We start from the raw sequence: 115,343 nt of genomic DNA on the forward strand, positions 1-115,343 counted from the left end.
ACCTTTTGAATCCACAAGAACGACGAGTTGCTTTGAAACTTTTGGGTTACGAAGCCGATTCGATTGCGCGTTTGATGACGCCATATTACGTTCAGATTCGAAAAGAATGGACTGTGAAAAGATGTTTCCAACAAATCAAAAAAGTAGGAAAAAAAGTGGAAACGCTCAACTTTCTTTATGTTGTTGATGAAAGAAATCGTTTGATTGATGACATCACCATTGGTTCTCTCCTATTGGCAGACGAAGATCAATTGATTTCTGAATTGACGGATGATCATTTTGTAGCAATTACCACAACGACTTCCAAAGAAGACGCAGTTCCTTACTTTGAAAAATATGACCGAAGTGCTTTGCCGATCATCACAGAAAATGGTGTTTTGGTAGGAATCGTAACGATTGATGATATCTTAGATCAAATTGAATCTCAAAATACAGAAGACATCCAAAAGTTTGGAGGTTTGGACGCGTTGGATATGCCTTACACGCAGACTTCGATTTTTGAAATGGTGAAAAAACGTGGGTTTTGGTTGATCGTCCTTTTCTTTTCGGAGATGTTGACAGCTTCTGCAATGGGACATTTCGAAGATGAAATTCAGAAAGCTGTTGTATTAGCCTTATTTGTTCCATTAATTATCTCAAGTGGTGGAAATACAGGTTCGCAAGCGGCGACTTTGATCATCCGTGCGATGGCGCTTCAGGAAATTGGTTTGAAAGATTGGTGGTACGTAATGAAAAAGGAAATCATCACCGGTGTTCTATTGGGTAGTGTTCTCGGAATGATCGGGTTTATGCGAATCGCTTTTTGGCAACAAATCGGATTTTTCAATTATGGTGAACATTGGATGTTTATCGGACTGAGTATTGGCGTTTCTCTAATGCTGATCGTACTTTGGGGAACTATTTCTGGCTCGATGGTTCCATTTATGTTGAAAAAAATGAAGTTGGATCCTGCCACTTCTTCTGCTCCTTTTGTGGCGACTTTGGTTGATGTGACTGGATTGATTATTTATTTTTCTATTGCCGGAATGTTTTTGACTGGCAAACTTCTCTAAAAAAAATTTAACGCAAAGTCCGCAAAATTTTCTTGAATTTATTGAAAATATTTTGAGTTAGCAAAGGCGCTTTGCTCAGCTAAGATTTTGAATTTCTCGCAGATGAGGCAAATTTAACAGATTTTAATTGATTTAATATTCTCGAATTGATTGACATATTGTCGATGATGGCGAAGCGCGCCCCGACTTGAGTGGAGCTCTTTTTTGTGATTGCGATTTTGGGAAGATTTCAACTGATTAACAAATGTTCGTCGCAATCACAAAAAAAGCGGGAACGGAAGGCGGAAATAGGCGCCCAAATCATCAAAAATATCAAACAAAAATGCCACCTTAGAAAAGATGGCATTTGATATGTTTTGAAATTTTTTTTATTTCAGTTTGTCAACAAAATTGTCTGTGTAATCTTTTTGCGATGCTACGATTACTTTTTTCGCCTGGTCTGCGCCGTAGATCAAATCGATTTTTACTTTTGCAGGCTCTGTTGGCAAGTTTTTGTAGCTCAAGAAATAGTGCAAAAGACGGTTAACTTCCGCTGATGGCAACTCAGAAATGTCTCTGATGTGGCCATAAACCTGATCTTCTACCAAAACAGCAATAATTTTATCGTCTGCCTCACCTTTGTCGATCATTTGGAAACCACCGATTGGAATCGCCTCCAAAAGAATGTTACCAGATGTGATGTTGTGCGAGCTTAGAACGCAGATATCCAAAGGATCGTGATCGCCTTCTGTAACGTCTGTTGCGCCAGTTGCAACGGCAAGATTTTTCACTTCTTCCTCACAGTAAGTTCTTGGAACGAAGCCGTACATTGCTGGAATAATGTTGGAAAATTTCTGCGGACGATCTACTTTCAAATAGCCAGTTTCTTTGTCAACTTCATATTTTATAGTGTCTGTAGGAACGATTTCTACGAAAACATTTACAACTTCCGGAGCGTTTTCTCCAGCTGAAATCCCGTGCCACGGATGGGCTTTAAAATTTGGAATCATTTATTATATTAGTGTTTATATTATTTTGTTTAGTTCTTTTCTCAGATTCTCGATGGTGTCGGAAATGTAGTCTTCCGAGTTGAGATAACTCATCAGGAAAACGGTTTTGTAATCTTCCAATTTTGAGTTTTCATTGAGGTCTTCATATGTTTTTCGAAGACTGCTGATAATGTTGTTCTTGCTTGTAATGATGTCTTGCCAAGATGATTTTGAAATGTACAATTGTTGAGATGCATTGTACTCAAATTCCTCGATGATGTTCTTTTCTGTGAGGAAAACAAACTCGTGTGGCTGGAGGTTTTTATCAAATTTCATCACGAGATTTGATGGTTTCAAACGTTCCAGAAACAGAGTCATTCTTTCCAAAGCCTGAAGTTTGATTTCGCTGTTGCTTTTGGTTGCCAAGAAATTAATTTCCTGTTTTTTGAGCCTGATAAAACTGTTCACGAACTGTTTCGCAAAAACCAAAAATGGCAATGCGATGATAACGGCTACAGCGTAAGGGAAATAATCTGAATCAAACATATCTGAAATCGGACTGCAAAATTAAGAAATTTTTAGCCAATTTTTAATCAAATCTTTTTTAGAATTCTGAATCACGTGATATTCCTGCAAATCGGAGCCGAAACTTTTGAAAAAAACCTCGATTCCACGGATGCTTCCGCCCATAAAGTTGAAGGCTTTTGTCTCAATATTCAAATCTAAAATCCTGTCTATCAGGAACGATGCGCCGTTGTGGTTTTTTAGTTCTTCGTTATTCAAAAGCCCGAGAAGCGAGAAATAGTTTTCATTATCAATCAAAACTGCGACGTTTGTTAAATTTTCTTCATAATAACTTCCAAACATTTTCAGTTGCTTTTTCTGATTCAAAAACAAAAGATATTTGATGAAAAAATCCATATCACTCTCCTTTTCCAAACCTTTGAAATTATTTTTGATGAATTCCAAAATATCTTTCTCTGCAAATACTTCTCTGAACTCCAGATATTGCGCGGTTTTCACCGTTGATTTTCTTCCTTTGAAATATTTTTTGCGTCTAAGAAAAGCGTATTCTTGAACTGGGAGAAAGAAATTTTTCTTTGTAATGAGTTCGCTTTCAAAGTCATTTTGGAAATTAAAACTATAATTGATAACGTTATAATTGGACCTTAAAAACTTAAGGAATTTTTCATTGATTATTTTATCAGACTTCCCAAAAATTCCCAATTGCTGACAGAACAAAGGCATCAAAACCAATTTGAAAAAAGTCTTTTTCACAAACGGAATCGGCATCACAGCTTCGTAATCACCATAAACCAAAAGCTCCCAATTTTTGCTCAAGAAATCCAGCGTTTCTTTTTCACAATAGAAATTTTTTTGAACAGAATTTTCTATGCAATTGTTATATTTTTTGAAATCAATATCTTGATACTTAACTCTTTCTATCATTACAAAATCCCTTCGTCTTTAAAACTATAATAATTATTCTGCGTCAGAATCAAGTGGTCCAGCAAATCGATGTCCAATAATTTTCCTGCGTCTTTGATTTTTTGAGTGATGTTGATATCTTCTTTGCTCGGTTTCAAACTGCCAGCCGGATGGTTGTGAGCAACAATGATTCTTGTTGAAAAGTGTTCCAAAGCCAATTTGAAAATCACTCTTACATCAGCCACAGAACTCGCAATTCCACCTCGGAAAAGGCAGGTTTTATAGAGGATTTTATTTTGATGATTAAGGAAAACCGCCCAGAATTCTTCTGTTGATAAATCTGACAAATGCGGTTGTAAAACTTCGAAAACATCTTTACTGCTTGAGATTTGCTGTCTTTCCAAAACTTCCTGCTGAGATTTTCTGTTTCCGATTTCCAAAGCTGTAGCAATAGAAATCGCTTTCGCCTCGCCTACTCCTTTGAATTTCATTAAGTCTTTAATTGATAATTGACTTAATCTGTGCCAATTGTTTTCCACGGAATTTAAAATTCTTCTAGCCAATTCCACAGCAGATTCTTCCCGATTTCCGCTTCCCATAATGATTGCCAACAATTCCGAATCCGAAACTGCCGATTTTCCTTTCAACAGGAATTTTTCTCTTGGGCGGTCGTCTTCCGCAAGGGATTTTAGGTTCAAAGTTTTTTAAGTTCTTAGTTTGAAAATTAATTGTAGGCGTAAATTATCAATTTTTTATCAGATTTGTCAATATGTTGTTCCAAAATCTTAAAGAAATTATCAGAAACCATCGGACATCCCCAACTCAAACAGATTTCATCTTTTTGTTCTGTATCCGGAACACAATCTAATCTATGGAGAACAATCGCTCGTTTTCTTGCATTGCTATTGGTTTCATCCAATCCGTCCAATCTATAAGATAAACCAAATTGACCTTTGTATTTTTCCGAAATCGCATACTTTCCAAGTGATGAACAACGGGAATTATTTTGATTGCTGAATTTCAATTGCTCTTTTTGCTTTCCAGCTTCAGAACCAGAACCGTGAGCAACCAAAGCTTTTTGGATAACTTTCCCTGTTTTCAAATCGATGACGAAAAAGCGGAATTGTGAAGATGGAATCGAGAAATCAATTAAAAATGCTTTGTCCTGATTGTAATCCGAATTTTTTATAAATGTCTTTAAATCTGATATTTTTTGAGAAAGATTATTTTCTGATTTTACAGAAGAAAATGATTGATTTTCCTGAGATTTGACTTCGCAGGAAATTAAAATAACTGAAAAAATAAAAAATAGAAATGGTTTCAAAGAATATTAGTTTTCAATCAAACGAATAATCAATTAAAAATGATATAATTGATTAATAAAATTCTTATGAGATTTACAAAACAATCTGCCCATCCTTCATTACCAACTTTCTATCTGTACTTTCTGCCAAAACGGAATTATGCGTGACAATCACAAAAGTCTGTTGGTATTTGTCTCTTAAATCGAAAAATAATTGATGAAGTGCATCTGCATTTTTGGAATCGAGGTTTCCAGTTGGTTCATCAGCAAAAATGATTTTTGGAGAATTAATTAATGCTCTTGCAACTGCAACTCTTTGTGCTTCTCCTCCCGATAGTTCCGAAGGTTTATGATGCAATCGACTTGCGATATTTAAATCTTCAAATAAAGAATGTGCCTTTTCAATCACTTCTTTTTCAGCAATTCCGCCGATTCTTGAAGGCAAGAGAACATTTTCCAACGCTGTAAATTCCGGTAGAAGCTGATGATTTTGGAAGACAAAACCAATATTTCTATTTCGGAATTTGGATAGTTCTTTATCTTTCATTTTCAGATAAGAATTCCCATCCAAAGTGATTTCTGTTCCATAATTATCTATATCAGAAGGCTTGTCCAAAGTTCCCAAAATCTGAAGCAATGTTGATTTTCCAGCTCCTGATTCACCAACGATAGAAACGACTTCACTTGGTTTAATATGGATATCTACGCCTTTCAGAACTTCCAGAGTTCCATAGAATTTATGTATGTTTTTTGCTCGAATCATAGTTTTGTTTTTGGCTTCTGGCAAATTGCTTTTAGCTTTTTATAATATTAATGTAAAAAATATCAACCACAAAAGTCACAAAAGTTTTTTGTTTTCTAAGATTTTCAAAAGAAAAAGCTCAAAAAAGTTTTATGATGATGTAATTCTTTTTTGTTCTTTCTCAAGAATTAATTTCCCTAATTCTTTTGTGGCTTTTGTGGTTAAAAAAATTATTTTCTTGAATCTTTTGCCTTTATTCTTGTTTCTTTTTAAATCTTAGTCAATTTAGCGAATTTCAAGATAAGGTTTTTCTCTCCTTCGTTTTTGAAAATCACTTTTGCTTTGATATTTTGCGGGTCGGTTCCATCTAAAAACTCAACGGTTCCAACACCAAAACGGTCGTGTCTTACGTTGTCACCAACTTCGATATCTTGTGAAGATGAACCACTTGGATTGATGATTTTTGCCGTCGCAATCGGTTTTAATTGTTTTGGAACTGGGGCATTGAAGTTGCGTTCCAGCGTTTTTTTCTCCTCTTTCTTTTTGAAAAATCGAGGTTCGGAAGGCGCGTCATCAAAGATATTAGAATCAATTCCGGAGCGATTGATGAATTTCAATTCTGCAACTGGATTGATCATTTCGACATATTTAGCGTCTATTTCGCTCAAAAATCTCGAAGGTTCTGCATCGGTAATTTTTCCCCATTGGAACCTGGAAACGGCGTAAGTGAAAAATACTTGTTTCTCGGCTCTCGTCAAAGCCACATAAAACAAACGTCTTTCCTCCTCCAATTCTTCTCTTGTGGACGAACTCATAAAGCTTGGGAAAAGGTTTTCCTCAAGTCCAACTAAATGAACTATAGGGAATTCCAAACCTTTTGACAAGTGGATAGTCATTAATGAAACCTTATCTTTATCGTCGTCTTTATCATTTTGAGTATCAGATGACAAAGCAATATTTTCCATAAAGTTGGACAAACTCGGGTCACCACCTTCAATCTGAGTCTGTTCCTCAATGAAACCTTGCATCGAGTTCAGTAATTCCTGAATATTTTCTACTCTTGAAATCCCTTCTGGTGTTGCGTCTTCTTTTAAAAACTTAATCAAACCACTTCGTTTCGCCACTTCCATTGCAACGTCGTAAACATTGTCTGTTTTCAGCATTACTTGGAAGGCTTTTATCATTGCCCAGAAATCGCCTAACTTTGTGAGAATTCCATTATTAAGACCTAATTGTGGCGCATAAAAACCAAGATTATCGAGAACTTGAGCAACCGGAACGTTTTGAGAATCTGCGAAAACCACCAATTTGTTTTGAGTCGTTTCCCCAATTCCTCTTGCCGGATAATTGATGATTCTTGATAACGCTTCGGAGTCATTTTCATTAACCAAAATCCGAAGATAAGCTACCAAATCTTTTACCTCTTTCCTTTGATAGAAAGACAATCCGCCATAAACTTTGTACGGAATATTCTTTTTCCTCAACGCATCTTCAAAGGCTCTCGTCTGGGAATTAGTCCTGTAAAGAATCGCAAAATCTGAAAAATGACGTTGTTGCGTGTTGTGTAATTCGTAGATATTGGCAGAAACAAAATTCGCTTCGTCCGCATCAGAAAGACTTCGGTAGATTTTTATTTTTTCTCCAACTTCATTTTCACTGAAGACATTTTTCTTGAATTGCTGTAAATTTTTGGAGATTACAACATTCGCCGCATCCACAATATTTTGCGTGGAACGGTAATTTTGCTCAAGAGAAACCGTCATCGCATCAGGATAATCCTTTTTGAAATTCAAGATGTTATGAATATTTGCACCACGGAACGAGTAAATTGATTGAGCATCGTCTCCAACCACACAAATATTTTCAAATTTTGAAGCTAAAGCTTTGACAATCAAATACTGGGAATGATTTGTATCCTGGTACTCATCAACCAAAATATATCTGAATCTGTCTTGATATTTCGCTAAAACTTCTGGAAAACGAGTCAGTAATTCATTGGTTTTCAACAACAAATCATCAAAATCCATTGCGCCATTTTTGAAACAAGCTTCGACGTATTTTCTATAAATATTGCCGATGTGTTTCATATTGGCTTTCTCGTCAGCTTCCATCAATTCTGGATTGTTGAAGTAAGCATTGACTGTAATTAGATTATTTTTATACTGAGAAATCCTCGATAAAACCTTCTTAGCTTTGTAAACGTCCGAATCGATGTTCATATCCTTGATGACCTTTTTCATCACATTTAGAGCATCTTGCATATCGTAAATCGTGAAATTGGAAGGATAACCGAGATGATGACCTTCGCTTCTCAAAATCCTTGCAAAAACCGAGTGAAAAGTTCCCATCCAAAGCGAACGCGCATTGCTGTCTCCAACGAGTTTTGCGATACGTTCTTTCATTTCCTTCGCCGCTTTGTTGGTAAAAGTCAAAGACAAAATATTGAAAGGGTCCACTCCATTCGTAATCAGATGCGCAATTCTCATCGTGAGCACTCGCGTTTTGCCAGAACCTGCGCCTGCCAAAACCATCAGCGGTCCTTGCAAGGTGGTAACTGCTTCTAACTGAGGCTCGTTCAATCCTTTCAGATAATCCATTCTATTCTCAAAATTTTAAGATAACAAAAATAGCGTTTTTTATGCAATTTCTCAGTCGTTATAAATTTGAATTTCAACAATTATGAGGTAATTTTGCAAGCGTAAAAAATGAATCTAATAACTGTCTAAAACTCAATAAAAAGTAATTTTGAACGCCGAATATATCAAGCAAGAATTCCTGTCTTTTTTCAAACTAAAACCTTCGCCAAGAAGTTGGCATATTCCATTTTTGGCTGGATTGGCAGTTGGGATTCCGCTGATTTTTGGCTACTTTTTGGGCGATATCAGATCTGCTCTCACAGCAAGTTTGGCGGGATTGGTTATCATTTATATTCCCAGCAGTAGCGATTTTATTGAGACGATGATGAAGATGTTTGTCTGCTCATTTGGGATGATAATTTCGTATGGTTTAGGATTGACTTTTAGTTTTAATCTTTGGATTGGGTCTTTGGTTTTCGGTATTTTTTCGGCGATTGCATATTACATTGCAAGATATTTTAATCTGAAACCGCCGGGGAGTTTTTTCTTCATCATGATGGCTTCTATGGCAATCGGACTTCCACACGATTTAGAATTGATTCCGAAACGGGTTGGGATTTTCACGATTGGAACTGTGAATGCTTGCCTTATTTGTTTAATTTACAGTGTTTTAAACTCCAAAAAAGAATCGAATAAAAATCGTACGACTTTTCATATCAATCCTTATGTGAATCTTGTAGAATCTTTTATTATCGGGATTTGTATGTTGGTTTCAGTTTTCATTGGGAAGTTTTTCAATCTTGATTATCCTTATTGGATTCCGATTTCCAGCTTGGCAGTTTTGCAAGGCGTGAATCAATATCATATTTGGAAACGTGGTTTGCACAGAATTATCGGAACCACGATTGGACTTGGAATCGCTTGGTTGATTTTCTCTTATGTCACTTCGCCATTGTTGATTTGTGTTTCCATTATCACACTTCAAATCATTGTTGAAATGTTGATTACAAGACATTATGCATTAGCTGTAATGTTTCTCACACCAATGGGAATTCTCTTGGCTGAAACCGGAAGTTCTACTTCACTTAATCCTGATTATCTTTTGCAAATGAGATTGGTAGAAATTTTAATTGGTAGCGCGATTGGTTGTATTGGCGGTTGGTTTTTGTACAATGAAAGGGTCAGATTCAATTCTGTAAAACATTTGAGAAAATCGAAAGTGGTTTTGAAAAAGAGTTTTTTGAAGAAAGATAATTTTGTTACAAAACATTGACTGTAATTCCCATTATCACGAGGATTGCAATAATTATCAAAACAATATTTGAATTGGCTAATTCTCGACAGTTTCTTTTGGTCAATTTTATAGCTTCAAAAATCATAAATCCAAACCATCCCAGAATGATCGCAGCGCCCAAAATAGCAAGTTGAATATTTGCGTCGAGCGCAGCCACAAACAAGATTGCACAAACTCCAATTATGGTAACAATCAGAACAACAACTCTTACAACGGTGTGAATCAGTACGTTTTGTTTTGGATTTGAAAGATTGTCGTTGGTTTCTTTTTGTTGTTTTATATCAAATAACTCATTAAATTCTTCATTCATATCATTTCTGTTTTTGATATAGTTTAATGAAAAAAGCAGTAAGTCCAGCATAGGCCAAAACCTGCAACATTCCCGTTACCATATATAGTTTTTCTGAGAAACCAATGCGCGGAAATAGGTAAACCAAATGAGTTAAAGTGAGAATAGCCAACGAAATGATAGCTATTAATGTATGATTTTTCATCTAAGTATTTTTATTGATTAGGGTTTCAACTAATGTCGATATTTTTTTTGAAATATTTTCTTTTGAATAATTACTAAAATTAAAACTTTGATTTTTAACTTCCGAAAATTGAGCCTGTAAGTCTGATTTTTCTTTAATAATAAATTCTAAATCTGACTTGTATGTCTCTGGGAAAATTGCTGGTCTTCCGTATTTGATTGCGTCGCCGATATTGCCACTTATTTTTGTTTTTCCATAACCTTCATTGATAGAGAAAAATTCGGTTTCTTTTTGAATTGGGCAATATAGAACGTCTGATTTTCTCATCCAATCATCAAAAATGTTCTGTTTTATTTTTTCTTCAAAATACTGAATTTTAATAAATTGTGGTACATTACCTGAAAATAACTTTAATTTTTCTAATTCTTTTCCTGAAGCTTTCCCTAGAAAAATAATTTCATAGTTTATTCCAATATCTTTGAACTTTTTCAAATTTTCAAGAAATGAATCGTAATCTCTCCTACTTTGCGAAACTGCGCCCGGAATTACAATTTTGATTATTTCTTCTTGCGATTTTTGAGAAGTGAATTGATTAAAATAGATTGGTAAAAATTCAAGATTATTTTGTTTTGACATCCATTCATCAATTCCCACAAGATACTTTGATTTTTGATAAACTTTCGGTGCTTCCAAAAGTCCTTCTTTCAGAAATAATTTCAGACGGTACTTAAAATCTTTTTTGAAAATACTTTTGAATAATTGCCAAGTCGAAGCTTTGGTAAAATTCAGATTATGAACAAGAATCGCTGTGTTGAATTTCTGAACAATCGCTTTATAAAAATTGAAATGCCGATGAACCGTTCCAATGATAATCAAATCATATTTCTTCTTTTCGAGAATTTCCAAAAGCTCAGAATAATCGGTCAGAAAAACATTTTTTTCGTGAATGTTCAGGAATTTGAAAATCTTTTCGGAGAAGTAGAAATCCACAGAAATCTCATTTGAATCCTTGGTCAATTCATGAAAATTGGATGCCAATTCTGCGTGTGTATCGAGTTCTATGTAAGCTATTTTTTTCATTTTTTATGACAGCAATTTTTTATTGATAAAAATAACTTAGATTGAGGAAAAGAATTCCAAAAGAATTGACAAATTTTATACTTTTTTTTAGCTGATTGGATTGCAAAACCCATAGCCCCGATTGCAGTGGAAATCCTTTTTTGCGTAAACTTCGAGTTCAACTTAATGCCAATTGTCTGCAAAAAAGATTGCAACGGAAAGCGGGAAATAGCTCCTAAAAAAATAAATTTTCCCCCGACTCTAAAGGGTGGAAAATCTACTCTACCACAACTTTCTTCTCAAAAAAAGTATTGGCTCCAGCGGTGTCTTTTCCGTTGAAAAATTTGAAAGTGTAAGTTCCTGTTTTTACGGGTTTGAAGTTGATTCGGCTTCCATCTACATAGGTTCCATCGGCGCAAGCTTCATTGGTTTTGTAGGCGAAATTTGCGATGGTTCGCACGGAATCATTGGTGTAATTGTAATCGTAGCTGTAGATGCCTTCGCAACCTCGGGTGAAAGTCGAATATATTTTAAACTCTTGCGTCACGCCCAAAGTCATTGTGTCAATTGGAATTTTCACACTGTCTATTTTTCTGGCGGAAACCTCTGTGATCTCTGGATAATCGTCATTGTTGTTGCAAGAGATTGCTGTTGCAGACAAAACCGAAATCATGGATAATACAAATACTTTCTTCATAATCGTTTCTTTTTTAATTGTTGAAATTACCTTTGGAAAGATAAACTACTTTTTTGGTATCGAAAAATTCGCCTTCGAAATAATTTTTGAGCTGGAAGATCTCACATCGCAATCCTGCCAATTCCTCTGCCAAATCGCCTCCTTTGAGGTAGAGAACGCCGTTGTGCTTTGGATTGAACTGCTCTTTTTCAAATTTCCCTCTAAGCCACGTTAGAAAAACCGGCATCTGTGTCACCGCTCGGCTGACTACGAAATGGAATTTCTCCTTCAACTGTTCTGCCCGCATATGATGCGCCGTCACATTTTTGAGACCTAGACTTTCTGCAACACCTTTCACAACCGTGATTTTTTTACCGATGCTATCCACCAACGTAAATTGTGCATTTGGGAAAAGAATTGCCAACGGAATCCCAGGAAAACCTCCACCAGTTCCGATGTCTAGGATTTTTGTATTGTCAGCAAATTCCATCACTTTTGCAATGCCGAGGGAATGGAGAATGTGTTTTTCGTAGAGACTGTCTGTGTCTTTTCTGGAAATGACGTTGATCTTCTCATTCCAATCTTTGTACAGGATTTCTAACTCAGCAAACTGATCTTTTTGCTCGCTGGTGATATTGGGGAAATATTTTAAAACTAATTCTAATGACATAGAGCGAAATTATGAATTTTTAAGATGAGATTAAGAAAAAACCATCAAAAATAATTTTGATGGTCTTAGAAAATTTATTGGTATTTGTGTTTTATAATTTTACTTCAAGACTTTTTTGGTTACGATGGTGCTTCCAGATCTTGCTTTGATGATGTAAAGTCCTTCGGCGAAATTGGCATTATTAATCAAAACTTCTTTTGTAGAAATTTTTGAATTATAAATCAATCTTCCCAATGCGTCGTAAACGCTTACTTCGTCAAGATTCTCAGGAGATTTTACGATAAAGTTTTGGCTGTTTTTTGTAACGATAATTCCTTTCGAATTAGTTTCTCCAGTTCCAAGAGTTCCAGAAGATTTATAAACAATCTCGAATCTGTTTTCATATTGTCCTGAATTTGTGAAGAAAACATAAGGAGTCGCTGTAATATCTACAATCTTATCGAGGTTTTGGTCTTTCAAATATACAGATTGGTTGGAGTCGAAAATCCCCTCTCTGTCTGTCAAAGAAATTGTATAATTGCCTGAAACTGATGCTTTGAAACCAACCCTTACAACATCGTCTTGGTTGAAGTTGGGATTTTTTGACTGGATCGCCAATTTGCGGTTATCCAAAACGCTCCAGAAAGAGTCACTTCCCACCGCTAGAAGATCTGCGTCATAATCTTTATCAAAATTATTGGTTGCATTGTTTATGTAGGCAATCAGGATTTCATTATTGATATCTGTTGGCGATTTGAACTCTAGCCAGAATCTGTTTTTCTGAACTGTGGTTTTGTTGTAATAATTTGCTACACTAGTTGTTCTCAAACTATTATTAAAAGTCAAAGGTTGATTTTTCCCTGTTTCTATTGCTTGGATTATGAATCCTTGACCTACGGAAATACTTCCTGTCGGTCTTTTGCTAGCATTTCCAACATAGGTTGCGGAAACACCTCCACCATTATTAATAGTCGCATAATTATTCCCTCCATAATTCGAGCTTTGCTGTCCAACAAATTTACCATCATTGTTGGTCCAGAAATAGGCAATTGCATTTATTTTTGTTTTGTTAAGATCATAGAAATCTTCAAAATCAATATTTGATGGATATGGATTCCCAATCATATTGAAACCGTGGTTGGCATCTGTCCATTTTAAAGGATAGGAAGAAATATCGCCATTGCGAGGTGTTCCAACAAATTCAAAATTTGCAACTGGCGTAGTATTAGTAATATTTACATCGAAGTTGTTTTTTCCGCGGATGGCGTAACCTCTAGCTTTTTCGAATGTAGATTCAGAATTGAGAGTAATCTCACCAGGAATAGATGTTTTGAAATAATCTGTTTTTTCGTCATAAACATAAAATCTGTTCCAAGGTGTTCCGTTTGGATTATAGTTAGCTGCAACCGCTTGATTGTAACCTGCTGAAAACTGATACAAATTCTGACCATCTACTGGTGACGACCAATAATTGTATCCCATTTTTGGCATTACGGCTAATTTTTTAACTGTAATTTTTCCGACGTTTGGCGCAGCAGTATTTTGTAATAAGTTAGCATCATTGTCCAAAACAAATGAAGTCTCGGCAGAATTACGATTTACAATCTGACCGTTTACAGTAATGTATCCGCCTGCATTGATGTTCAAAGTTCCTCCCTCATTGATAGTCAGATTTTGGCTTTCGAAATTTCCGTTGATGGAAGTGTCATATTTTGTTTGAATGATGGCGTTTCTGGTGGCATTCGGTAATCCGTTGCTCCAATTTGGACTTGTAGGAGTAGCCATGTGCCACATTGTTCCGTTAGAAGAATAAACGTGATTATAAAATATCCCTTCGATTGCGGGACCTAGAGAATTGTTTAAATATCGAATCGCATATTGCCCATTGACTCTGTAAAAATATAGTCTAATGTATAACCTTTCTCCTGGCTCTACTTTTACATCAGAATTAAAGTTGAACTTTTTATCTTCGAAACTAGCATTGAAAGTTCCAGAAGACAACGTAAAAACATTAGAAGAAAAATTGGAATTCTTTGAATATCTCACTTCATAATTCGCTGATCCACCAATATATCCACGACCAGTAAAGTTGAATGATTTTGGTTCAATTGTTTTTATTGAACTGTTATTGTACAAAACAAATTCCGTATACTTTGAACTGTCCAATGTTGCAGAACTTGATAGATTGGAAAATATAAAAACCGGTGTGTTTTCTGAACCATTAGCAACTGTAACACCTCCTCCATTTGTCATTTGAGTAGAGGATATAAACGATGGCTGAAGAGATGTTCCCTGAAAATCATTTTTATCCCATCTAATCAAAGTTGTAGACGTGTTGATAGTTGTATTAACAGTTACTGTGGCAGTATTAGATTTTCCAAATTTATTTTTGATGTAATATGTAAAAGTATCTGAACCTGCATAACCTTCATCGGGTAGATAATTAACGGTATTGTTTGGGTTTATTTTAGTGGTTCCGTGTAATGGTTGTGTAATCCTTATAGAATCAACTGTATTACTGAAATCATCATTTGAGAGGACATTCAAATCCAAATCATCATTAATAAAATTTGAATATGTATCGTTATATGCAACGGGCGTAGTTGAGCTGGACTCTACTGTACCTTTGAACACTGGACCATGGTTATCACCTTCTTTGAAAAGTAGTTGCATCGCATTGTTTGTATTATAGATATACATTCTCAGATGCAAAACCTGACCATCTGTTGCAATTGGTTTAGGAAAATTGGTAAGTGCAAAAGTGGTCATAGTTGACGTTATAGTCGTTTCTGCAAGAACTTCTTTAGGATTAGAAAAATTGGCATCCAATGAGTAGTCAATCCTCATCTTCGCAGACCCACCTTGCATAATACAACGAAAATTAAATTCTGTCACATTCAGCTTGTACAAATTATCTGGACGAATTGTGAATTGTAAGTATTTAGAATAGTCAATAGCCTGCTGTGGCGTTGGCCAACCTCCAGTTGCAAAAACATTATACTTGGTGCCACCAATCCAATAGTCATAGTTTGAAAGGTTAACTGTGGCGGATAAATTCCCAGCAGTTAAGTGACTTCCAGAAACAGTTGGTACGTTTGTTCCTTTATTCCATCTCACCAAATCCGTCTGCGCAAAAAATAAATTTGAAAATAAGAGTAAAAAAAGCAGAAAGTAATTTTTAATCATCGTTTTAATTGGTTTTTTGAGGGTGCAAAATTAAATTATGTAATTATTATTCATATTAACATATGGTAAGAATTATTTCATTTTAAAATATTGTATTTATTGCGAAATAATCCGATAAAATCAATAATTTTCTCGACAGCGAAAGCAAATGATTATTACATTATCGCTAAACGGAATGCAATATTATTAATTACTTGATAATTATGCTAATATAACACCCTAAACCCTTGTGTATAAAGCAAAAACTATCCCTGAGGATAGTCTTTGTATGGTGTATGTTGTAGGTGATTTTAGGAATTCTGACTCAGTCTTCTGAAAAAATCCTTTCGGTCTTTGATGTTAAGAATACCGTAAATATTTTTTATATGATATTTCACCGTACTCTCGCTTATAAAAAGTTTCTCGGCAATTTCTTTGTTGGAAAGCCCATCCGCCATGTGAATCAACAACTCTTTTTGACGATTGGTTAACTCATCGGAACTCAGAAAAAACTGTTTCTCGCCATTATAAAATTTGGTTTGAGTATCGGAAAACGCATCAATTTCCAATTTCATTTCTTGCAACTCCTGCATCATTTTCAGCTTATCAATTTTGATTTTGGATGTCTTTTGATAATAATAGAAAACAATCCCGCAAGCAATTAAAATCGTAAAGATTAAAAAAACATTGTTTTTCCAATGTTCAGATTCTTCTTTTATGAAGACACCCTTTCTTGTGTAAGCTTTGTCCGTAAGATGCATTTCCGAAACCGTAGATTCGATATCTTCCAAACCTCTCAATGAGTCCAGTTCAGAACCAATCAGGTAAGCCTTTCCTAAAAGATTATTTTCTTTGTAAATGCGCTCCATCTCCGACGCTGCAAAAATCTTGTATTTCAAAATATTACAACGGTCCGATAGCGCCCGGCTTTTTTCATAGATCTGTTCCGCTTTTTCTACATTTTTCCTTTTGCCTTGCAGCGTCATCATTTTCACAAAAACAGTTGGAAGATTGCAAGGACTTGCTGTTTTCATTATTTTAAGTGCCTCGTTGTATTTAGCTTCCGCCTCTTCAAATTTTCTCTCATCCTGAAAAAGAAAACCTTCCTGCATCAATATATAGGATTGATCTTCCGGAAAAGGATTTTTATAATTCTGAAGCGCAATATGATTCATCACCTCTCGCGACTTCTGGAAATCTTTGTTATCAAAGTAAACAAACGCGTATTCATAGTCAATCCGCATTTTCAACCGATGATCTGCAGGCAGTTCCTCCGCAAGCGTTTTACACCTGCCAAGATTATAGATGCACATTGTGTAATCTCCAACACTGCGGTACGTAGCCGCCATAAAAAAAACAACGTGAGCTCTCTCCTCATTAGTCAAATCAACATTCAATAAAATATCGGATAATTTTTTCTGAGAAAGTTTGTAATTGCCTAGGCGGTTGTTTTGGATAATTTCTTGTTCTAATGAATTAAGATTAATGCTTTGCGCACTAAACAAAACTGAAAACAAAAGAAAAAAAACCGCGATACATCTCGCACAATTAAGACTCATCAATTTGTGTTTTAAATAAATAATTTTTCAATTCAAAATTATAAAGAAATAAATTCCGAATAGAAACACAAAAATAATTAATTATTAATTTAATTTATCATCAAATAATTGTTTTTTATCATTATTTCGGTAAAAATCACCACCAATATTTCAAACATTAGTTTAAATTTAAAAATAATTTACTTTAACCATAATTACTATTGATTCAATTTTTTCCTAATACTCTTTTTGAGGTTTAATTTAAAAAATTATATTTGTCATTAATCTAATTACAAAATAATAATGAGTAAGATTTCTGATAGATTGAACAGGCTGAGCTATTCTCAGACTTTCGTGATGAGTAACAAGGCAAGAGAGATGAAAGCTGCCGGAATAGACGTGATAAGCCTGACTTTGGGCGAGCCGGATTTTGATGTTCCTCAGAAAATAAAACAAGCTGCTTTTGATGCCATCAACGAAAACTACAGCCACTATTCGCCCGTTCCGGGATTTTTGGAACTGAGGCAAGCCATATCAGAAAAACTGAAAAGAGATAACAATCTGGATTACAAACCGACACAAATCTGTGTTTCCAACGGTGCCAAACAATCCATCATCAATGTTTTATCGGCGATTATCAATGATGGTGACGAGGTCATTCTTCCCGCTCCATATTGGGTAAGCTACGACGAAATGGTAAAATTGGTTGGCGGAACGTCGGTTTTCATACAAACTTCCATCGATACGGAGTTCAAAATCACGGCAGAACAATTGGAAAAAGCCATCACGCCGAAGACAAAAGCATTGCTTTACAGCTCACCCTGCAATCCTTCCGGAAGTTATTACACTGGCGAAGAATTGGAAGCTATTGCCAACGTGATTGCAAAATATCCAGACATCACGATCATTTCCGATGAGATTTATGAGTTTATTAATTATGAAGGCAAACACGTTTCCATTGCAAGTTTCCCACAGGTTTATGAGCAAACAGCGGTAATTAATGGGATGAGTAAAGCGTTTGCAATGACGGGTTGGAGAATTGGATATTCCGCATGTCCGGAATGGCTGGCAAAAGCTTGCGACAAAGTTCAAGGTCAAATGACGAGTGGCGCCAATACAGTTGCACAAAGAGCTTCTATCACAGCGTTGCAAATGGATCCGTCTGAACTGCAATATATGTTTACAGAATTTCACAAAAGAAGAGACATCGTTTTTGATTTGATGAAAGACATCAAAGGATTCAAATGCAATCTTCCGAAAAGTGCGTTCTATTTCTTCCCGGATATTTCTTATTTCATCGGAAAAAACCTGAATGGAACCGAAATCAAAGATTCAGACGATTTCGCGATGTATCTTTTGGAAAATGCGAATGTTGCTTGTGTCGGAGGTGTAAGTTTTGGTAGTCCAGAATGCATACGTTTTTCCTACGCAGCCTCGGAAGACGACTTGAGAGAAGCAATGAAACGAATGAAAGATTGCGTAGAGAAGTTTTAAAATCTGACAGCTCAGACTTTTTAAGATCTCTGTAAAATAAAATTAAACATCACTTTTCGTGGTGTTTTTTTGTAGAATTAATTTCATTTTTCCGATTTACCTCATTCATATTGTTAAATTTTTGTTTGAAATTGGATTAGAAACTGATGAATTATTTAGATTAATTATGAATTAAAATCGTCATAATCATTAAACAAATGAGATTCAATGGCTTTTTTAAATTCATTTGGTTCGATAGATTTTATAAATCGAAAATTAATATTCAATTCACAAAATCTTTGTAATTTCGCACTATCAAATTTTAACAAACTTATAAAACTTAAATATTATGTCATTAGTAGGAAAATTATTCCCAAATGTAGCGATTGATGCAATGAGCGAAATGGGCGACGATCTTAAAATCAACGTTTTCGAAGAAGCAGTAAACAACCAACAAAAAGTAATTTTGTTCTGGTATCCAAAAGATTTCACTTTTGTTTGCCCTACAGAATTGCACGCTTTCCAAGAAGCTTTGCCAGAATTCCAAAAGAGAAATACAATCATCATCGGTGCATCTTGCGATACGAATGAAGTACATTTCGCTTGGTTGAATACTCCAAAAGACAACGGCGGAATCGAAGGTGTAACTTACCCAATCTTGGCAGATACGCACAGACAATTGGCAAACATCCTTGGAATTGTAGATCAGGATTTGGATTACGATGAAGAAGGAAACGAGGTTTACACAGGTTCAAACGTAACTTACAGAGCAACTTATTTGATCGACGAAACTGGAAAGATCTTCCACGAGTCTGTAAACGATATGCCACTTGGAAGAAACGTGAAAGAATATCTTCGTTTGATCGATGCTTATGCTCACGTTCAAAAACACGGCGAAGTTTGTCCTGCAAACTGGGAAGAAGGTAAAGAAGCAATGAATGCCAACAGAACTGGCGTTGCAGAATACTTCAGCAAAAACTAAGATAAGAATCTGAAAATGTAACAGTTTAACAATGAATCAATTATTTGTAAATTGTTAAACTGTTACATTGCTAAATTTATAAAATTATGTACATAGAACTTACAGAAGACAACTTGCAACAGATTGTAAGTGAAAATGATAAAGTGATGGTTCAGTATGGCGCAACGTGGTGTGGAAACTGCAGAATTATGAAACCGAAATTTAAAAAATTGGCTTCAGAAAATGATGAGATTCCTTTCTATTACGTGGATGCAGAGAAATTGCCAGAAAGCAGAAAATTGGCGACGGTTGACAATTTACCAACTTTCGCCGTGTTTGAAGGTGGAACTTTGAAAAGCCAAGTTCAAACCAATAAGGCTGAAAGTTTGACCACATTATTTTCAGAAATAAAAGCTTAGAATAATTAATTTTTTAATCATTTAATTTTTTAATCTTTAAATTTAAAATAATGAAACTACCCATCATAAGACAGTTTTATCAAAACCAAACGCCAGAAAATCTGGAAGCGACTTTGGAAGTTTTGGAAAGTTTTTCAGAATTCCGAAGTGTGTCTGAGGAAGATTTGAACGTTGCAGGAGAATTGATAACAAACATTTGTGGCGCGCTAGAAGTTCACGCAAACGTAAAAAACGGAATGAGCGAGAAAGATGCGCTCAACTCATTTGCTCAAAAAGTAATGGGATCCATCGATAAATAAAAGTTCGCTTTTATAAAATATTAAGGCTTTAGAATAATTTTTTCTAAAGCCTTTTTTTTAATTCTTCAGAATCATCAAACTTCTTTTATGATTCTGAAAACCATAATTTTCGTATAGTTTTTTCGCTTTTTCATTATGGTTTTCAATTTCCAAAAGCACGACTTTGAAGCCATTTTCAACCGAATAATTTTTCACAAATTCCAAAGCTTTTTTCCCCAATGATTTCCCTTGAAAATCTGACTTGATGAACAACTCATCCAAAAACAAAATCTCACCACCAAACTCAAAACTAAAATATTTCACGAGAATAATGTAACCTGCCATTTGACCTTCGGAAAGTATTTTGAAACAATTACCATATTTTTCTTCAGTAATGAATTTATTAAAATTATCCATCGTCACTTTTTCATCAAAAGGATAAAGATCGATGGCGTAGAAATCCCGCATCATTTGGGACAATTCCGGAATATCGGAAAGGTTTGCTTTTAAAATTTCGTGCTTCATTTTTTCTTTTTTTCTCGCCAAAGCCAAGGCTCTATCGGATTATCTTCTTTCCAAAGTCCCACTCTATTTTTTCGGGCTAGTTTTTCCAATTGTGCGTAAATCGGATCTTTGGAATATTTTGTAAAATGCCAAGCCATTCCGCGCTTTATCATTTCCTGATTGACATTTTGATTTTTATTATTGATGACAACCGCAATCAATCTTTTGTATCGATCATATTTTTCGCCTTTCACGGTCACGATTCTCCCAAAACAAAGATCAGACAATGCCAATTTTGCATGGTTCCCGTAGGGTTGTTTTCCGCGTTTCTCAGGACAATCGATGTGTGCTAAACGGATTTTGGTCGGTACATTTTTGTAAAGAATTTCCATCGTGTCACCATCAGAAATCCCAATGACTTTTGCAGAAAATGTTTTGTTGGAAAGCTTTTCGGAAAGTTGGGTTTGACCAAAAACCTGTACAGAAAATAAAATTAGAAATAGAAGATTTTGCATTTAAAAATTTAAATCTCAAATTTCTTCTTCGCCAATTCTTTTCTTACTCTACTCAGACTTTCGGGTGTGATTCCAAGGTACGAAGCCACCATCCATTGTGGCGCTCTCAGCATTAGATTTGGATATTTTTTCAAAAATTCAAGGTAGCGTTCTTCTGCGGTTGTGCTAATGAGCGCATTCACACGATTCTGCAGATTCTTGATATGATTGAACATCAACCGTTGATTTTTCTCCGCAACATCTGGATAAATCTTTGACAAATCCTCAAAAAAACCTTCTCGGGTGACAATGATTGTACTTTCCTCAATCGCCTCTATGTAAAAACGAGATTTTTCATTTAGCAATTGGCTGGTGGTGTCCGAAATAATCCAGTTTTCTGGTGCGAACTGAATCACGTGTTCTTTACCAACTTTATCGATAGAATACATTCTCAGCAGGCCTTTTTCCACGAAAAAAGTACAATCCGAAATCTCGCCTTCTCTTAGAATGATTTCATTTTTTTTAGCCTGTTTCACTTCATAAAAAGAGGAGCAAAACTCTAAGCTGTCTATAGGAACGCCCAAAATCTTGGATAGATGATTTCGGAAATTTTGATATTCCATAAGTGTGTTTTTGTAATTTTATCTGTTAGCTTTTTCAGGCTTTAACAGTCAAGTTTAAACTTTTTCCAAATCGATACTTTGATGAGATGCGTTGTGAGTGGCTTTCCCATTTTCCAAAGCGATAAGTTGTGGACTTTGATGCGTGACATCGAAACGGCATTCTATTTCGTTTGAAACACTTCGATTGGCAATCAAATCAAGAAAATAATAAGCATAATTTTTGTCAGAGTTTTGCATTTGTTTTTCAAAATTCCTCAGCACAGTTTTACTAATAAAACAGCGCGTAGAATGTTTGAAAATCAAGACTTTCTGCTGAGAAGATTTCTCAACGGCTAAGTCCAAATCTTTTTCGGATTCAATTTTTTTCCAAAGACTTTTTGTCTGGTCCTGCTCTTCTTTTTTACCAAATAATTGATCTAAAAATCCCATAAAATCGATTTGAGTAAAATTATGATTTTCTTATCAGAGTAGAAAATATTTTTTGATTAATGATGGTGATGAAAAAGATGTCCCGTCAACGCCAATGCAATCCCGACGATCACAAGAACAATCTTCTGCCAATCCATCTTATGATTCTTGTTGCTTTCAAAAATAATAACAGACGAAATATGAAGAAAAATACCGCCAACAACGGCCAAGAAATAGACTTTCAAATCCTCATCAAAATATCTTCCCAACAACATTCCCAATGGTGAAGCTAATGCGAAAACAGAAACGATGACCCAAAATTTGGTAGAGAAATTTTTACTGTGCGCCAAGAAACTTCCCAACACAAAAGAAATCGGAATGTTATGAAACAAAATCCCCAAAAGATAAGGCGAAAACGTCTCTTTCTCGTGTGACAACGGAATTCCCTCGATAAAAGCGTGGACAAACAATCCAGCAATCAAAGCAACCGGAAGAATTGTGTGATCGTCAGAATGGTGATGAAGATGGCCGTGTTCAAAACCTTTGGTGAGATTTTCCAACAACATTTGGATTAAAACACCCAGAATCACGAAAATCCCTATTTGATGTCCGCCTAATTCGTAAACCTCAGGAAAAACTTCATTAAGGCAAATCGTAATCAAGAAACCTGCGCTTAGAACCAAAAGATTTTTAGCGAATTGCTGTTTGCTCCCGAAGTATTTTCCAAGAAAAACACCGATTAAGACGCTCAATATGAGTAGTAAAATTATAATCATAATCTTTAGTTGGAAGATGGATGTTGGATGTTAGAAGTCTTCCCGCTTCCATCTTCTGACTTCTGACGCTTAAACAAATTGATACAACGTGGCGAGCTAGATTCATCAAAATCATTAAGCTGATAATCGCCCCATCTTTTCACCAATTCAAAACCGAATTCTTGCGCATATTGATGGATTTTTTCAGCAGATGTGAGTTTTACTTTTTCGAAAAAATGAAATTTTTCACCTTTGTCTTCAAAATCGATTTCTTTGATAATATGATTGTTTTCAATTTTTTTATTGATATTAAAAACAATATTTTCCTTCTCGCTAGAACTTTGCGGAACAATCGCATTTTTCACAAATTCCGCATTCAGAAAATCTAAAACGAAATAACCGTCATCTTTCAAAACATCGGAAACAGATTGGAAAACGCTTTTGTCTTCGGCTTCAGTCTCAAAATATCCAAAACTCGTAAACAAATTGAAAACCGCATCTACAGGCTCGCTTTCAATTGGATTTCGCATATCGTGAACTTGAAACTTCAAAGTTTCTGTCTCGAATTGCTTATCAAAACTGATGCTTTGCTCAGACAAATCCAAACCTAAAACATCGTAACCCAACTTATTCAGATAAACCGAATGCCTGCCTTTTCCGCAAGCCAAATCGATTATTTTTGAATTTTTCTCAAGCTTTAGAAAATCGGTTAAAAGATTCAGAAAATTTTCTGCCTCCTTGTAATCTCTGTTGTTGTATAAAATATGATAATATGGTGTATCAAACCATTCTTCGAACCATTGCATTTTGCAAAAATAGTGAAAATAGACGTGAGACAAATAGAATATAGATGATAGATTTTTCAAATCAATTATCATTTATCGATTATCATTCATTAATTTTGCAGAATGGATATAGAAAATCTTCAGATACAGGTCAAAACTTTTTTCGGATTAGAACAGATTTTGGCAGAAGAAATCAAGAAATTGGGAGGTAAAAATGTGGAAATCAAAAACCGCGCAGTCACTTGCGAGGGCGATTTGGGATTCCTTTATAAACTCAATTATTCTTGCAGAACAGCGGTTAAAATCATCATTCCGATAATGGAATTCAAGGCTTACAACGAAAGTAAATATTACGATAAATTGTTTAAGTTCGAATGGGATGAATTCTTGGAACCAAATCAAACATTTGCCATTGATGCGACTGTAAACTCTGAAAGATTTCACCATTCTCAGTTTATGACTTTGAAAATGAAAGATGCCATCGTCGATTATTTTCAGGACAAACATAAGATGAGACCAAGCGTGAACAAGGACAATCCGGATATCAAATTCCATCTTCATATCGACAGAGAATTGGTAACGATTTCCATCGATAGTTCCGGCGATCCGCTTTTCAAACGTGGTTATAGAAAGGAACAAACTGTCGCACCAATCAACGAAGTTTTGGCTTCTGGAATGTTGCAACTCGCAGGTTGGGACGGAAAAGGAAATTTTCTGGATCCAATGTGTGGTTCTGGAACATTGTTGATAGAAGCGGCGATGATTGCAATGGACTTGCCAGCGCAAACTTTCAGAAGAAATTTCGGTTTTCAAAACTGGAAAAACTACGATTCTGAATTATTCAAAACCATTAAAGAAGTTCGACTAAACCGTGTGAAAGAATTCACAGGAAAAATCGTTGGTTATGATGTTGATTCTGAAGCTTTGGACGTTGCGCACATTAACATAGAATCTGCCGAAATGGAAGATATCATCACACTAAGAAACAAAGATTTTTTCGAATCTGAGAAAGATCTGTTCCCATTATTAATGGTTTTCAATCCGCCTTATGACGAGAGAATTTCTATTAATGATGATGATTTCTACAAGAAAATCGGTGATACTTTCAAACAACATTATCCAAATACTTTGGCTTGGCTGATTTCTGCTGACCTTGATGCACCTAAGAAAATAGGATTGAGACCTTCAAGAAGAATCAAATTATTCAACGGTAAATTGGAAACGAGATTCTTGCAGTATGAAATGTATGATGGATCTAAGAAAGGGAAATATATGAATAAGGAGGAATGATTTAACTTATTATTTTTATAAGATAAAATATTCCGAATAATATTATAAAAATTGACAATAAAGCGATTACATAGATTTTATAAATCTTTTTAGATTGTTGTAAATCAGAAACGCCATAATTTTCATTCAAAGGAATTATGGCGTTTTCCTTTAATATCAAATTAATCTTCGCACGGTTTTCTTCAAGAAAATAATATCTGCGATAATCAGAAATATTTGTATTGCTTATGACATCAGTAGAAAAAGGAATTTCATTTTGCGAAAGAAGGTTCTCAAATTGAATGGAATCTTTGAATAGAATTAATGTCTTGAAATGCTCTTTTTCGAAAATTTTAAAATCCATTGTCACTTTTTCCCAAATTTAAAACCTTTTTCAATATTTTTGGAAATAATTTTACATTCAACTTGAATCCAACCATCTCCATCATCATCGCCATCTTCAACAGAAAAGACGAATTATTCGAACTTCTCAATTCCTTGTCTCATCAAACAGACAAAGATTTTGAAGTCATAATCGTGGATGATGGTTCCAAAATCGCGCTTCTTCCGACTGTAGAATTATTCGAAGAACAATTGGATATTCAGTTTTTCCGAAAAGAAAATTCCGGACCCGGACTTTCCCGAAATTACGGTGCAAAACGGGCAAAAAATGATTGGTTGGTTTTTGTAGATTCCGACGTGATTGTTGAGACAGATTACATCGAAAATATTAAGAAAAATCTTACCAAAAATCCTTGCGATGCTTTTGGTGGCGCAGACAAAGCGCACCGAGGTTTCAACTTGATGCAAAAGGCAATCTCCTACTCTATGACTTCGGTTTTCACAACTGGCGGAATCCGTGGCAATAAAAAAGCAGTGACGAAATTTCAGCCGAGAAGTTTCAATATGGGCGTGAACAAAGAGAAATTCTTACAAGTTGGTGGATTCTCCGAAATGCGAATTGGTGAAGACCCAGACTTATCGATGACGTTTTGGGAAAATGGCTACACGACTTTATTTTTTGACAACATCGGCGTTTATCACAAACGAAGAACGGACTTTGGTAAATTCTCAAAACAAGTTTACCAATTCGGTTGTGCAAGACCGATTCTGAACCAACGACATCCAAAATATGTGAAGCCGACTTTTTGGTTTCCAAGTATTTTTTTGATGGGATATTTTGTTGGAATTATTCATTATTTCGTTTGGGGAAATGGATTGATTCTCGCTCTGTACGGCCTTTACACGTTTTTGGTTTTCATCCACGCTTGGATTGTGACAAGGAACATCAGCATCGGTTCTATGGCGGTGATTTCCACTTACATCCAAATGTTTTCCTACGGCTACGGTTTTCTGAAATCCTGGTTCAAATTGAATATTCTGAAACAAACGCCGAGAGAAGCTTTCCCAAAACATTTTCATTAATAAAAACAAAAAAAGCTTCAAAATTGAAGCTTTTAAGAAAATAGTATATAAACCTTAGTTTCCTGGAAACTATTTCAAAGTAATCATCCTGCTGAAGCTGTCGCCGTCTTTTTCAACATTGATGATGTAAGTGTCTGCATTGGCAGGATTCAGATCAAAAGTAAGATCCAAATTGCCATCTTTAGTCACATTATTTTTACTATAATACGTGTTGTTCAGCGTATCGTAGATGGAAACTCGCACATCGCCAATCACGTTTGCCATCTGTAGTTTTACGATGTTTTTATTAATCGTATATTCTGGTTTTGTAATCGCAGAAACAGGCGCCTGATCTACAATCACATTTTTCTCGTCCACTGTTATTTTGTATTTCTCAATTTTCGATTCAGATTCTGCAACCAAATAATATGTTCCGGCAGTCATATCGCTCATATTGTAAGCTTTTTCTACACTGTCATTACTGATGATTTTCTCTGAAAAAATTTCACCTCTCTCTCCATTGTAAACGTAGATGGAAACATTCTTGGCATTAGATAATTCAAAATTTACTGTTTTATTTCTTACCTCTTTTATTGCGACAGAGAAATCTTTATCTTTTGCTAAAATATTAGTTGATAAGAACAAAAATCCTGCAAGGAAACTTAATTTAATTAGCTTATTCATAATCATATCTTTTTATGTTGTTTTACAATGCAAATGTATAATGGATTTAAAACTTCTGATACTATACAATTTTCACAAATATGTTCTATATTAACATAAACTAAATGTTAACTAAATATAAATAGACAATATTGAATATATAATTTTCTTTTCGTACTTTTGTTCTAAGGATTAAATTATGAAACATTTCAACCCAGCCTTTGAAGCTATCAAACCCAATTTAGGAAGTAGTTTTACCTGTCTCAGATTTTCCCGAAACGAAAACATCAAATCGCACGTTTGGCATTATCATCCCGAGATTGAGCTGATCTTCGTCTGCGGTGGTTCTGGCAAAAGACAGATTGGGAGTAATATCTCTTACTTTACGGAAGGTGATTTGATTTTGATTGGAAGCAACTTACCACATTGCGGTATGACAAATGAAAACACCAAAAATGATTATGAAATCGTGATTCAGTTTTCGCAGAATTTTATGGGTACCGAATTTTGGAATGCTCCAGAAATGAGCAAAATCCTTACAATGTTGGAAAAAGCAAAAAGCGGAATAGTCTTCGGAGAAAAAGTAAAAAAAGCCTTGAAAAGTAAACTGGAAGCTTTGTCCGAATCTTCCTCTCTGGACAAACTTATGAAACTGATTGATATTTTGGATTCGCTGGCCACCACGTCGGATTACAAAATTCTAAATGCCGGAAAATACTATCTCCAAACGCAGAAAGAAGACAATGACAGGATCAATCTCATCTTCAACCACGTGAAAGATAATTTCAAAAACCAAATCAGTTTGGAGGAAGTCGCAGGATTGGCAACGATGACGGTTCCTTCTTTTTGCCGATATTTTAAGAAGATTACCAACAAAACATTCACCCAATTTGTGAACGAATATCGCATCACACACTCACTGAAACTTTTGGCGGAACAACCGATGAGCATTACAGAAATCTGTTTCGAAAGCGGCTTCAACAACTTCAGTTATTTCAACAAAACTTTCAAAGAGCATACGCAAAAAAGTCCGTCTCAGTATCGGAAGGAGTTTAGTAATATTTTGGCTTGATTTAATTTTGATCCCTTACGTATTTTGAGAAAGGAACAGTTTCTGAATTAAAAAATGGGTCTGGAGTAAAAATTATAGTATTTGAATCCAAAAATTGCACTTCTGATTGAGCAGAACTTTCTCCAAAATTAGTTTTCAATATTGAGCCAAAAAGATTCCAGTTTCCCGAACTATTTGTTTCTACGAGTCCACCAAATGAATTGAGCTTAGTATCAATTTCTACAAATTCTTTCTGGAAGTTCAAGTTAACATCTATAAAACCTACTTTTTCAATCTTTTGATCGTTAAACTCTATAGCTTTCCAATTGCCTAAAAGAGATTGTTCAACGATTACATTTCTTGAGCTAAAAATTTTCTTTAAAAACTTAATCATAAATAATTTATTAAAAAACTACCTCAAAATACTTCTGCATCTGCTCCATCGTTCCAAGACTAATTCTCGTCCATTTTCCTTTTTGTTCATAAGTTTTTCCGCCAAGGATTTTCGCATCTTTTAGTTTTTTGAAATATTCACCCTTGTAATTCTCCAAAGAAAAATAAATAAAATTCGCAGAAGATGGAATGGTTTTAATTCCTCGTTTACTAAATTCTGAAATCGTAAAATCTTTCACTTTCTGATTGTTGTCCAAAACTTTAGAAATAAATTCTTTGTCTTCCATTCCGGCAATTGCTCCAGCCATTGTCGTCACGCTGATTTCCGCACCACTCCAGCTTTGCAGTTTTTTCAATTCAACAATCAATTTTGGATTTCCAATGGCGTAACCTAATCTTGCGCCGGCAAATCCATAAAGTTTGGAAAATGTTCTCGTTATAATCAGATTCTTGTAAACATCAACCAAATCACTGAGAGATTTCTGAGTCGTAAATTCGATGTAAGCTTCGTCCACCAAAACGATGATGTTATTAGGAATCGATTTGATGAAATTCTCAATTTCCTGTCTTGAAAGCAAATCTCCAGTTGGATTATTCGGATTGCAGATATATATGAGTTTCGTATCTTTTTGGATAGAACTTTTCATCTTTTCAAGGTCGATTTTCTTTTTGTCGTTCAGAGGAATCACAGATTTTGACATTCCAAGAAACTCGGCAATCGGTTCAAAAATCGTGAAAGACGGGTCTGGAATGATGAAATGTCCTTTGTTAATCGAGACATATTTGGTAATCAATTCCAACAGAAAAGATGAACCTGCGGAAACCAAAATATTTTCTTTTTTGGTCTGATTGATTTCTGCCAACTTTTCGCAAAGAATATCAGCAAATTTGAAATCGTACAACGATGAAAACCTGAGACTGTTTTGCATAGCTTCCAAAGCTTTCGGCGAAGTTCCAAAAGGATTCTCGTTGAAACAAAGTCGGATTGTTTCGTTATCTTTTTTTAATAAGTTGAAATTTGGGGTTTCTTTTGCAAAAAATTCCAATGGCGAAAGTGTCAAACCTGCACTTCCTAAAAAAGCGGTTTTCAGCCAGTCTCTTCTGTTGATGGACATAGTTTTTGTTTTATTTTCCATAAAAATAATGATTTTTCTTCATCGATAAAAAATTAAATTCTGACGGATAAAAATTCTATTTCACCGATTAAGATTGAGATTTATTTTTAAGAAATCTACTTTTGATTGAGAAATTAATTCTTTAAATCAAAATATTTTTAAAATGAAACATTTCACTTTCTTTCTAGTCTTTTTCTTTTTCGTGAATCAAAATTACTCGGCGCAACAAAATCTTGATACTTATTTCGATCATCTTTTCGACAATAAAAAAATGATGGGAAGTATCGCTATTTCACATAAAGACAGCATTGTTTATTCAAAACAAATTGGATATTCCAACGCTGAAACAAAAAAAATGATTGACGAAAACACAAAATTTCGAGTGGCTTCGATTACCAAAACTTACACTGCGGTTTTAATTTTAAAAGCTATTGAAGAACAAAAACTGAAACTGAAAACTAAATTATCATCGTATTATCCTCAAATAAAAAATGCCGAGAAAATCACAATCGAACAATTACTAAAACACCGAACGGGAATTTACAATTTCACAGAAAAAGACGACGAATTGGATTGGGAAAAAAATTTTCATTCGCAAGATGAATTTATCAATTATGTTTTGAATGAAAAAAGCAATTTTAAACCAGGAACACAATACGAATACAGCAATACCAATTACGCTTTATTAGGATTTATTTTAGAAAAAATCTACCAAAAATCTTATGCTGAGATATTAGATGAAAAAATTGCAAAGCCTCTAAACCTAAAAAATACATATTACAGTTTTGAAATTGATGAGACAAAAAACGAAGCTTTATCGTACAATATTCAAGATAATTATTTGAAAAACACGACCGTAAATTACTCCAATCATCCTGGAAGTGGCGGAATAACTTCAACTCCAAGAGAAGTCAATAAATTTCTGTCTGCTGTTTTTGAAGGAAAATTGATTTCTGCTAAAACTCTGGAAATGATGCTTCCAAAAAAAGCAGGAGAATATGGTTTTGGAATTATAAAATTAGGTTTTACGGATGTTGATGCATATGAACATACAGGACGCGTAGAAAACTTCATCTCGGAATATTGGTATTTCCCTAAACAAAGATTGGGTTTCGTTTGCCTTACGAATGCCGTGAATATTGACACAACTGAAATTATGAACAATCTTGTAGGTTATGCTTATCAAAAATCTGCAACGCTAAAAAACTACAAAACGATTGACGAAATGTCGGAAGACAAATTTTCTAAAATCAAAGGCACTTACAGAGGAAGCAATAAAAAAGAATCTATCACGATTTCTTCTAACGGAAAAAAGATGACACTTCAGGCTTCTGAGGCTGGTCAAATCTACTTTACATTGCAAAATAAAGGAAACAACACTTTTCAATCTGATAACGTGAAATTAACTTTCCATCCAGAAAAAGAGGAATTGATTTTTACACAAGAAGGAATAACTGAGATTTTCAAAAAACAGTTGTAAAATCTTATTTCAATTACAAATTCTAATCTCAAAAGCTTATTTTTGAAATGCCTTTTTACACTAGCAAAATGCAGACAGAAACGATTATAACCGAATCACAATCCAACCAAAATATCTTATTGGAATTCGAGAAATTCTATAACAGAAGTCCGAAGATTATTTTTCATCTTCTGATGTGGTTTACATTTTCGTTTTTTCTATTTCTGAATTATAATTTAGAATTCAAATTGTCGATTTTTGATAGTTTTATCCTGACTTTGCGAAGCACAATCAACAACATTGTCGTTTTTTACATTTTTTTCTATCTCTTCATCCCCAAAATATTTTCATTAAAAAGAAAAATTGCATTACTGATTCTGAGCATTCCAATTTTAATTTACATTTGGCTGATTGTCAATTACTTTATTTTTTCATTTTACCATTGGATGGGTTTTGAAATAAATTTTGGAGGTTTCAAAGATCTGATCAAACGAAATGCAACACAGACTTTTTTTGAAGCGATAAAATTTGAAACGGTTTTGTCCAATGCAATGATTGTAATCTACACAATGTCACCGTTTTTCTTTGTAAAAATCTTGTTTGAAATCGTAAGAATTTATAATAAAACAACGCAATTACAACAGCAAAAACTGGAGGTCGAAATCCAGAATATCAATATTGAAAAAGACTTTCTGAAGTCTCAACTCAATCCACATTTTCTTTTCAATACTTTGAATAATCTTTATGGTTTGATTGTCAAAAAAGATGATTCCGCACCGGAAGTTGTTTTGAATCTTTCCGACATTATGAGTTATACGCTTTACGAGTCAAATTCCGAAAAAGTAGCATTGGAAAAGGAATTGGACTTTATCAAAAATTATTTTGAACTGGAAAAGATGCGTTATCCGAAAGATAAAAATATTCAGCTGGAAATCCTTGGAGAGGAGCAAACTTCAGGACTTTACATTGCACCACTTCTGACTTTTACGTTCATCGAAAACGCTTTCAAATATGGATTGAAAAACTCTGACAATCAATTTATTAATCAAAAAATTAAAATAGAAAATGACACTTTTTATTTTGTCCTTGAAAATGATTTTGATAAAACAGAAACTAAGAAAGACTTTGGCGGAATCGGATTGGAAAACATCAAAAAACGACTTCAATTGCTTTATCCAAATCAACACGATTTGAAAATATCGACATTCGAAAACAGTTTCAAAGTAGAACTTAAAATTAATTTATAACCAATGGACAAACTGCGTTGCATCGTTCTGGACGACGAGCCAATCGGAAGAGAAATCATAGAAAACTTTGTAAAAGAAATTGATTTTCTGGAACTTGTGAATTCTTTTGAAGACCCTGTGAAAGCTTTGATGTTTTTGGAAAACAACAAAGTTGATTTGATTTTCAGCGATATTCAGATGCCGAAAATCAACGGTTTGGATTTGGTGAAAACTTTGGAAAATCCGCCAGTCATTATCTTTATCACTGCTCATAGAGATTTTGCTTTGGACGGCTTTGAAACCGGAGCGACGGATTATTTGGTAAAACCCGTTCGTTTTGAACGTTTCTTAAAAGCCGTTAATAAAGCTAAAGATTACATCGAACTGAAAAACAAATCAACCGTTCATCAAGTCAATTCTGACCGAATTTTCATCAAATCCGACGGAAAACTCACGAAGATTCTTTTGGACGAAATCCTTTACGTAGAAGCACAAGGTGATTATCTAAAAATTGTAATTAATAATGAAACTTACACTACTCTAGCAACTTTGAAATCTATGGATGAAGTTCTGACTTTACCCCAGTTTTTCCGAGTTCAGCGTTCGTTTATCATCAATTTGGAAGCTATCCGAAGTCTGAACGGAAATATGGTTGAATTGACGAATGGAAAAAGCATTTCGATTGCGCTGAACAAGAAGGAGGAATTGTATCAGGTTTTGGGGATTAGATGATTTTTCGGTAAGTTTACTTGATTAGAAATAATACAAATGAAATCAATAAAAACAATTTTTATATTATCATTAATACTTTTTTCAAATTTTATTTATGCACAAAAAATTGAAATTACAGAGAAAAATTTATTTAAAATATTTAAAAAGACAATAGAACAAGAAAATAAAAATCAAATTAAAACAGTTTCTAATCCTTGGATTGCTGACAATAGTAATGATGTTTTTTCAAAATCAGATACAATAATATTTACAAATGGTAAGAATAATCATTATTGTAAAGATGTAAATTGGACTTTTTATAGGAAAAATAAATTTATTAGAAACTATGGAGATTTTTGCTCAGAACCCACATCTTATACAGTAACAAAAATTCAAGATTATTTTGAAATAAAGATTAATGAAATGGATACAAGAAAATATTTTGAACTCTACAATCAAGGTAAATTAATTGACAAATTTGAAATTATCTCTTTAGAAAAATCTCAATCTTTATCATATAAAAATCTAATCGAATATACTCTAAAGCTTAGACGAATAAGAGATTTTTAATTAACCAAAACAACTTTATAATCACCCAACTTCCCAAGCTTATTCACAGACCTTACAACAACTGTCGAAAGTTTTTTTCCATTAGATTCTGAAGCTACATTTTTATTAATGATTTCCGGAGAAAGGATTTCGGTTTGCCAATTATTACCATATTTTAGATAAATAACATAAGACAATGCTTCGGTTTGTTTGTTCCAATTGATTGAAACATTATTAGATTGTTTTTTCCAAATTACATTCAATTCTGGTAATTCTTTAGAAGTTAGCCAATTCGTTTCTGGAATCAAAGCTTTTTCTTTGTAGGAATTGGTTTTTAATTCCTGTTGCATTGCATAATTTTTTGTGATTCCGGCAATACTCCAATGCACTTCTCCAGTATTTTTCTTCAAGATTTGTCTTGTCACATCTATTTCACGTGCAATTTCAGAAACAGGATTTGGAGATTTAACAGCAACTGTGTTCAAACCCGGCCAAAGATGACGATCTTTTGTATTCTCGTCACTCCACCATTGCAAAAGAAGCGGAAAACTTTGTCCCGCCGAATCTACTGGCCAATACAACTGAGGCGTAAAATAATCAATCCAACCTTGATTCAGCCATAGTTTTGCATCCGCATATAATTCGTCATATTGAGAAGAGCCTTTGATTCCTGCAGGAAAACCTGGTTTCCAAATCCCAAAAGGACTGATTCCGAACTTCACATCGTTTTTCTGGGCTTTGATTTCGTCATAGATTCGCTTCACGAATTTGTTCACATTTCCACGTCTCCAATCTGCTCTGGAAAGCGTTCCGCCAGATTGCTGATAAAGCGACCAAGATTTGTAATCCGGAAAATCCTTTCCACCATTATATTCTGCATAAGGATAGAAATAATCGTCAAAATGAATCCCATCCACATCATATCTGGAAACGATATCTTTTACGACTTTTGAAGCCTGTTCCTGCGTTCTGTCATCAGCTGGGTCAAACCAGTACATTCCATTTCTTAGTTTGATAATATTATCTGGTGACTTTTTCACCATAGATTCTGAGGTGATTTGTCCACCATTGGAATGATGCGCTCGAAACGGATTTAGCCACGCGTGAAATTCCAGACCGCGTTTGTGAGATTCTTCTATCCAAAATTGCAAAGGGTCATATTCTGGATAAGGTGCTTGACCAATTTGTCCCGTTAAAAAATAAGACCAAGGTTCGTGTGGACTTTTATACAAAGCGTCTGCAGAAGGACGAACTTGCAAAATCACTGCATTGAAATTGAGGTCAACGAGAAGATTCAGTAATTGTATGGCTTCTTGTTTTTGCTGGTCAACGGAAAGATTATTTCTCGAAGGCCAATTGATATTAGCAACCGAAGCAATCCAAACCGCTCTGAATTCTCTTTTAACTTCGGGCAAATCGATGTTATCTAATTTGACAACAGGTTTTGGCGGAAGCTTGACTTCTGTCTTTACAACAGGTTTCTTAACATCTGATTTGGAAGCTGATTTTTTAGTTTTTGTAGCACAAGAAACCACAAAAACTGCCAATAATAATATTTGGAAAAATGATAATCTGAAACGCATAGTTTGCAAAACTAAACGATAATATCAGAAATACAAAAAAGCATCCGAATAATTGGATGCTTTTATAATTTGTTAACTTTTTTATTCAAAAATAATGGTCTTGTTTCCGTCAATAAAAACTTTGTCTTCGAAAACCAATTTCAATGCATTTGCTAAAACAATTCGCTCAACATCTTTTCCCATTTTGGCTAAATCTTTTGCAGTTTTGGAGTGACTGACTTTGATAATATCCTGATAAATAATTGGTCCTTCATCCAAATCATTCGTTACAAAATGTGCTGTTGCTCCGATGATTTTAACGCCTCTTTCAAAAGCTTTCTTATAAGGATTTGCACCAATAAAAGCTGGTAAAAATGAATGATGAATATTAATAATTTCGCCTTCAAAATCTTTTACAAAATCAGGAGAAAGGATTCTCATAAACTTCGCCAAAACAAGATAATCGTAGTTGTAATCTTGAAGAACAGTTTTAATTTTTTCTTCGTGTTCCTCTCTCGTGATATTTTCTGCAGGAATATAAATAAAAGGAATATTGAACTTTTCCGTCAATTCTCTCAGATTTTCATAATTCCCAACAACCGCAACAATATTAAAGTTAAGGTCTTTGAATTGATTCCTAATCAACAAATCCGCTAAACAATGATGTTCTTTGGTTACCAAAACCACCACATTTTTAGATTCATTTTGACTTAGTTCAATTGAGCAATCGCCTAATTGTTTTTTGAGTTGTTCAATCACTTTATCAGGTTCAGCAATTCCTGCAACTTCGGTTCTCATAAAGAACAAAGCTTTTTCATTATCCACGAATTCATCATTCTTGATAATATTAAGCCCATTCTCCAGAAGGATTTCGGAGATTCTGTAGACCAGCCCCTTTTCGTCTTTGCAAGTGATTTTTATGGTAAATTGTTTCATCCTGGTTTTTGTTTTAAATTCAAAAAAGCCTTCAAAAATATGAAGGCTTTTAATTTATAAAGTATTAGATTAAGACTTAGCGCCTCTTTCAATACGTTTTCTATCGTTTTCAGAAAGGATTTTCTTTCTCATACGGATGAAGTTAGGCGTTACCTCGATTGCTTCATCAGCCTGGATATATTCCATACATTCTTCAAGAGAGAATAAGATTTTTGGAGCAACTCCAGTATCTTTATCTTTTCCAGAAGCTCTCATATTGTTCAACTGTTTTGCTTCAACGATGTTCACCACCAAGTCACCTGGTTTGTTTTGCTCACCGATAACCATTCCTTCGTAGATTTCCTCACCCGGGTCAACGTAAAACTTACCTCTATCTTGCAATTTAGCGATAGAATATTCAGTTGCTGGACCTTGAGTTTTAGAAATCAATACACCATTACTTCTTCCAGGAATCGCACCTTTGAAAGGTTTGTATTCTGTGAAACGGTGCGCCATAATAGCTTCACCAGCAGTTGCAGTTAACATTTGAGAACGCAATCCGATTAGACCTCTAGAAGGAATCTCGAATTCCATATGTTGCATTTCACCTTTAGTTTCCATAATGTGAAGGTCGCCTTTTCTCTGAGTTGCCAAATCGATAACTCTAGAAGCAAACTCTTCTGGAACATCAACTACCAAAGATTCATACGGCTCCAATTTTTGTCCGCTTTCATCTTCTCTCAAGATAACTTGTGGCTGACCAATTGTCATTTCGTAACCTTCTCTTCTCATTGTTTCAATCAAAACGGATAAGTGAAGAATACCTCTACCGAAAACTAGGAAAGTGTTTGCATCGTCAGTCTGTTGAACTCTCAATGCCAAGTTTTTCTCTAATTCCTTAGTTAATCTTTCTTTTAGGTGGTTTGAAGTTACATATTTACCATCTTTACCGAAGAAAGGCGAGTTGTTGATGGAGAACGTCATATTCAACGTTGGCTCATCAATTGCAGTTCTTGGCAATGGTTCTGGATTTTCTAAGTCTACGAAAGAATCTCCAATCTGGAAAGCATCGAAACCTACAACAGCACAGATATCTCCGGCTTTTACTTCAGTTACTTTTTTCTTTCCAAGACCTTCGAAAACGTAAAGTTCTTTTACTTTTCCTTTCACAATTTTTCCGTCAGCTTGCGCTAGACCAATCCATTGAGATTCTTTGATTTCGCCTCTGATTACTTTTCCGATTGCAATTCTTCCTAAGAAAGAAGAGAAATCTAGAGAAACGATTTGCATTTGCAAAGTTCCTTCAGAAACTTTCGGTTCTGGAACATATTGTAAAATCCCGTCAAGTAATGGGAAAATATTGTCCGTTTGTTCCAATGAAGTGTTGAACCAACCTTGTTTAGAAGAACCGTAGAATGTTGGGAAATCCAATTGCTCTTCAGTTGCATCCAAGTTGAAGAAAAGATCAAATACTTGATCGTGAACTTCGTCCGGACGACAGTTTGGCTTATCAACTTTATTAATTACAACCAAAGGTCTCAATCCAAGTTCCAAAGCTTTTTGAAGTACGAATCTTGTTTGTGGCATTGGTCCTTCGAACGCATCTACCAACAAGATTACACCATCAGCCATTTTCAAAACTCTTTCTACCTCTCCACCAAAATCGGCGTGACCAGGTGTATCGATTACATTGATTTTTACGTCTTTGTAATTAACTGAGATGTTTTTTGAAAGAATCGTAATTCCTCTTTCTCTTTCCAAATCGTTATTATCCATAATCAACTCACCACTCTCCTGATTCTCTCTGAAGATGTTTGTTGCGTGAATAATCTTATCAACCAAAGTCGTTTTTCCGTGGTCAACGTGTGCGATAATCGCTATATTTCTAATGTTTTGCATATCCATTTTTTACGCGTGCAAATGTAGTGAATTTTTATGGGAAGATGAACTTCAATTTAATTATTTTTAAAAATATGGCTAAATAATTAACATCTAATTAAAGCTTTGTTAATCAATAAATTAAATCACAAGCTTTTCAGAATCTCTTTTCCATTAATAGATTGCGTGAAAATCAAGTATTGATTTCCGCCATCATTGAGTTTATATTTTTTCTTGATTTCTTCTGGTTTCAAAGGATAATTTTTGGAAACAATATTGTACTTCTCCCCTTTTTTCAAATCTTTGGCGTCAATTTTTTCGATTTCTAAAACGCGTCCCGGAAAGTTTTCAATTCTATTTTCCGAAGTGTAGAAATGAGAATTTGGGTGCAGTTTCTTCAAACCAAATTTTTCTGAAATGATATTAAATGCGCCCGCTTTCAGAATCGAATTGTTTGGAATATAAAGGAAATTCAAACTTCCTGAAAATTCTGAATCAGCAATTTTTTCTTCATTAAAGTTGAAAGAAAATTCTAATTCATCAGATTCCAAATTGACACAACGAATCTCAACGTCTTTATTCTTTGTTCTTTGCTCTTTATTCTCAATAATTAAAACTAATTCTTTCACTTCATTTCTAACAGCAATAATTTGAATTTCAGTGATGTTTTCCAATTCTGAAATCAAATATGAAATATCAATCAATGGCGATAATTTGACAATGATTTTATCTGAAATTGAATGTAATTTTTCTTCTATTTCTAATAAATTCGGAGACAAATCCTCAAGCAGAAATTTCTTTTTATTTTGCTGATCGCGTCTTGCCGGATCGAGATAAACGATGTCGAACTTATTAAAATTATCAGTCAGACTTTCTAAAAATATCTCAAAATTTTCATTAATGAAATTGGCTTTTCGATTTAAAGTTTTCCAATTATGTTCAACGATTGAAATTAGTCCTGGATTTTGTTCTATCAATGTGACTTCATCAAAATTCTTTGATAAAAAATAAGCGTCAATCCCAAATCCACAAGTCAAATCGAGGAAAGATTTTCCTATTAGATTTTGAGCTTTATATTCTGCCGTTGATTGCGATGAAGCTTGTTCCAGATTGAGATTCGGAGGGAAGATAACTCCTTCTTTCGTGAGGAATGGAAACTTTTTTTCGGCAGTTTTTCTGCCTTTGATTTGTTGTACGATTTCCTGCATCGTCACATTATTGAACGGAGATTTCTTCAACAATAATTTAGTTAAATCAGAATTGAGATTTTGATTGATAAGGTTTTGAATATCAGAAGAAATTAATTTTGAAAAATCCATTGAAAATTGATCAGTAAGCTATTTTGAAATTTAGAATCATAAATTCTTATTGATGCAAAGATAATCGATTCAGAAATCATTTATGAAACCGATTTCATATTATCGCCATCCCGGAAATTGAGTCTTCGGAAAACAAAACCGGAAAGAATCGTCAAGAAGCCTACAATCAAAAATGTGTATCGGAAAGCGTTATGAACTTGATTTTTGATAAATGTGGTGTCGCCTTCAAACAATTTCAAAACAATCAAACCAAACGCGATTCCAAATCCGACCGCAAACTGCTGATTCACAGAAACCAAAGAATTTCCACTGCTATTTTGATAAGGTCGCAAATCGGCAATCGAAATCGTGTTCATCGCTGTAAATTGAATTGAATTGAAAAATCCAAGAATCAACAAAATCGGAACGAACCAATAAATCGAACTTTGCACACTCGGAATTGCCAAACAACAAATCAAAACTCCAATAATAAATGTATTGACCATCAAAGTTTTACGATAACCAAATCGGTCCAAAATTCCAATTACATACGATTTTCCAAACATCGCTGTCAAAGCCATTGGGGCAATAATCCAACCCGATGTCAACGCCGATTGTCCGTACGCAATCTGAATCATCAGCGGTACCAAAAGCGGAATAGAACTGATTCCCAACCTTGTAGCGAGATTCCCCAAAATCCCAACCCGAAACGTTCTGACTTGAAAAAGATTGAGTGGAAAAATCGGATTGTTGTCCGTTTTTGCGTGTTTGTAATAGAAGTACAGCATTAGAAATCCTAAAGAAAATATCAGCAAAACAGGTGTGATATTTTGTGCGTTTCCTAACAATTCTAAAGCGCTGGAAAGCAGTAATGATGCCAAGGCGAAAATTAAAAAACCTTTCAAATCAAAGTCGATGACGGGCGATTTGTAATTGGGCATATATTTTAAACTGAGCACGATTCCCAGAATTCCAATGGGTATATTAATCAAAAAAATCCAATGCCAAGTGAGATAATCGACCATATAGCCACCAACGACAGGCCCCATTACGGGACCAATCAATGCTGGAATGATGGCGAAATTCATTGCTTTCAGAAGTTCATTTTTGTTGAATGCTCGGATCAAAGCTAATTTTCCAACCGGCGTCATCAAACTTCCACCAACACCTTGAACAACTCTCGAAATCACAAGTTCTGTAAGGTTTTGTGATAATGAGCAAAATAATGAACCCAAGGAAAAAACCACTAACGAAAGAATAAAAATTTTCTTAGTCCCAAATTTGTCCGCCAAAAAACCGCTGACTGGCATAAACAAAGCCAATGTCAAAACATAACTGATAATCGCATTTTGCATATCCAAAGGCGATTCCTGCAGATCTTTCGCAATTGAAGGCAAAGATGTATTCAGAATTGTGGAATCCAGCATCTGCATAAAAATCGCAGTTCCCAAAATGAGAGGAAGAAATTTTTTGACCGATTCCGGAGTAGTAATGTCGCTCATATTTATCAAATAAAAAAGTCCGCGTAATGCGGACCTAAATCTATACCAAAGGCTCTTGTTGACTCAAACAATGGAAACTTCCCAAGCCCCAGATGATGTCGGTGGAATCTATGCCAACCACTTCTCTTTCCGGAAAACATTTTTGGATAATGTCCAATGCAAGCTGATCTTTCTCACAATTGTAAGTCGGAACAATCACCGATTTGTTTGCGATGTAGAAATTGGCGTAAGACGCTGGCAATCTTTGTCCATCACAATAAACTGGATCTGGCATTGGCAATTCGATAATGTTAAGTGGACGTCCGTCCAACAATTTCATTTCTTTTAACTGACGAAGGTTGGTTTGAAGGATTTCGTAGTTATCGTCTTCTTTATTATCTTCAATGACTGTCAAAACAGTGTCTTCATTCACGAAACGAATCGTGTCGTCTACGTGTCCGTCTGTATCGTCACCGATAATGCCGTCATCAACCCAAAGCACTTGCTTTTGTCCGTAATATTTTTTCAAATAATCCTCAACTTCTTCCTTCGACAAATGTGGATTTCTATTTTCATTAAGCAAACAAGACTTCGATGTTAAAACCGTTCCAGCACCATTGAATTCAACTGAACCACCTTCCATAATAATTCCTGGATAAAGAACCGGAAGACCTTTTTCTTCAGCGATTTTGGTCGGAATCACATCATCAAATTCAAACGGTGGATATTTTCCACCCCACGCGTTGAAACCCCAATCAACAATGATTTTCTGGGGTTCTTCTCCTTTTTTATTAATTAAAAATGCTGGACCGTGATCTCTGCACCACGCATCATTGGTTTCGTGGAAATAGAATTCGACTTTCGAAATATCTGCACCGGCTTTGTAAATATGTTCCATTGCGAAAGCCTGCATTTCCTGATCTTTCACATTGATGCAAACAAATTCGCCTTTCGTAAGTTCAGCAATGAATTTGGCGTAAGCCGGATAAATCAAGTCGATTCTTTCCGGCCAAGATTCTTCTTTGTGAGGCCAGGAAAGCCAAGTTGCTTCGTGTTCTTCCCATTCTGCGGGGAAAACGTATCCATTTTCTAACGGATTAAAATCTTTATCTATTGTCATTAATCCTCGTCAATAAAGCGTTTCGTAATTGGCGAATAAGTTTCAATTCTTCTGTCTCTCAAGAATGGCCAGTGCTTTCTCATATAATCTGTTTGCGCCAAATCAACTTCTGTTACAACGACTTCTTCTTTATCGTGAGAAGCGAGATACAATAATTTCCCTTGAGCGTTTGTCACAAAACTTCCGCCCCAAAATTTCATTGCGCCATCTTGCTCGAAGCCTACTCTATTCACAGAAACTACGGGAACGCCATTTGCAACCGAATGAGAACGTTGAATCGTCTGCCAAGCATTATATTGATCTTGATTGGTTTCCTCATCTTGAGTGGTGTCCCAACCAATTGCTGTTGGATAAAACATAATGTCTGCACCCATCAAAGCAGTGATTCTTGACGCTTCCGGATACCATTGATCCCAACAAATCAAGACTCCAACTTTTCCGAACTTTGTAGGGAAAACTTTATAACCTAAATCGCCTGGCGTAAAATAGAATTTCTCATAAAAAGCAGGATCATCAGGAATGTGCATTTTACGGTATTTTCCAAGGTAAGTTCCATCAGCGTCAATAACTGCAGTTGTATTATGATAAAGTCCCTGCGCTCTTTTCTCGAATAACGATGCAATAATGACAACGCCTAATTCTTTCGCAACTGGAGACAACGCATCTGTTGAAGGTCCCGGGATCGCTTCTGCCAAATCGAAGTTATCATAATCTTCTACATCGCAGAAATATAAGGATGTGAAAAGCTCCTGCAAACAAACAATTTGTGCACCTTTCGCAGCGGCTTCTCTTATTTTTTCAATGGCTTTGTTCAGGTTTTCCTGCTTGTCTGCCACGCAAGACATCTGAACTGTACCTATTTTAACTTTCGACATTTTCTAAAAATTTTTTACAAAAATACTAAGAATCTAGGGAATCAAAAATCCAACCAAAAGATTTAAGCTCATATTTCGAAAAATTAATTTTATAATCCATAATATCTATAGTCTCAAATCGTAAATTTTCTACGGATTTATTACCTTTGCAACAAATTAAAATGCCATAGAATTATGATGAATTACCACACTAGAAAATGGATAAAACCAGAAGATCTCAATCCCAACCATTCACTTTTCGGAGGAAGACTTTTGGAATGGATTGATGAGGAAGCGGCACTTTATGCTATTATTCAGTTAGAAAACACCAGAACGGTAACCAAATATATCTCTGAAATCAACTTCGTAAGTTCGGCAAAACAAGGCGACATCATTGAAATCGGAATCGAAGCAGTTGAATTTGGTAGATCTTCTCTTACACTTCGTTGTGAAGTTCGAAATAAAATGACCCATCAAAAAATTATCACGATTGATAAATTGGTTTTCGTTGCGCTGGGCGAAGATGGATTGCCAAAACCCCACGGAAAAACAAAAATCGAATATGTTGAGGATCGACTTTATGTGAAAAATACGTCTTCTGAAAATATATAAATTCCTTAATCTAATTAACTATCAATAAGATTTATTAAATTTGGACATTGTAGAAGAATCAATGTCAAAGTCTATTTTTTTCAAATTCTTATTTTTCATTTTAATCTTCAAAACGATTACTATAAATGCTCAATTGGATTTGGAGCATTGGTTTTCACCAATTTATTTACAAAACAATCACACTATAACCAGCATTACTTTAAATCTATCAACACCTAGTAGTAATCCTGTTGAGATTAAAGTATTTGATGCCAACAACAATATCATTAAGAATGAACTCATAAGCAATTCCTCTCCTCTTGTTTACACATTACCATTAAGTGTTTATTTGGCAAGCAAATACGAGGGAATGAGACCTATAAAAAAGGGATTTCACGTTTCCGGTTCCAGCAGTTTCTATGCAAGTGTAAAATTGAATTTTGATGGCGGTAAAAACACAGAACTCATCACATCCAAAGGAAAGACAGCCATTGGGAATTTGTTTTATTCGGTAAATGCTCCTTATCAAAGTTTTTCAAAAAAAGACAATATCAATTTCCAATCTAACATCATTGCCACAAAAGACAATACTAAAATCAAAATATCCGGCTATAGTCCAAAAATCACTTTTGCTGATGGAAAAAAATACCCCGATGGCATAGAAATCAATCTTAACAAAGGAGAATCTTATTGCTTGGTAACAACTAAAGCAGACAATTCTAATAATGACCCTGTCTTGGATTATTTATATTGGGATAGTTTTGTAGGCTCGAAAATAGAATCTGACAAACCAATAGCGATAACGAGTGGAAACTTTGAGGGTAATTATTTTTTTGAAAAAGGTGGGAAAATTTTGATAGACCAGTCTGTTCCTGTAAAAAGCATAGGTTCAGAATATTATATTAGAAAAGGATTTGCGTCTATTGATTGGGAAGTAGAAGGTGCGCTCATAGTTTCTACTGAAAATAATAACAAAATATATTTGAATGGTTCTTCCACACCTTCTTTTACATTAAATGAAGGTGACTTTAAAATTTTGAAATCAACTGATTTTAAAGACGAAGGAATTTTTGCAAAGTCGGAAAAACCAATTTATTTTTATCAATTTTCAGCCGGAAACAATCACAATGAAAAATTGATACTCTACCCCTATCTCACGCCAACTATGGCATTTGTACCTCCGTTGGACAGCACGTTACCAAATACAATCGGAACTATCAATGACATAGAAAAGATCGATCAGTTTTCTCTAGACAATCTTGTTCACGTTTTAGCTTACAAACCTTCAAATATATTGATTAATACTCAAAATCACACGAGTTTTCTGGACATATCAGGAAGTACAGATTGGAAATATTTAACAGTTAAAAATTTGAAAGGAGACATTAATTTATCTTCGGAAAACTCAATCATAATGGGGGTAATTGGAGGATTTGAAACTGAAAAAAGAACAGGTTCATTCTCGGGATATTACACGGGATATTCTAATGACCCTTACATTTTGGTAAATGGCAATTGCATTCAGGAAGTTGTAACGCTTCAATTGAGCAATATTGATTTTGAAACTTTCCAATGGCAATTAAACAACGTGGATATTCCTGGAGCAAGCGCTTCAAGTTTTACACCAACACAAGAAGGAAATTACACTTGCATTGTTTCGTATAGCGGTTTTACTTTTAAAACTAGTTCTGTGGAAGTAAAAAATTGCAACTATACAATTACGGATATTTCAATTGCAAATTATTGTGGTGAAGCCAATTACAAGCCTTCATTTTCTGCACCAAATGAGAACATACCAATCTCTAAAATAGAAATATTGACTCAACCAAATAACGGTTTAGCTTCTATTACAGATAATAATTTAATAATTAAAGCTAATCAAAATTATAGTGGTTCCGACAGGGTAATTATAAAACTAACTAGCACAATTGGCATCACGGAGATTCAAAAAATTGATTACAACATTTCTCAAAATCCAATTGCAGACTTACTAGGCAACATTGACCCTAAAGTCGTCAATAATCAAACTTATATTTATAACCTTGAAGATGCCATTGTCAATTATAACAACGAATCATTCAAATTTTATGAAAATCGAGATGATGTTGATACCAACAATCCTATTCAGACCGACATCCGCAACTACGAAACATCATTAAACAAAATTTATGTTTTAATAACAAATGCATCCGGATGTTCAATCATTAAAGAAATTATTTTGAATAAACCAACAATAATTGACAGCGACACATTGCTTCTTCCAAACGTATTTACACCCAATAATGATGGAGTAAATGATTATTTTGATTTTTCAAAACTGACCGATGTTTCTGATTTGAAATTGAGAATTTTTGACAGATTTGGGAAAGAAGTATATCAATTCAAACCGGGAACTTCCTACAAATGGGATGGAAAAAGTAATTCCGGCATAAGCTTTCCGAGCAATACATATTGGGTTTTGTATCAATTTTATGACCCAAAATTAAATATAACCATCAGCAAAACACAATGGTTGCTCCTAAAAAATGATTGATTAAATTTTAATTAAATTCGTACCATAATAAATTTTTGAAATGAAAAAAATTCTCTTATCAGCCTTCCTACTTCCTGCAGTAATGGCTTTTGGCCAACAATACGGCGGAATGTGGATTCCGACGGAACTCAATGAAAAAGAAATGAAAAGCTTGGGAATGAAGATCTCGGCAAAAGACATCTTCGACCCAAATAAAGCGAGTATCAAAGATGCTGTGGTACAATTTGATGGTGGTTGTACAGCAGAAATCATCTCTCCAAAAGGACTTTTATTGACCAATCACCACTGCGGTTACGATAATATTCAGTCGCATTCAACCGTAGAAAATGATCTTCTGACCAACGGATTTTGGGCAAAAGATATGAACGGCGAATTACCAAATCCTGGTGTTACGGTGGATTTCATCACAGACATTAAAGAAGTAACTAAGGACATTCTTGCTGGAACGGAAAATCTAACAGGAAAAGATTTGGATGCGAAAATTAAACAAAATACAGATGCTTATATCGCTTCTCAAAAAACGGAGACTTATCAAAAAATCTCTGTGAGATCGATGTATTATGGGAATAAGTTTTATGCTTATGTGATCGAGACTTACAAAGACATTCGTTTGGTTGGCGCACCACCTTCCGCCATTGGAAAGTACGGTTCTGACACCGACAACTGGGTTTGGCCAAGACACACGGGAGATTTCTCGATGTTCAGAATTTATGCCGATAAAAACAACAAACCTGCGGAATATTCCAAAGATAACGTTCCTTACGTTCCAAAACATTTCCTTCCGATTTCTATGAAGGATAAGAAAGAGGATGATTTTACATTCGTTTTCGGTTTTCCGGGAAGAACTACGGAATATCTTCCGGCTGTAGCAGTTGAGAAAATTATGACCGAAATTGATCCAGCAATGATTTCAGTTCGTGATGTGACTCTGAAAACGCTTGACGAAAAAATGAGAGTGGATAATGCGACAAGAATCAAATATGCTTCGAAGTACGCAAGAATCTCAAACGCTTGGAAAAAATGGCAAGGCGAAATCGAAGGTCTTAAAAAATCCAATGCAGTTGGAAAAAAACAACAATACGAGCAATCATTAATTTCAAAAAATCCAGCAATCAAAACCACGATTGACGGACTGAACAAGCTTTACAACGAGCAAGCGCCTTACGCTCTCAACAGAGCTTACTACAGCGAATTACCAAGAAATGCCGAAACTTTGGCTTTAGGAAGTTTGTTTGGAAGTTATGTGGAAGCGGTAGAAAATGGAACGTCTTCTCAGAAATCTTTGGAGAATCTAAAATCCAGACTTTCTGAAATGTACAAAGATTACGAAAGTGCTCTGGATGCAAAAGTGACTGCAAAAGTGCTTGCACTTTACGCCAACAAAACGCCTCAACAGTTTTTGCCAGCCGGTTTTGATAAATATAAAGATGTGAATCAAAATATTGCGACTATTGAAAACTGGTCAAAAACATCCATCATCACAGGTGGTGGAATGGTTAACGGCGCAACAGTTTACACAGACATCAACAAAGTTTTTGCAGATCAGAATGCATTGATTCAAGCACTTAAAAATGACCCTTTGGTTCAGCTTTATGCTTCTATCAGAGGAACTTATGTAAAATCGACTCACGAAAAAGTGACTTCTTTACAAACTGAAATCGATGCTTTGCAAAAGAAATTTATGGCGCAACAAATGGAAACGGACAAAGACAGAAAATTCTTTCCAGACGCCAACTCCACGCTTCGTGTGACTTATGGAAAAGTGAAGGGTTCCAATCCAAGAGATGCCGTTTCTTACGGTTATCAGACGCATATTTCTGGAATTATGGAAAAATATATTCCTGGAGATTATGAATTTGATTTGCCGAAAAAACTCATCAATCTTTACAACACCAAAGATTACGGCGTTTACAAAGATAAAACGGGCGAAGTTCCTGTAAACTTCACCGCGACCAATCACACAACCGGCGGTAACTCGGGAAGTCCGGCTTTAGATGCTTATGGAAACCTGATTGGTCTTAACTTCGACAGACAATGGGAAGGCACGATGAGCGACATCAATTATGACCCGAAATTGTGTAGAAATATTATGGTTGACACAAAGTATATTCTTTTCGTGGTCGATAAATATGCAGATGCAAAATGGTTGCTGAACGAGATGAAAATCGTGAAGTAAATTTTTAAATTAACCTTGTCAAGGTTCTGAACCTTGACAAGGATTTTTCAAATGAGTTTCAAAACCAAATTTTACCGAATCGCTAATCCAATCAACAGGAGATTTTCTTTTGAGAAATTTTCTCAGAAATTGCTATTTCAGGATTTGATTTTGGTTTATCATTTGGTTTCCGATGCGGATTTGAAACACGCTAAACATCTATTTCCATATCGTTCTGTAAAGCAATTTGAACGTGATTTGGATTTTTTACTAAAGCATTTTGATTTTATAGATTGGGAAACTTTTCTCAAACATAAATCGGAAAAAGTTAAAACTAAAAAGCCAACCATTCTCTTGACTTTTGATGATGGCTACAGTGAATTTTACGACATCATCGTTCCAATTTTAAAAAGAAAAGGAATTTTCGCTATTAATTTTATCAATCCGAAATTCATTGATAATAAGGAGATGATGTGGCGAAACAAAGCGAGTTTAATAGTTTCGGAAATCATTGAAAATAAAATACTTGAAGATAAAATTTCCAAATACACAGGTGATGAGTTGAATGAAAATGTCACATCAATTCTAAGCATCAATTACAAAAATCAAAATCAGTTGGATGACATTGCGAATCATCTTGAGATTGATTTCAATGGTTATCTAAAAAAAAATCCGGTTTACCTTACAACTGAACAATTAATAAAATTAAAAAACGAAGGATTCGGAATCAGCTCGCACGGTTGGAATCATCCGCTTTACAATCAACTTTCGTTGACTGAACAACTGGAAAACACGCAGAAATCTTTGGATTATATGAAAGAAAATCAATTCTCCAATGATTCTTTCGCTTTTCCTTTTACAGATTATTTTGTTGATAATCAGTTTTTTGAAAATATATTTAATCAAAATCCTGAACTGAAATTCACTTTTGGTTCAGCTGGTTTGAAACTCGATTCTTATGCTAAAAATCTTCAAAGAATTCCAATTGAAACAGGAAATTATTCGGCTGAGGAAATTCTAAAAAACGAAATTATGTATTATCAAATTTTAAAGAAAATCAATAAAAATAAGATTATCCGAAGCTGATAAATCGCTTTTGGCTATTGGCAATTTGCTGATGGCTTAGATTAAATTTCATTTTGCCTTTTTAAATTTTTCGTCCAAAATCGGTAGGTTTTTCCAAACTTTTCACAGGTGTTCCTTATATTTGTTTAAAATTAATAATCTGTGGTAAAAATCGTCGGACTTAATAAGGAACAGCTCAAAGGATTTACAAATTCCGAAGATTTCAAAAATGCATCTTTCGCTCCGATTTCTGAACTTAGAGAGATTTCCCACATCCAAAATCCACGTGCAAAACCGGACGACATTCTGCTATTTTTAGCTTATGACGATGAGATTCTTGCCGGATATTTGGGAATTCTGCCAGACGACATCACCGGAAAAAATGGAGAAAAATTTCATTTCGGTTGGTTTTCTACCTTGTTCGTCAGCGAGAAACACAGAGGCAAACAAATTGCTCAGAAACTACTTTTTGAAGCAGAGGAAAAATATCAGAAAAACCTGATGATTACTGAGTTTACACCAAGTGCAGAAGGACTTTACAACAAAATTGGTTTCTTCGATTATGCAAAACCGAAAAAAGCCATTCGATATTATTTCAAATCCAATCTGGCAGAGCTTTTACCTTCCAAAAAACCTGTTTTTGAAAAAAATAAAATTTGGTTGAAACGATTAGATAATTTTATCAATTTTTTCATTCCGTATTTTGGAAATGGAAAAAAACAACTTTATAAAATCTCAAAATCTCTGGACGAAAAACTGGAGAAATTCATCAATCATCAGAAAAAAAATCCGCTAGGGAGAAGTTCGGAAGAATTCAAATGGATTTCAGATTTCCCTTGGCTATCCACAGAAAAAGAACAACAGAATTATCTTTTCTCTTCTTATTCCAAAGATTACGAAATGTTTTGGGTTTCGGTTTATGAGAATCAGGAAATTGTTTCTGCGATGCTTTGTTCCGTGAGAAATGGACATTTGAAAGTGCTTTATTATTTTGGAAACGTGAATTTTATTTCCGAAGTTCTTCCAAAAATCATCAAAAAATATAAGGCGAAAATGATGACAATTTTTGATGATAAATTGAATGATTCCATTCAGAAAAACAATTCACCAAAAGCCATTTACAAACGTCCGATGGAAAGAAAATATCTGATTCACAAAGATTTGAAAGAAAGAATCGGGAAAGATTTTGATTATGATTTCAAAGATGGCGATGGTGATTTTTCTTTTACTTAATTTCAATTATGATTAAAGAAATCGCAGTTCTCAACAATTTAATTTTCAAACCTTTAAAATTAAAAATCACTGAAATAATTCCTGATTTGGAATGTGAAGATTATTTTGGTTTTAATTTTAAAATTAAAGAAAATCGCATCAAATTCAGAAAGTCAAAACTCACGCCGAAGAAAGTTGGACAATTCGTAACGTTTTGGAAACGAGATTCGGAAGGGAAAACTGTAGCGTTTGACATCAATGATGATTTCGATTTTTACATTATTTCAATCGAAGAAAATGAGAATTCTGGATTTTTCATTTTTCCAAAAGCGGTTTTAGAAAAGGAAAATTTAATTTCCAGCGAACTTAAAGTTGGAAAACGAGGTTTCAGAATTTATGCCGATTGGCATTTCCCAAACAATAAACAAGCTGAGAAAACCAAACTTTGGCAAAAGCAGTTCTTCATTAATTATAAAGATTCAGAAAATGAATTGTTAGAAAAATGGAGAAAAATCTTTAAGTCAAATTAGAATTCTACTTTTCGCAATCGCATTTCTGTCTGTTGTAGCGCTTGAAAGCATTGTCCCAAAACGGATAAAACTTGATCGCCATATAAAAATTGGCGGCGTGAAGTTTCTTATGCTGAAAAAGAATTGGAAACGCATTCTCGCTTCCCAAAATCAGCGGACCCAATCTGAAATATGCGCCAAACTGAACATTTTTGTACTCCGACAAAGTTGTTGAAACGCCGTAACCAAAAGCTTCTTTTTGTACAGAATAATTGGCATTAAGAACATTATTCCGCTTCACCGAATTTTCGAAAACCGGAACACGCTGAATCCAATTGAAATTAACAAAATGATGTTCCTTGATCTTTTGGCTGTAATTGACATTGATACTCGTTGGCAAACCCATCTTAAAACCGTTTCCTACAAAGGATTTGTTCTCATCTCCGTAAGCTTCTTGGCTCAATAATTTCAAATATTGCTCGGGACTTTCAAACTTTTTATTTTCAAGCTCGGGATTGTTTTGAATCCAAATTGTACTGCCATTGATGAATTGATGATTGTTCCCATTTTTAAAATTAATATAGCCCAAATCCATAATATTGAATGAAAATTTGGAATTATATTCGTCTTCCCGAGGTTCTTTGTCCAACATTGTGATTCCCAAATCCAGACCTAATCCAAATCCGTTTTGTTTGTATTCGTAGCGTTTGCTTTCCGAGTTGTAGTTGGTAATGTAACTTGCGGAAACGTTGTAATTTGAGGCATAGATATTCCGAAGATCAGGATTATCCTCAATCGCTGGTTCGCTGGACGTGAGATCAATTGATTGATGACTGATGATGTTTGTGGCATCCAAACCAATTTCATATTTAAGATTAAATCCGAGAATCCATTGTTTGTCGGAATTTGGAAAAATGCTGGTCGAGGCATTCAGACCAATCTCATTCCAGTTCATTACTTGTGCCGAGAAGGGTTTCATCAGATATTCTTCAGGTTGTGGAACCATTTCATTCCCATATTTCAGATAATTGTCGAAGTCCAAGACAGATGCTTGTGTTCTCATTCTGCTAAACAATCCAAAAACAAACTTTTTCTCGTTGATGTTAGCAGTCATAGAAAACGATGGACCCAAAATATCTGAACCGAACAAGAGATTTGCATTGTTTTTATTATAAAAATCGAAAGTATCTGGTGTATTTGCTCCCGTGATATTTCGTTTTGGGTTTGCTGTGTAAATAGGCGTTTTCATAATTCCCAAAAGACTTTGTTGAGAAATATAAGCATAATCATTCTGTAAAAAAAGATCCGCTGAAACCAGATTTACGTCCCAAGGATTTGGATTGAGGAATGGTTGCGTAGGCGATAATACTGCAGAGTTGATTCCGCTGTAATTATCGTTCATAAAGGTCCAATTGTTTTGCGCTGTAATTTTGAGAAAACAGAAAACAAATAAGCAAAAACTGAAGATTTTATACATCTAATGGTAAAGTCTTTATAAAACAATCTTCTTGAAAAAATATTGTAGCAAATCACAAGATTATTTTATCAAAATTAGACTTGAATCTACAAAATAAGTTTAAAAACTTCGCCTAATTTTCTTAGTTTTATAGAAATCATTTTATCCTAATGAGCCATTCCGAAATGCAGAATTTCAAAACCACAGAATTAAAAAATTTAAAAAAATTGAGAGCAATTTCGATTGGATTTCTGCTTTTGGTAAATTTTGCAATTGTTGGTTTTTTTGTTTATTTTTTCTACGATGTCTATCGGTCAAGAGATTTGAAGGAAAATTTCGTGGCTTATATCTTTCCGACTGTAGCTTCAATTCAATTGGTTTTGGCTATTGGATTTGTACCATTAATCTTGATAATTTTAAAAAGATTCTCAAGGGTTTTGAAAGAGATAGAGGATTTGAATGAGGAATTTACCATCCATTATCAGCGATATACCAATTTCATTTATAAAGTTTTCTCTGTCATTCCTTTGTATTTGATTTCGCAGAAAGGTTTATTGATTTTCAGAAATTTTAAAACCGAATTGCTTCTGCCCAACTCTATTAAATATATAAAAATTAAGAATATAAAAATGGGACGTTTTAGGAGATCTTTGATTGATATTTATCAAAACGATGGTTCAAAATCCAGAATTACCTACTACACAACATACCCGAGAGAAGCCGAATTTTTCCACGATAATATTCATTTGATTAATGACAATGTGCGGGTTGAGAATCAATTTAATTAATATTAATCCAGCGAAAAGGATTTGAAAAACAAAAAAGTGAAGCATTTCTGCTCCACTTTTATTAATCATTAGCTATCGTTTTGGATTCTACAATTAGAAAATGAGCAATCCGATCTTTGATAAACCATTTTTCATTTTGATGGATGTAAAAGTCTTCATATTTCACACTGTAATCCGTCAAAATATCTTTTCCATCAGCTTTACGAATCATTTTAATTTGAGAAAAAGAAATACCTGTCGCAGTGCCCTCATTGATAGTGACAAAATGTTGTCCATTCAATGTAAAATAGGTTTTCACTTGTGAGGAATGTAAATTGAAATCCCGTTCCATTTTTTCTCTTCCAGAAACATCTGCAACCAAATTACCTTCCATAAAGACTTTGTAGGTCAAGTCTGAGGTAAATAAATCCATTTGTTCCGAAATCTTTTTCTCGTCGCCGAGAGATGCATAATCGTCTATCAAGTTTCTTAGAGCTTCTTTTGTTTTTAAAATTTCTAATGTCATAATTTTGTTGTTTTAATCAATTTTAAAATTACTTTCTGTAATTATTTCGTGAACAAAATTATATTATATTTGCTTACATTTTATTAGTCATTACCTAAAGGTTAGCGACTAACAAAAACCAAAGTTATGGCAGAATCAAAAGAAAATCAAACAGATAACAAGGCATTTACCGAAGATTGTCACAAAGTTTTAATGGCAGTTTCAGACGCATTATACGCCATCGGCGGAAAATGGAAATTGATGATTATCATTGCAATGGCAAGAGGAAACAAGCGATTCACAGAAATCCAGCGCCAAGTCACAGGAATCTCAGCAAGAGTACTTTCCAGCGAGCTGAAAGATTTGGAACTGAATGGATTCATCATCAAAAAAGTAGAAACAGGATATCCTGTAAGCATAGAATACGAATTGCTTCCCTACAGCCAAACTTTGGAAGAAGTTGTAACTGCAATGACCAAATGGGGAATGCAACACCGCGAGAAAATCAAAGCAGAGATGAATGCTTCGGACTCGAAATAATCATTAATTAAACAAAAAAAAGTGAAGCATTTCTGCTCCACTTTTTTATATTAGAAATCAATTAAGATTAATATCCGAAAATCTCTTCCAGACTTACCTCTGTGAAAGTTCCCATTTTGTTGATGGATTCCATATTCAGGTTTTCTTTTTTCCCGATAATGGCTGTGTTGTAAGACAACGGCTTAATCTCGGTATTGTAGAAAGAAGTCAATTGTGGTAATGTCAGTTTTTCAATCTCAGCGTAAACGTCTTTTCTAATGTCATAATCTACACCCAATTTCTTAAGTGACAATTGATTATAGAAAATCGTAGTTCTGTTGATTCTGTTAGACGCAATTTGCTTAAGTGCAGATCCTTTTGCATTCTCGAACTGAGCCGGAATCTGTGGCAATTCTGCCATCAAATCTGTCATTGCAGATACAGCTGCAGGCAATTTGTTGGATTGTGTACCGATGTAATTGGTCACATAGTTCGGTTTGTTTTTCTCAGTTGCATTTGCATAAGAAACATAAGCTGAATAAGCCAAAGACTTGCTCTCACGGATTTCCTGGAACACGATAGAAGACAATCCACGTCCAAAATATTCATTGAAAACACTCGCTTTTCCGAAGTTAGAAAGGTTTACATTTCCAGCTTTTGCCACTTTGGACATTTCCATTTGCACCATATCATAGTTGGTAAAAAATACTTTGCCATTGGTTGCCAATTCTGGATAATCCTTAGCTTTTGCAGGCTGAAGTTTTGTGTTCACAACGTATGGTTTGATGGCTTTCTCAAGACCTTTTTGATCTACACCATACAAGAAAACTTCGTAAGGATACTCATTCAAAGTTTTGATTTTTGACATCAACTCATTTACATTGATGCTTTGCAAACGCTCTTTGGAAATCACATCCGTCATTCTGGATTCTTTCCCGTATTTAGCATAGTTTGCCAAAGCGGCCATAATTCTGTTTTTGTCTTTTTTCGCAACATCTCTGGATTCCAAAAGTGTTTTCACAGTTTGATCGTAGATGCCTTTGTCCGCTTTTACATTGTTGATCCAGTGGTTCATCAGCTCTACCCCTTTTTGCATATTGCTTTCCAAACCGCTAAGAGCGATGATCATTTGATCATTTGACGTACGGAAATTGTTGGTAATTCCTAATTTGTAGAATTCTTCCTTCAATTGCTCCGGCGTGTATTTGTCTGTTCCAAGATATTGAAGAACCGTTACACCAAGTGCCAATTCTTTGTCATTATCTGTCCCGAATGGGAAAACATAATTAACTTGAGCCACTTCATTGTATTTATTCTTGATGAAGCTTACTTTTTTGTCTTTGATTGTAGAAGTTGAAATAGCTTTTTTGAAATCAATAAATTCTGGCTTGATATCAGAAGATTTTGTATTGATGATTTCCTTTAAGAAAGGCGATTGTGCGTCTCTGTTCAGTTTGATTGGCGTAATTCCTGGATTTTCTACACGCACCAATTTGTCATTCACGCCTTTTTCTTTGTAAACAACCACGTAATTTTCTTTGAAAAACTCATTAGCAAATTTCACAACATCCGCTTTTGTAATGGCTTCGTATTGGTTTACCTCATCCAATTCTTGCTCCCAAGTTCTGTTTCCAATGTAAGTTGAATATAAAGTTGTCGCCAATCCGTCAGCAGTTTCCCAACGTTTCATTCTCTGAACTTTCAGGTCGTTCACGATAGCATTTAACATCCAATTTGGGAATTGTCCTTTTTTAACAAGGTCAATTTGATCTAATAATAACTTTTTAGCTTCATCAAAGCTTTGCCCCTCTTTTGGCACAACGCTTAAAACAAATGCACCATAAGTTTTGAAAGGCGATTCATAAGCACCAGCACCCAAGGTTTTTTGTTTTTGATTGATGTTAAGGTCTATCAAGCCTGCATCACCACTGTTGCTCAATATTTCAGCAACCACGTCTGCTAATCTTGCTTCCTGAGTTCCGTTGGAATCCGTTCTCCACGCCATTGTCATTCTTGGTGTAGATGGGCTTTTCACAGTTCTGGAAACCACTTTTGTCATTGGCTCTTCAGAAACCATTTTCTTCATCGGCAATTCTTTGTACTTGAACGTTCCGAAGTACTGATCTACCATTTTAATAGTCTTATCAAAATCCAAATCTCCAACCAAAACTACCGCCATATTATTAGGCACATAGTAAGTATCAAAATATTTGTGAATCGCTACCATAGATGGGCTTTTCAAATGCTCCGAAGTTCCGATCGTTGTCTGCTGACCGTTTGGATGTTTCGGGAAAAGTGCTTCCATCATTGCATAGTTTACCAATCTACCGTCGTTGTCCTGCGCACGGTTGAACTCTTCATAAACAGCCTCCAATTCTGTGTGGAACAATCTCAAAACCAATTCTGAGAAACGTTCTTTTTCAACCTTCAGCCATTTTTCCAACTCGTTGGATGGGATGTTGTTTTTGTAAACCGTCTCGTCCAACCAAGTGTGGGCGTTGGTTCCTGTGGCTCCAAGAGAAGAGATGGCTTTATCATACTCATTGGCGATTGTATATTTAGACGCTTCCAAAGACACCTCATCAATCTTTTTGTACAATGCTTTTTTCTTTTCAGGATCTTTCTCTGCTTTGTGTTGCTCATAAAGGTCAGAGATCTGCGTCAGGTAAGTTTTTTCCTTTGCCCAATCGCTGGTTCCCAATTTGGAAGTTCCTTTGAAAACCATATGCTCTAAGTAGTGCGCCAATCCTGTATTGTCGCTAGGATCGTTGTTGGATCCTGTTCTTACAGGGATGTAAGTCTGGATTCTGGGAGCGTCATCATTTTTGGCTAGATAGACTTTCAGTCCGTTTTTCAGGGTGTAGATTCTCACGCCCGATTTGTCATTTACTACCGTTTCGTAGCTGTAACCTTGACTATCAGTTTGATTTTTTGTTTCAAATTTCTGTGCCATTGCATTCATCATAAATAAAAGTGAAATTGAAATTAGAATTTTCTTCATATATATTTATTTTTTTATTTTTTCTGAGGCGTAATTTACGCAACATTTCATTAGTCACAAAGAAATGGGGTTTGTTACTTTGATATAAAAAAAAGAAAAGCACAGATTTTTGTCTGTGCTTTTTTATTCTTATGATCTGAAATCTTACAACATCTTCAACAACTCCTCCGCTACTTTTTCGGATGAAGCAGGGTTTTGTCCGGTAATCAGTTTGCCATCTACCACAGCGTATGGACTCCAGTCCTCTATTTTGCTGTAGTTGCCGCCATTCTCTTTCAGCATATCTTCTACAAGGAACGGAACAATGTCAGTCAATTGTACAGCATCCTCTTCGCTATTGGTAAAACCAGTTACGTTTTTGCCATTTACGAGATATTCTCCATCGATTTTCACGTGTCTCAAAACACCCGGCGCGTGGCATACAAATGCGACAGGTTTCTCAGCTTTGTAAAAATCTACGATCAATTGCTGAGAAATCGCATCTTCTGCCAAATCCCAAAGAGGTCCGTGACCGCCGGGATAGAAAACGGCATCATATTCTGCAGGGTTGACTTCCGATAGTTTTTTGGTATTGCTCAATTGCGCCAACAAATCTTTGTCCTCAGCCATTCTGCGTGTTGCATCGGTCTGTGCTGTTGGGTCTTCACTTTTTGGATCGATGGGTGGCTGTCCACCTTTTGGAGATGCCAATGTGATTTCTGCACCTTGGTCAACTAACGCATAATATGGCGCCGCCAATTCTTCTGTCCAAAACCCTGTTTTCTTACCTGTGTTTCCTAAATCTTCGTGGCTCGTAAGCACGATTAATATTTTTTTGTTCATATCAATGATTTTTTAATTTGATAAGACAAAATTGAACCAATCAACATCAAAAACACAGGACATAAGTCACAAAATTACAGTGACACAAATCACTATTTTCTTGTGATACGGCTCAAAGTCTCTCTGGAAACCCCGAGATAGGATGCGATGATGGTTTTAGGAACGCGCTGTGTAAGAGTTGGATATTGGATGGAGAATTGCTCAAACCGCTCTTTGGCATCGGTGGTAAGCAAAGACAGAATTCTTTTCTGCAAAGCCACATAACCCAAACTGTTTTTGATTCTGAAAAAATGTTCCACCTTGTGGTTCTCCAGACAGATCTTTTCCAAATCATCTTTTGAAAGGGTGTACAGCTCCACATCTTCCAGACAATGGATGCTTGTGACCGATGGAACGCCCGTATAAAATGCCTGAAAATCCGAAATCCACCAATTTTCCATCGCAAACTGAATAATGTGTTCTTTGCCGTGGGTATCTATGTAAGAGGCTTTCAGCAGGCCTTTGGTAACAAAGTAAATGTTAGTAATAGGTTCGTTCTCCTGAATCAGATATTGGTGTTTCTTCAGTTTTCTCAATTTAAAACAAGAAGCGATCGTTGCAAACTCATCGTCTGACAATGGTATTAATTCCTCAAAATGTTTCCTTAGTTCCGAACTCATTAGCATTGTTTTTTAGCCTGATAGCCAAAGATAAGGATTGTTTTGGGTTTGGTAAGAATTAATATATTTCATAGTTTAAATGAAATATGTTTATGGTGAGATTTTAACAGGTCGCTCCTACGGTGCACCGCTAGCGCGAGCTTCTAGCTCGTGTTTTATATTAATAGGCACGAGCTAGAAGCTCGCGCCAGCGAGGGATTTTAACAGGTCGCTCCTACGGAGCTTCGCTTATGTTCTTTATTTGGTTCTATTAACAGTATGCCTCTACGAGGCTGTGATTTGAAAATACCTCGTGGAGGTAATCTGTTAATAGAACCAGTATTAGTGTCAAACCTAGCTCCGTAAGAGCGACCTGTTAATCACATCCCTTTACAATTGTTTCTTACATACAAATCTTATTCAATCCATTCGAACACATATTTTTCATCATAATCGATTTCAAATTTATTCAGAAAATCTAAATATTCTTCTTTAAAGGTTTTCTTTTGATGATGCTCTTCTTGATTCAAAATATATTGCACAACGGAATTTATACTACTCTTGGAATAGGAAAATGCACCGTAACCTTCCTGCCAATTGAACTTACCCATTATCCAACTTTTATCATTAATAAACTTAGATGAGCCTGCTTTAATATCTCTAACCAAATCTGAAATCAAAACATTTGGACCAATGCTCACAAGCAGATGTACGTGGTCTGGCATTGCAAAAATGGCGAACAATTTCTGACCTCTGTTGGAAACAATTCCATTAATAAATTGATGCAATTCCTTGCGATGTTGTTTTGGAATAAGGTTTTGTCTTCCTTTAACTGCAAAAACGATTTGAATGTAAATTTGGGTGTAGGTGTTTGCCATTATTTTGTGATTTTAGGTCGCTCCTACGGAGCTATGATTGTGATTACAATAATTATTTCTATTAACAGATTGCCTCTAGGAGGCATTTTGGATTTTCTAATATTACACTACAGAGCTATGATTATGTTACAATAATTATTTCTATTAACAGATTGCCTCTAAGAGGCAATTATGATTTTCTAGATATGACAATTTAGCTATTTAAAAACCACCCTCACCCACTTCGGAAGTGGCTAAAGGTGGTTATCATAGTGTCCATCACAGGTTGGTCAAGTGCCAGCAGGTACTTGGCTAGGTGGTCGCAGGCAGTCATTAATAGCCTATTGGCACTTAGGTAAATGGGTATGGACACTTATGCAAGTGCCTGCGGATACTTGCACCACCTGTTGTCGACACTTCCCCAACCTGCTGTAGGCATTTCGGAAGGTGGGATACCCCCTCCCGAACCACCCCTATGAGGTTTTGTCAACGTCCGTATTGGGCGGACTGATGGGCGCTCCAGCAGTAAAGAACTGTTTCATATCTTCATAGACTACCGTAGTTCCAGGCATATTCTCTCCGGACAAAAATTTGATATTGCGGTAGAAGGTGATGGAGTTATGGTAATTGTCAAAATCCAGCAGAATCTTGGTGTCAGAGAATTGCTCGGTCAGCGAGTTCAGCCTTTGCATTCGGCTTTCCATCTGTTGTCTTGCATCATAATCTTTGTCATACTCTGCCTTGTCCAAGAACGGCGGAACATACTGCGTGTACTGCTCCATGTACCCTTTGGCTTTGTTGACAAAGAGTTTGTTTTGCTCGGCGATACTACCATATTGCTGTCTCTGTTCAGGCGTGAGGTTGATGGTTTTGCCTCTCAAAACATTTTCGATTGTGCTAAGGGCATCGTCTAGTTGTGTAAGTTCAGCTCTTGTAAACTCTACACTAATTAAATTTTCTAAAGCCATTTTGTTTTTGTTTTTTAAATTAATATTGAATTGTAAATTGACACACACCAAATAATATTCAATAATTACCCCGTCTAACTGGCGCTTCACATCATCCCCAGATTACATACAGACGGGATGACATTGGAGTCGGTTCAATTTAAAAAAGCGCAATTGCGGATGTGAAATGGCTACCAAAGAAAGGCAGAAAGGTGTTTGAGAAATCATCTTAATATCATTTGTGTGTAAAACAAATATATTTAAAATATCAATAGATCATCAACTTAACCTTAAAAATTTCAATTAGAACAGTAATGCTGTTTCTCACATTTACCAAACATTAACAAACTCCGATTTTCCCGCTTTTTTTATTTTTATTACATTTACAGAATAGACAATTCACAACCTTAAGAGAAATTTTTTATAATGAAAAAACTCATTCTTATCCCGGCAATCGCCGCTTTATTATTATCCTGCAAAACTCAGAATCAAACTATGGAAAACCCACAAGAATGGAAACGCACTACCAATATCTATGAAGTCAATGTAAGACAGTACACGCCCGAAGGCACGTTTAACGCTTTCGAAAAACACTTGCCAAGACTTAAGAAAATGGGTGTGAAGACATTGTGGTTTATGCCCATCACGCCTATTGCACAACTGAACAAAAAAGGAAGTATGGGAAGCCAATATGCGGCTTACGACTACACCTCTATCAATCCCGAGTTTGGAACTTTGGAAGATTTCAAACATCTGGTAGATGAGGCTCACAAAATGGGTTTCAATGTCATCATAGACTGGGTAGCCAATCACACAGGCTGGGATCACGTCTGGACCAAATCTCACCCAGAATATTATTTGAAAGATGCGGACGGAAGTTTCCACAAAGCCAGCGGAATGGATGACATTATCGAATTGGATTTTACCAACAAAGAAATGCGTCTGGAAATGATCGAAGCGATGAAATATTGGGTGAAAGAAACCAATATCGACGGTTTCCGTTGCGACTTGGCGAGCTGGGTAGAAGTCGATTTCTGGCAACAGGCAAGACCTGAGGTTGAAAAACTGAAACCGCTTTTCTTCATCGGTGAGTTTGACGAATTGGAAAACCCTGAATACGGGAAAGTTTTTGATGCGAGTTACAGCTGGAAATGGATGCACCTAAGCAAAGATTTCTATCAAAAACAATTGCCACTTTCTGACCTGAAAAATCTTTTGGAACAATATTCAAAAATTGGAGATAACTCAATGAGAGCTTGGTTTACGAGCAATCACGACGAAAACTCTTGGAACGGAACAGAATATGAAAAATATGGAGACTTCGCACCAGCTTTAGCCGTTTTCTCTGCGACTTGGAACGGTGTTCCTTTGCTTTACAATGGACAAGAATTACCAATGAAAACAAAACGTTTGGAGTTCTTCGAGAAAGATCCAATTCCTTGGAACGGGAAATTTGAGTTGGAAGATTTCTACAAAACGCTATTGACTCTGAAATCAGAAAACCCAGCTCTGAGAGGTGGAGATCCTGCGGTTACAACTTTTTGGATTAATACCACAGCAAACGATAAAGTTCTTGCTTATCTGAGAAAAAATGGAGACAAAGAGGTTTTGGTTTTGATTAATACAAGCAAAGATGCCATCAATTTCAAATTGGAAGATGACCATTCTGTCGGAAGTTATAAAAATGTTTTCTCCAAAGCTAAAGCAGAATTTGCAAAAGGTTCTGATGTAAAACTGGATGCTTACGGATACTTGGTTTTTGAGAAATAGTCTTTTTTAGACTTTTAGAAAATTGATAAAAGATAAAAGACTTTTGTCATCTTAATAGAAAACCCCTTCAGAGTTTTAAACTTTGAAGGGGTTTATTTTTGGTTTAATAATTAATAAGCGGCTGTAAAACGTTGTTTCACAAAATTGTTCTGCTCCAACTCATCAACCAAAGCGACCGCAACATCTTCTACAGAAAGGATGCTTCTTCCCTCTTCGTTGAAAACTGGATTTTCCAAAGCCGTTCTGTAAGTTCCAACTCTCACGCCAGCCGTTCCCGGATGCATCTCGATGGCTGGAGAAAAGAAAGTCCAATCCAAAGTTTCATTTTTCTTGATTTCGTTCAGATAATCTCTTGCGGCCGTTGCACCTGGTTTGATGTCTGCCGGAAAATCTGGCCCGTCAACCAACTGTTTTCCATCAATGAACAAACTTCCTGCGCCACCCACAGTGATAAATCTCTTAACGCCAGATTTTTCAACTGCTTTCTCGATGTTTCTAGAACCGTTCAAAAAGTCATCATAAAGATTCGGGTTTGTCCATCCTGGGTTGAAAGTGTTGATTACCGCATCATTTCCTTCAAGAACTTTTGCCAATTCTTCTACATTGTTCACGTCTGCGCTGATTGCGTTTACGTTATCCTTCACCTCCACTTTTGAACTGTCTCTTGCGATGGCATTTACTGCATAACCTCGGTTCACCAATTCGTTTACAACTTGTTTTCCTACGAAGCCTGTTGCTCCGATTACTGCTACTTTTTTCATTTTTTATTAATTAAAATTAATTGTAATACAATTTGTTACATTTTGAACTAAAATTTTTTAATCGAATTGATTGGTAAAATCTGACAATTTCTTATCCTTCAAAAATTGAAAAACCAAATCATCGGTTTCAGAAAATAATTGATTCAGATTTTCATTAATGTCCTTCCCGACACTGCAAAGTGGATTCGGATTTAGGTTTTTCTTACCAAGAACTTCTGAGTTTTTGATGGCTTCGTAGATTTCTGCCACATTGATATTCTCAGCATCTTTACCAATTCTCACGCCTCCATCTTTTCCCTGTCTGCTCTCTACCAGTCCGGATTTTTTCAGATTAATCAATTCTTTACGAACGATCACAGGATTCACATTGATGCTTCCAGCTAACCAATCAGACGTCAAAAATGCCTGCGGATTTTTCGCAAGTATTGTCATGATATGGATGGCTGTTGCAAATCTTGTGTTGCTCATAATGATGCAAATTTAAAACAATTTTCAAATGTAACAAAAATAATTACAGTTAAATTTTATTAACTGTAATTATCACCAAAATTTATTTCGTTTCAATTTCTACAATTCTCTTCCCTTTCTCCCCCAAATATTGATTCATAATCGATTCATAAATTTTATAACCGTCATCCACATTGGTGAAGATCACAAGACCTTGTTTTGTTTTCGGTAAAATGATTGCAAATGTATTAACGCCTTTGTCCGCACCGCCGTGTGATAAAGCGATTTCGTCATTTCCCAAATCATAGATTTCAAATCCGAGCCCAAAATACTTGTTCTCTTTGGATTTTACTTGTTTGGTTTTCATTGTTTCGAAAACATCTGGAGAAAGCAATTCGTTCTTCATTACGGCAATCAAAAATTGACTGTAATCTTCTACAGAAGTCATCAAATCATCAGCTGCACTTGCTGTTTTATTTTTGACAATATCATAAGGTTTCCCATTTTTATCATAGCCTATTACAATTCTGTCCGCTTGTTTTTTTGCATTCCAAATGTAACTTGTATCATTCATTCCCAACGGTTGAAAAACGTATTCTTTAGCCAATTCTTCTAAGGTTTTATTGAATTTTTTCTCAATTGCTTTCCTTAAATATTCAAAACCTTCGCCCGAATATTGGTACTTTGTTCCAGGCTCAAATTCGAAGTTCAATTTATTATCGTTATGCATCCATCGCCAATTTGGGAAGCCGGTTTGATGGCTTAAAATCATTCTTGTTGTCAGTTTTTTATGGCGAGAATCTTTGGCAATATCTGGGTCTGTGAAATATTTGTAAAGCGGTTCATCGAGATTCCATTTTCCGAGGCTTACCAAGCGTAGAACCGTCATTGCCGTTACAGGTTTTGTTAATGATGCGACATTGAAAAGCGAGTTGTAGGAAGCTGAAGTTTTATCATTCAATTTTCCATAAACTTTTATTTGTGTCAATTTCCCATCTTCGATGACGCCTAATCCCAAAGTCGGAATGTTGTTGTCTTTCAATAATTGTTCTAAATCATCTGTGATTTTTGTTTTATTTGGTTCACCGTGGTTGTAGCTCAGAACGTCGCTCATCATCCAATTTTCGTTCTTCTTTGTTCAAACCGAAGTGAATTTTGCTTGTCCACCCAAAGCGTCTTCTTTGCCTTTTTCTCGGATAAAAAATTGATGTTCCCCAGTTTGAATCGCGCCGTACAATTCGCCATTGTTGTATAGAGGAAAAACTTCCAGACTATTTTCGATCACTTTGCGAATTGGCTTTTGATTTGGGTTTCCGCAGATGTTTTGTTTGGTTCTTTCTAAGAATAATTTCTTGTCCTGAAAACCGCCATTGTCGTGATAAAATTTCAAATGATCATCCATCGTTTTTTCCAGATAAGCGATGTCGCAATTATTAAAACCACGTTCGAAAAACAGACTGTCTTGTTTTTTTAATTCTAAAAATAATGGTGAATTTTTATCGATTTGAGCCTTAAAGTTTCCAATAGAAAGAAAGAAAATCAAGAAGATGATTCCGAGCTGTTTTGTCATTGTTTTAATTTTTGACAAAGATTCAGAATTAATTGATTTCAATTCAAAAAAACAGCCCGACAAAAACCCGACAATCAACTGACAGATTTATATCATATTGAAATTCAGCTTGTAACGAAGCTCTTTGTTTTTATCAATTTCATAAGCATTTCTCAGAATAATAAAAATATTTAGTAGCGTTAGGCCAACTAAGGTTATCATTACCGACGCTGAACCGAGTTTAAAAAAAGCTACGATCAGAAAAATAATAGGAGAAATAATCGCTAAAAATATTTGGAGTGAAATGATTTGTTTGACGATTGGTGATTTATCTTTCGTGAAAATCATAATCAACAAAGGCGGTAAAAAATTCGCAATCGGAAACCACGCCAATGGAAGCGAAGAAAGGTTGATAATTTTGATTAAAGTAGAATTAAAAATTTCTTCATTTTCTATCGTTGAAATTGCTTGTTGAGTTTCAATTTCATCCATCAAAATTGGGGAATCAATTATTATTTCTTCAGTTGGAATATCTGTGATTAATAAATCTTTTTCAGAAACTTCAAGCGTTGAAGCCAAAGTTCTCAGCGTGTAACCTTTTGGTTCTGTTCCAGCTTCTATGCGTTGAATTGTTCTCACAGAAAGTCCTGATTTTTCAGCCAATTCTTCCTGAGTTAGATTTTGTTTTTCCCTGATTTTCTTTAATTCCGACATCTGATTATAAATGATGAGCGATAAATGATTATTGATTTTAAAAACAAATTTAGCAATTCGAAGAATGTTATAACAACTTTTATTTCAAATCAACAAAAAAGCCTTCCAAAAATGAAAGGCTAAATTTTATTTAATAAAAATAAACAATTATTTTTTTGAAATCGCTCTGGAAATCACAATCTTCTGAATCTCGGAAGTTCCTTCGTAGATTTGAGTAATCTTTGCATCACGCATCATTCTTTCCACGTGATATTCTTTCACATAACCATATCCGCCGTGAATTTGAACGGCTTCAATAGTTGTATCCATCGCCACTTGAGATGCATACAATTTTGCCATCGCTCCACTTTCTGAGATGTCTTTACCTTCATCTTTTTCAGCCGCCGCTTTATAAATTAGCATTCTCGCTGCCATAATGTTCACGTGCATATCTGCCAATTTGAAAGCAATTGCCTGATGATTGATGATTTCTGTTCCGAAAGATTTTCTTTCCTTCGCATATTTAAGTGACAATTCGTAAGCACCAGAAGCAATTCCCAAAGCCTGAGAAGCAATTCCGATTCTACCGCCATTCAAAACTGCCATCGCAAATGCAAAACCAAATCCGTCTTCTCCGATTCTGTTTTCCTTAGGCACTTTCACATCCGTAAACATCAGAGAATGCGTGTCACTTCCACGGATTCCTAATTTATCTTCTTTTTTACCTACAACAAATCCTTCCCACCCTTTTTCTACAATGAAAGCGTTGATTCCTTTGTGCTTTTTTTCCGGATCTGTCTGAGCAATTACAATGTAATAAGTCGCATTTCCACCGTTTGTAATCCAGTTTTTGGTTCCATTAAGCAAATAATAATCTCCTTTATCCTCCGCCGTTGTAGATTGCGAAGTTGCATCTGACCCAGCTTCCGGCTCGGACAAGGCAAAAGCTCCGATTACTTCTCCACTTGCAAGGGGTTTCAGATATTTCATTTTTTGCTCCTCATTACAGAATTTTTCTAAACCCGCACAAACCAAAGAGTTATTTACGGACATTACAACAGCTGCAGAAGCATCGATTTTCGCAATTTCTTCCATTGCCAAAACATAAGAAACACTATCCAATCCAGCGCCACCGTATTTCGGATCTACCATCATACCTAGAAATCCCATTTCGCCCATCTTTTTGACAGCATCGTAAGGAAATTTCTGTTCATTATCTCTTTCTATGACGCCTTCTAAAAGTTCTGCCTGCGCAAAATCTCTTGCAGCCTGCTGGATCATCTGTTGTTCTTCTGTTAAATTGAAATCCATATCTCTTTTTTATATTTTGTTCCTCCGTAAAAATACACTTTTTGAGAAATATTCAAAGTAATTTATAACATTTTGTCATTTGAGAAAAAAAAATTATATTTACGATAATGTAAACCTAAATTTAATAATATATTAATAAGCATATTATATGAATATTAAAAGAATATTTGATTTTTCTAAACTCGCTTTGGAAAAATTCCCTAACGAAGATTGTCTTGTTACCAAAAAAAATGGAACTTGGATCAAAACTTCTACAGCAGAATTCATCAACCAAGGTAACAAAATATCCCGCGGACTTTTGAAACTGGGCATCAAACCTGGCGACAAAATTGGACTCATCACTTCCAACAACAGAACAGAATGGGGAATTATGGATCTGGGAATTTCTCAAATTGGTGTGGTAACGGTTCCTGTTTATCCTACGATTTCTGAGGAAGATTACATTTACATTTTCAATAATTCTGAAATTAAATATTGTTTTGTTTCTGACGCAGATTTGTATAAAAAGCTGAAGAATGCAAAACCAAACATTCCTTCTCTTGTAGGTATTTTTACTTTTGATGAAATAGATGGTGCTCCCAACTGGAACGAAATCCTGGATCTCGGAGAAAACGAATCTACACAGAATGAGGTAGAGGATCTTGCAAAGGCGATCAATCCTGAAGATTTGGCAACCATCATCTACACTTCCGGAACCACAGGAAAACCAAAAGGCGTTCAATTGACGCATAGAAATCTTGTGGCAAACGTTACAGCCAGTAACCCAAGAGTTCCAAAAGATAAAAGCCTGGATTACAAAGAGTTAAAAGCACTTAGTTTCCTTCCAATCTGCCACGTTTTTGAAAGAATGCTTTTCTATCTTTATATGAGCAACGGAATTTCTATTTATTTTGCAGAAAGCATCGAAAAAATTGGGGAAAACGTGAAAGAAGTTCACCCACATTATATGACTGTGGTTCCAAGATTGGTAGAAAAAGTTTATGACTCTATCTACAACAAAGGTACTGCTGCAGGTGGATTGAAAGCTAAAATCTTCCTTTGGTCTATCGGAATTGCAGAGAAATACGAAATTGGACAACCAAAATCTTTCATGCACACCATTGTAGATAAAATCGTTTTCAAAAAATGGAGAGAAGGTTTGGGTGGAAATTTGATTACTTTGGTTTCAGGCTCTGCCGCTTTGTCTAAAAGATTGAACACGATGTTTCACGCCGCAGGAATTCCAATTTTGGAAGGTTATGGCTTGACGGAAACTTCGCCTGTAATTTCCGTCAACAGTTTTGGAAAAGTGAAGGCTGGATCTGTGGGAATTCCATTGGAAAATGTAACTGTAAGGATAGAATCTGATGGTGAAATCGTAGTAAAAGGACCTTCTGTTTTCGAAGCTTACTATAAAGATGAGGAAAAAACGAAGGAAGCCTTTACAGATGATGGCTATTTCCGAACCGGCGATATTGGGCATTTGGATGAGGATAATTTCCTTTTCATTACCGATAGAAAAAAAGAAATGTTCAAAACATCTGGCGGGAAATTTGTAGCGCCTCAGGTGATAGAAAACCTTGCAAAAGCATCCAAATTCATTGAGCAAATAATGGTTGTTGGTGATGGCGAAAAGATGCCTTGTGCAATTGTACAACCTGATTTTGCTTATGCGAAAAATTGGGCAGAATTACATAATGTAAAAATTTCTGATTCCCACAAAGAGATTGCAGCAAACCCAGCAGTCAAATCAAGAATTGAAAAAGAAATTGAGAAAATCAATCAACATCTCGGCAAATGGGAGCAAATCAAGAAAATTGAATTGACGCCGAAAGTCTGGACGATAGATGACGGACTTCTAACGCCAACCTTGAAACTGAAAAGAAAAGCTATCAAGGCAGAATTCCAAGATTTATACGATAATATGTACAAATAATAAAAAAGCTATCTCAAAAGGATAGCTTTTATTTTATCTATTAAAAAACGGTAAAACTTCGATAAGAAATTTCAAAGACTTAATTTTTAAATATGAGGTATGTTTGTAAGATTACTGAACTTCAGATTAATTAACAAAGTTGCTATCTTTGTCAACTATAAATTGCATAAATGCTCATATTTTCAAATACCTGTCAATACGCGATCAAAGCTTGCATTGTACTGGCAACGGAAAAAAGAAAGATTGGAATTATTGATATTTCAGAAATCATAGAAACGCCAACAGCCTTCACTTCCAAAATCCTACAACAGCTTACCAAAAAACAGTTGATCTCATCTGGAAAAGGAAAAGGTGGTGGATTCTATCTAAGCGATGAACAGTTTGAAAACCTAACCATCAAAGATATCTATGAAAACTTTGAAGGTGAGGAAGCTCTTACTTACTGCCTCTTGGGACTAAGACAATGCAATAGCGAGAATCCTTGCCCCATCCATCATCTGGCAGTTGCAGTAAGAGAAAAAGTGATGATCATGTTCCAACACAAAATCAAAGATTTGAAAGATCTCGGTACTGTGATGCAAATGATTAAGCAAGTCGATTAAATTATTTTCATTCACTATTGCAGATTGAAGTTTATTCAATAACTGCAGTTTTAAAACGTACTGTGTGCGCTGAAAAATAACCTAAAGCACCATTACTGATATTACTTGGCGGATTGGTCGGCGTAATTCCACCACCAGGTCCGCCACCGCCAGAAAGTTGCAACAAAGCCGAATAGAAGAGATAAACTTTCTCATCAATACATTGCATTTCTACATTGATGGTGTCCCCTACTTTCACCTTCACACTGCCATCTTCATCATCATTTGGAAGTATCAGAGGTCTTTGATTTGGCATTCCGTTATTAACATTGTCGGAGAATTCCTGGAAGTTTTTCTTCGTGCGATTGTTGACATTATAACTGAATAGATAACGATTTCCCAACGCCGACGGATCTGTAAAAACTGGTAAAAGTGTATAACTCGTTTCTCCTCCAACCATAAAAGAATCCTGCTCCAGGCCTTCAAATTCTACCGCTTCCGGCATTTTACTTTGCGCTAGATATTCTTTTCCTTCAGCTAAAACTTTTAAAGTGTAAGTTCTTCCAGATTGTCCCAAGAACGTTGAAGTTTGATAATTTCCATTTCCAATGTATTCTAGGATTTCTGTTTGTCCAAGATCGTCCGTCAATGTTACTGTTGCATTTTCGATCGCTGGATATTCATTGGCCTGAGTGAAAGCAACTGATTTGGTAATTTTCACGAAATACGGACCAGCCTGATCTGTTATGTTGGCTTCAATCACGATTTGTCCGCTTTTATCGTCCAGATTGAGATCAATTTCTTTCTCGCAGGATGTGATTATAAAAAGAGATAATATAATTAAAAATATGTTTTTCATAGATTAGAATTTGAAGTTATAAGTAATGTTTGGGACCCAACGGAACAATGAAGTTTGCATCGCTCTTGTCGTTCCCGGATTGTTTGGATTATCTTCAAAGGTAATCGTGTAGGCATTTTGTCTTCCATAAACATTGTAAATTCCGAATGACCAAGAACCTTTGAAACGTTTGTTGGAAACTGGTTCATAAGTTGCACTCAAATCCATTCTGTGGTAAGCCGGCATTCTGTCTGCGTTTCTGTTGCTATATTGGAAAACCGTTTGTCCGTTCAATTCATATTTTCCGGTTGGGAAAGTCACGGCATTTCCTGTGCTGTAGAGGAATAATCCTGAAAAAGACCATTTCGGATTCAGCTGATATGTTGCCACCACCGAGAGATCGTGGGTTTTGTCCTGTCTTGCGTCATACCATTCATTATCGTTGATGCCGTTGATTTGTCTTTCAGTTTTAGATAAAGTATAGGAAATCCATCCCGTCAGTTTTCCACTTTTCTTTTTGGCGATGAGTTCCAGTCCGTAAGCTCTTCCCTTTCCGAATAAAAGCTCGCTTTCTACGTCAGCCGCAGTATCAAAAGATATTTGTGCTCCGTTTTTATAATCAATCTGATTTTGCATCGATTTGTAATAAATCTCAGCATTCAATTCATAATTATTGTTGTTAAAGTTCCGGCTGTAACCTGCGCTGATCTGGTCGGCAATTTCAGGTTTTACGGTATAACTGCTTCCAATCCACTGGTCGGTGGGGTTTCCGCTTCCGCTGTTGCTCAGTAAATGTAAATTCTGAGTATTTCTGGAATAACCTCCTTTAATACTGCTAACTTCATTAATCCTGTAATTCGCTGTAATTCTTGGTTCAAGATTCACATAAGTTTTCCCGAATTTTCCTTTTTCAAGATATTCAGAATCGGTTAAAACTCCATTTTGGTAGGTATTGAAAGTGTCGCCTCCCAAAACCGAAAACATTGCCAGTCTAGCTCCGTAATTAATCGTCAGTTTTTCTGTTGCTTTAAAATCATCATTAATGTAAATCGTATTTTCCCAAGAATATCTTGGATTTCTCGGAAAACTACTTACGCTCGTTCCCGTTGCACTGCTTGGTGTAATTGTATGATAAATAGATTGCAAACCAAATTTAACCGAATGTTTATTTCCGGCAAACCAGGAGAAATCCTGTTTCAAATTCCAGTCTTCGATTTCAGAATCTAATCCGAAAGTATTGTTGTTGCTGCTTAATGCAACATTATAATTGTAATTGCTATAAATGAATGATGTGTTCGAGAATAATTTACTGCTGATAATGCTGTTCCAGCGCAAAGTTGCTGTGGCATTTCCCCAATCGGTAGAAAAAGTATCGCCCAGACCTAAAACATCTCTTCCGAAATATCCCGAAAGATAAAGACGGTTGTTGTCATTGATTTGATAATTGGCTTTTAAATTTAAATCATAAAAATACAATTTGCTGTCTTTGAAATCATCCGTAGCTTTCAAGAAAACATCCGCATAAGTTCTTCTTCCCGAAATAATAAATGAAGATTTCTCTTTCTGAATCGGACCTTCAACACTTAATCTGCTACTGATTAAACCAATTCCTCCGTTGACATTGTAATCTTTGTTATTACCGTCTTTCATTTTCACATCCAAAACGGAAGAAAGTCGACCTCCATATTGAGCGGGACTGTTTCCTTTGATAATACTCGCATCTTTCAAAGCATCGCTGTTAAAAGTGCTGAAAAATCCTAGTAAATGTGATGCGTTGTAAACTGGAGCTTCATCTAACAAAATCAAATTCTGGTCTGTAGCGCCACCTCTTACAGAAAAACCGCTGCTTCCTTCACCGTTGCTTTTTATCCCGGGCAAAAGCTGAATGGTTTTCATTACATCTTTTTCACCAAAAAGAACTGGAAGTTTATCGATTTGTTTGATGCTTAAAGTTTCCGTTCCCATTTGTGCGGTAGAAAGATTCTTGTCCTTTTTTACCGCAGAAATCACGACCTCTTCAATGTTGGAAGTCTTCTCTTCTTCTTCATCTTGTCTTAATGAAATATTGAGTTTAAGATTATCTTCAACAGTAATAATTTGCTGAAAATCTTTGAAACCAGGATTGGAAATCATCAATGTATATGAACCTTTCGGAAGCGAAACGGAGTAAAATCCATATTCATTTGCCAAAATTGAAATGGTAGGATCTTCTGCAATTTTCACCGCAACTCCTATGAGTAACTCACCATTTTTTTGGTCTTTGATGGTTCCGCTGACCGAAAAATTTTGTTGTGCAAAAACGACGGAACTAAAACAAATTGCTGCAATGGAAGTTGCAACTTTAAAGGTTGATATCTGCATCTAATAACATTGAGCAGTAAAGTTATTGATTTATAACTTAGAAACTAGGATTAACAAGGGGATTAAAGGAAAATTAATTTAATCACGTCCATATCTAATACAAAAAACTTAGGCAAAATCTCCCACTAAAAAAATGAGTTGTTGCTTTTTAATTTGAAATCGATTATTATTGTAGAGAATAAAAAAATGACATAAATCCTCAATAATAAAAATGATTAATTTATATAGAAAAACAGCAGTAGTAGAAGGTATTTCTTATCTCATTTTGCTTTTTGTTGCGATGCCTTTAAAATACTTTTTCAACATTCCGGAAGCTGTGAAATATTTTGGATGGATTCATGGTGTTTTGTTTTTGGTGTTCCTTGTATTCCTTGTGCTTGCAGCAGTGAAATACCGATGGAGCTTGATAAGAATTGGAATTTATCTCATCGCCTCCGTGCTTCCTATAGTTCCTTTTATTTTGGATAAAAAATTGGCAGAAGAATATCCCAACTAAAAATGTAAAAAGACCAACTCAATTACGAGTTGGTCTTTCTGTTAATAGATTTTTTAAAATTATCTCGCAAAAATCTCTTTTAACTGAGAAACGATATTGCTGTTTCCGGAAACTGTGATGTCACCGATTTTGTCGGCAATTTTTTCCATATATTCCATTTCTTTTAATTTCCACAACGTTTCGTTTTCTTCCATCAATTTTGCAGTGTTGAGCAAACTTCTTGTGGAAGCCGTTTCTTCACGACGCATAATGCTGTTGGCCTGCGCTTTTTTCTCGGCAATCAAGACTTGGTTCATAATTTCTTTCATTTCGCCAGTCAAAATTACATCCCGGATTCCCGCGTCAGAAGCTTTCAAACCTAAGTCATCGGCTTTTCCACCCAAATTTTCCAAGATTTCTTTGCCAACAGAATCTTTTTTAATTAATAATTCATCCAAAGTCAAGGCTCCAACGAATTCTCGCAATGCCAATTGCATCAAAATATACAATTGTTTATCGTATTCTTTGTTGTTCATCAAGGCCTTTACCACGTTTTCCACTTGGTAACGCACGTAAAAATTGATTCGCAACATCGCTTTATCTTTCGTCAACAATTCTTGTCCGGCGATTTCCATTTGTTGCATTCTCGTGTCGATGGCTTTCACTTCGATGGAAGTTTCGTTGTTCCAAAAGTAGAGCGTTCCGGATTCCAAAACTTGGGTCAATTTACCGTCAATCAACAACAAACCTTTGTATTGATTGGTAATCACAAACTTTCTGACGAAGGTTTTCAACTTCACATTTTCCAAAATTGTTTTAGAAATATTCTCTGTGATTTCAACTTTCGTTAAATCTACTTTTTGAAATTCTCTGTTCACAATTCCTTTCCAGAAAGCGTATTGACCGACATTTAAAACGTCTTTGAAAATTCCGTTTTCATGAACCAAAACAATTTCGCCATCTTTCACTTCAACAACTTCTATCATTGAAGCCAAGTTTTGATTTTTCAACAAAAGATTCAAATCTTCTCCTGTTTTGAACTGGGATTTCATTTCAAAAATTTCTACAGATTTGTTTCCGAAAAGCCAGTAATTACCTTCTTTCAAAATCTCAATCAAGTTTCCGTTTTTGAAAACCAAACCTACTTGATATGCTTTAATTTGTACATTTTTAATCATTCTATTTTATTTTTATGTTTTATTAAATATTATAAAAAAAGGAAATTCTGAAATTCTCTCATCCAAAAAATAGCGGAAGAAAAGCGGTTCAGAAAAAATCTGTTTATTTCAAAACTTGATATCAAATTTGATTTTTAACGCTTTGATTTTTAATGTTAACTTCATTGATGCAAAAGCAAAAAACAAGTTGTTCATTTTAAAATCTCCGTTTAAAAATATAGATTCAACGACCAATTGTTTATCAAACTAAACTTTATCTTTTCAAAATCATCTTTTCTTGCAAGCTTCTTCAAATTGTTGATTCAACAACCGAAAAAACCTCAGAATTTTCCTATTGGAAATGTTTTTATTAATGAGAAAACATTTAAAAAACTCGACTGTCGGATACAGATTTTGAGCCTGTTTCCAAAAACCTACGTTAAAAGCGTAGTGCTCTGACCAACTGAGCTACATCACCCTGAAGTGAAGACGGGAATCGAACCCGCGCATAAAAATCTATTGCTATACCGTTTAGCTACTGTTCAAAAACAGGAAGGATTCGAACCTTCATACCTAGACATTGGGAAGTTTTTTGGAAAACTTCTAAACCTTCAAATCAAGCTGAACAGAAATGGATAATGTTTCTCAACAAACCCTTCTGCAATGGCGATATACCGAAACGCTCAACGTGACCTGTCTGATATTTTGACTAAGATTTATTGCTAAATTTTAGTGTTATTTCTAATTGATGATGCAAAGTAAAACCCAAAGTGCGCAATCAATTTGCGTAGATTAGAATTTATTATTGTAAGTGGGAAAATTTTCCGTTTCCTTTCTTTATCCCATCAGATGCACCACCACCTGAACTTGTTTCTCCGGATTTTCGTTTGGAGAAATCCTTTGAATGGTTATTTTGAGGTTTTTCTTTAGTCCTACTTTCAACATTTTGTGGAAAATTCTGTTTTCAGTTCTTGGGATAAAACCGATTTTGCTTTTCTCATAATAAATTGCCACGGCTTTTGCATCGTATTTATTGTTTTCTTCTAATTTCAACTTCAGTTGAGAACCGATTTTGAGTTTGCTGAAAATGCTAGCTCCTTCATAGTAGGTAAATCCCGCGACATTGAAATTGGTTAGGTATTCTGTTTTCATATTGAAAGTTTTTTAATATTAATAATTGGCGAATTCTCATTCACAAAATTGTACGGAGAGAGGGAGTCGAACCCTCAATTTCTTGAGCCTAAATCAAGTGCGTCTGCCAGTTCCGCCATCTCCGCAGGTTTTGGTTAATAAGTTTTACTTTTAACTATTTAAAAATTTGCTGATTCATCAGGATTGTTCATTATCTTTTTATTTTATTCATTGTATTCACGAATGCTTTGCATTTCGAACCTGAACTCCAAGAATCAAAATCTTGTGTGCTGACCAATTACAGTATGAATCAATGTGAAGAAAAACAAAGCCTGTCTTTAATTTTTGGTTTGATATATGAACTTCTTCGCTCGACAAACTTTTCTTTTTCTTCGGAACTAATCTCATTTTAGTTATTTGAGATGGCTATGGGATTTGAACCCACTCAGTTTTCACAACGGTGTTGCAGACCGCCCCGACTCTCCCACTTCGGCGAACCATCAGATTTATAAATGATAATTGATAATCGATTTTCATTTAAATTTTAATTTCGAGTTAAGAAAAAGTCCGTCTATTGTAATTTGTGTTTTGTATAAAGAACTCCTGCTCTTGACAAACCTTTTCTTTCTCTCTTTGAAACAATTAACATTAATTAATTGTGATTCCGACAGGATTCGAACCTGTAACTTTAGGTTTAGAAAACCTATACTCTATCCGTTGAGTTACGAAATCTATTGCACTCCATAAGGGAATCGAACCCTTGTCGTTCGGTAGAAAGCCGAACGCACTAACCTCTATGCTAATGGAGCAAATTGTCTGGAAAGCAAGATTCGAACTTGCGACCTCCCGCGTCCAAGACGGGTAAACAACCACCGTTATCTTTCCAGTTTTCAGATTCACTTCAAAGTTCTTTTCCGAGAGACAGTCGGAGCCAAATTTTTTCCGTGAATCTTTGTAATCCCAGAAAGAATCGAACTTTCAACCCCCAGGTTTAAAAGACTGGTGCTCTAACCAATTGAGCTATGAGATTTTATAACTTTGGGTATCTTCGGGAATCGAACCCTGTTCTCCGGTGCCACAAACCGGCGCTTTACCAAATAAGCTAAAGAAACCATAAAAAAAGCGCCTCTTCTTGGGAGGCGCTCTATATTTTTTGACGTGTCAGTTCGTTAGCTGACCCATTATATAAGCACCTTTTCTCCACAAATTCACTTCCTAGAATATATACCAATCCTTTCGGCTCCTGTCCGTTTAGTTTTGAATATTGATTAGCTATGTGATGTAATTGTTTCATTATATTCTTGTTGTTTTAAAAATGTCTTTTTTGAAAAATTGAAAAGTTGTTGCTTTCAATTTTCGGTTGCAAAGTAAATATGAATTTTTCGAATTCACAAATCTATTTTTTAATTAAATTATTGATTATCAATCAATTATGATTTAAATTGAAAATAAGAAAATCCTGTCCGTAATATTTTACAGATATCGATTTTACCTAAATGACTGTCTCTCATTGGTTTTCCTATCACGTCTTATTTTCTAATTATTTGTTCATTGTTGATTAAATTATTTTCACTTTTATGGTTATTTTATTTCATTCTAAATAATTTCGACCTTAAAAACACAAAAAACGCCCCGATTATCGAGGCGTTTCTGCAGTATTTTGATTAAATTTTTACGAGTTTACAGTAAATAATTTTCAAAGCAAGTACATTTCGCCTCATTCCATATCATCCATTCGTATCCGAATAGTCCCTTTGGTGAAGGGCTATCGCATAGATTTACATTGATATGTGCTCTTTGTATTATCATAATTTTTCTGGGGCAAAGATAAATTTTATTCTTTAAATATTTAAAATCAAGACATTAAAAGCTTGATAAAATTGATATTTTTAGATTAATGAAAATTTGGAAATTAGAATTTTTAATATTAAAACGTCAAAAAAAATTATTGACGCTGTGACCTCAGCAGTTAATTTCTCGAATACTTTTGTAGAAGATCTAAACAAGCTTGCTTCTATTGTTTTATTTTAAATTAGACTTCAAATGTTAATCAGTATAACTTTACGATTTAGAAATAAAAAGAAGATAACTACATCTTAAATTACACTTATAAAATGAATAAACCTTGTTTTGGACAAGGTTTATTTTTTGATAAATCATTATGCTTTCGATGAGTCCAAAGATTCTTTTCTAAACTCTTTCAATAGTTTTTCAAGAATCAAAGAAGCTTTACGAGCTCTTGTTCCCGCTGCCTTGTTCGACTTTTCTGATTGCAATTCTGCATCAGCTTTGAAAGCATTAAATTCCGTGTTGATTTTTTCGATGAGTTCGTTCATAATGATACGTTATTAAAATTACTGCGCAAAAATATAGAAAAAATGCCTTTACTACTTATCTTTCTAATAAACTCATCTGTTAAATCTATTATAAATAATTATTCTAAATGAAATAAATTTCATAACTCTGTGATAGTAGCAAATAAAGTAGTTAACATTTATTATTCCAGCGAAGCCATATCAATTACAAATCTATTTACATCGCCTTTTTATAAACGTTCAAAACATGAATATTGATGATTTCACTTTCTGAGGTAATTTTGCCTAGTGCTGAATTATCCGGAAGATTGGTTATTGATTTCTATTGATTTTGCCAATATATCGAAAGGCATCAATGTACTTCCAAAAATCGCTAATCGTTATTTCTTAAAAAGCTAAATTGTTGTCAGTACGTATATTATTATTTGAAGTTTAGGGTTACATATTTCGATGCCGTCTGCAGTATCAATCATATTAATAGCGGGGATTTTACAACTTCGTAATCTAATCACTTTTAGCGGTTGCTTTTGGAAATCAATTACATGAATATGTTGTTGCTAAAGGAAATATCAAGCTGTAAAAGTTTGCAATAATATATTCTTTTGGCTAAAATCAAATGATCTTCAACCTTTCCTCTTCCAAATCAATTTGATACAATTGTTGACGGATGATTTCCTCATTAATTTTCGGATCTTGATTCAATTCTGCGAGATATTCCCGTTGGCTTTCGAGGATTTCTACGAAAATTTGTTTGGTTTCATCGTTCATCCAGCTGTCGTCAGTAGCTTTGGCGCGTTCTTCCCATTGCTTCAGAAGCCTTTCTATGATTAGATTACCTTGGTATTTATTTTCGTATTTATCTTTCAGAACTTCGTAAACGTGCTTTTTCAGGCCTTGTTTCATTTGAAGTCTGGTCGATTCTTCGCTTTCGTCCAGAATTAATTCATCAAAAAATTTCATTCTTTTAATGAAAATCGGAAGCGTTAATCCCTGAACTAAAAGCGTTAACAAGATCACAACAAAAGTGATAAACAAAATCAAATTACGATGTGGAAAAGGCTCACCATTGCTCAAAGTAACGGGAATTGCCAAAGCTGCTGCCAAAGAAACTACACCTCTCATTCCAGTCCAGCCCAGCAATAATGGCATTAAAAAACGGCTTTTGTTGGACGTCGCTTTTGGCGCTACACTTGGTCGGAAAATTAAGGTTGCAATCAATGCTGCATAAGAACTTATTATTCTTGCAGCAATTAAAATTCCGGTTACCAAAACGCCGTAGCCAATTGCAGTTCCGAGCGGAATTCCTTCAGATCTGATTCCGGCAACAATTTCGGGAAGTTCGAGACCGATGATGAGGAAAACAATTCCATTTAAAATAAATACAAAACTTTCCCAAACGCCGTAACCCTGAATTCTGCTGGCGCTATTGAGAAAAACCAACCGTTTGGAAGACATATACAAACCGCCGCAAACAACTGCCATTACGCCAGAACTATGAACTTGCTCAGCAATCCAGTACATTAAATACGGCTCGATTAATGTCAGAGCGATGTCGGAAGGTGCGTCTGTTGGCAAACGTTTGTGCGCCTGAACAAAAAACCATGCAATGAGCAAACCGATTCCGGCGCCACCGATCACCATCCATAAAAAACTCAAAGTAGCTTCCTGCCAAATGAATTGTCCGGTTCCGACAGCGACTAATGCAAAACGGAAGATAATTAACGAGGATGCATCGTTCAGGAGACTTTCGCCTTCGAGAATTGCAGAAGTTGATTTGGGAATTTTCACGAATTTCATAATCGCTCCCGTACTGACTGCATCGGGCGGTGAAACGATTCCGCCAAGGAGAAATCCTAATGCAATGGTGAATCCTGGGATGAAGTAATTGGTAAATAATGCGACCGTAAGCGCCGTGAAAAATACAACCAGAAAAGCAAAACTTCCGATGATGCGCCACCATTTTTTCATTTCTTTAAATGAAATTGACCAAGCTGCCTCGAACAACAATGGTGGTAGAAAAATAAAGAAAATCAAGTCCGGATCTATCTTTACGACGGGTAAACCCGGAATAAAACTGATGGCCAATCCGCCAACTACAAGCAAAATAGGATATGCAATGCGGAGTTTTGTAGCCCACATATTGAGAAGAACAATAATCGCAATCATTGCGAGGAAAAAAGGAAGAAGTGTGTGCATCAAAAGTGTTTTGTTTTTTTAAATTTGGAAATGTATTTACATCAAAACATCATTCACAGGTATGATCGGTTTTGGTAAATCGGTTTCACCCAGAATCTGAAGCAGGTCAATCTCGATGGTTCTGCAGATTGACAGCATCGGAATATCGGTTCCCAATCCTTCAAAAGGGTTTTCTGAGTAATCGCCGATCAGTTCCATGACGACATAAATCCACCCGACAATTGTTCCAAAAGGAATCATCAACCAAACTCCAGCATCGCCCAGTTTAGCAAACTCAGCCACAATTCCTAATGGCAAAAGAAATATAAAAATACAATTGAAAATAAAACTTAAATTGGCGTATTGACGTGGCAAAGGAAACTTTTTGATGCGCTCTGCCCTGCCCTGATGATCGTAAAAATCGTTCAGAATATTTTGCATATCGAGCTGTCGTCGCATATGCAGGAAATCACGCTCTTCCAACTCTGCTAAATTCTGTGATTGCAGGTTGATGATTTGTGTAGCTTTGTTGGCAGCCGTTTCCCAATCTTTTTCGTTGGCAAAGTAGTTTTGCTGTTGTTTTCCATTCAGATAATCCTGAAATTGTCCCACTCCGAAATTCTCTCTTCTTCGTGAAGCAATTCTTGCAAAATGATGATTCAGGCTCACGTGTTCCCATTGTGTCGGAACCAACAACTGCTCCCGAAAAGTGTACAACCAAGCGATGTGACGATAAATAAGTTCTGTTTTTATTTTTTTGATTTCCTGGTCAGAGTATTGGTTGTTCTTAACATAAGAATTAACCATCACACCCCAGCTTCGGCTACTATTGACGATGGCTCCCCAAATTTTGCGGGCTTCCCAAACACGGTCATAACTTTGATTGTTTTTGAATCCAACATAAAATGCGACCGCAGTCCCAACGAGTGAAACTGGCAACCAAGGGATGGAAATCCAATGCCAACCGACTACTTGATAGAGAATCGAAACGATAAGCATATACGCAATAAGCCACCAGAAATGGTTACCCGCAAATTCGAAAATCCCTTTGAATGTGAAACTTTTTTTAACAAGCATTTGTGTTTTTTATAAACTTTCGAAGATATTAAAAACTTTTGCACTCAGCAAAATAAATAATATTTCTAAATCATCAACATATTTTTAATAAAAAAACACCTTCTTTATGATGAAAACCTTAGTTATTTAAAGTCTTTTTTGGACTAAATATTAAATGGATATTTTGACAATAAAACACTACTCAACTCAGCAAGATTTTCTTTGTATTCAGCTTTTTGTTTTTCATTAATTTCATTCTCTTTGCCATAAATCTCGTCCAATTGTTTGTTTAGATCTGCAAATACCAACCATTTTTCAAAGTTCAAATCAAGTTCTATAAAATTCTCTCTGCACATTTCTTCTTTGTCGTGGTCATAGAAATAAATTTTATTTTCAATGTCAAACAACCAAAGGTCGCCTTGACCATTTTGTCCGAATATACAAAATTTTGCAATTTCATCTTGCGTATAATTTTCTTTCCAATACTCTTTGTCAGAAAATTCTTTCGTTTGATTTACGGCTTCTACACTATCGAATAAAATGCACTCAGATGAAATTTCGGTTGTACGGATTTGAGTTGTTATTTCAACATATAATTTATCGAAGGGGAAATCTATCGCTTTTGGAAAATTCCTAATTGGTTGTATGTTGGATAACAGATTCTTTTTGATTTCGTCTGTTGGTTTAATTTTCATAAAAAATTTCATTAAGATTACACTTTAACACATAGACCAAAAGTCACTGATATACATAGCTTTTATTGGCAGACAATCGAAACCTTTAGAATCCATATGTGTTTGTAAAAGTTAAATGGAGGAATAGTCGCTGAACTTTAGTTGTTCTAATATTGAGAAATTCTTGTAAGATTTAAATAAATTTAAATTTGAAAATCTATCTTGAAATCAGACAACAAATATTTATTTAATACTGGATGATGGAACTTTGGATTTTAAAAATTCAAAGACGTCATTTGTTTTTCTGGAATACAAGCTAAGTTGTTCTTCTGTACCATCGGCCAGCAATATTTTTATAGCAATTACTTTAAAAAAAAGAAAACCTCCTTTTTTCAGAAAACTTACTTCATCATATTTGAAAGAACAATTTTGACGTTGGCTCTTTGCTGCCAATCCCTTGGTCAAATTATCAGTTGCGTTTGGGACAAAAGAAAACTCATCCGCAAAATAAGTCATCTTTCCTGTACTTTGTCCTCCCGCATAATGGAGTGTGGTGTACACACTATCGCCTGTTTGTATCATTTTAATTATGTTTTTTTTAAGTTTGTTCAAGTATTTGAATATAAAATCAATTTTCAAAATTTTGTTTTAGATTGGGAATCCATTCTTGTTGATTTGGAAGTTTGTTGCCTAAATTTCGAATCGTTACATTATCAGAAATCTGAACAAGCCAATATCCCTCGATATTTTTGAAAAGATAATAGTTTGAACCCGGACTTCTATCTTGGCTACAACCTTTCCTATAACCAGTGAAAATGCCCAATAATTCTATATTTTTAGATTTAATAATTTTGTGATGATAATGATAAAGAAAGTTTTTATCCTTTAAAAAACCGTTGAAAGTTGGTTCTAAAGTTTCCTTGTCCAAACCATCTATCACTTGTAATCCTACTCCTCTACTATAGTTGTAAACATTTTTGGCATCTTTATAGAAAACGCCATTTACACTACCGAATGTACCCGCATCAGCAATCGTTTTTTTACCATCCCAATAGATTGTATTGCCGGATTTGTACAACAAATAATCATAGGTTTCATCGACTTCGATTTTAGAATTTCCAACTTTATCAAGTCTTAATTTATTTTCTTTTGCCTGATTGATTTGTTCTGAAGTTAGATTTTCATACAATTTTTTGTCCCAAGGGTCATAAGCTTGGTTTTCGTATACAATATATCTTGAGTCATCTGTGATAAAAAGATTGTCTTCGCTGATGGGTTTATTGTATTTAAAAGGAAATTTCACATAAATAACTTTCTTATCAGCTTCAATCCATTCCCGTTCATAAACTCCGTTTTTATCGAAACAAAAATCTGAATGTGGGAGCATTCCAAATGTTTTGGCATCAAAATTATTTTTAAGGTCATTATCTCTTGAGTACACTTTTTCCCCATCCGAAAGATAGGCTCTGTTTACCTGGTCCCAAACTTTGACATTTTTTAAATTTTCTTTTTTTACAGGCAAAACTGCTGTACCATAATACGCATTGTTATCATCTACAGAATAGCTTCTGGAAAGTCCTCTCAATGTTTTTGTATCAACATTTGGATGGATGGTGAAATTGTCATTATTTCTAGTTAAAACAAATGTAGAAGTCTTCAAAAAAACATCGTTTACAGGAATTATTTTTTCGTTTTTATAGGTAATGATTTCGCCTTTTAAATAAGCGTTATTCTTATCAAAAGTAAATTCGTTGCAGGATTTTTGGACAGATGAGCCATCAGAGTTTTCTATCATCTTATCAAAATAATAGACATAGTTTTTGTCTTTGAAATAATAGCCATTAAAACATTCAACTACCTGAAAGGTTTCTACATCTGAAACGGATATTGTCTTGTTGTTTTTATACACCGCATCTTTTATTTTCCAAAGCACTTCGGGATTTTCATAATTATTATTTCTGCCAATAATCTTAAATCCCGTGGTATCAGTTTTAATTTTTTCTCCTCGGAAATAAACTCCATTCTTATCTAATGCGAAAAATCCTCTTTCGTTATGTTTTGGAAACCGGAAAGATTTCATATCAGGATGCAAAACTTTACGACTATTACAATTTTCATAGACAACAAAATCTTTATTAACCAGATACATATCTTCATCAATATAATCACAACCAAACGATGTGACCTTCATATTTGTGCTAATAATTGGCTCTATAATTTTTATTCTTTTTTCCTGGGCCATTCCTAAAAAAGGAAGGATAGAGAATAGTATTAATATTTTTTTCATTCAAGTTGTGTTTTTATGCTGAGAGTTAGCATTGATAGAGCAATATTTCGAACAAAATTTAAACCAAATAATTAGCTTTGAATTTTATCATTGACTTCTCATATCGAAAATTTCATTGGTACTTCTTACGAATTCATCAAAGAACTATGATTAAAATTGATATTTCATAAAATTATATAAAATACAAGAATAAATACTTATTACAATAAGGAATTCTTTAAATTTAAATAATTAAAATCTTGCAAAAATGGAATATTTTTAAACAAAATCAATGATTTAATTTCAATCTTTAAACTCTGCGCACGACATAAAAGCCAACGACAACAAAATGTAAATAATTTACAATTCGTCATTTAGTTTGAAAATAAAATAATATTTAAAACTTAATTACTTATCGGAATATTCAAAGTTACCGTTGTTCCTTTTTCGTTTTTAATGGTTTCGATGCTTCCGTTTTTTCCCAATAACTTCAATCGTTCGTTACTGATAATGCCTGATAACGAGCGGTGATTTTAACAGTCTCATTGGTTTCATTCTTACCGCTATCGGTAATGTTAGCATGCAAAATTCCGTCCTTCAAGAAAAACTGAATCTTGATGTGCGCAGAACCATCAGACAAATCAATTCCGTGTAAAATGGCATTCTCAACGTAAGGTTGCAACAACATCGGCGGAACCATAATCCCACAAGTGTCCTCTCCTTCCGGTCTGATAACTTCGTAAGTGAACGCATCTTCAAAACGCATCTGCTGAAGGCTTAGATAATTGTTCAAAGCTTCCATTTCTTCGCCCAGAGGAACAAGATTTTCACGGCTCAGCTCCATACTGCTTCGCAAAAGTCGGCTGAACTGATTAAGATATTTGATAGCTTCTTCTTTTTTATCAAGACGAACAAAACTTTGAAGCGCAGAAAGCGTATTGAAAATAAAATGTGGTTCCATCTGTGTTCGCAACAATTGCTGTTGATTCAGTAGTTTTTCTTTCTCTTGAACCACTCTTCTTTGTCTGTAATTATAATAAAAGAATCCGATAAAAGTGATGAGCAACAGAGCAAGCAACGACGTGATAAGAAGCCAAAGTTTGTTTTGCTGAAGCTGTAATTCGTTGATTTTAATATTTTTACTCAATGAATTAATAGACTTGTCTTTTGCCTGAAGTTGAGAAAGAGAGTTCATCTCAGCAACAGCCTGCGTATTCTCAGTTTCAAAATTTTCTTTTTGAAGTTCTGATACTTCTTGCATCAGCTCAAAAGCTTCACGAGATTTACCTTCCAGATTCAAAAGTTTTGATAGGTTTTCTTTGTACAATATGTTTGCATCAAAGGAAATAAGTTCTTTATTTTCTTGGATCAACTGTGTCGATAATTGCAAATATTCCTTCGCCTCTGGAATATTTTTTTTCACAATATAAACTGCAGAAATATTGAGGTAGCTATTTAGCAGATTATTGATATTGACCTGTTCTTGCGGGTCTTGTATTAAACTTTCCTCATCCAAATTAGCTTTCAGTTTTTGATAATAAAGTAAGAAATCTGGTTTTTTAGTCAATTCAAAATATCTCGATTTGCTGTCGTACAAATGTTTTATATTATATTCTTTCGGACTTTCTTTCTGCAATTGCTCTAGTTTTCGGATATACGGCGGAATACTGTCCAACTTGTCCTGCTTTCCAAATACCATAATCATCTGAGTGAGCGGACGCTGGCGATTGGTATGAAATGGAGAAAGTTGTGGGGATAAATCAAGTGCCGCCTTATTCATTTTCTGAGCCAAATCGTACTGATAGAGAACGTTATTACTTTGCGCCCCAGAGAGAAGGATAATGGTTTTCGCAACCGGTGGCATCTCCAGACTATCACTTGACAATACAATCGTCGCAGCCTTGTTATAGTAATAATTGGCCTGATGTTCTTTTGCTTTGCTGTTGGACAAATTACCCATTCCGCTGTAAACAAAAGCTTTTGTATCAAGATTTCCTTTGGTCTTTTCAATCAGTTCCAACGCTTTCTCCACATAGATTTGGGAGGAATCCATTTCGCCAGACATTCCATAAACTCTCCCGACATAATATTTAGCCCTTGCTTGTAGCTCGGTATCTTTTTTAATGAGTGGATTTTCCTCGATGTTTTTCCACGCCATCAAAATCGAATCTTTGTTTTTGGGCGAAGGTTTTTTGTCTGATAAATTTTTAATTTGAGCTTTAAAGGATTCCAAATCTTTAGAGATTTCCTCTTCTTTTTCACACGAAAAAGCAGTCAATATCAAAATCAAAGTGATACAAAAACGAATCATTTTATTTTTCATTTTACCGGAAATAACTGATTAAGGATAAAACTTTTGCGACGTGTTGAGATGGGAATTTCCTCGTTATTATTCAGCAACAAATATTCAGATTGTTTGATGCAGGAAATATATTTTCTGTTAACTAAATACGATTGATGCGTTCTGAGAAAATTTGGAGCAGACAATAGTTCTTCATAGAATTTCAGTAGTTTGGAAATCAGTTCCTTTTCACCATTATTAAGGAAGAAAAATGTATATGGACCTTCGCCTTTGCAATAGATAATATCCTGAACTTTGATGATTCGTACGTTGTTGATAGAATTCAGGGCAATGGTTTCCGGAATAGCGTCTGATTCCAAAGAATGTTCGGAAAGAGAGATTTGTTTCATCCATTGCGGATTGTTTTCTTTTTTCCGTCGATAACGTTCCAAAGCTTCTTTTAGCTCGATATGGTCAATCGGTTTTAATAAATAATCCAACGCACCATATTTTATCGCACGAATAGCAAATTGATTGTAAGCCGTAAGAAAAATAATATTTTCCGGTAAAGTCTTTAGATTTTTAAGAATATTGAAAGCCGTCCCATCCTGAAGTTGGATATCCATCAGAATCACATCAGGATTTTTTTCTTCAATCAGTTTTATCGCATTTGTAATATCTGCGCTCCAGCCGATAATCTGTGTATCAGTTTCTTGCTCTATGAGGTAGCTGACTTCTTTGCGGATGGCAGTTTCGTCCTCTATTATGGCTATTTTAATCATTTGTTGTTTTTTGTAAAAATATTAATTTACAAAATGATTTTGCTTAATTATTTTATAAAATCAACAACTTTATGTAAACGAACACAGAAATATTTTAGTTTGAGTTTTAAACTATCAAAATTTAGTTTGTCACCATTTGAAATTATTATTTAACTAAAGAGGAACTTACATACCGAAAGAGTACCATAATTTTAATTGATTTTAATATGAAAATCAAAAAAAACAACGCCAATGATTTTCATTGGCGTTGTTTGTTGTTAAAAAGTAATTTGTGACTTCGAAGGGATTCGAACCCCCAACCCTCGGAGCCGAAATCCGATATTCTATCCAGTTGAACTACGAAGCCATTATTAATTAAAAAGTAATTTTCACACCTCCCCAAACCTGTGCTCCCAAAACTTTGTAGCCCAAGTAATTTTGATATTTGGCACCTAGAAGATTATTTCCGAGTGCGAAAATACTGAAATTTTTGTGAAGTTTGTACTCTGCGGACAAATTTAAATCTGCATAACCGCCAACTTTCTCATTCACTAACTCCATTGAGTTGTAACCGTTGGATGTAAGTGGGTCTTGATAAAGACTGAAAGCATTTGAAGTTCTATCGGTTACGAAATATCCTTTAAAACCAAGTGCCAGTTTTTTCTCCAGCATTGTATATTTTGCACCAAGATTTAATTGAACCAAAGGCTTGTAATAAACTTCTTCCAAATTGTCCAATTTATATTTTATAAAGTGTAAACCTGCATCTACTGTAAGATTTTCCATCGGGAACACTTGTAAATCTCCTTTGATTTCCATCAATGTTCCGTTGTCATAGATTGAATTAAAAGTGTTTGCGTAATCAAATCCAGGTCTTTCCACAGCAATTGAATTATTAAACAAACCATTACTCACAAAAAACTGAGCGTTATTCACTTTACTAAAACCTGCATTCACATCATATTTGAACATTTGGTCAATATCGCCTTTCAAACCGAAATAGAAATGGTATTTAGTTTCAGTTGGTGTCAATGTCAAATCAGAAATCAGAAATGGATTTTCCTCCAAAAGATTTCCGTAAGTGTTCAACTTCAAACCGCCATCGATTCCTCCATAGAATTTGAATTCATCTGCCGCCGCAACCAAAACTTCCGCTCTTGGGAACCAATAGAATTTGCTTCCTTTATTTTCTCCCGTAAAATCGGATAATTTTGAATTAAGAAAACTAAAATCCGACCCGATCAACAAATAAGATTCGCCTTTGTAGAAAGTGACTTTTGGAGACAAAGTGAAATTCAGTTGGTTGGAATTATTTTGATCTAACAATTCGAATTTTGAATTAACGGTTTCCAAATCGATTCCCAGATCTGCGTTTGCCGTGATGTCATTGCTAATCGCAAAATCGTGTTTCGACAAATTCAGTTCAACATCAGCATAACTTTCTTTCGCATTGAAATGGTCGCTTAGGAAATATGACCGTACTTTTACATTATTCAAAATCTCGTTGGAATAATGGTCGTAAGAAGCATTGACGCTGAATTTATTGACTTTTTGCTGTAGATCCAAATCAGAGTTTTCAGGCGTAAAAGCATAGATTCCATAGTAATTGTAATTGTTAAAACCATAATTCGCGTCCAGATTGTACTTTCCTTTTTCCGCATAGATGTTCGCATAAGCGCCAATCTTTGCCTGACTGCTTTTTGAATCCCAATCGTAATCTTTCTTCAGTCCAGTCGTCGATAGATAATGAACGTCCGCTCCTACTTCCACATTGTCCTGCACTTTTCCCGAGATATTCGCATCTGCCAGGAACTTTCCATAATTCCCGTAACCCAATCTGAAATAATTGGACTGAAAATCATTGTTGAATTTTGGAGAAATATCTTCGCTTTGGATCTCGGTCGTTTTGAAGTCAGAAACCGGGGGAACATTCACAATATCATATTTCAGATTGAGAGAATCTTCCTTCTTCTTATTTTCCGGCGGATAATTTTTCTCTTGGATGACAGACGTTTTTTTCTTCTCGATCTTCTTAACTTCAGGTTCACGTTTTCTGTTCAGGATCAGTTGCTCTTCTTTGATCTGTGCTCCGATTTCCGAAATTCCAAAAGTTCCTAAAAATGCCAGAACGGCGATATATTTCAGTTTGTTCATTTATTTTTTTATTTTTTAAAATTTCATCAAAATTATTTCCCCAAACCTAAAGGGAGTAATTTTAATGAAATTTTTAAAACAATTCTCCCTTTAGGGTCGGGGTAAAAATTGATTTAAAAATTTGTAACCTTTATATTTTACTTCTTGATCTGCGCTTTCACTTCCTTCGCTTCCGCCACAACTTCTGGGAAATCACCGTAATTATTGATGATCTCGTCCAATGTGTAACTCGCTTGGTAATTGTCCTTCAAAGCCAAATAATTTTTCGCCATAATCACCAAAGCTTTTGCGCCCCAATATTCTTCCGAAGCATAATTATTTGCCAATTTGAAAATGGTTTCATTGGACGATTTGAAGGCTTTTCCTTTGTTTTGATAGAAAGCTTTTGCGTAAAGCGCTTCCGCCGCAACTTCTGTGTTTGAAGATTTTTCTAAAGCTGTGTAAGCCGCTTGCGCATCTTTGTCTTTCGATTGTTGCATCAGACTTCTTGCTTTGATGACTTTCGCCTGTTCTAATGTCGCTGCAGAATTTTTCGAATTTGCAATTACTGTGTTGGCGAATTTTTCCGCTTCGGCAAAGTTCTTTTCGTCTGCGTAGATTTTCATTAATTCAATCGAAGCGAAGTTTTTGATATTCACATTCGTTGAGTTGGCAACTTGTTCCAGATATTTTTTCGCATCCGAAATTTTATCTTGTGAAATGTAAATCTGAGCCAATCGAACCTGCGCATCTTGCTGATAATCATTCTGGAAATCGGCAACATTCTGCAACGGCAACATCGCTTTGTCAATTTGTTTCAATTGATAATAACTTTCGCCCAACTCGTATTGAGATTTGAAAAGATTGTCACCACTTGGACTTTGCTCCAGATATTTCTCGTAGTAAGAAACGGCTTTCGCATAATCTTTCTTAGCAAAACTCTCCTGCGCCAGATTGAAATTGATCTCATTGATCTCTGAAGTGTCAACTTTCACATTCAAAGTTTTAGCAAATTGTTCGTAGCCGGTAACGTCACCTTTCTTCACGAAAGCAGGTTTGGAAGCCAAAACAATCTTTTCGGCAAACGCTGTATTTTTATATTGATTTGCCAAAAGCTGGAACTCAGCAATTGCTTTATCAGTTTGATCTTGATCGATGTAATTCTGCGCTCTGTAGATCTGGGAATTTGCTACCAAATCTTTGTCCGGACTTGATTTGATGACTCTATCGAAGTATGAATTTGAATTATTAAAATCATCATTCTGCGCATAAGCCGTTCCGATTTCGTAGTTCGCGTCATCCACATATTCAGAATTTGGATATTTTGAGATCAAGGTTTTCAATTCCGCAATTTTTGCAACCGTATCACCTTTGAAACCTAAAGCCAAAGATTTTTGATACAAAGTGTAATCGCTCGCGTTTTCGGTTTTGTTATAAATATCTAAAGCTTCATTCAACTGATTGTTAGCATAATATGTATCCGCCAATCGCAATTCTGCATCCGCTTTGAATTCCTGTTTCGGGAATCTCAGATATTCCTTAAAATATTCCTGAGACGAAGCAAAATCCTTAGCCTTGAAATAAGCATAACCTAAATCGTAATCCAGTTGCTCACGCTCTGGAAAGCCTTCCGATGTTTCATTTTCGAGTTTTGTGTAAGTTGCAATCGCTGATTTGTAATCGCCTTTTTGATAGTAGGTTTGACCCAACCAATATTGCGCTTTCTTGTAAAATTCTTTATTTAAATTAGATTGAAGACTTTGTTTGAAATATTTTTCAGCCACATCAAAATTCCCTTTGTTGAATTCCTCAGAACCCAAAAGGTAGGAAACCTCCTGCTCTATTTTTTTGGTCTCGTTCGTTTTCTGGTCAAGCTTTCCAAGTGCATCCAAAGTCGCTTTGTAATCTCCCGAATACAGATAAGATTTAACCAAAAGCGACCTCATTTCCTGAATTTTCGCACTCTTCGGATATTTATCAATGTACCTCTGAATTACTTTCGATGAATTCTCAAACGGATTTCCCAGTTCGTAACTCAATTTTGCATATTGTTCCAAAGCCAATTGCTGAACTTTCGGGTCATAATTCATTTGTGAAGAATTACGATACGCAGACAATGCTTCATGTTTTTTCCCCGTTTCCAAATATGCATTTCCCAATTGGTAATAAGCGTTTTGAGCCAACGGAGAATTGCTGTTGATCAATTGGTTGTAATAGCCAACCGCTTCGTCATTTTTCTTCAACTGAGCGGAAACAAATCCCATCTCGTAAAGGTCAGATTCTGAAGGCGTTTGTTCTTTGTCCAAGAACAATTTCAAATGCGGATAAGCCGACTGGTAATCGCCTTTCATAAAATAACTTTCACCAACGATCTTATGGATTTCCGTATCGTAATTGGTTGATTTTCCATTATTAAGAAGTTCATTTCCTTCCGAAATGGCAAGGTCATAATTCTTCTGATTGTAATACATCTGAACATAATAAGGCTTCACGAGATGTTCATATTCCTCATTATTTTTGATCTGGTCAAAATAGATAAAGGCATTATCATTCTGTTTGTCAGCATAATACAAATGTCCTAGCATATAAGAAATCGCAGGTTTGCTGGTCTCGTCCGCCGATTTGAAAGATTCTTCCAAAGCCTCGATCGCGCCGGCAGAGTCGCCGGTCATAAACTTGGCGTAACCCAACTTCATAATATGTTGTGTGTTTTCCTCTTTACTCAATTGATATTGATTGACTTTCTGCAAAGTTTCCAACGCTTTCTCAAAATCTTTTTTAGCCAAATAATAATCCGCCAAAGGTCCATTGGCCTGTGCAAAATAAGCCGAATTAGGATATTCTTTCATAAAAGCGTTCAGACCTTCTTCCGCATATTGTTGCTGAAGAATCACGCCAATCACGTTGCTGAAAAATGCCGAAGCTTCCTTTCTGGAATTGCTAAGATTCTTGTTGTAGAAATATTGTTTGGAATATTCGTATTGCGAAGCGTTGTAGATCTTGGTCTGGTAGAGATTATCTGCCAAACCGAAATGATAATCTTCGTTCTTTGTAAAATATTGAGATTGTTGCGCCTCGGAAATCCCGTAAAGAGAAAGCATTGAAGCGATTATTATTTTTTTTGAATTCATCCGAAATACATTTTCTGGAAAACTTTGTCAAAGATTTAGAACTTTGACAAAGTCTGTTTCATTTTCAACGAAAATAGGGAAAAGATATTATTTGGAGGGAATTTAATTGGGAATATATTATAATTTTTAACGCAAGAGGGCGCAAGGATTTTTTTTAAATTATTGAAAATATTTTTAAGGTTCGCAAAGGCGTAAAACTCAGCAAAGATTTTAAATTCTCATTAAATTAATTTTTTGCAGAATCAATCAATTTGAAATATTCTTTCTTGACATTAAATGGAGCAAGGATTTTCATCCTTCCTGCGTGCGTGAGAAGTTCCTGGTAGAAATCGTAGGTTGGAGCGAGCGTTAATTCGATTCTGTATTCTGAATCATTGTCGATGAGAACTTTTTGAGAGTGATGGATTGGCAGAGATTTCACGAATTTGCCTTGTTCATAATCGAATGATAAAACAATGATTTCTGGCTTTTGACCCAAAGTTGAAATGATTCCAAAAGAATTAACAAACATCTCATTGACATCAATATCTTGCTTAGAAAATAGCTTGGTCGAAATCTCCAAATCCGAAATTCTATCCAGTCCGAATGTTTTGATAAATAAATCTTTCCCATCAACCTCATTGGCTAATAGATACCAGCGATTCTTAAATTCCTTCAAAGCGTACGGTTCTACAACTCTTTTTGTTGAAATCCCTTCCCAATTTTTGGTGTAATTGAATGTGATGATTTTAGAATTTTTGATTGCGAAAACCAAACCTTCCAAGTTATGAAGACCCGAAGCTTGCCTTTTCTCGAATATCATAATTTCGGAATTATTTTCGGCTTGTTTGTAGGCATTTATCAAAAGAAGGTTATCAAAAATAGTTTGCGAATGGTCGGAAAATCTATCCTCGATAATCTGATAAGTCATCGTGGAACGTTTGAATTTAATCTCGATTCCCAATTCCAAAAGCAGTTCTAAATCTCTTTTAAAAGTTTTTTGACTGCTAGCCAAATCATTAGAAAAACTTTCTTTGTGATGCAATTCCTCCAAGTGTTTCAAAATCTCTTTGAAGTTGGCACCTTTTGGTTTGCTTCTCAGAAATTGGACGATGTTCATCAGGCGGAAGTTTTTGTCTTGGATGGCCATTTTAAAAATTTATGGTTTAAAGATTCAAAATTAATTGTGTAAAGAAGAAACACCAAACCGCCAAAATACGTCCGTTTGGTTTTTTAGGTATATTAATTTTTATTCCAATTTATAACATTTTCAATAATCGTATCACAATAGATTTGTTGTTTCATTGGCGGTCTTGAAGGATGATACGCATCTACAATCATAAGATTATCATCATAATAAAACTTCATTTTATTTTCAGTCTTTTCTTTCATTTTTTGATAATCACCGTCGTATATTTCTTCCAAAATCCCATCGGCTAAATCAAAGGTTCCACCACAAATAATAACATCTGGTGCAAAAAGTTTTATCTGCTTTTTCACTATGTCATTTTCCGATAAATGCATTTTCAACTCACTATGAACAGCTTTTTCTTTACCTGGTAATTTTTTCAAATTAACATATGCAATATTTTGAAGAACTTCAGCGATTTCGGGTTTGTCATTCGTGTTTGGAATATCTTCCCAGACTAAATTATTTAGAATCCCATAAACAACATAAGTCAATGGAGAAAATGTTTTTGACCAACCGTCTTTTGCAACAAAACGAGTTTTCATATCAGAAATTACGTCTATCAAACTCCAATCATCATTGTCATTCTCACTATTCACTTCTTTATTAATCCATAAAATTTTCAAATCACCTTTCACGTATTTTTCTACATCAATAATCCCATCTGGAATTGGCGTGCAACTATCAGTTCTTAATGATTCTATTTCTTTTATAATTATATTTTGCTGTTTCTGAATTTCTTTGTAGTTCATAATTAGTTCTTTTGTTAAATTTCTTCACAAATATATAAATCCTTTTCACCCAATTTTTCTTTTTTCTCGACACAACAATCTCATTATTTATCAGTTCCAATTTCTGTTGATTATAAGAATCAAAATAAATCTTAACAATTGGCGGAAGATTATAAAGGTTTTCTTCTTCAATTTTACTAGAAAAACTGTCTGAAACATTTTCGGAAGATTCAAACAATTTTGTAAAATCGAATGTTTCAAAATTATCAAAAATCGTTTTCCAAATTTGATGTATTATTTCTTTAAATTCTTCAAAAATCATCAAAACTATTTCATCTAACGCAATTTTGGTTTCTAGAAAAAAATAGGATTTCATCCATCTTTCTGTCGCGAAAATAATCTGTGCTCTTTCAATTAATTTCTCATCAATCTGAGATTTTAAAACAATTGAGTTTTCATTTTGGCTGTAGAATTTTTCATTTGTAAATAGAAAATCTAATTTTTCATAAAATTTATTTCTCAATTCTGTATATTTTTCATCATCAATTTCAAAATTAAATTTCAAGAAAAAACAATCTTTTTCGAAAATTAAAACATAATCACAACTAAACTTTTTGACTGGAAAAATTAAACTAAATCCATCTGGCTCATAATCACGATTCGGAGCATCAATTTCTTTAACTTTGAAATCACAAATTACCCGATTAACATATTTGGAAAATTCTAATCTACTGTTGACAGATGTAATTAATTCGCTCATACAATTTTCCCACAAACCTAAATTACCAAACCGCCAAACCACGTCCGTTTAAAAAAAAGCAAATACTGTTTAACAAATTTTTAACAGAAACATCAAATTTTTATTACATTTGTTTCTTGCACAAAAATTTTAAACTTAAATGAATTCACTTTTCAGAAGAAAACACTACACAGAAAATGCAGATTCCGGACAGCTCAACAGAGTTTTGGGAACATGGGACATCGTATTTTTTGGAATTGCAGCCATCATCGGAGCTGGAAGTTTCAGCAGTTTGGGAGAAGCGATTTTCCGTGGCGGTCCGGGCGTGATAGTTTTGTATCTGATTTGTGGATTTGCCTGTGCTTTCACTGCGCTTTGTTATGCGGAATTTGCGAGTAGAATTCCCACCGCAGGAAGTGCTTACACCTATGCTTACGCTAGCTTTGGAGAAATGATTGCCTGGATTATTGGCTGGGCTTTAATTATGGAATATTCTTTTGGTAATATTTATGTTGCTTTCTCTTGGTCAGATTATTTTACCAGTTTTATGGGAAGAATTGGAATCCATATTCCGGATTACTTCACTTGCAGTTATTCCGAAGCTAAGAAAGCTTTTCTCAATAATTCTACCAATGGAGAATTGATCAACGCTTGGAAATCCGCTCCAATCATCGGTGGTTTAAAGATTATTCTTGACATTCCGGCATTGGTTATCAACGGACTCATCACTTGGCTTTGTTATCAAGGGATTAAAGAAAGTAAGAATTTCAACAATTTTTTTGTGATTTTAAAACTATTCGTAATCCTATTAGTTATTGCTGTTGGAATTGGTTTTGTGAACACGGGAAATTGGTTTCCAACAAGTTCAGTGACTTCGGAACCTTCTTTTATGCCCAATGGATTTGCTGGTGTAATGTCCGCTGTTTCGGGTGTTTTCTTTGCATATATTGGGTTTGATGCGATTTCAGTTTTGTCCGAAGAAACTAAAAATCCACAGAAAGATCTTCCCAAAGGAATGTTGATTTCGCTTGGACTCTGTACTGTTATTTATATCATTTTAACTTTAACATTAACGGGATTAGTCGATTACAAAAAGTTTGATGGAATTGGTGATCCTTTGTCTTTCGTTTTCGAAAAATCAAATCTCAACCTTCCTTGGATGGAGTTCATTGTCGCATTGATAGCAATTGTTGCCATTACAACCGTGCTTTTGGTGTTCCAAATGGGACAGCCGAGAATCTGGATGGCAATGTCGCGTGATGGGCTTTTACCAAAGAAATTTCAGGAAGTTCATCCAACTAAAAAAATCCCGTCTTTTGCAACCATCATCACAGGAATTGTAGTGGGTGTTCCCATCTTGTTTACAGACAAATCTTTCATTCTGGATTTTACAAGTATCGGAACTATTTTCGCTTTTGTTCTGGTTTGTGGCGGCGTTCTGTTGCTTCCAAACAAAGAAAAAGTGAAAGGAAGATTTCATTTGCCTTATATTAATGGGAAGTTCATTTTCCCTTTGATCTTCATTGGCGGATTGGTATTTTTCTATTTTTATCAGCCAGAGTTTTTTCACAATTTAACCAACTTCAGTGATCCAAAAGAAGGTGAATTCCGTTTGGCAATCATCGTTTATATTATTATTAATTTGATTCTATGCGTCTTGACATTCATCAAAAATTTATCATTAATTCCTTTGATTGGTCTTAGCTCTTGTATTTATCTTTTGACGGGAATGAGCCACAACAATTGGTTCTGGTTTGGACTATGGTTTGCTATAGGCTTGGTAATCTATTTCATTTACGGATACAAAAACAGCAAACTTGGAAAAGCTTCTCAAAATGCTAATTCTTAGACAGAAATGGATTAAAGATTCGAATTATCATTAATGAAAAATTTTATAAAAACTAATATTTCTCAAGAGTCCTTAGCCGTTTTGCTGACTCAAGCTCCGATTGCGCTTTCCATGCTGATGGGCGATGATTTTATGATTCAGGTTGCAAATCCACAAATACTGAAACTTTGGGGGAAAGAGCGGGAAATCATAGGACTTAGATTGATTGATGCTTTACCTGAAATCAAAGATCAACCCTTCATTGATATTCTGACCAATGTAAAAAAGACCGGAAAACCTTACAAAGGTTACAAACATCTGGCTTACATCGAAAGAAATGGTGTAACAGAGGAATGCTATTTCGATTTTATTTATGCTCCAATTTACAATGATGACCAATCCGAAATCATTGGAGTAAGCGTCGTGGCAACGGAAACTACAGAACAAGTTTTAGCAGAAAGAAAGTTAGCCGAAACGGAATACAAATTCGAAAATCTCATCAAGGAATCCGACTACGCCATTGCCATCTACAAAGGTGAAGATTTCATCATCGATATGGCAAATGATAAGATGCTGAAGACCTGGGGAAAAGACAAATCCATCATCGGAAAAAGAATTGAAGAAGGAATCCCGGAACTCGTTGGGCAGGCATTTTTGGGGCTTTTAAAGAATGTTTACGAATCTGGGAAAACGTATTCCGCTAAGGAAGACCGAGCAGATCTCGTAGTCGATGGGCAGTTGCAGACTTTCTATTACAATTTTTCCTATCAACCACTGAAAAATCACAACGGCGAGGTTTATGCCATTGCCAATGTGGCTGTAGATGTTACAGATGTGGTTTTGGCAAAAGAAGAATTGCATAAAAATCAAGAAAAATACAGAAATCTTGCAGACAGTCTTCCAATCATCATCTGGACAGCCGACAAAGATGGAAAGATTGATTATTATAACAAAAAATGGTACGACTATACAGGTTTTGAAGGGATTGACACCCGTGAAAAAGCGTCACACAAAATTTTACACCCCGACGATACCATTCGCGCCATCAACCTTTGGGAAGTAAGCAAAAAAAACAAATCTGGCTACGAGATAGAATATCAATTTAAAAATTACAAAAAAGAAAACTCCTACGAATGGTTTCTCGGCCGTGCTGTTCCTATAAAAGATCAAAACGATGAAATCACCCAATGGATTGGGACTTGTACAGACATCAATGAGTTCAAACAATTTCAGCAACAGAAAGACAACTTCCTGGGAATCGCCAGCCACGAACTTAAAACACCACTGACGAGTCTGAAACTCTATTCTCAGTTTCTTGAAAAAAATCTAAGAAAACAAAACGATGATAAAAATGCCGATGTCGCCCGAAAAATGGACGATCAAATCAACAAACTCACTGGGCTTGTAAATGATTTGCTGGATGTAACAAAAATCCAGAACGGAAAGATACTTCTTAATAAATCTGATTTTAATTTTGATGAGCTTGTGAAAGAAATCATCGAAGAAGAGCAGATGAATACAAATCACAAAATCCATCTCGAAGCAGAAAATGTGGGTAACGTTTTTGGAGACCGACACCGAATTTCGCAAGTGATGAGCAACCTGATCAGCAATGCTATCAAATACTCTCCAAACGCTGATAAAATACAGATTACCAAAAAATTAACCTCAGAAAACCAAATTCTTTTCTGCGTCAAAGATTACGGAATAGGAATTCCGCAGGACAAGCAGGACAAAGTTTTTGAACAATACTACAGAGTCAGCGGAAGCAAAGAACATACATTTCCTGGTCTCGGATTGGGACTTTATATCTCTTCCGAAATTATAAAACGCAGCGGTGGCAGGATTTTTGTAAATTCAGTCGAAGGAAAAGGTTCGGATTTTTGTTTTGAGATTCCGAAAACTGATAACCAATAACATATAGCTTAGAAAAAATGCATAATTCAAAAAAAATAGTAGTCGTAGATGACAGTCCGGCAATTTTAGATTCAGTAAAATTGATGTTAGATATGGAAGGTTTTGAAGTTTCAAATTACGAACGTGGAACAGATATGTTTAATTCACTATTAGAGACTTCTACCAAGCCAGACGTGATATTGATGGATATGTGGCTTTCTGGAGAAGATGGTCGCGATATTTGCAAAATGATAAAAGCACATCAGGATTTCAAAGATATTCCTGTGGTGATAATGTCTGCTAGCCGAGGTTTAGGAGATTCTGCCATAGAAAGTGGTGCAATCGATTTCATTCCAAAACCTTTTGACTTGGGAGAAATTGTTGAAAAAATAAGATATTATTCTGAAAGACAAGCATAATTTCTTAAAATAGAATATTAGCAATTTGAAATTTTCAAGTTGCTTTTTTTTCATTAATTTCAATAAGAATCACACTTTATTTTTCTGATAATTCCTAAATTTGAATTATGGAAAAAAAGGAATTCGGATTACTTGGGAAAAACATTTCTTACTCATTCTCTAAAAAATATTTTGAGGAGAAATTTAAAAAATTATTCTTACAAAATCACAGCTACAACTTCTTTGATATTTCGGAAATTGAAAGCGTAAATTCAGTTTTTGAAAACCAAAATTTGGCGGGCATTAATGTCACAATTCCTTACAAACAATCGGTAATTCCTTTCCTGGATGACCTGAGTGATGAAGCATCAAAAATTGGCGCAGTCAATTGTATCAGCTTTCAAAATGGTAAAAAAATTGGTTACAATACAGATGCTTTCGGGTTTGAAAAAACATTACTCATCAACAAAAAAGAACATCACAAAAAGGCTTTAATTCTTGGCGATGGTGGCGCTGCAAAAGCTGTGAGATATATTCTTGAAAAGCATAACGTTGAGCACCAAACTGTTTCCCGAAAGTCCGAAATTAATTTTGAAAATCTATCGGAAGAATTGGTAAGAGATTCATTGTTAATTATCCAAACTACGCCAGTCGGCACTTTCCCAAATGTGGATGATTCTGTCCCATTTCCATTTGATGAGATTACGGACAAACATTACGTTATTGATTTGATTTACAATCCATCCGAAACCGCTTTCCTTAGAAAATCTGCAGAAAAAGGAGCGACGACTTTGAATGGTTTTTATATGCTGGAGCAACAGGCTGAGAAGGCTTGGGCGATTTGGAAGAGTTGAATCAAAATCGTAAAAAGATGAATGTTAAACTTATTGAATTTTTTAAAGAAAATAAAAACCTAATTATCATATATATAATTTTTGGTATTTTATTTTTTTTCATAAGTCCTGCACAAAAAAGGTATTATTTTGAAAATGACATTAATCGTTTTGACGATAATTTTTACTTGAGCTTTTCAGTTTATTCGATTCTATTCATATTACTGATTGTTTTAATCGTAAGTATCATAAAAAAAATTGCGATAAAAAATATACTATTCCATCTTTGTAGAACATTAATTCTTTCCTGCCTACTTTTTATTTTTTGCCACACAACTATATTATCCTTATTACTTTTAGCAAACAGAATTAACAGTAAAGGAACTGAAATAAAGCACTATAAAATTATTTACATTACTAATGACAAATATTTATCAGCTTTCAACATCAATAATGACAAAGATATCATTGATCAAAATGATTATTTAAAATATTCTGTCAAGGATAAAATTGAGAATTTAACAGTTGGAGATACCTTAAGTATAGAAATGCAAAAAGGATTATTTGGTGTAAATTATTTTAATAAATAATCTATAATCACTTTCCAACTCTCCAATTTCTCCTCAAACTTCACAGTATGAAGCGGACTTGTAGACGGTAAAACCACAATTGGAATTTTGAAGTTTTTACCTAGAATTTTTACAAGATTCTTGTAAGATTTTTGTCCGTTGCAAAATATTATTTTAATATTCGGATGATTTTCAATCAATTGCGAAATATCATTATCAATTTCTGATTTGATTTCGGTATCAAGACTACCCTTTCTTTCACAACTTTCTATGACATCCCAAAGTGCAATATTATTTTGCTTGATGAGATTGATTCTTGTCTCATAATCATTAGAAAATTCCGAATCAAAAAGATGAAACATAATTTTCCAAAACTGATTCTGCGGAAAAGCATAATATTGATTCATCTCCAAAGACTTCGCACCAGGCATCGATCCAAGAATTAATATTTGGGAATTATCATATACAATTGGTGGGAAAGAGTTAATTCTGTTCATTTAATTTTAATTGTCTTCGAGAGCCTCAGACTGACAACGCTCAAATATAAATAGTTAAATATTAGAGATGTCACACTGAGCTTGTCGAAGTGTATTAAGATAGCTACTTCAAATTATCCAAAACTTTAAACAACGCATTGCTAATACTTCCACCTTGATAATTATTCAAAATCACAGAGAATACGTAATTCTTCCCACTTTTAGAAGTATGATAACCTGCAAAAGATTTGCTGTCTTTTATCGTTCCGCTTTTCATTTTGATGCCGTTTTGCGTCGGAAATCCTTCATAAAAAACATCGAAGTAATTTTGTTTTTTAGCATACAGCAAAGCTTGAACTTGTGCTTTTGCCGAAACATAATTTTGTGGTGAAAGTCCGCTTCCATCAGCAAAATTAATCATCATTGGATTGATGCCTTTTGATTTCCAGAAGTCTTTTAAAAAATCAATTCCGGTTTCGAAAGTTGGGTTATTCCGCTTTTCTTTTGCCATTGTTTTGATGAGCGTTTCACCGTAAAGGTTTACACTTTTTCGCAAAAACCAATATACGATTTTGTCTAGCGTTGGCGATTTATACTCAAAAATCACATTTGAAGTTGGCGCTTTTGAAATGGATTTCCCATTTAACTTTTCATTATAATAAGAAGTTACTTTTCCCGAAACCAAGATTCCATTTTCTTCAAGTATTTTTTTGATTTCAATCGCTAACTGTATTGGTGGATTGGGTGTTGCACCAGAAACAGTTGTTACTTTTCCAACTGGTAATATTCCATTGATCATCGCCGAATTGGAATGTGGTGCAGTGAAAATCAAGCTTTGGTCGGAGTTTCCGCCGGTTTTCAATTCATTAATCCAATCTACATTTTCCAAATCATAAGAATAACTTTTAATTTGATTTCCATTAATATTAATATCAAACTGATTCTCTTTCCAATTCACGCCAAATGTTCCCGCACCGTAATAATTTCCCAAATCGTTCCAAGGCCAGCCGCCAGGCGTACTTTGAAAATCGAAATAAGAATCATCCACAATCAAATTTCCAGAGATTTTTTTGATACCCGATTTCTTGATGGCTTCTATTAATTTTTGCTTGAAATTCTCAGGCTTGTAACCTTCAAATCGCCAACTTCCCAAAGTCGGATCACCGTTTGAAGTAATGTAAAAATCGCCATCCAGATTGCCATTCGATATTTTACCCGAATAGGAAGCCGTTGTTTTGAACTGAAAATCTTTTCCCAGAGTTTCCAACGCTGTGATTGACGTGAAAATCTTCTGTGTACTTGCGGTAGAAAGTCCTTTGCTTCCATTGAATTCATAAACCAAATTTCCTTTTTCATCCGAAACATAAAAAGACAGATTCGCCGATAAAGCGTTGGAAGTTGACATCATTTCTTTCACAGATTTCTCCAACTCAGCAGAAACCGATTGTGAGAAAAAAATTTGGGAAATAATCAATGGAATTAAAAAGAAAGTTTTCATTCGGATTTTTTATCAAAACTAATGATTTTTGCACTCAAAGTCAAGATTTAAAACTTCCAATATTTCTATGCAAACAACACTTAAATTCGTGTTAAAAACCAAAACATCTTTCATCAAAAAAACTTAAATAATTAACTTTGATAAAAATCAAGATTATGCCGAAGAAAAACAGAAAGCAAGAAGAATTTTACAACGTCATCACACACGGTTTGGGCGTAGTTTTGTCTGTCGTAGCTTTGATTCTGATGATTTATTATTCGGTCATCAGTGAGAATATGATTGCAGTTGCTTCTTCTTTGATTTTCGGAATTAGTTTGACACTACTCTATTCTGCTTCAACCGTTTACCACGCTGTTTACAGACTAAAGTGGAAAAAAATCTGCCAAAAAATAGATCATCTCAGCATCTACGTTTTGATTGCAGGAACTTATACGCCTGTTGCTTTGCTCGGACTGAAAGGCGCTTGGGGCTGGAGTATGTTTGGGGTGATTTGGGGAATGGCTTTGATTGGATTTATTTTTAAATTCTCACCACTACGAAACAATGAGAAGATTTCACTTTCACTCTACGCTTTGATGGGCTGGGCTTCAATTATCGCCATCAAACCGATGATTGAGAATCTATCAACCGGCGCATTATCATTGATTATTCTTGGCGGATTGTGTTACACTTTTGGAATTTATTTTTATGCTAAAGACAGAAAACCATACTATCATCCGATTTGGCATCTTTTCGTTTTGGGTGGAAGCATTCTTCATTTTTGTGCTATTTTCTTTTTCATTCTCCCTTAAATGTTTTGCATTAATGTAAAATCTGTAAAAATTATTGAATTAAATTATCGATAATAAATTATATATTTTTGAAACTTTAACAAAACCTATCCACTTGTTAAATTTACAAAGTATTATTCTTCAACAACTTAAAGACAGCTTAAAATCTCTCTTAATAAAAGAAACCGATTCAATTGCGGTTCTGAAATCCTTATTGTAAATTTGTAAAAATCAAAAATTAAAATATATGTCTAAAGCCATTTCTCAAGTGCCTTTTGCACAAAATGAACCCGTAAATTCTTATGTTCCTGGTTCTGACGAGGTAAAAAGCCTGATTGCCACCTATAAAAAAATGTGGAAAGAAAAAACCGAAATCCCAATGGTAATCGGTGGAAAAGATATTAAAACAGATAAAAAAGTACAATTAAGTTCTCCTCAGAACCACAAACACGATTGCGGATTCTATTACGAAGGCGATATGTCCCACGTTGACAGCGCTATCGAATCTGCTCTTGCCGCAAAATCAAAATGGAATGCATTGGGCTGGGAACACAGAGCAGCAATCTTCTTGAAAGCGGCTGACCTTTTGGCTGGACCATACAGAGATGTAATCAACGCAGCAACGATGATCGGACAGTCCAAAAACGTTCATCAAGCAGAGATTGACGCGGCTTGCGAATTCATAGATTTCTTGCGTTTCAATGTAGAGTTTATGACCGATCTTTATTCTGAGCAACCAGTTTCTGACGCCGGAATTTGGAACCGCGTGGAGTACAGACCTTTGGAAGGTTTCTGTTTCGCAGTTACGCCTTTCAACTTTACGGCAATTGCCGGAAACTTGCCAGCTTGTATGGCGATGATGGGAAATGTTGTCGTTTGGAAACCATCTGACAAACAAATCTACTCTGCAAAAGTCATTATGGACGTGTTGAAGGAAGCTGGACTTCCGGATGGCGTTATCAATATGATTTTCACGGACGGAAAAGAAACGGCTGAAAAAGTTTTGGCTCATCCAGAATTTGCAGGTCTGCATTTTACAGGTTCTACCAAGGTTTTCCAAGGAATGTGGAAAATGATTGGCGACAATATTCACAACTATAAATCTTACCCAAGAATCGTTGGAGAAACGGGTGGAAAAGACTTCGTAATGGTACATCCATCTGCAAATGTTGAAGCTGTTGCAACAGGTTTGGTAAGAGGTGCTTTCGAATATCAAGGACAAAAATGTTCTGCAGCGTCCAGAGCTTATGTTCCAAAATCACTTTGGAATGAAGTGAAAGCGGTGATGGAAGCTCAAATCAAAACGATTAAAATCGGTTCTCCAGAAGATCCATCAAACTTCGTGAATGCAGTGATCGACAAGAATTCTTTCGAAAAATGCAAAGGCTATATCGACAGAGCTGAAGCAGCAAACGACGCAACAGTGGTGATTGGAGGAAAATATGACGATAAGAAAGGCTGGTTCGTCCATCCAACTGTTATCGAAACTATCAATCCTTATTACGAAAGTATTGTTGAGGAAATCTTCGGACCAATCCTGACTGTTTTTGTTTATGAAGATGAAAACTGGGCAGACACTTTGAAATTGGTTGACACTTCGACGCAATATTCTTTGACAGGTTCGATTTTCGCACAAGACAGATACGCAATTGATGAGGCTTACAAAGCTTTGGAAAACGCCTCTGGAAACTTCTACATCAACGACAAACCTACGGGCGCAGTGGTTGGTCAGCAACCTTTCGGCGGTTCTAGAGCATCAGGAACTAATGACAAAGCAGGTTCTAAAATGAACTTGACGCGTTGGGTTTCCGTTCGCAGTATCAAGGAAACTTTTGTCTCTCCAAAAGATTACAAATATCCTTACTTAGGATAATCTTTAAATAAAATAAGTCAAATTGTCATTCCGCAGGAATCTGAACGTTAATTTTCTAATTGGCAAGATTCTTTCAGAATGGCAATTTGTATTTTATAACCTATTATAAAAATTAATAACAGATGAAAAAGGCATTAATAATAGTTGACGTTCAAAATGATTTCTGCGAAGGTGGCGCTTTGGCGGTTCCAGAAGCAAACAGCATCATTCCGTACATCAATCTTCTTTTGGAAGAAAATCAATACGACGAAATCATTCTAACGCAAGATTGGCATCCAGCAAATCATAAAAGTTTTGCCTCCAACAACGGAAAAAATGTTGGTGAAACAATTACGTTAAATGGCGGTTCGCAATTTATGTGGCCAGACCATTGTGTTCAGGGAACTTTTGGGGCAGAGTTTCATAAAGATTTGAATCGTGATAAAGTCACGCACATTATTCAAAAAGGAAAAAATGTTGAGATTGACAGCTACAGCGGTTTTCAAGACAACAATCACTTTGTTAAAACTGGATTGGAAGATTATTTGAAATATCACGATATTCAGTTGGTTGAGATTGTTGGATTGGCGTTGGATTATTGTGTGAAATTTACCGCAATTGACGCTTTCAATGCAGGATTTATCACTTGTCTTCACTTCAACGGAACAAAAGCTGTGAATGTAAAACCTGACAGCGCTAGGAATACGATTTATGATCTGGTTGAGAAAGGAATTACTATTTTAGCGTAAATTCAGTCCAAATTTAAAGTCTTCGACTCCGCTCAGACGGACATTGTTAATTAAACTTTGTCACACTGAGCGGAGTCGAAGTCTTTTGTAGTCAGAACAGCTCTGAAATGAGAAGCACTTTTAAAAATATTTTTGCATATTTCTTGCTATAATTTGAATCGATGATATACGATTATGATTGATTTTAAACTATATTTGAGATAAACAAAAAACGATGAAAAAACAATTTTTCTTTTTCGCTGTATCATTATGCATTTTATCTTGTAAAAAAGAAGTTAAAAAAGTCGCAACAGTTGATAAAAAAGAAGAAATCACAGTTGATACAATTTCTACCGAAAAGAAAAATCTATCTGATCTTCATATTTTCGATTTATACTCTATGGAAAATGCTGGAAAGTATGACACATTTATTTCGCTGTCAGACATTTACAATGATTCTTTAGCGGTTCCCGAGGAACTTATTCAAAATCAAAAAACCAAGACTTTTGCCGAGTTGAAGCATTTTGAATTAACCGGAATTTATCGCGAAAAATTATTAAAAGGAACTTCGCTTTCCGAGACTGACACACTATTTCTTTACGATTACAAAAATGCAAAATTGGAAAAATTCCCCATTCGCGATTTGAAATCTGTTGCGAACCTGAATCTTTACACCAGCGAAGGCGAGGAAATATCTCATTACGATTATATGATTGGCTTTGAACTAAATAAACCAGAAAATTCTCAACAATCTGTAATGTACAAAAGCAATTATAGTTTGGCGTATTTTGGAAAGGAGAATCCATTTTCTGGCGAAAAAGTGGTTCCAATCCAGTGGAAAAAAACCAGTCGTGACCAATTTCCTTTTCCATTAAAAAATGACAAGAGTTTAGAAAATACTTATTTAGCCAATTTTGAAAATCTCATCTATTACATTCAGGATTACAAAGGCGAATATGGAATTTATAAAAGAAAATTAGCCGTTGTACAAGACAACAAAGTGACGTTTGCAAAAACATTTACCAGAGGAGAAGGCGCAGAATTCAGCCCTTTGAATTTCATTAATAATAACGAATACAACGATTGGCAATGGACTGGAAAATTATTTAAGGCTAAACCGCCTGTTGTTTTTGGATTTGTATCAGAATCGTTTGGTTGTCCGTCTATTACGTTTTTAGATTCTTCATATCCAGAGCTTTATACTGATTGTGATAATAGGCATTAGAAATATATTTCAAATTAATTATCAAAGCTGTTATAATGAAAAAATCAATCGTTTATCTGTCATTAGTAATGCTATTTGGTTTCAGTTTGCAATCTTGTGAGAAGAAAGAAAAACAAACGAATACGGAAATTCCAGTCAAAAAAGAACCTAAAGAAAGGAAAGATTCTACGGTTTTCAAAAGTCAATTGACACCTGATGAGAAGCTTGAATTGGGGAAGATTTATACTGATACGGTTCAGTTCGTCAACTTTGATGATAATGGCGACGATTGGTATTTTATTGTTAAGAAAAATAAAGACACCATCAGTTTAATTTACAATAATGATGACCCGAAAATAGTCCGTGGAACTGATTTGGAAATCAAATGGAAAATGGATAGTCTGAGACCAGCCGGAGACCCAGAATATTTGGATTTCACTGAGTATTTGATTTCTTGGAAAAAACTTAAAAGTAAAAGTTCAGAAAGGGATTTTTCAAAACTCAAAAATCAAAGTTTTGTGTTAAGTTGCGGAACAGGTTGTGCGATGACTCACAATGTTAAAGCCATTAAGCAAATTAATCCCTCATCAATCAAAGTAACATTTGAAGTAGAAATGTATGTGAATGAGGAATTGGCTGAAACTTTTGATGAATCCTACATTTTCTATTATGACGATTTTAAAAATCTAATGAAAGTTGCGAGAGAAGGCGAAACGGAGAATCTTTTGGAAACATTTTTTATGGGTGGCTCCAAAGAATCTTTTAGAAAATTTGGAACTAAATTGATGGAATAAGACTAACAACAGAACCTAGAAATGAAAAATAAATTCTTTCAAATCCTCTTAATAGCAATTTTTGGATTTTTAGTTCAATCTTGTAAAAAGGAATATGAGCAAGAAAACGTCTCAAAAACTGAAGTTCAAAAGCCAAAAGACAGTGTAAAATCGGTTTCGGTCATAAAACCTGAAAAGGACATTCAATACAGCATTAATGTTGAGAAGATTGACTCCCTGGATTACCGTCATTTCGCTATAAAAAATGCTACCAAAAAGAAGACTCTGACTAAAATTACAGACTTCAACAAAGCCAAAAAATTATTGAAAGGCATTGTTGAATTTAATGATAATTCCGAAGATGGAGACCAATCTGCTGTCAAAAAAATCCATTTCAGAAACGGAAAAGAATATGGTAATACCAATGAATATGATTATTACTATTTCATCGCCTATTATCCGGAAGAAGACATTTTGCTTTGCGAAGGCGGACACACAACGGACATCAGTTTTAATTTAAAGAATGGAAAAGAAACCGAAGAAACCGGAAATCCAGATTATATTAATTTCTCTCCAACTGAAAAATTCAGACTGAATGGACATTTCGGTGGACAGGAATGTTCTGCATATTTCATCCAAAAGAAAATTGGTAATGATTATGTGAAAATAATTCAATTGGAAAAGGAATTTGAAAAGTTGACCAAAATCTGGCTTTGCGTCGTGAGCGATTCTTTTTGGGCAGATGATAACACTTTGTATCTCACGGAAGGAAGTAATTTTGAAGGACCTAAAAAATATTTCAAAGTAAAAATTGTTGAAAAATAAAGTTTGAAATCCAATACGAGCTAAATTCTCTTGTTTGTTCACTATATTTGATTACAATATTAAAGTCACTATGATGAAGAAATTATTAATATTATTCAGCTTTTTAGCTGTATCAATAACGTTTGCTCAGAAAAACAATGACCAAAAGGCTGTTTCCGATGCTTCAGAAAAATTGAGATTAGCAATGATAAGTGGTGACAAAACCATTTTAGAATCTTTAATTCTACCTGAACTCACTTACGGACATTCCAGCGGTCATATTGATAATGCAAAAGAATTTGTAGAAAAGCTGGTCAGCAAACAATCTAATTTTCTAAACATTGAAAACACAAACCAATCCATCCAGATTGTTGATAAAACTGCGATTGTCCGTAATCATCTTTATGGAAAAACAGCAGACCTTGGAAAAGAACCAGGCGAAGTGAATCTGGATATTTTATACGTTTGGTCGAAGACTAAGAGTGGTTGGAAATTGCTGGCGAGACAGGCTGTGAAAGTGGAGAAGAAATAAAATTAAAAAAACACTTACTGATTTTAACAATTGTAATTTATGAGAATATTTGCATTTTTATTTTTCTTAGTTTTCATAAATGGATGTTCGACGCGGACAATTAGTTATGACCGTGAGAAAATACTAAAGAAGTATTCGATTGATTATAAAATTTTTGTTGATGACGAAAACTTAGATTTTTCCACAACATATTTAGATAAGAATAACATAAAGACTGTCTTAATCGACAAGAAAAAGAAAGAATTAAAGATTAATCAGATAAGTAAAGTTGATTTATTTGATCTGAAAAATCTAAATCTCGACAGTCTATCTTCAGGACGAAGAGGTTGGGATAAAAAGAAAATCGTCTTGTTAATAATTAATGGAAAAGTTATTCCTGACAGTTTGAAAATCAAAACAAAATTAGACCCAAATGCCATAAAGTCTTTTGAAATTGTATCAGAGGAAAAATTAAATAATCTCACTTTTTGCCGCAGAATTGAGGGAGACTTTTTAGTAATTAAAACAAAGTAAAAATCCGCCTCACAGCGGATTTTCCTATTTCGATTTTCTTCTTTTCAATTCTTTATCAATCAGTCCCAATTCTCGTCCGGTTTGTCCTGCAACTGAGGTATTTTCCTGCGCCCTTCTTGTAAGATACGGAACAACGTCTTTCACAGGTCCGTAAGGCAGATATTTGGCAACGTTGTAATGTTTGTCGGCAAGATAATAAGTAATGTTATCACTCATCCCGTAAAGCTGTCCAAAATAGATGTGCGGATTGTTGTGCTCCAGATTGTTGGCCTGCATTTTATCCATCACCAATTCGGAGGATTTCTCGTTGTGTGTTCCGAAAAATGCTGAAACTTTATCAAGATTCGCCATCACAAAATCAATTCCGGCGTTGTAATTATCGTCGGAAGCCTGTTTGTTGGGCTGGATTGGGTCTGGGTAATTATTTTCTTCGGCACGTTTTCTTTCTTTCTCCATATAAGCACCACGAACAATTTTATAACCAATAAGATAGCCTTTTTCTTTCGCTCTTTCAAGATGCGAGTTCATATATTCCAAACGGCCGGTTCTGTACATTTGAATGGTGTTCCAAACGATGGGTTTTTCATGATTGTACTTTTCCATCATTTCTTCACAAAGTTGGTCGGCCGCATCTTGCATCCAAGATTCCTCGGCGTCCACCATCACTTTTTTGTTGTTGTCGAAACAGAGTTTACAGACTTCGTCGAAACGTGTTACTACTCTATTCCATTCTTCTTTTTGGCTGGTGGTGAGTTCTTTGCCTTTCCCAACTTCTTCATAAATATCGATTCTACCAAAAGCCGTCGGTTTGAAAACAATAAACGGAATCGCCGGATTACCAACAGAAAATCTGATGATATCTTTGATTTCCTTGCAAACTGCATCAAAAACCTCTTCTTCTTCTTTTCCTTCAATCGAGTAATCGAAAATGCTTCCAACGCCACGTTTGAACATCTGTTTTACGACAGACATACTTTCCTCGCGGGTTTCGCCACCGCAAAACTGCTCGAACAAAGTTTGCTTCACGATGCCGTCCACAAATGGAAAATTATTCTTAACTGTAAAATTAAGCAGTGAAACGCCAATATTCGTCAATGCAGGCTGTTCGATAGCCTTGAACATCCAATACGCTTTTCTCAGCTGAGCATCCGTTTTATCGGCAAATGCGAGCTTTGTATCATTGAAAATACTCATATCCAGAATTTGTCCCAAAAGTAAATATTATTTCGATTTCAAAATGAATTTTTAGCCGAAATTTTATCATTAATTTAAAATTAACTGACCAAAAAATCAATATCTCAACATAATTCTAAATCCATCAAACGAACGACAATTTTTGAGTCTAATTTTTATTAATTATTAAAAAGAAAACCCTTTCGAAGTTTGAACTTGAAAGGGTTTTATTTATTTTAATTAGTTTAATTTTATTTGGGCAGCTATTTGACTTCGTCGAAACCTATTTATAAATTTTTTAGGGCAGCTTTTCCGCCTTCCGCTCCCAATCTTTTTTGCAGACGATTCCCTATTCATTAGAAATTGAGTACACGCAAAAAAGGATTTCCGCTCAAGTCGGACTGCAGATTCCACGTAAATCAACGTTTGAACAAAAATTTAGAACTATCTTATTATCAATGCAAGAAATGTCTCATTCCCGTGAACAACATCGGGATTTGATGCTCATTCGCTGCTTCGATAGAATCATTGTCTCTAATACTTCCACCTGGCTGAATAATCGCCTTGATGCCTTCCTGAGCGCAGAAATCCACCACATCTCGGAAAGGGAAAAACGCATCCGAAGCCAAAACCAACTCGCCATCGAATTTCTCTTTGGCTCTTTCAATCGCTTGTTGCGTTGCCCAGATCCTGTTCACTTGTCCACCACCGATTCCGATGGACTGAACACCGTTTGAAACTACGATTGCGTTGGATTTTACATATTTCACAACTCTTTGCGAAAACAACAATGCTTTTCTTTGTTCGTCTGTTGGAGCAGTTTCTGTCACTACTTTAATATCTTCTGAGAATTGGTCGTCGGCGCTTTGAACCAACATTCCGCCATCGATTTTTACCCAAGCTTGTTTGTCTGTCACTTGGTTTTTGATTTTGATGATTCTAAGGTTTTTCTTTTTTCTAAGGATTTCCAGAGCATCTTCGTCAAAGTCCGTTGCCATCACGATTTCAAGGAAAGTTTTGTTCAGTTCCTCAGCCGTTGCCGCGTCCACTTTATAATTCATTCCGATGATGCCACCGAAGATGGAAACCGGGTCGCACTCGAATGTTTTGGTGTAAGTTTCCAAAGCTGAAGTTCCAACCGCAACACCACAAGGCGTTGAGTGTTTCACAGCACAACAAGCCAATTCATCTTTGAACTCATTCACCACTTTCCAACATAAATCCATATCTCTCAAATTATTGAAAGACAATTCCTTACCTCCCAAAATTTCGAAATCTTTCATTGCGCCATTTTCGAAAGTCGAAGTGTAATATGCAGCCGACTGATGAGGATTTTCGCCGTAGCGCAAGTCTGAAACCTTTTTGTAAGAAGCGTTCAGATAAGTTGGATATTCTTCATCCAAAAGCATTCTGGAAATCGCTGCATCATAAGCGGAAGTCAGATTAAACACTTTTCCAGCCAATTTCTTTCTGGTTTCGATGCTTGAATCGCCATTTTCTGACATTTCATTTTTGATGATTTCGTAATCATTCACATCTGTCAAAACCACAACTGAATTAAAATTCTTAGCGGCAGAACGCAACATAGAAGGTCCACCAATGTCGATGAATTCAACTTTTTCGTCAAGAGAAATTTCTTTGTTCACGTTCTCGAAAAACGGATAAAGATTAACGATGACCATATCAATCAATCCGATTTCGTACTCCTGAACGGTTTTCATATGTTCCTCGTTGGAACGAACCGCCAACAATCCGCCGTGAACTTTCGGGTGCAGGGTTTTCACTCTGCCGTCCAGCATTTCCGGAAAATCTGTGACTTCATCGATTTGAATTGGACTCAAACCAGCGTCTTTCAAATGTTTGAATGTACCACCGGTGGAAATCAATTCGTAGTTCTGTTTTTCCAGAAATCTTGCGAAATCCACCAAACCGCTTTTATCAGATACGCTGATAAGTGCTCTCTTTTTACTCATACCTTCTCTTTCAAATTTTACTTTTTACAGTTTTATCCAAACTGTGATTTACCGGTTCTTTCACCTCCGGATTTACTTTTTATTTTACTTAGATTTTATCTATCATTAATTAAAGTTAATTTGAATTGAAATTTACAAATCATTATATTATAATAATTTACGAATTAAAATATTACTTTCACTTTAACTAATTCAATTCTATTTATTAAGAACCAAATCAATGGCTTTTGGAAAAATATCGTACTCGACAAGATGGACTTTTTCAGCTACTTTTTCAGCCGTGTCATTTTCGTCAATCTCAAATTTTCCTTGTAGAATCACTTCGCCTTCATCGATTCCTGAAGTGACGTAATGAACACTTGCACCACTTTCTTTTTCGCCAGCTTCAATCACAGCATTATGAACGTGATGTCCCCACATCCCTTTTCCACCAAATTTTGGTAACAACGCTGGATGAATATTAATGATTTTCCCTTCCCATTTTTTGCAGAATTCCGGTTTAAGGATGGATAGAAAACCCGCCAAAACAATCAAATCTGTGTTCTCGGGAATGGCTTGCTCAAGATTTTCGGAAAAGTCTTTTCCACGTTTGATTAATTCATTCGGGATTTGATGTTTCTGCGCTCTTTCCAGTCCGAAGCATTCACGGTCTGCAATGACTTGGATGATTCTTGCATTTCGGATTTCTCCGCTATCAATGCAATCGATAATCCTTTGAAGATTGGTTCCTGAACCTGAAATTAAAATGGTGATGTTCTTCATTTTTTTGTAAAATGTAAAAAGTATTAATGTCTTAATGACTCTTTAAAATCGTCAATACTTTTTACTTGAATACATTTATACAATTAAATTGATTTTCTCAGTTCCCTCAGTAATTTCGCCCACTACATAAGCGTCTTCCAAAAGGTCAAGGATTTTATCTACGTGATTTTCGTCGGTTACGAGAACCATTCCAACGCCCATATTGAACGTTCCAAACATCTCTTCTCTTGCGATGTTGCCACGTTTTTCCAATTCCTGCATTACGGTTGGAATTTGGATTTTTGAAGCATCGATTGTTGCACAAAGTCCTTCTGGGATAATTCTTGGCACATTTTCGTACAATCCGCCTCCCGTGATGTGCGCGATGCCGTAAAGTGGTGCTTCTTCCAACACTTTGTGAATGTCTTGATAATACAATCTCGTAGGCACCAAAAGTGTTTCGTACAAAGGTTTTCCTTCAAATTGCTCTTCGAAATCCGGGAATATTTTTCTTACCAATGAAAATCCGTTGGAATGAAATCCTGAACTTGGAATGACAATGATTTTGTTTCCAGTTCTGATTTTTGAACCGTCGATAATTCGGTCTTTTTCTACAATTCCGACGCAGAATCCTGCAACATCATAATCGCCTGGCTGGTACATTCCTGGCATTTCGGCAGTTTCGCCACCAATCAATGCGCAATTGTTGTCTTTACAAGCTTTTACCATTCCGAGAACAATCTCTGTGGCAATCTCAGAATCGAGTTTTCCGCAAGCTAAATAATCCAGGAAAAACAATGGTTTTGCACCGTGACAAACGATATCATTGGCACACATTGCGAAACAGTCAACGCCGATAGAAGCATATTGTTTGGTATCCAAAGCTATTTTGAGCTTGGTTCCAACGCCATCGGTTCCGGAAACCAATACGGGATTTTTGTAGCCCGCAATCTCGTAGAAAGCCCCAAAGCTTCCCAGATTGTTGAGAACGTTTTTGTTATGGGTTTCGGCAACGGCAGATTTGATTTTATCTACGGTTTTATAGCCTTCTTCTTTATCGACTCCGGCGGATTTATAGGTATTGCTCATTTTAATTTTTATTGATGATCTAACAAAAGCTGTGCTATTGTTAACAATATGTTTTTGTGTTATTTAGAAATAAAATCTTTCTTTCTTCATCCACTCTTTCAGGTTTGTGAGGCCTGAAAGAATATCAGAATTTACTAGATTTATTTCAAACTTACTTCTTCAGATTTTTTAAATAAAAAAGCCGACAATCTTTTAGATTATCGGCCGTTATTTTAGTCCACAAGTTCGGAGGTGTTTATGTAATTCTCTTGGCAAGAATTAGGATATTTCTCAAAATGAACTTGTTTGTTTTTCACTTTCATTATTTGATAGCAAAGTTACGCAAACTTAACATAATATTCCAAAAGCTGAGCTAAAATTATTTCCTTGAAAATTACTTGAGCTCAAATACACAATCTAACAATCTTATTATCAAATACTTAATAGTGATTAAAAATTTCAATAATAGAAAATACTAAAATCTAATTTTTAAATTTTGTCTTTGATTATAGTTTTCAAAATCGCCTCTATGCTTCAATATTTGAAAGGAATATAACTTTCAAATTAAACAATTTGCAATATTTTGGTCTTAAAATTGATATTGTGATTATTATACAAAATTTTCTATTTGGCATTCAACTCTATAAATTCTTAAGCTATGATTTTCGATAAAAACTACCTCAAACCAAGCAACGAAATATCCTATCACGTCTATCAGGAAGAGACTTCTCAAAGTGATTTTGTAAATCCTTATAATGATAGTCCTTATCTGATAAGTTCTCTGCAGAAATTAAAAAACAAAGTCATTTGTAAAAAAAAGAAGAAAATCATTGAAGAATGCTTAGATAATTACGCGGAGGATACTGTCAAAAATCCGGAAATCAACGTCTTCAAAAATATAGATGATATGAACCCTACCGCCTCTTTTGCGGATTATGCAAAATCTTCTTACCAAAAAGTTCTAAAGGATTTGGAAAATATTCAGATGCTGATTGACAAACTGGACAGCAATGAACCATCTTCTATGAAAATGATTTCTTAAAGAAAATACATTTATTAACTTCTATCAAATTCTATAATGCTCTGAAATTGTTCAGGGCATTTTTATTTTACATTAATGAACCGAATATGAACAACTTTCTGATTT

107 protein-coding genes and 8 tRNA genes (1 of these 115 cut by a window edge) are annotated in these 115,343 nt (G+C 35.1%); 40 read left to right on the forward strand and 75 right to left on the reverse strand.

The annotated features are described in order from the left end of the window. Nucleotides 1–1,052, forward strand: partial view of a magnesium transporter gene (gene mgtE, locus B0I22_RS05485; protein WP_133943637.1) — the 3' portion only. 268 nt of this gene lie to the left of the window's left edge; 1,052 of the gene's 1,320 nt are visible here — the last part of the coding sequence; its start codon lies off the left edge, out of view; its stop codon occupies nt 1,050–1,052. 368 nt (nt 1,053–1,420) lie between these two features. Here mgtE and B0I22_RS05490 read toward each other — a convergent pair whose 3' ends face one another. The 7 genes from B0I22_RS05490 to B0I22_RS05520 all read right to left on the reverse strand — a co-directional run bounded on the left by B0I22_RS05490 (nt 1,421) and on the right by B0I22_RS05520 (nt 8,090). Then, on the reverse strand, nt 1,421–2,041 hold the full coding sequence (locus B0I22_RS05490; protein ID WP_133943638.1) for an inorganic pyrophosphatase: 621 nt from the start codon (nt 2,039–2,041) through the stop codon (nt 1,421–1,423). A gap of 15 nt (nt 2,042–2,056) precedes the next feature. Beyond that, on the reverse strand, nt 2,057–2,566 hold the full coding sequence (locus tag B0I22_RS05495) for a DUF7935 family protein (protein ID WP_133943639.1): 510 nt from the start codon (nt 2,564–2,566) through the stop codon (nt 2,057–2,059). A gap of 21 nt (nt 2,567–2,587) precedes the next feature. Continuing rightward, complete coding sequence (locus B0I22_RS05500) at nt 2,588–3,469, reverse strand: hypothetical protein (protein WP_133943640.1); 882 nt, start codon at nt 3,467–3,469, stop codon at nt 2,588–2,590. Next, the gene (gene radC, locus B0I22_RS05505; protein WP_133943641.1) at nt 3,469–4,146 is read right to left on the reverse strand and encodes a RadC family protein; all 678 of its coding nucleotides are present in this window, start codon (nt 4,144–4,146) and stop codon (nt 3,469–3,471) included. Before radC ends, B0I22_RS05500 begins: the two co-directional genes overlap by 1 nt. A gap of 26 nt (nt 4,147–4,172) precedes the next feature. Then, nucleotides 4,173–4,772, reverse strand: a complete 600-nt coding sequence (locus tag B0I22_RS05510; RefSeq protein ID WP_133943642.1) for a murein L,D-transpeptidase catalytic domain-containing protein — start codon at nt 4,770–4,772, stop codon at nt 4,173–4,175. A gap of 73 nt (nt 4,773–4,845) precedes the next feature. Further along, nucleotides 4,846–5,514: an ABC transporter ATP-binding protein gene (locus B0I22_RS05515; protein ID WP_133943643.1), complete on the reverse strand. Its 669-nt coding sequence runs from the start codon at nt 5,512–5,514 to the stop codon at nt 4,846–4,848. Between the two features lie 248 nt (nt 5,515–5,762). After that, on the reverse strand, nt 5,763–8,090 hold the full coding sequence (locus tag B0I22_RS05520) for an ATP-dependent helicase (protein WP_133943644.1): 2,328 nt from the start codon (nt 8,088–8,090) through the stop codon (nt 5,763–5,765). A 148-nt stretch (nt 8,091–8,238) separates the two neighbouring features. On the opposite strand from B0I22_RS05520, the gene B0I22_RS05525 reads away from it, so the two are divergent. Beyond that, nucleotides 8,239–9,342: an FUSC family protein gene (locus B0I22_RS05525; protein ID WP_133943645.1), complete on the forward strand. Its 1,104-nt coding sequence runs from the start codon at nt 8,239–8,241 to the stop codon at nt 9,340–9,342. Here B0I22_RS05525 and B0I22_RS05530 read toward each other — a convergent pair. The 7 genes from B0I22_RS05530 to B0I22_RS16240 form a co-directional block, all read right to left on the reverse strand. Continuing rightward, entirely contained in the window at nt 9,329–9,673 is a 345-nt protein-coding gene (locus B0I22_RS05530) for a hypothetical protein (protein WP_133943646.1), read from the reverse strand. The two genes, B0I22_RS05525 and B0I22_RS05530, sit on opposite strands and share 14 nt — an antisense overlap. A gap of 1 nt (nt 9,674) precedes the next feature. Continuing rightward, on the reverse strand, nt 9,675–9,857 hold the full coding sequence (locus B0I22_RS05535) for a hypothetical protein (RefSeq protein WP_133943647.1): 183 nt from the start codon (nt 9,855–9,857) through the stop codon (nt 9,675–9,677). Continuing rightward, on the reverse strand, nt 9,858–10,916 hold the full coding sequence (locus B0I22_RS05540) for a hypothetical protein (RefSeq protein ID WP_133943648.1): 1,059 nt from the start codon (nt 10,914–10,916) through the stop codon (nt 9,858–9,860). A gap of 256 nt (nt 10,917–11,172) precedes the next feature. After that, nucleotides 11,173–11,592 (reverse strand): hypothetical protein, encoded by a 420-nt coding sequence (locus B0I22_RS05545; protein ID WP_133943649.1) that lies wholly within the window; start codon nt 11,590–11,592, stop codon nt 11,173–11,175. A gap of 13 nt (nt 11,593–11,605) precedes the next feature. Then, the gene (rsmG, locus tag B0I22_RS05550) at nt 11,606–12,241 is read right to left on the reverse strand and encodes a 16S rRNA (guanine(527)-N(7))-methyltransferase RsmG (protein WP_133943650.1); all 636 of its coding nucleotides are present in this window, start codon (nt 12,239–12,241) and stop codon (nt 11,606–11,608) included. A gap of 99 nt (nt 12,242–12,340) precedes the next feature. Beyond that, entirely contained in the window at nt 12,341–15,406 is a 3,066-nt protein-coding gene (locus tag B0I22_RS05555; RefSeq protein WP_133943651.1) for an Ig-like domain-containing protein, read from the reverse strand. 290 nt (nt 15,407–15,696) lie between these two features. Further along, nucleotides 15,697–16,944 (reverse strand): LuxR C-terminal-related transcriptional regulator, encoded by a 1,248-nt coding sequence (locus tag B0I22_RS16240; protein ID WP_133943652.1) that lies wholly within the window; start codon nt 16,942–16,944, stop codon nt 15,697–15,699. Between the two features lie 282 nt (nt 16,945–17,226). On the opposite strand from B0I22_RS16240, the gene B0I22_RS05565 reads away from it, so the two are divergent. The 4 genes from B0I22_RS05565 (at nt 17,227) to B0I22_RS05580 (ending at nt 20,075) form a co-directional block, all read left to right on the forward strand. Beyond that, nucleotides 17,227–18,417 (forward strand): pyridoxal phosphate-dependent aminotransferase, encoded by a 1,191-nt coding sequence (locus B0I22_RS05565; RefSeq protein WP_133943653.1) that lies wholly within the window; start codon nt 17,227–17,229, stop codon nt 18,415–18,417. A gap of 328 nt (nt 18,418–18,745) precedes the next feature. Beyond that, on the forward strand, nt 18,746–19,378 hold the full coding sequence (locus B0I22_RS05570) for a peroxiredoxin (protein ID WP_133943654.1): 633 nt from the start codon (nt 18,746–18,748) through the stop codon (nt 19,376–19,378). Nucleotides 19,379–19,464: 86 nt separating this feature from the next. Then, nucleotides 19,465–19,776: a thioredoxin family protein gene (locus B0I22_RS05575; protein ID WP_133943655.1), complete on the forward strand. Its 312-nt coding sequence runs from the start codon at nt 19,465–19,467 to the stop codon at nt 19,774–19,776. A gap of 50 nt (nt 19,777–19,826) precedes the next feature. Next, nucleotides 19,827–20,075 carry a DUF6952 family protein gene (locus B0I22_RS05580; protein ID WP_133943656.1) on the forward strand — a complete coding sequence of 83 codons (249 nt, stop codon included), beginning with the start codon at nt 19,827–19,829 and terminating at the stop codon, nt 20,073–20,075. 57 nt (nt 20,076–20,132) lie between these two features. Here B0I22_RS05580 and B0I22_RS05585 read toward each other — a convergent pair whose 3' ends face one another. From B0I22_RS05585 to B0I22_RS05610, 6 genes are read right to left on the reverse strand one after another with little or no spacing between them, the layout of a single operon-like run. After that, nucleotides 20,133–20,579, reverse strand: coding sequence for a GNAT family N-acetyltransferase (locus B0I22_RS05585; RefSeq protein WP_133943657.1), 447 nt, complete (start codon nt 20,577–20,579; stop codon nt 20,133–20,135). Next, nucleotides 20,576–21,073 (reverse strand): thermonuclease family protein, encoded by a 498-nt coding sequence (locus B0I22_RS05590; RefSeq protein WP_133943658.1) that lies wholly within the window; start codon nt 21,071–21,073, stop codon nt 20,576–20,578. Before B0I22_RS05590 ends, B0I22_RS05585 begins: the two co-directional genes overlap by 4 nt. Nucleotides 21,074–21,081: 8 nt before the next feature. Beyond that, the gene (locus tag B0I22_RS05595) at nt 21,082–21,675 is read right to left on the reverse strand and encodes a Crp/Fnr family transcriptional regulator (protein ID WP_133943659.1); all 594 of its coding nucleotides are present in this window, start codon (nt 21,673–21,675) and stop codon (nt 21,082–21,084) included. 54 nt (nt 21,676–21,729) lie between these two features. Beyond that, nucleotides 21,730–22,104, reverse strand: coding sequence for a bacillithiol system redox-active protein YtxJ (ytxJ, locus tag B0I22_RS05600; RefSeq protein ID WP_133943660.1), 375 nt, complete (start codon nt 22,102–22,104; stop codon nt 21,730–21,732). 56 nt (nt 22,105–22,160) lie between these two features. After that, nucleotides 22,161–22,856, reverse strand: coding sequence for a ZIP family metal transporter (locus B0I22_RS05605; RefSeq protein WP_133943964.1), 696 nt, complete (start codon nt 22,854–22,856; stop codon nt 22,161–22,163). An 8-nt stretch (nt 22,857–22,864) separates the two neighbouring features. After that, the gene (locus tag B0I22_RS05610) at nt 22,865–23,644 is read right to left on the reverse strand and encodes an SAM-dependent methyltransferase (RefSeq protein ID WP_133943661.1); all 780 of its coding nucleotides are present in this window, start codon (nt 23,642–23,644) and stop codon (nt 22,865–22,867) included. A 102-nt stretch (nt 23,645–23,746) separates the two neighbouring features. On the opposite strand from B0I22_RS05610, the gene B0I22_RS05615 reads away from it, so the two are divergent. Beyond that, entirely contained in the window at nt 23,747–24,913 is a 1,167-nt protein-coding gene (locus B0I22_RS05615; RefSeq protein ID WP_133943662.1) for a THUMP domain-containing class I SAM-dependent RNA methyltransferase, read from the forward strand. 1 nt (nt 24,914) lies between these two features. Here the strand turns inward: B0I22_RS05615 and B0I22_RS05620 are convergent, their stop codons facing one another. Beyond that, nucleotides 24,915–25,256, reverse strand: a complete 342-nt coding sequence (locus B0I22_RS05620) for a hypothetical protein (protein WP_133943663.1) — start codon at nt 25,254–25,256, stop codon at nt 24,915–24,917. 62 nt (nt 25,257–25,318) lie between these two features. On the opposite strand from B0I22_RS05620, the gene B0I22_RS05625 reads away from it, so the two are divergent. Next, complete coding sequence (locus tag B0I22_RS05625; RefSeq protein WP_133943664.1) at nt 25,319–26,317, forward strand: glycosyltransferase family 2 protein; 999 nt, start codon at nt 25,319–25,321, stop codon at nt 26,315–26,317. Nucleotides 26,318–26,386: 69 nt separating this feature from the next. Here B0I22_RS05625 and B0I22_RS05630 read toward each other — a convergent pair whose 3' ends face one another. Beyond that, a complete protein-coding gene (locus B0I22_RS05630; protein WP_166668180.1) occupies nt 26,387–26,980 on the reverse strand; it encodes a DUF3244 domain-containing protein in 594 nt (197 codons plus the stop codon). Nucleotides 26,981–27,158: 178 nt separating this feature from the next. Here B0I22_RS05630 and B0I22_RS05635 point away from each other — a divergent pair, with 178 nt between their 5' ends. Continuing rightward, a complete protein-coding gene (locus B0I22_RS05635) occupies nt 27,159–28,031 on the forward strand; it encodes an AraC family transcriptional regulator (protein WP_133943666.1) in 873 nt (290 codons plus the stop codon). A 1-nt stretch (nt 28,032) separates the two neighbouring features. Here B0I22_RS05635 and B0I22_RS05640 read toward each other — a convergent pair whose 3' ends face one another. Continuing rightward, nucleotides 28,033–28,404 (reverse strand): hypothetical protein, encoded by a 372-nt coding sequence (locus tag B0I22_RS05640; protein WP_133943667.1) that lies wholly within the window; start codon nt 28,402–28,404, stop codon nt 28,033–28,035. Between the two features lie 10 nt (nt 28,405–28,414). Then, nucleotides 28,415–29,539, reverse strand: coding sequence for a pyridoxal phosphate-dependent aminotransferase (locus tag B0I22_RS05645; RefSeq protein ID WP_133943668.1), 1,125 nt, complete (start codon nt 29,537–29,539; stop codon nt 28,415–28,417). 142 nt (nt 29,540–29,681) lie between these two features. Between B0I22_RS05645 and B0I22_RS05650 the strand changes: the two genes are divergently transcribed. From B0I22_RS05650 to B0I22_RS05665, 4 genes are read left to right on the forward strand one after another with little or no spacing between them, the layout of a single operon-like run. Beyond that, nucleotides 29,682–30,998: a serine hydrolase domain-containing protein gene (locus B0I22_RS05650; RefSeq protein ID WP_133943669.1), complete on the forward strand. Its 1,317-nt coding sequence runs from the start codon at nt 29,682–29,684 to the stop codon at nt 30,996–30,998. A 47-nt stretch (nt 30,999–31,045) separates the two neighbouring features. Then, a complete protein-coding gene (locus tag B0I22_RS05655; RefSeq protein WP_246022148.1) occupies nt 31,046–32,224 on the forward strand; it encodes a sensor histidine kinase in 1,179 nt (392 codons plus the stop codon). Between the two features lie 3 nt (nt 32,225–32,227). Further along, nucleotides 32,228–32,935 carry a LytR/AlgR family response regulator transcription factor gene (locus B0I22_RS05660; RefSeq protein WP_133943670.1) on the forward strand — a complete coding sequence of 236 codons (708 nt, stop codon included), beginning with the start codon at nt 32,228–32,230 and terminating at the stop codon, nt 32,933–32,935. Nucleotides 32,936–32,971: 36 nt separating this feature from the next. Beyond that, nucleotides 32,972–33,484, forward strand: coding sequence for a hypothetical protein (locus B0I22_RS05665; RefSeq protein ID WP_133943671.1), 513 nt, complete (start codon nt 32,972–32,974; stop codon nt 33,482–33,484). Here the strand turns inward: B0I22_RS05665 and B0I22_RS05670 are convergent. The 7 genes from B0I22_RS05670 to B0I22_RS05700 form a co-directional block, all read right to left on the reverse strand. Beyond that, nucleotides 33,481–35,046 carry a glycoside hydrolase family 10-like protein gene (locus B0I22_RS05670; RefSeq protein ID WP_133943672.1) on the reverse strand — a complete coding sequence of 522 codons (1,566 nt, stop codon included), beginning with the start codon at nt 35,044–35,046 and terminating at the stop codon, nt 33,481–33,483. The genes B0I22_RS05665 and B0I22_RS05670 overlap by 4 nt on opposite strands. A gap of 81 nt (nt 35,047–35,127) precedes the next feature. Beyond that, nucleotides 35,128–35,961 (reverse strand): formyltetrahydrofolate deformylase, encoded by an 834-nt coding sequence (gene purU, locus B0I22_RS05675; RefSeq protein ID WP_133943673.1) that lies wholly within the window; start codon nt 35,959–35,961, stop codon nt 35,128–35,130. A 69-nt stretch (nt 35,962–36,030) separates the two neighbouring features. Continuing rightward, the gene (gene typA, locus B0I22_RS05680; protein ID WP_133943966.1) at nt 36,031–37,839 is read right to left on the reverse strand and encodes a translational GTPase TypA; all 1,809 of its coding nucleotides are present in this window, start codon (nt 37,837–37,839) and stop codon (nt 36,031–36,033) included. A gap of 125 nt (nt 37,840–37,964) precedes the next feature. After that, the gene (locus B0I22_RS05685) at nt 37,965–39,137 is read right to left on the reverse strand and encodes a class I SAM-dependent methyltransferase (protein ID WP_133943674.1); all 1,173 of its coding nucleotides are present in this window, start codon (nt 39,135–39,137) and stop codon (nt 37,965–37,967) included. A gap of 80 nt (nt 39,138–39,217) precedes the next feature. Continuing rightward, nucleotides 39,218–40,618: an MFS transporter gene (locus B0I22_RS05690; RefSeq protein WP_133943675.1), complete on the reverse strand. Its 1,401-nt coding sequence runs from the start codon at nt 40,616–40,618 to the stop codon at nt 39,218–39,220. A gap of 40 nt (nt 40,619–40,658) precedes the next feature. Beyond that, nucleotides 40,659–41,717, reverse strand: a complete 1,059-nt coding sequence (locus B0I22_RS05695; protein WP_133943676.1) for an agmatine deiminase family protein — start codon at nt 41,715–41,717, stop codon at nt 40,659–40,661. Then, entirely contained in the window at nt 41,717–42,592 is an 876-nt protein-coding gene (locus tag B0I22_RS05700) for a carbon-nitrogen hydrolase (protein WP_133943677.1), read from the reverse strand. The genes B0I22_RS05695 and B0I22_RS05700 overlap by 1 nt, the downstream gene beginning before the upstream one ends. Before the next feature lie 177 nt (nt 42,593–42,769). On the opposite strand from B0I22_RS05700, the gene B0I22_RS05705 reads away from it, so the two are divergent. The 6 genes from B0I22_RS05705 (at nt 42,770) to B0I22_RS05730 (ending at nt 50,657) form a co-directional block, all read left to right on the forward strand. Continuing rightward, nucleotides 42,770–43,183, forward strand: a complete 414-nt coding sequence (locus B0I22_RS05705) for an acyl-CoA thioesterase (protein ID WP_133943967.1) — start codon at nt 42,770–42,772, stop codon at nt 43,181–43,183. 61 nt (nt 43,184–43,244) lie between these two features. Beyond that, nucleotides 43,245–45,695 carry a T9SS type B sorting domain-containing protein gene (locus B0I22_RS05710; RefSeq protein ID WP_133943678.1) on the forward strand — a complete coding sequence of 817 codons (2,451 nt, stop codon included), beginning with the start codon at nt 43,245–43,247 and terminating at the stop codon, nt 45,693–45,695. A gap of 40 nt (nt 45,696–45,735) precedes the next feature. After that, nucleotides 45,736–47,871, forward strand: coding sequence for a S46 family peptidase (locus tag B0I22_RS05715; RefSeq protein ID WP_133943679.1), 2,136 nt, complete (start codon nt 45,736–45,738; stop codon nt 47,869–47,871). A 51-nt stretch (nt 47,872–47,922) separates the two neighbouring features. After that, the gene (locus B0I22_RS05720) at nt 47,923–48,936 is read left to right on the forward strand and encodes a polysaccharide deacetylase family protein (RefSeq protein ID WP_133943680.1); all 1,014 of its coding nucleotides are present in this window, start codon (nt 47,923–47,925) and stop codon (nt 48,934–48,936) included. Between the two features lie 141 nt (nt 48,937–49,077). After that, on the forward strand, nt 49,078–50,148 hold the full coding sequence (locus tag B0I22_RS05725; protein ID WP_133943681.1) for a GNAT family N-acetyltransferase: 1,071 nt from the start codon (nt 49,078–49,080) through the stop codon (nt 50,146–50,148). Nucleotides 50,149–50,156: 8 nt separating this feature from the next. Next, complete coding sequence (locus B0I22_RS05730) at nt 50,157–50,657, forward strand: MepB family protein (protein ID WP_133943682.1); 501 nt, start codon at nt 50,157–50,159, stop codon at nt 50,655–50,657. A 4-nt stretch (nt 50,658–50,661) separates the two neighbouring features. Here B0I22_RS05730 and B0I22_RS05735 read toward each other — a convergent pair whose 3' ends face one another. Further along, nucleotides 50,662–52,038 carry a DUF5723 family protein gene (locus B0I22_RS05735; RefSeq protein ID WP_133943683.1) on the reverse strand — a complete coding sequence of 459 codons (1,377 nt, stop codon included), beginning with the start codon at nt 52,036–52,038 and terminating at the stop codon, nt 50,662–50,664. 224 nt (nt 52,039–52,262) lie between these two features. Between B0I22_RS05735 and B0I22_RS05740 the strand changes: the two genes are divergently transcribed. Further along, nucleotides 52,263–52,880, forward strand: a complete 618-nt coding sequence (locus B0I22_RS05740) for a hypothetical protein (protein ID WP_133943684.1) — start codon at nt 52,263–52,265, stop codon at nt 52,878–52,880. Nucleotides 52,881–52,941: 61 nt separating this feature from the next. Here B0I22_RS05740 and B0I22_RS05745 read toward each other — a convergent pair whose 3' ends face one another. Further along, entirely contained in the window at nt 52,942–53,385 is a 444-nt protein-coding gene (locus tag B0I22_RS05745; RefSeq protein WP_133943685.1) for a nuclear transport factor 2 family protein, read from the reverse strand. Nucleotides 53,386–53,511: 126 nt separating this feature from the next. Here B0I22_RS05745 and B0I22_RS05750 point away from each other — a divergent pair, with 126 nt between their 5' ends. After that, nucleotides 53,512–53,904 carry a winged helix-turn-helix transcriptional regulator gene (locus tag B0I22_RS05750; RefSeq protein ID WP_133943686.1) on the forward strand — a complete coding sequence of 131 codons (393 nt, stop codon included), beginning with the start codon at nt 53,512–53,514 and terminating at the stop codon, nt 53,902–53,904. Nucleotides 53,905–53,971: 67 nt separating this feature from the next. On the opposite strand, the gene B0I22_RS05755 is transcribed toward B0I22_RS05750, so the two are convergent. The 5 genes from B0I22_RS05755 to B0I22_RS05775 all read right to left on the reverse strand — a co-directional run bounded on the left by B0I22_RS05755 (nt 53,972) and on the right by B0I22_RS05775 (nt 60,169). Next, entirely contained in the window at nt 53,972–56,884 is a 2,913-nt protein-coding gene (locus tag B0I22_RS05755) for a M16 family metallopeptidase (RefSeq protein ID WP_133943687.1), read from the reverse strand. 144 nt (nt 56,885–57,028) lie between these two features. Then, a complete protein-coding gene (locus tag B0I22_RS05760; RefSeq protein ID WP_133943688.1) occupies nt 57,029–57,706 on the reverse strand; it encodes a type 1 glutamine amidotransferase domain-containing protein in 678 nt (225 codons plus the stop codon). A 92-nt stretch (nt 57,707–57,798) separates the two neighbouring features. Next, nucleotides 57,799–58,365, reverse strand: a complete 567-nt coding sequence (locus tag B0I22_RS05765; protein WP_133943689.1) for a Crp/Fnr family transcriptional regulator — start codon at nt 58,363–58,365, stop codon at nt 57,799–57,801. Nucleotides 58,366–58,760: 395 nt separating this feature from the next. Beyond that, nucleotides 58,761–59,222 carry an IS200/IS605 family transposase gene (gene tnpA, locus B0I22_RS05770; RefSeq protein WP_133943690.1) on the reverse strand — a complete coding sequence of 154 codons (462 nt, stop codon included), beginning with the start codon at nt 59,220–59,222 and terminating at the stop codon, nt 58,761–58,763. A gap of 452 nt (nt 59,223–59,674) precedes the next feature. Next, the gene (locus tag B0I22_RS05775; RefSeq protein ID WP_133943691.1) at nt 59,675–60,169 is read right to left on the reverse strand and encodes a hypothetical protein; all 495 of its coding nucleotides are present in this window, start codon (nt 60,167–60,169) and stop codon (nt 59,675–59,677) included. Nucleotides 60,170–60,574: 405 nt separating this feature from the next. Between B0I22_RS05775 and B0I22_RS05780 the strand changes: the two genes are divergently transcribed. After that, entirely contained in the window at nt 60,575–61,918 is a 1,344-nt protein-coding gene (locus B0I22_RS05780) for an alpha-amylase family glycosyl hydrolase (protein WP_133943692.1), read from the forward strand. Between the two features lie 110 nt (nt 61,919–62,028). On the opposite strand, the gene B0I22_RS05785 is transcribed toward B0I22_RS05780, so the two are convergent. The 6 genes from B0I22_RS05785 to B0I22_RS05805 all read right to left on the reverse strand — a co-directional run bounded on the left by B0I22_RS05785 (nt 62,029) and on the right by B0I22_RS05805 (nt 66,679). Further along, complete coding sequence (locus B0I22_RS05785; RefSeq protein WP_133943693.1) at nt 62,029–62,679, reverse strand: NAD(P)-dependent oxidoreductase; 651 nt, start codon at nt 62,677–62,679, stop codon at nt 62,029–62,031. A gap of 57 nt (nt 62,680–62,736) precedes the next feature. Then, nucleotides 62,737–63,147, reverse strand: a complete 411-nt coding sequence (locus tag B0I22_RS05790; protein ID WP_133943694.1) for an Rrf2 family transcriptional regulator — start codon at nt 63,145–63,147, stop codon at nt 62,737–62,739. A gap of 82 nt (nt 63,148–63,229) precedes the next feature. After that, the gene (locus B0I22_RS05795) at nt 63,230–64,240 is read right to left on the reverse strand and encodes a serine hydrolase domain-containing protein (RefSeq protein ID WP_246022149.1); all 1,011 of its coding nucleotides are present in this window, start codon (nt 64,238–64,240) and stop codon (nt 63,230–63,232) included. 24 nt (nt 64,241–64,264) lie between these two features. After that, on the reverse strand, nt 64,265–64,696 hold the full coding sequence (locus B0I22_RS16330; protein WP_246022150.1) for a nuclear transport factor 2 family protein: 432 nt from the start codon (nt 64,694–64,696) through the stop codon (nt 64,265–64,267). A gap of 87 nt (nt 64,697–64,783) precedes the next feature. Beyond that, on the reverse strand, nt 64,784–65,389 hold the full coding sequence (locus B0I22_RS05800; RefSeq protein ID WP_133943695.1) for a helix-turn-helix domain-containing protein: 606 nt from the start codon (nt 65,387–65,389) through the stop codon (nt 64,784–64,786). 147 nt (nt 65,390–65,536) lie between these two features. Further along, nucleotides 65,537–66,679, reverse strand: a complete 1,143-nt coding sequence (locus B0I22_RS05805) for an acyl-CoA dehydrogenase family protein (protein WP_133943696.1) — start codon at nt 66,677–66,679, stop codon at nt 65,537–65,539. A 148-nt stretch (nt 66,680–66,827) separates the two neighbouring features. Here B0I22_RS05805 and B0I22_RS05810 point away from each other — a divergent pair, with 148 nt between their 5' ends. Then, nucleotides 66,828–68,594: an AMP-dependent synthetase/ligase gene (locus tag B0I22_RS05810; protein WP_133943697.1), complete on the forward strand. Its 1,767-nt coding sequence runs from the start codon at nt 66,828–66,830 to the stop codon at nt 68,592–68,594. Nucleotides 68,595–68,764: 170 nt separating this feature from the next. Next, nucleotides 68,765–69,196 carry an Rrf2 family transcriptional regulator gene (locus tag B0I22_RS05815; protein ID WP_133943698.1) on the forward strand — a complete coding sequence of 144 codons (432 nt, stop codon included), beginning with the start codon at nt 68,765–68,767 and terminating at the stop codon, nt 69,194–69,196. A gap of 31 nt (nt 69,197–69,227) precedes the next feature. On the opposite strand, the gene B0I22_RS05820 is transcribed toward B0I22_RS05815, so the two are convergent. Next, nucleotides 69,228–70,034, reverse strand: coding sequence for a DUF4249 domain-containing protein (locus B0I22_RS05820; RefSeq protein WP_133943699.1), 807 nt, complete (start codon nt 70,032–70,034; stop codon nt 69,228–69,230). Between the two features lie 3 nt (nt 70,035–70,037). Further along, on the reverse strand, nt 70,038–72,374 hold the full coding sequence (locus B0I22_RS05825) for a TonB-dependent receptor (protein WP_133943700.1): 2,337 nt from the start codon (nt 72,372–72,374) through the stop codon (nt 70,038–70,040). Between the two features lie 211 nt (nt 72,375–72,585). Between B0I22_RS05825 and B0I22_RS05830 the strand changes: the two genes are divergently transcribed. Then, entirely contained in the window at nt 72,586–72,870 is a 285-nt protein-coding gene (locus B0I22_RS05830; protein WP_133943701.1) for a DUF3817 domain-containing protein, read from the forward strand. 59 nt (nt 72,871–72,929) lie between these two features. Here B0I22_RS05830 and B0I22_RS05835 read toward each other — a convergent pair whose 3' ends face one another. Beyond that, on the reverse strand, nt 72,930–74,027 hold the full coding sequence (locus tag B0I22_RS05835; RefSeq protein WP_133943702.1) for a slipin family protein: 1,098 nt from the start codon (nt 74,025–74,027) through the stop codon (nt 72,930–72,932). A gap of 462 nt (nt 74,028–74,489) precedes the next feature. Between B0I22_RS05835 and B0I22_RS16090 the strand changes: the two genes are divergently transcribed. Continuing rightward, entirely contained in the window at nt 74,490–74,645 is a 156-nt protein-coding gene (locus tag B0I22_RS16090) for a hypothetical protein (protein ID WP_166668181.1), read from the forward strand. A 198-nt stretch (nt 74,646–74,843) separates the two neighbouring features. Here B0I22_RS16090 and B0I22_RS05850 read toward each other — a convergent pair whose 3' ends face one another. From B0I22_RS05850 to B0I22_RS05950, 22 genes are all read right to left on the reverse strand, one after another. After that, nucleotides 74,844–75,158 carry an HIRAN domain-containing protein gene (locus tag B0I22_RS05850; protein WP_133943703.1) on the reverse strand — a complete coding sequence of 105 codons (315 nt, stop codon included), beginning with the start codon at nt 75,156–75,158 and terminating at the stop codon, nt 74,844–74,846. Nucleotides 75,159–75,209: 51 nt separating this feature from the next. Further along, a tRNA-Leu gene (locus tag B0I22_RS05855) sits at nt 75,210–75,283 on the reverse strand. A 274-nt stretch (nt 75,284–75,557) separates the two neighbouring features. Continuing rightward, nucleotides 75,558–75,639: transfer RNA gene (locus B0I22_RS16095), tRNA-Cys, on the reverse strand. Nucleotides 75,640–75,796: 157 nt separating this feature from the next. Beyond that, a tRNA-Arg gene (locus B0I22_RS05860) sits at nt 75,797–75,869 on the reverse strand. 5 nt (nt 75,870–75,874) lie between these two features. Then, nucleotides 75,875–75,946 (reverse strand) — tRNA-Glu (locus B0I22_RS05865). Between the two features lie 6 nt (nt 75,947–75,952). After that, nucleotides 75,953–76,024, reverse strand: a tRNA-Pro gene (locus B0I22_RS16100). A gap of 68 nt (nt 76,025–76,092) precedes the next feature. Continuing rightward, nucleotides 76,093–76,167 (reverse strand) — tRNA-Lys (locus B0I22_RS05870). A gap of 10 nt (nt 76,168–76,177) precedes the next feature. Then, nucleotides 76,178–76,250 (reverse strand) — tRNA-His (locus B0I22_RS05875). Nucleotides 76,251–77,296: 1,046 nt separating this feature from the next. Beyond that, nucleotides 77,297–77,473 carry a histone H1 gene (locus B0I22_RS05885; RefSeq protein WP_133943705.1) on the reverse strand — a complete coding sequence of 59 codons (177 nt, stop codon included), beginning with the start codon at nt 77,471–77,473 and terminating at the stop codon, nt 77,297–77,299. A gap of 591 nt (nt 77,474–78,064) precedes the next feature. Then, nucleotides 78,065–79,648, reverse strand: coding sequence for a Na+/H+ antiporter (locus tag B0I22_RS05890; protein ID WP_133943706.1), 1,584 nt, complete (start codon nt 79,646–79,648; stop codon nt 78,065–78,067). Nucleotides 79,649–79,684: 36 nt separating this feature from the next. Beyond that, on the reverse strand, nt 79,685–80,704 hold the full coding sequence (locus B0I22_RS05895; protein ID WP_133943707.1) for a bestrophin family protein: 1,020 nt from the start codon (nt 80,702–80,704) through the stop codon (nt 79,685–79,687). A gap of 143 nt (nt 80,705–80,847) precedes the next feature. Continuing rightward, nucleotides 80,848–81,378 (reverse strand): SMI1/KNR4 family protein, encoded by a 531-nt coding sequence (locus B0I22_RS05900; protein WP_133943708.1) that lies wholly within the window; start codon nt 81,376–81,378, stop codon nt 80,848–80,850. Between the two features lie 222 nt (nt 81,379–81,600). Then, complete coding sequence (locus B0I22_RS05905; protein ID WP_133943709.1) at nt 81,601–81,939, reverse strand: hypothetical protein; 339 nt, start codon at nt 81,937–81,939, stop codon at nt 81,601–81,603. A gap of 46 nt (nt 81,940–81,985) precedes the next feature. Next, nucleotides 81,986–83,644, reverse strand: coding sequence for a DKNYY domain-containing protein (locus B0I22_RS05910; protein WP_133943710.1), 1,659 nt, complete (start codon nt 83,642–83,644; stop codon nt 81,986–81,988). Nucleotides 83,645–84,113: 469 nt separating this feature from the next. Next, a complete protein-coding gene (locus B0I22_RS05915) occupies nt 84,114–85,946 on the reverse strand; it encodes a sensor histidine kinase (protein ID WP_246022151.1) in 1,833 nt (610 codons plus the stop codon). Further along, complete coding sequence (locus B0I22_RS05920; RefSeq protein WP_133943711.1) at nt 85,943–86,686, reverse strand: LytR/AlgR family response regulator transcription factor; 744 nt, start codon at nt 86,684–86,686, stop codon at nt 85,943–85,945. The genes B0I22_RS05915 and B0I22_RS05920 overlap by 4 nt, the downstream gene beginning before the upstream one ends. Before the next feature lie 272 nt (nt 86,687–86,958). After that, nucleotides 86,959–87,032, reverse strand: a tRNA-Arg gene (locus B0I22_RS05925). 8 nt (nt 87,033–87,040) lie between these two features. Next, nucleotides 87,041–88,819, reverse strand: a complete 1,779-nt coding sequence (locus B0I22_RS05930) for a TonB-dependent receptor (protein ID WP_133943712.1) — start codon at nt 88,817–88,819, stop codon at nt 87,041–87,043. 137 nt (nt 88,820–88,956) lie between these two features. Continuing rightward, a complete protein-coding gene (locus B0I22_RS05935) occupies nt 88,957–91,929 on the reverse strand; it encodes a tetratricopeptide repeat protein (RefSeq protein WP_133943713.1) in 2,973 nt (990 codons plus the stop codon). Nucleotides 91,930–92,155: 226 nt separating this feature from the next. Beyond that, nucleotides 92,156–93,058 carry a helix-turn-helix transcriptional regulator gene (locus B0I22_RS05940; protein WP_133943714.1) on the reverse strand — a complete coding sequence of 301 codons (903 nt, stop codon included), beginning with the start codon at nt 93,056–93,058 and terminating at the stop codon, nt 92,156–92,158. A 92-nt stretch (nt 93,059–93,150) separates the two neighbouring features. Further along, nucleotides 93,151–93,849 carry a hypothetical protein gene (locus B0I22_RS05945; RefSeq protein ID WP_133943715.1) on the reverse strand — a complete coding sequence of 233 codons (699 nt, stop codon included), beginning with the start codon at nt 93,847–93,849 and terminating at the stop codon, nt 93,151–93,153. Then, entirely contained in the window at nt 93,782–94,393 is a 612-nt protein-coding gene (locus B0I22_RS05950) for a hypothetical protein (protein ID WP_166668182.1), read from the reverse strand. Before B0I22_RS05950 ends, B0I22_RS05945 begins: the two co-directional genes overlap by 68 nt. A 334-nt stretch (nt 94,394–94,727) precedes the next feature. Between B0I22_RS05950 and B0I22_RS05955 the strand changes: the two genes are divergently transcribed. The 5 genes from B0I22_RS05955 (at nt 94,728) to B0I22_RS05975 (ending at nt 100,112) form a co-directional block, all read left to right on the forward strand. Continuing rightward, nucleotides 94,728–96,416: an APC family permease gene (locus B0I22_RS05955; RefSeq protein ID WP_133943717.1), complete on the forward strand. Its 1,689-nt coding sequence runs from the start codon at nt 94,728–94,730 to the stop codon at nt 96,414–96,416. Between the two features lie 33 nt (nt 96,417–96,449). Continuing rightward, nucleotides 96,450–98,312: a PAS domain-containing sensor histidine kinase gene (locus B0I22_RS05960; protein WP_133943718.1), complete on the forward strand. Its 1,863-nt coding sequence runs from the start codon at nt 96,450–96,452 to the stop codon at nt 98,310–98,312. Nucleotides 98,313–98,329: 17 nt separating this feature from the next. Then, nucleotides 98,330–98,710 carry a response regulator transcription factor gene (locus B0I22_RS05965; protein ID WP_133943719.1) on the forward strand — a complete coding sequence of 127 codons (381 nt, stop codon included), beginning with the start codon at nt 98,330–98,332 and terminating at the stop codon, nt 98,708–98,710. Nucleotides 98,711–98,817: 107 nt separating this feature from the next. Next, entirely contained in the window at nt 98,818–99,543 is a 726-nt protein-coding gene (locus tag B0I22_RS05970; RefSeq protein WP_133943720.1) for a shikimate dehydrogenase family protein, read from the forward strand. Between the two features lie 17 nt (nt 99,544–99,560). Continuing rightward, complete coding sequence (locus B0I22_RS05975) at nt 99,561–100,112, forward strand: hypothetical protein (protein ID WP_133943721.1); 552 nt, start codon at nt 99,561–99,563, stop codon at nt 100,110–100,112. On the opposite strand, the gene B0I22_RS05980 is transcribed toward B0I22_RS05975, so the two are convergent. Together B0I22_RS05980 and dacB are read right to left on the reverse strand one after the other, a co-directional pair. Then, the gene (locus tag B0I22_RS05980) at nt 100,097–100,588 is read right to left on the reverse strand and encodes a DNA-deoxyinosine glycosylase (protein WP_133943722.1); all 492 of its coding nucleotides are present in this window, start codon (nt 100,586–100,588) and stop codon (nt 100,097–100,099) included. The two genes, B0I22_RS05975 and B0I22_RS05980, sit on opposite strands and share 16 nt — an antisense overlap. Before the next feature lie 103 nt (nt 100,589–100,691). Continuing rightward, the gene (gene dacB / locus B0I22_RS05985; protein WP_133943723.1) at nt 100,692–102,065 is read right to left on the reverse strand and encodes a D-alanyl-D-alanine carboxypeptidase/D-alanyl-D-alanine endopeptidase; all 1,374 of its coding nucleotides are present in this window, start codon (nt 102,063–102,065) and stop codon (nt 100,692–100,694) included. 155 nt (nt 102,066–102,220) lie between these two features. On the opposite strand from dacB, the gene trhA reads away from it, so the two are divergent. The 8 genes from trhA (at nt 102,221) to B0I22_RS06025 (ending at nt 109,241) form a co-directional block, all read left to right on the forward strand. Next, complete coding sequence (gene trhA, locus B0I22_RS05990; RefSeq protein ID WP_133943724.1) at nt 102,221–102,856, forward strand: PAQR family membrane homeostasis protein TrhA; 636 nt, start codon at nt 102,221–102,223, stop codon at nt 102,854–102,856. A gap of 226 nt (nt 102,857–103,082) precedes the next feature. Next, a complete protein-coding gene (pruA, locus tag B0I22_RS05995) occupies nt 103,083–104,708 on the forward strand; it encodes an L-glutamate gamma-semialdehyde dehydrogenase (protein ID WP_133943725.1) in 1,626 nt (541 codons plus the stop codon). Between the two features lie 122 nt (nt 104,709–104,830). Then, entirely contained in the window at nt 104,831–105,436 is a 606-nt protein-coding gene (gene pncA / locus B0I22_RS06000) for a bifunctional nicotinamidase/pyrazinamidase (RefSeq protein WP_133943726.1), read from the forward strand. Between the two features lie 214 nt (nt 105,437–105,650). Continuing rightward, complete coding sequence (locus tag B0I22_RS06005) at nt 105,651–106,640, forward strand: hypothetical protein (RefSeq protein WP_133943727.1); 990 nt, start codon at nt 105,651–105,653, stop codon at nt 106,638–106,640. A 35-nt stretch (nt 106,641–106,675) separates the two neighbouring features. After that, nucleotides 106,676–107,413, forward strand: a complete 738-nt coding sequence (locus tag B0I22_RS06010) for a hypothetical protein (RefSeq protein WP_133943728.1) — start codon at nt 106,676–106,678, stop codon at nt 107,411–107,413. Between the two features lie 21 nt (nt 107,414–107,434). Next, nucleotides 107,435–108,217, forward strand: coding sequence for a hypothetical protein (locus B0I22_RS06015; protein WP_133943729.1), 783 nt, complete (start codon nt 107,435–107,437; stop codon nt 108,215–108,217). A gap of 70 nt (nt 108,218–108,287) precedes the next feature. Further along, nucleotides 108,288–108,728 carry a nuclear transport factor 2 family protein gene (locus B0I22_RS06020; protein WP_133943730.1) on the forward strand — a complete coding sequence of 147 codons (441 nt, stop codon included), beginning with the start codon at nt 108,288–108,290 and terminating at the stop codon, nt 108,726–108,728. Between the two features lie 39 nt (nt 108,729–108,767). Beyond that, nucleotides 108,768–109,241, forward strand: a complete 474-nt coding sequence (locus tag B0I22_RS06025; RefSeq protein ID WP_133943731.1) for a hypothetical protein — start codon at nt 108,768–108,770, stop codon at nt 109,239–109,241. Nucleotides 109,242–109,265: 24 nt separating this feature from the next. Here the strand turns inward: B0I22_RS06025 and B0I22_RS06030 are convergent, their stop codons facing one another. From B0I22_RS06030 to purM, 4 genes are all read right to left on the reverse strand, one after another. Continuing rightward, nucleotides 109,266–110,435 carry a proline dehydrogenase family protein gene (locus B0I22_RS06030; protein ID WP_133943732.1) on the reverse strand — a complete coding sequence of 390 codons (1,170 nt, stop codon included), beginning with the start codon at nt 110,433–110,435 and terminating at the stop codon, nt 109,266–109,268. A gap of 434 nt (nt 110,436–110,869) precedes the next feature. Beyond that, nucleotides 110,870–112,387 (reverse strand): bifunctional phosphoribosylaminoimidazolecarboxamide formyltransferase/IMP cyclohydrolase, encoded by a 1,518-nt coding sequence (gene purH / locus B0I22_RS06035; protein WP_133943733.1) that lies wholly within the window; start codon nt 112,385–112,387, stop codon nt 110,870–110,872. A 198-nt stretch (nt 112,388–112,585) separates the two neighbouring features. After that, entirely contained in the window at nt 112,586–113,149 is a 564-nt protein-coding gene (purN, locus tag B0I22_RS06040; RefSeq protein ID WP_133943734.1) for a phosphoribosylglycinamide formyltransferase, read from the reverse strand. A 75-nt stretch (nt 113,150–113,224) separates the two neighbouring features. Beyond that, nucleotides 113,225–114,217 (reverse strand): phosphoribosylformylglycinamidine cyclo-ligase, encoded by a 993-nt coding sequence (purM, locus tag B0I22_RS06045; protein ID WP_133943735.1) that lies wholly within the window; start codon nt 114,215–114,217, stop codon nt 113,225–113,227. A 637-nt stretch (nt 114,218–114,854) separates the two neighbouring features. Between purM and B0I22_RS06050 the strand changes: the two genes are divergently transcribed. Further along, a complete protein-coding gene (locus B0I22_RS06050; protein WP_133943736.1) occupies nt 114,855–115,238 on the forward strand; it encodes a hypothetical protein in 384 nt (127 codons plus the stop codon). The last annotated feature ends 105 nt before the right edge of the window (nt 115,239–115,343 follow it).

This window comes from Epilithonimonas xixisoli (assembly GCF_004365655.1).
Classification (GTDB): Bacteria; Bacteroidota; Bacteroidia; order Flavobacteriales; family Weeksellaceae; genus Epilithonimonas; species Epilithonimonas xixisoli.

Bases quoted from the DNA above. Each gene is read 5' to 3' on its own strand.
- B0I22_RS05490 (WP_133943638.1), bottom strand. From the start codon at position 2,041: ATGATTCCAAATTTTAAAGCCCATCCGTGGCACGGGATTTCAGCTGGA.
- B0I22_RS05495 (WP_133943639.1), bottom strand. From the start codon at position 2,566: ATGTTTGATTCAGATTATTTCCCTTACGCTGTAGCCGTTATCATCGCA.
- B0I22_RS05500 (WP_133943640.1), bottom strand. From the start codon at position 3,469: ATGATAGAAAGAGTTAAGTATCAAGATATTGATTTCAAAAAATATAAC.
- B0I22_RS05515 (WP_133943643.1), bottom strand. From the start codon at position 5,514: ATGATTCGAGCAAAAAACATACATAAATTCTATGGAACTCTGGAAGTT.
- B0I22_RS05520 (WP_133943644.1), bottom strand. From the start codon at position 8,090: ATGGATTATCTGAAAGGATTGAACGAGCCTCAGTTAGAAGCAGTTACC.
- B0I22_RS05530 (WP_133943646.1), bottom strand. From the start codon at position 9,673: ATGAATGAAGAATTTAATGAGTTATTTGATATAAAACAACAAAAAGAA.
- B0I22_RS05535 (WP_133943647.1), bottom strand. From the start codon at position 9,857: ATGAAAAATCATACATTAATAGCTATCATTTCGTTGGCTATTCTCACT.
- B0I22_RS05540 (WP_133943648.1), bottom strand. From the start codon at position 10,916: ATGAAAAAAATAGCTTACATAGAACTCGATACACACGCAGAATTGGCA.
- B0I22_RS05545 (WP_133943649.1), bottom strand. From the start codon at position 11,592: ATGAAGAAAGTATTTGTATTATCCATGATTTCGGTTTTGTCTGCAACA.
- rsmG (WP_133943650.1), bottom strand. From the start codon at position 12,241: ATGTCATTAGAATTAGTTTTAAAATATTTCCCCAATATCACCAGCGAG.
- B0I22_RS05555 (WP_133943651.1), bottom strand. From the start codon at position 15,406: ATGATTAAAAATTACTTTCTGCTTTTTTTACTCTTATTTTCAAATTTA.
- B0I22_RS16240 (WP_133943652.1), bottom strand. From the start codon at position 16,944: ATGAGTCTTAATTGTGCGAGATGTATCGCGGTTTTTTTTCTTTTGTTT.
- B0I22_RS05565 (WP_133943653.1), top strand. From the start codon at position 17,227: ATGAGTAAGATTTCTGATAGATTGAACAGGCTGAGCTATTCTCAGACT.
- B0I22_RS05570 (WP_133943654.1), top strand. From the start codon at position 18,746: ATGTCATTAGTAGGAAAATTATTCCCAAATGTAGCGATTGATGCAATG.
- B0I22_RS05575 (WP_133943655.1), top strand. From the start codon at position 19,465: ATGTACATAGAACTTACAGAAGACAACTTGCAACAGATTGTAAGTGAA.
- B0I22_RS05580 (WP_133943656.1), top strand. From the start codon at position 19,827: ATGAAACTACCCATCATAAGACAGTTTTATCAAAACCAAACGCCAGAA.
- B0I22_RS05585 (WP_133943657.1), bottom strand. From the start codon at position 20,579: ATGAAGCACGAAATTTTAAAAGCAAACCTTTCCGATATTCCGGAATTG.
- B0I22_RS05590 (WP_133943658.1), bottom strand. From the start codon at position 21,073: ATGCAAAATCTTCTATTTCTAATTTTATTTTCTGTACAGGTTTTTGGT.
- B0I22_RS05595 (WP_133943659.1), bottom strand. From the start codon at position 21,675: ATGGAATATCAAAATTTCCGAAATCATCTATCCAAGATTTTGGGCGTT.
- ytxJ (WP_133943660.1), bottom strand. From the start codon at position 22,104: ATGGGATTTTTAGATCAATTATTTGGTAAAAAAGAAGAGCAGGACCAG.
- B0I22_RS05610 (WP_133943661.1), bottom strand. From the start codon at position 23,644: ATGCAATGGTTCGAAGAATGGTTTGATACACCATATTATCATATTTTA.
- B0I22_RS05615 (WP_133943662.1), top strand. From the start codon at position 23,747: ATGGATATAGAAAATCTTCAGATACAGGTCAAAACTTTTTTCGGATTA.
- B0I22_RS05620 (WP_133943663.1), bottom strand. From the start codon at position 25,256: ATGGATTTTAAAATTTTCGAAAAAGAGCATTTCAAGACATTAATTCTA.
- B0I22_RS05630 (WP_166668180.1), bottom strand. From the start codon at position 26,980: ATGAATAAGCTAATTAAATTAAGTTTCCTTGCAGGATTTTTGTTCTTA.
- B0I22_RS05635 (WP_133943666.1), top strand. From the start codon at position 27,159: ATGAAACATTTCAACCCAGCCTTTGAAGCTATCAAACCCAATTTAGGA.
- B0I22_RS05640 (WP_133943667.1), bottom strand. From the start codon at position 28,404: ATGATTAAGTTTTTAAAGAAAATTTTTAGCTCAAGAAATGTAATCGTT.
- B0I22_RS05645 (WP_133943668.1), bottom strand. From the start codon at position 29,539: ATGGAAAATAAAACAAAAACTATGTCCATCAACAGAAGAGACTGGCTG.
- B0I22_RS05650 (WP_133943669.1), top strand. From the start codon at position 29,682: ATGAAACATTTCACTTTCTTTCTAGTCTTTTTCTTTTTCGTGAATCAA.
- B0I22_RS05655 (WP_246022148.1), top strand. From the start codon at position 31,046: ATGCCTTTTTACACTAGCAAAATGCAGACAGAAACGATTATAACCGAA.
- B0I22_RS05660 (WP_133943670.1), top strand. From the start codon at position 32,228: ATGGACAAACTGCGTTGCATCGTTCTGGACGACGAGCCAATCGGAAGA.
- B0I22_RS05665 (WP_133943671.1), top strand. From the start codon at position 32,972: ATGAAATCAATAAAAACAATTTTTATATTATCATTAATACTTTTTTCA.
- B0I22_RS05670 (WP_133943672.1), bottom strand. From the start codon at position 35,046: ATGCGTTTCAGATTATCATTTTTCCAAATATTATTATTGGCAGTTTTT.
- purU (WP_133943673.1), bottom strand. From the start codon at position 35,961: ATGAAACAATTTACCATAAAAATCACTTGCAAAGACGAAAAGGGGCTG.
- typA (WP_133943966.1), bottom strand. From the start codon at position 37,839: ATGCAAAACATTAGAAATATAGCGATTATCGCACACGTTGACCACGGA.
- B0I22_RS05685 (WP_133943674.1), bottom strand. From the start codon at position 39,137: ATGGATTTTTCAAAATTAATTTCTTCTGATATTCAAAACCTTATCAAT.
- B0I22_RS05690 (WP_133943675.1), bottom strand. From the start codon at position 40,618: ATGAGCGACATTACTACTCCGGAATCGGTCAAAAAATTTCTTCCTCTC.
- B0I22_RS05695 (WP_133943676.1), bottom strand. From the start codon at position 41,717: ATGACAATAGATAAAGATTTTAATCCGTTAGAAAATGGATACGTTTTC.
- B0I22_RS05700 (WP_133943677.1), bottom strand. From the start codon at position 42,592: ATGTCGAAAGTTAAAATAGGTACAGTTCAGATGTCTTGCGTGGCAGAC.
- B0I22_RS05705 (WP_133943967.1), top strand. From the start codon at position 42,770: ATGAATTACCACACTAGAAAATGGATAAAACCAGAAGATCTCAATCCC.
- B0I22_RS05710 (WP_133943678.1), top strand. From the start codon at position 43,245: ATGTCAAAGTCTATTTTTTTCAAATTCTTATTTTTCATTTTAATCTTC.
- B0I22_RS05715 (WP_133943679.1), top strand. From the start codon at position 45,736: ATGAAAAAAATTCTCTTATCAGCCTTCCTACTTCCTGCAGTAATGGCT.
- B0I22_RS05720 (WP_133943680.1), top strand. From the start codon at position 47,923: ATGAGTTTCAAAACCAAATTTTACCGAATCGCTAATCCAATCAACAGG.
- B0I22_RS05730 (WP_133943682.1), top strand. From the start codon at position 50,157: ATGATTAAAGAAATCGCAGTTCTCAACAATTTAATTTTCAAACCTTTA.
- B0I22_RS05735 (WP_133943683.1), bottom strand. From the start codon at position 52,038: ATGAACGATAATTACAGCGGAATCAACTCTGCAGTATTATCGCCTACG.
- B0I22_RS05740 (WP_133943684.1), top strand. From the start codon at position 52,263: ATGAGCCATTCCGAAATGCAGAATTTCAAAACCACAGAATTAAAAAAT.
- B0I22_RS05745 (WP_133943685.1), bottom strand. From the start codon at position 53,385: ATGACATTAGAAATTTTAAAAACAAAAGAAGCTCTAAGAAACTTGATA.
- B0I22_RS05750 (WP_133943686.1), top strand. From the start codon at position 53,512: ATGGCAGAATCAAAAGAAAATCAAACAGATAACAAGGCATTTACCGAA.
- B0I22_RS05755 (WP_133943687.1), bottom strand. From the start codon at position 56,884: ATGAAGAAAATTCTAATTTCAATTTCACTTTTATTTATGATGAATGCA.
- B0I22_RS05760 (WP_133943688.1), bottom strand. From the start codon at position 57,706: ATGAACAAAAAAATATTAATCGTGCTTACGAGCCACGAAGATTTAGGA.
- B0I22_RS05765 (WP_133943689.1), bottom strand. From the start codon at position 58,365: ATGAGTTCGGAACTAAGGAAACATTTTGAGGAATTAATACCATTGTCA.
- tnpA (WP_133943690.1), bottom strand. From the start codon at position 59,222: ATGGCAAACACCTACACCCAAATTTACATTCAAATCGTTTTTGCAGTT.
- B0I22_RS05775 (WP_133943691.1), bottom strand. From the start codon at position 60,169: ATGGCTTTAGAAAATTTAATTAGTGTAGAGTTTACAAGAGCTGAACTT.
- B0I22_RS05780 (WP_133943692.1), top strand. From the start codon at position 60,575: ATGAAAAAACTCATTCTTATCCCGGCAATCGCCGCTTTATTATTATCC.
- B0I22_RS05785 (WP_133943693.1), bottom strand. From the start codon at position 62,679: ATGAAAAAAGTAGCAGTAATCGGAGCAACAGGCTTCGTAGGAAAACAA.
- B0I22_RS05790 (WP_133943694.1), bottom strand. From the start codon at position 63,147: ATGAGCAACACAAGATTTGCAACAGCCATCCATATCATGACAATACTT.
- B0I22_RS05795 (WP_246022149.1), bottom strand. From the start codon at position 64,240: ATGAGCGACGTTCTGAGCTACAACCACGGTGAACCAAATAAAACAAAA.
- B0I22_RS16330 (WP_246022150.1), bottom strand. From the start codon at position 64,696: ATGACAAAACAGCTCGGAATCATCTTCTTGATTTTCTTTCTTTCTATT.
- B0I22_RS05800 (WP_133943695.1), bottom strand. From the start codon at position 65,389: ATGTCGGAATTAAAGAAAATCAGGGAAAAACAAAATCTAACTCAGGAA.
- B0I22_RS05805 (WP_133943696.1), bottom strand. From the start codon at position 66,679: ATGGATTTCAATTTAACAGAAGAACAACAGATGATCCAGCAGGCTGCA.
- B0I22_RS05810 (WP_133943697.1), top strand. From the start codon at position 66,828: ATGAATATTAAAAGAATATTTGATTTTTCTAAACTCGCTTTGGAAAAA.
- B0I22_RS05815 (WP_133943698.1), top strand. From the start codon at position 68,765: ATGCTCATATTTTCAAATACCTGTCAATACGCGATCAAAGCTTGCATT.
- B0I22_RS05820 (WP_133943699.1), bottom strand. From the start codon at position 70,034: ATGAAAAACATATTTTTAATTATATTATCTCTTTTTATAATCACATCC.
- B0I22_RS05825 (WP_133943700.1), bottom strand. From the start codon at position 72,374: ATGCAGATATCAACCTTTAAAGTTGCAACTTCCATTGCAGCAATTTGT.
- B0I22_RS05830 (WP_133943701.1), top strand. From the start codon at position 72,586: ATGATTAATTTATATAGAAAAACAGCAGTAGTAGAAGGTATTTCTTAT.
- B0I22_RS05835 (WP_133943702.1), bottom strand. From the start codon at position 74,027: ATGATTAAAAATGTACAAATTAAAGCATATCAAGTAGGTTTGGTTTTC.
- B0I22_RS05850 (WP_133943703.1), bottom strand. From the start codon at position 75,158: ATGAAAACAGAATACCTAACCAATTTCAATGTCGCGGGATTTACCTAC.
- B0I22_RS05885 (WP_133943705.1), bottom strand. From the start codon at position 77,473: ATGAACGAACTCATCGAAAAAATCAACACGGAATTTAATGCTTTCAAA.
- B0I22_RS05890 (WP_133943706.1), bottom strand. From the start codon at position 79,648: ATGCACACACTTCTTCCTTTTTTCCTCGCAATGATTGCGATTATTGTT.
- B0I22_RS05895 (WP_133943707.1), bottom strand. From the start codon at position 80,704: ATGCTTGTTAAAAAAAGTTTCACATTCAAAGGGATTTTCGAATTTGCG.
- B0I22_RS05900 (WP_133943708.1), bottom strand. From the start codon at position 81,378: ATGAAAATTAAACCAACAGACGAAATCAAAAAGAATCTGTTATCCAAC.
- B0I22_RS05905 (WP_133943709.1), bottom strand. From the start codon at position 81,939: ATGATACAAACAGGCGATAGTGTGTACACCACACTCCATTATGCGGGA.
- B0I22_RS05910 (WP_133943710.1), bottom strand. From the start codon at position 83,644: ATGAAAAAAATATTAATACTATTCTCTATCCTTCCTTTTTTAGGAATG.
- B0I22_RS05915 (WP_246022151.1), bottom strand. From the start codon at position 85,946: ATGAAAAATAAAATGATTCGTTTTTGTATCACTTTGATTTTGATATTG.
- B0I22_RS05920 (WP_133943711.1), bottom strand. From the start codon at position 86,686: ATGATTAAAATAGCCATAATAGAGGACGAAACTGCCATCCGCAAAGAA.
- B0I22_RS05930 (WP_133943712.1), bottom strand. From the start codon at position 88,819: ATGAACAAACTGAAATATATCGCCGTTCTGGCATTTTTAGGAACTTTT.
- B0I22_RS05935 (WP_133943713.1), bottom strand. From the start codon at position 91,929: ATGAATTCAAAAAAAATAATAATCGCTTCAATGCTTTCTCTTTACGGG.
- B0I22_RS05940 (WP_133943714.1), bottom strand. From the start codon at position 93,058: ATGGCCATCCAAGACAAAAACTTCCGCCTGATGAACATCGTCCAATTT.
- B0I22_RS05945 (WP_133943715.1), bottom strand. From the start codon at position 93,849: ATGAACTACAAAGAAATTCAGAAACAGCAAAATATAATTATAAAAGAA.
- B0I22_RS05955 (WP_133943717.1), top strand. From the start codon at position 94,728: ATGAATTCACTTTTCAGAAGAAAACACTACACAGAAAATGCAGATTCC.
- B0I22_RS05960 (WP_133943718.1), top strand. From the start codon at position 96,450: ATGAAAAATTTTATAAAAACTAATATTTCTCAAGAGTCCTTAGCCGTT.
- B0I22_RS05965 (WP_133943719.1), top strand. From the start codon at position 98,330: ATGCATAATTCAAAAAAAATAGTAGTCGTAGATGACAGTCCGGCAATT.
- B0I22_RS05970 (WP_133943720.1), top strand. From the start codon at position 98,818: ATGGAAAAAAAGGAATTCGGATTACTTGGGAAAAACATTTCTTACTCA.
- B0I22_RS05975 (WP_133943721.1), top strand. From the start codon at position 99,561: ATGAATGTTAAACTTATTGAATTTTTTAAAGAAAATAAAAACCTAATT.
- B0I22_RS05980 (WP_133943722.1), bottom strand. From the start codon at position 100,588: ATGAACAGAATTAACTCTTTCCCACCAATTGTATATGATAATTCCCAA.
- dacB (WP_133943723.1), bottom strand. From the start codon at position 102,065: ATGAAAACTTTCTTTTTAATTCCATTGATTATTTCCCAAATTTTTTTC.
- trhA (WP_133943724.1), top strand. From the start codon at position 102,221: ATGCCGAAGAAAAACAGAAAGCAAGAAGAATTTTACAACGTCATCACA.
- pruA (WP_133943725.1), top strand. From the start codon at position 103,083: ATGTCTAAAGCCATTTCTCAAGTGCCTTTTGCACAAAATGAACCCGTA.
- pncA (WP_133943726.1), top strand. From the start codon at position 104,831: ATGAAAAAGGCATTAATAATAGTTGACGTTCAAAATGATTTCTGCGAA.
- B0I22_RS06005 (WP_133943727.1), top strand. From the start codon at position 105,651: ATGAAAAAACAATTTTTCTTTTTCGCTGTATCATTATGCATTTTATCT.
- B0I22_RS06010 (WP_133943728.1), top strand. From the start codon at position 106,676: ATGAAAAAATCAATCGTTTATCTGTCATTAGTAATGCTATTTGGTTTC.
- B0I22_RS06015 (WP_133943729.1), top strand. From the start codon at position 107,435: ATGAAAAATAAATTCTTTCAAATCCTCTTAATAGCAATTTTTGGATTT.
- B0I22_RS06020 (WP_133943730.1), top strand. From the start codon at position 108,288: ATGATGAAGAAATTATTAATATTATTCAGCTTTTTAGCTGTATCAATA.
- B0I22_RS06025 (WP_133943731.1), top strand. From the start codon at position 108,768: ATGAGAATATTTGCATTTTTATTTTTCTTAGTTTTCATAAATGGATGT.
- B0I22_RS06030 (WP_133943732.1), bottom strand. From the start codon at position 110,435: ATGAGTATTTTCAATGATACAAAGCTCGCATTTGCCGATAAAACGGAT.
- purH (WP_133943733.1), bottom strand. From the start codon at position 112,387: ATGAGTAAAAAGAGAGCACTTATCAGCGTATCTGATAAAAGCGGTTTG.
- purN (WP_133943734.1), bottom strand. From the start codon at position 113,149: ATGAAGAACATCACCATTTTAATTTCAGGTTCAGGAACCAATCTTCAA.
- purM (WP_133943735.1), bottom strand. From the start codon at position 114,217: ATGAGCAATACCTATAAATCCGCCGGAGTCGATAAAGAAGAAGGCTAT.
- B0I22_RS06050 (WP_133943736.1), top strand. From the start codon at position 114,855: ATGATTTTCGATAAAAACTACCTCAAACCAAGCAACGAAATATCCTAT.